General features: G+C 71.6%; 80 protein-coding genes and 4 pseudogenes. 42 read left to right on the plus strand and 42 right to left on the minus strand.

Translation table 11 applies throughout. The features are described from left to right. Both AC5P09_RS17285 and AC5P09_RS17290 read left to right on the plus strand, forming a co-directional pair. On the plus strand, positions 1-1,001 hold a 1,001-nt coding region (locus tag AC5P09_RS17285; RefSeq protein ID WP_493874766.1), incomplete at its 5' end, for a sensor histidine kinase. Next, the gene (locus tag AC5P09_RS17290; RefSeq protein ID WP_493874767.1) at positions 998-1,750 is read left to right on the plus strand and encodes a response regulator; all 753 of its coding nucleotides are present in this window, start codon (positions 998-1,000) and stop codon (positions 1,748-1,750) included. The genes AC5P09_RS17285 and AC5P09_RS17290, both read left to right, overlap by 4 nt. A gap of 35 nt (positions 1,751-1,785) precedes the next feature. Here AC5P09_RS17290 and AC5P09_RS17295 read toward each other — a convergent pair whose 3' ends face one another. Next, entirely contained in the window at positions 1,786-2,415 is a 630-nt protein-coding gene (locus AC5P09_RS17295; RefSeq protein WP_266444820.1) for a response regulator, read from the minus strand. Next, entirely contained in the window at positions 2,412-3,662 is a 1,251-nt protein-coding gene (locus AC5P09_RS17300) for a sensor histidine kinase (RefSeq protein WP_493874768.1), read from the minus strand. The genes AC5P09_RS17295 and AC5P09_RS17300 overlap by 4 nt, the downstream gene beginning before the upstream one ends. Before the next feature lie 165 nt (positions 3,663-3,827). Between AC5P09_RS17300 and AC5P09_RS17305 the strand changes: the two genes are divergently transcribed. Beyond that, positions 3,828-4,604, plus strand: a complete 777-nt coding sequence (locus AC5P09_RS17305) for a class I SAM-dependent methyltransferase (protein WP_493874769.1) — start codon at positions 3,828-3,830, stop codon at positions 4,602-4,604. Between the two features lie 118 nt (positions 4,605-4,722). On the opposite strand, the pseudogene AC5P09_RS17310 reads toward AC5P09_RS17305, so the two are convergent. After that, positions 4,723-5,127, minus strand: a pseudogene (locus AC5P09_RS17310) (PEP/pyruvate-binding domain-containing protein); the annotation flags it as partial. Positions 5,128-5,205: 78 nt separating this feature from the next. Further along, positions 5,206-5,394, minus strand: a complete 189-nt coding sequence (locus AC5P09_RS17315) for a hypothetical protein (RefSeq protein ID WP_493874770.1) — start codon at positions 5,392-5,394, stop codon at positions 5,206-5,208. Positions 5,395-5,673: 279 nt separating this feature from the next. On the opposite strand from AC5P09_RS17315, the gene AC5P09_RS17320 reads away from it, so the two are divergent. The 8 genes from AC5P09_RS17320 (at position 5,674) to AC5P09_RS17355 (ending at position 12,797) form a co-directional block, all read left to right on the plus strand. Beyond that, entirely contained in the window at positions 5,674-6,789 is a 1,116-nt protein-coding gene (locus AC5P09_RS17320) for a Gfo/Idh/MocA family protein (RefSeq protein ID WP_493874771.1), read from the plus strand. Continuing rightward, positions 6,786-7,712 (plus strand): DUF6807 domain-containing protein, encoded by a 927-nt coding sequence (locus AC5P09_RS17325; RefSeq protein ID WP_493874772.1) that lies wholly within the window; start codon positions 6,786-6,788, stop codon positions 7,710-7,712. Before AC5P09_RS17320 ends, AC5P09_RS17325 begins: the two co-directional genes overlap by 4 nt. Then, the gene (locus tag AC5P09_RS17330) at positions 7,706-8,467 is read left to right on the plus strand and encodes a cupin domain-containing protein (RefSeq protein WP_493874773.1); all 762 of its coding nucleotides are present in this window, start codon (positions 7,706-7,708) and stop codon (positions 8,465-8,467) included. The genes AC5P09_RS17325 and AC5P09_RS17330 overlap by 7 nt, the downstream gene beginning before the upstream one ends. A 69-nt stretch (positions 8,468-8,536) precedes the next feature. Next, positions 8,537-9,820, plus strand: a complete 1,284-nt coding sequence (locus tag AC5P09_RS17335) for an ABC transporter substrate-binding protein (protein WP_493874774.1) — start codon at positions 8,537-8,539, stop codon at positions 9,818-9,820. Further along, positions 9,817-10,770, plus strand: a complete 954-nt coding sequence (locus AC5P09_RS17340) for a carbohydrate ABC transporter permease (protein ID WP_493874775.1) — start codon at positions 9,817-9,819, stop codon at positions 10,768-10,770. The genes AC5P09_RS17335 and AC5P09_RS17340 overlap by 4 nt, the downstream gene beginning before the upstream one ends. Beyond that, positions 10,767-11,633, plus strand: coding sequence for a carbohydrate ABC transporter permease (locus AC5P09_RS17345; protein ID WP_493874776.1), 867 nt, complete (start codon positions 10,767-10,769; stop codon positions 11,631-11,633). Before AC5P09_RS17340 ends, AC5P09_RS17345 begins: the two co-directional genes overlap by 4 nt. 6 nt (positions 11,634-11,639) lie before the next feature. Beyond that, on the plus strand, positions 11,640-12,239 hold the full coding sequence (locus AC5P09_RS17350; protein ID WP_493874777.1) for a hypothetical protein: 600 nt from the start codon (positions 11,640-11,642) through the stop codon (positions 12,237-12,239). Positions 12,240-12,344: 105 nt separating this feature from the next. Next, complete coding sequence (locus AC5P09_RS17355) at positions 12,345-12,797, plus strand: phospholipase (RefSeq protein WP_493874778.1); 453 nt, start codon at positions 12,345-12,347, stop codon at positions 12,795-12,797. Between the two features lie 48 nt (positions 12,798-12,845). Here the strand turns inward: AC5P09_RS17355 and AC5P09_RS17360 are convergent. Continuing rightward, positions 12,846-13,130, minus strand: a pseudogene (locus AC5P09_RS17360) (heavy metal translocating P-type ATPase); the annotation flags it as partial. On the opposite strand from AC5P09_RS17360, the pseudogene AC5P09_RS17365 reads away from it, so the two are divergent. From AC5P09_RS17365 to AC5P09_RS17375, 3 genes and pseudogenes are all read left to right on the plus strand, one after another. Continuing rightward, positions 13,121-13,360 (plus strand): annotated as a pseudogene (locus AC5P09_RS17365) (DUF8832 domain-containing protein); the annotation flags it as partial. The pseudogenes AC5P09_RS17360 and AC5P09_RS17365 overlap by 10 nt on opposite strands. Before the next feature lie 293 nt (positions 13,361-13,653). Beyond that, positions 13,654-15,114: pseudogene (locus AC5P09_RS17370) on the plus strand (carboxylesterase/lipase family protein). Between the two features lie 55 nt (positions 15,115-15,169). Further along, the gene (locus AC5P09_RS17375; protein WP_493874779.1) at positions 15,170-16,840 is read left to right on the plus strand and encodes a carboxylesterase/lipase family protein; all 1,671 of its coding nucleotides are present in this window, start codon (positions 15,170-15,172) and stop codon (positions 16,838-16,840) included. A gap of 24 nt (positions 16,841-16,864) precedes the next feature. Here the strand turns inward: AC5P09_RS17375 and AC5P09_RS17380 are convergent, their stop codons facing one another. After that, a complete protein-coding gene (locus tag AC5P09_RS17380) occupies positions 16,865-18,691 on the minus strand; it encodes a glycoside hydrolase family 15 protein (protein WP_493874780.1) in 1,827 nt (608 codons plus the stop codon). Between the two features lie 143 nt (positions 18,692-18,834). On the opposite strand from AC5P09_RS17380, the gene AC5P09_RS17385 reads away from it, so the two are divergent. Continuing rightward, a complete protein-coding gene (locus tag AC5P09_RS17385; protein WP_493874781.1) occupies positions 18,835-19,419 on the plus strand; it encodes a TetR/AcrR family transcriptional regulator in 585 nt (194 codons plus the stop codon). A gap of 17 nt (positions 19,420-19,436) precedes the next feature. Beyond that, positions 19,437-20,624, plus strand: a complete 1,188-nt coding sequence (locus AC5P09_RS17390; RefSeq protein ID WP_493874782.1) for a GDSL-type esterase/lipase family protein — start codon at positions 19,437-19,439, stop codon at positions 20,622-20,624. Positions 20,625-20,645: 21 nt separating this feature from the next. On the opposite strand, the gene AC5P09_RS17395 is transcribed toward AC5P09_RS17390, so the two are convergent. After that, positions 20,646-21,425, minus strand: a complete 780-nt coding sequence (locus tag AC5P09_RS17395; protein ID WP_493874783.1) for a DeoR/GlpR family DNA-binding transcription regulator — start codon at positions 21,423-21,425, stop codon at positions 20,646-20,648. Positions 21,426-21,550: 125 nt separating this feature from the next. Here AC5P09_RS17395 and AC5P09_RS17400 point away from each other — a divergent pair, with 125 nt between their 5' ends. Together AC5P09_RS17400 and AC5P09_RS17405 are read left to right on the plus strand one after the other, a co-directional pair. Next, positions 21,551-22,432: an SIS domain-containing protein gene (locus tag AC5P09_RS17400; protein ID WP_493874784.1), complete on the plus strand. Its 882-nt coding sequence runs from the start codon at positions 21,551-21,553 to the stop codon at positions 22,430-22,432. Positions 22,433-22,455: 23 nt separating this feature from the next. Further along, positions 22,456-23,322, plus strand: a complete 867-nt coding sequence (locus tag AC5P09_RS17405; RefSeq protein WP_493874785.1) for a class II fructose-bisphosphate aldolase — start codon at positions 22,456-22,458, stop codon at positions 23,320-23,322. Here AC5P09_RS17405 and AC5P09_RS17410 read toward each other — a convergent pair. Further along, positions 23,312-24,445: a methyltransferase gene (locus tag AC5P09_RS17410; RefSeq protein WP_493874786.1), complete on the minus strand. Its 1,134-nt coding sequence runs from the start codon at positions 24,443-24,445 to the stop codon at positions 23,312-23,314. The genes AC5P09_RS17405 and AC5P09_RS17410 overlap by 11 nt on opposite strands. A gap of 65 nt (positions 24,446-24,510) precedes the next feature. Here AC5P09_RS17410 and AC5P09_RS17415 point away from each other — a divergent pair, with 65 nt between their 5' ends. Genes AC5P09_RS17415 through AC5P09_RS17425 form a run of 3 tightly spaced genes read left to right on the plus strand, consistent with a single transcriptional unit; the run spans position 24,511 to position 26,906 of the window. Beyond that, positions 24,511-25,125: an alpha-ketoglutarate-dependent dioxygenase AlkB gene (locus tag AC5P09_RS17415; RefSeq protein ID WP_493874839.1), complete on the plus strand. Its 615-nt coding sequence runs from the start codon at positions 24,511-24,513 to the stop codon at positions 25,123-25,125. A 36-nt stretch (positions 25,126-25,161) separates the two neighbouring features. Continuing rightward, positions 25,162-26,403 (plus strand): ROK family protein, encoded by a 1,242-nt coding sequence (locus tag AC5P09_RS17420; protein WP_493874787.1) that lies wholly within the window; start codon positions 25,162-25,164, stop codon positions 26,401-26,403. 53 nt (positions 26,404-26,456) lie between these two features. Beyond that, on the plus strand, positions 26,457-26,906 hold the full coding sequence (locus tag AC5P09_RS17425) for an RpiB/LacA/LacB family sugar-phosphate isomerase (RefSeq protein ID WP_493874788.1): 450 nt from the start codon (positions 26,457-26,459) through the stop codon (positions 26,904-26,906). A gap of 14 nt (positions 26,907-26,920) precedes the next feature. Here AC5P09_RS17425 and ilvY read toward each other — a convergent pair whose 3' ends face one another. Further along, a complete protein-coding gene (gene ilvY, locus AC5P09_RS17430; protein WP_493874789.1) occupies positions 26,921-27,778 on the minus strand; it encodes an HTH-type transcriptional activator IlvY in 858 nt (285 codons plus the stop codon). Positions 27,779-27,867: 89 nt separating this feature from the next. On the opposite strand from ilvY, the gene AC5P09_RS17435 reads away from it, so the two are divergent. Further along, positions 27,868-29,337 carry a ketol-acid reductoisomerase gene (locus AC5P09_RS17435; protein ID WP_493874790.1) on the plus strand — a complete coding sequence of 490 codons (1,470 nt, stop codon included), beginning with the start codon at positions 27,868-27,870 and terminating at the stop codon, positions 29,335-29,337. A 32-nt stretch (positions 29,338-29,369) separates the two neighbouring features. Here AC5P09_RS17435 and AC5P09_RS17440 read toward each other — a convergent pair whose 3' ends face one another. The 4 genes from AC5P09_RS17440 to AC5P09_RS17455 all read right to left on the minus strand — a co-directional run bounded on the left by AC5P09_RS17440 (position 29,370) and on the right by AC5P09_RS17455 (position 31,749). Then, positions 29,370-29,555 (minus strand): DUF1272 domain-containing protein, encoded by a 186-nt coding sequence (locus tag AC5P09_RS17440; protein ID WP_493874791.1) that lies wholly within the window; start codon positions 29,553-29,555, stop codon positions 29,370-29,372. Between the two features lie 127 nt (positions 29,556-29,682). Further along, positions 29,683-30,594 (minus strand): phosphotriesterase family protein, encoded by a 912-nt coding sequence (locus AC5P09_RS17445; RefSeq protein WP_493874792.1) that lies wholly within the window; start codon positions 30,592-30,594, stop codon positions 29,683-29,685. Further along, complete coding sequence (locus AC5P09_RS17450; protein ID WP_493874793.1) at positions 30,588-31,172, minus strand: DUF4865 family protein; 585 nt, start codon at positions 31,170-31,172, stop codon at positions 30,588-30,590. Before AC5P09_RS17450 ends, AC5P09_RS17445 begins: the two co-directional genes overlap by 7 nt. A gap of 10 nt (positions 31,173-31,182) precedes the next feature. After that, complete coding sequence (locus tag AC5P09_RS17455) at positions 31,183-31,749, minus strand: TetR/AcrR family transcriptional regulator (RefSeq protein ID WP_493874794.1); 567 nt, start codon at positions 31,747-31,749, stop codon at positions 31,183-31,185. Between the two features lie 175 nt (positions 31,750-31,924). Here AC5P09_RS17455 and AC5P09_RS17460 point away from each other — a divergent pair, with 175 nt between their 5' ends. Genes AC5P09_RS17460 through AC5P09_RS17470 form a run of 3 tightly spaced genes read left to right on the plus strand, consistent with a single transcriptional unit; the run spans position 31,925 to position 35,540 of the window. After that, a complete protein-coding gene (locus tag AC5P09_RS17460) occupies positions 31,925-32,227 on the plus strand; it encodes an SHOCT domain-containing protein (RefSeq protein WP_493874795.1) in 303 nt (100 codons plus the stop codon). Next, entirely contained in the window at positions 32,224-32,982 is a 759-nt protein-coding gene (locus AC5P09_RS17465) for an ABC transporter ATP-binding protein (protein ID WP_493874796.1), read from the plus strand. The genes AC5P09_RS17460 and AC5P09_RS17465 overlap by 4 nt, the downstream gene beginning before the upstream one ends. Next, positions 32,979-35,540 carry an ABC transporter permease gene (locus tag AC5P09_RS17470; protein ID WP_493874797.1) on the plus strand — a complete coding sequence of 854 codons (2,562 nt, stop codon included), beginning with the start codon at positions 32,979-32,981 and terminating at the stop codon, positions 35,538-35,540. The genes AC5P09_RS17465 and AC5P09_RS17470 overlap by 4 nt, the downstream gene beginning before the upstream one ends. Before the next feature lie 86 nt (positions 35,541-35,626). Here AC5P09_RS17470 and AC5P09_RS17475 read toward each other — a convergent pair whose 3' ends face one another. Together AC5P09_RS17475 and AC5P09_RS17480 are read right to left on the minus strand one after the other, a co-directional pair. Beyond that, positions 35,627-36,160 (minus strand): ATP-binding protein, encoded by a 534-nt coding sequence (locus tag AC5P09_RS17475; protein ID WP_266444893.1) that lies wholly within the window; start codon positions 36,158-36,160, stop codon positions 35,627-35,629. Positions 36,161-36,346: 186 nt separating this feature from the next. After that, positions 36,347-36,670 (minus strand): hypothetical protein, encoded by a 324-nt coding sequence (locus AC5P09_RS17480; RefSeq protein WP_411147886.1) that lies wholly within the window; start codon positions 36,668-36,670, stop codon positions 36,347-36,349. A 342-nt stretch (positions 36,671-37,012) separates the two neighbouring features. Between AC5P09_RS17480 and cds1 the strand changes: the two genes are divergently transcribed. After that, on the plus strand, positions 37,013-38,134 hold the full coding sequence (gene cds1 / locus AC5P09_RS17485) for an L-cysteine desulfhydrase Cds1 (RefSeq protein ID WP_493874798.1): 1,122 nt from the start codon (positions 37,013-37,015) through the stop codon (positions 38,132-38,134). Here cds1 and AC5P09_RS17490 read toward each other — a convergent pair. Further along, positions 38,131-38,364, minus strand: a complete 234-nt coding sequence (locus tag AC5P09_RS17490; protein ID WP_493874799.1) for a VOC family protein — start codon at positions 38,362-38,364, stop codon at positions 38,131-38,133. The genes cds1 and AC5P09_RS17490 overlap by 4 nt on opposite strands. A 77-nt stretch (positions 38,365-38,441) precedes the next feature. On the opposite strand from AC5P09_RS17490, the gene AC5P09_RS17495 reads away from it, so the two are divergent. Beyond that, positions 38,442-38,606 carry a hypothetical protein gene (locus AC5P09_RS17495; RefSeq protein ID WP_493874800.1) on the plus strand — a complete coding sequence of 55 codons (165 nt, stop codon included), beginning with the start codon at positions 38,442-38,444 and terminating at the stop codon, positions 38,604-38,606. Positions 38,607-38,908: 302 nt separating this feature from the next. Here the strand turns inward: AC5P09_RS17495 and AC5P09_RS17500 are convergent, their stop codons facing one another. Together AC5P09_RS17500 and AC5P09_RS17505 are read right to left on the minus strand one after the other, a co-directional pair. Continuing rightward, entirely contained in the window at positions 38,909-39,382 is a 474-nt protein-coding gene (locus AC5P09_RS17500) for an SRPBCC family protein (protein WP_493874801.1), read from the minus strand. 62 nt (positions 39,383-39,444) lie between these two features. Then, positions 39,445-40,275, minus strand: a complete 831-nt coding sequence (locus AC5P09_RS17505) for a DeoR/GlpR family DNA-binding transcription regulator (RefSeq protein WP_266444905.1) — start codon at positions 40,273-40,275, stop codon at positions 39,445-39,447. Between the two features lie 292 nt (positions 40,276-40,567). On the opposite strand from AC5P09_RS17505, the gene AC5P09_RS17510 reads away from it, so the two are divergent. Beyond that, positions 40,568-42,916, plus strand: coding sequence for a hypothetical protein (locus tag AC5P09_RS17510; protein WP_493874802.1), 2,349 nt, complete (start codon positions 40,568-40,570; stop codon positions 42,914-42,916). Here AC5P09_RS17510 and AC5P09_RS17515 read toward each other — a convergent pair. The 4 genes from AC5P09_RS17515 to AC5P09_RS17530 all read right to left on the minus strand — a co-directional run bounded on the left by AC5P09_RS17515 (position 42,886) and on the right by AC5P09_RS17530 (position 47,532). Then, positions 42,886-45,324 (minus strand): right-handed parallel beta-helix repeat-containing protein, encoded by a 2,439-nt coding sequence (locus AC5P09_RS17515; RefSeq protein WP_493874803.1) that lies wholly within the window; start codon positions 45,322-45,324, stop codon positions 42,886-42,888. The two genes, AC5P09_RS17510 and AC5P09_RS17515, sit on opposite strands and share 31 nt — an antisense overlap. A 108-nt stretch (positions 45,325-45,432) precedes the next feature. After that, positions 45,433-46,038 (minus strand): Rv1733c family protein, encoded by a 606-nt coding sequence (locus AC5P09_RS17520; protein WP_493874804.1) that lies wholly within the window; start codon positions 46,036-46,038, stop codon positions 45,433-45,435. 190 nt (positions 46,039-46,228) lie between these two features. Beyond that, entirely contained in the window at positions 46,229-47,056 is an 828-nt protein-coding gene (locus tag AC5P09_RS17525; protein ID WP_493874805.1) for an MOSC domain-containing protein, read from the minus strand. A gap of 41 nt (positions 47,057-47,097) precedes the next feature. Continuing rightward, positions 47,098-47,532, minus strand: coding sequence for a DUF6643 family protein (locus AC5P09_RS17530; RefSeq protein WP_493874806.1), 435 nt, complete (start codon positions 47,530-47,532; stop codon positions 47,098-47,100). Between the two features lie 298 nt (positions 47,533-47,830). On the opposite strand from AC5P09_RS17530, the gene AC5P09_RS17535 reads away from it, so the two are divergent. After that, a complete protein-coding gene (locus AC5P09_RS17535) occupies positions 47,831-49,051 on the plus strand; it encodes a TerD family protein (RefSeq protein WP_493874840.1) in 1,221 nt (406 codons plus the stop codon). A gap of 4 nt (positions 49,052-49,055) precedes the next feature. Here AC5P09_RS17535 and AC5P09_RS17540 read toward each other — a convergent pair whose 3' ends face one another. Beyond that, positions 49,056-50,222: a glycosyltransferase gene (locus tag AC5P09_RS17540; protein ID WP_493874841.1), complete on the minus strand. Its 1,167-nt coding sequence runs from the start codon at positions 50,220-50,222 to the stop codon at positions 49,056-49,058. 69 nt (positions 50,223-50,291) lie between these two features. Between AC5P09_RS17540 and AC5P09_RS17545 the strand changes: the two genes are divergently transcribed. Beyond that, positions 50,292-51,077, plus strand: coding sequence for a glutamate racemase (locus AC5P09_RS17545; RefSeq protein WP_266444931.1), 786 nt, complete (start codon positions 50,292-50,294; stop codon positions 51,075-51,077). Positions 51,078-51,214: 137 nt separating this feature from the next. Continuing rightward, a complete protein-coding gene (locus AC5P09_RS17550; protein WP_307672844.1) occupies positions 51,215-51,760 on the plus strand; it encodes a hypothetical protein in 546 nt (181 codons plus the stop codon). Between the two features lie 38 nt (positions 51,761-51,798). Here the strand turns inward: AC5P09_RS17550 and AC5P09_RS17555 are convergent, their stop codons facing one another. After that, positions 51,799-52,809, minus strand: a complete 1,011-nt coding sequence (locus AC5P09_RS17555) for an O-antigen ligase family protein (protein ID WP_493874807.1) — start codon at positions 52,807-52,809, stop codon at positions 51,799-51,801. A 300-nt stretch (positions 52,810-53,109) separates the two neighbouring features. On the opposite strand from AC5P09_RS17555, the gene lnt reads away from it, so the two are divergent. The 4 genes from lnt to AC5P09_RS17575 all read left to right on the plus strand — a co-directional run bounded on the left by lnt (position 53,110) and on the right by AC5P09_RS17575 (position 58,158). Further along, the gene (gene lnt / locus AC5P09_RS17560) at positions 53,110-54,723 is read left to right on the plus strand and encodes an apolipoprotein N-acyltransferase (protein WP_493874808.1); all 1,614 of its coding nucleotides are present in this window, start codon (positions 53,110-53,112) and stop codon (positions 54,721-54,723) included. Between the two features lie 67 nt (positions 54,724-54,790). After that, positions 54,791-55,270: an NUDIX hydrolase gene (locus AC5P09_RS17565; protein ID WP_493874809.1), complete on the plus strand. Its 480-nt coding sequence runs from the start codon at positions 54,791-54,793 to the stop codon at positions 55,268-55,270. Positions 55,271-55,324: 54 nt separating this feature from the next. After that, entirely contained in the window at positions 55,325-56,134 is an 810-nt protein-coding gene (locus AC5P09_RS17570) for a 3-hydroxybutyrate dehydrogenase (protein ID WP_493874810.1), read from the plus strand. A 77-nt stretch (positions 56,135-56,211) separates the two neighbouring features. Continuing rightward, on the plus strand, positions 56,212-58,158 hold the full coding sequence (locus AC5P09_RS17575; RefSeq protein ID WP_493874811.1) for a helix-turn-helix domain-containing protein: 1,947 nt from the start codon (positions 56,212-56,214) through the stop codon (positions 58,156-58,158). Between the two features lie 56 nt (positions 58,159-58,214). On the opposite strand, the gene AC5P09_RS17580 is transcribed toward AC5P09_RS17575, so the two are convergent. The 6 genes from AC5P09_RS17580 to AC5P09_RS17605 form a co-directional block, all read right to left on the minus strand. Then, positions 58,215-59,609 (minus strand): MFS transporter, encoded by a 1,395-nt coding sequence (locus tag AC5P09_RS17580; protein WP_345566444.1) that lies wholly within the window; start codon positions 59,607-59,609, stop codon positions 58,215-58,217. A 262-nt stretch (positions 59,610-59,871) separates the two neighbouring features. Beyond that, positions 59,872-60,285 carry a VOC family protein gene (locus tag AC5P09_RS17585; RefSeq protein ID WP_493874812.1) on the minus strand — a complete coding sequence of 138 codons (414 nt, stop codon included), beginning with the start codon at positions 60,283-60,285 and terminating at the stop codon, positions 59,872-59,874. A 152-nt stretch (positions 60,286-60,437) separates the two neighbouring features. Continuing rightward, the gene (locus AC5P09_RS17590) at positions 60,438-60,746 is read right to left on the minus strand and encodes a glycosyltransferase (RefSeq protein WP_493874813.1); all 309 of its coding nucleotides are present in this window, start codon (positions 60,744-60,746) and stop codon (positions 60,438-60,440) included. Between the two features lie 382 nt (positions 60,747-61,128). Beyond that, on the minus strand, positions 61,129-64,311 hold the full coding sequence (locus tag AC5P09_RS17595; RefSeq protein ID WP_493874814.1) for a glycoside hydrolase: 3,183 nt from the start codon (positions 64,309-64,311) through the stop codon (positions 61,129-61,131). A 236-nt stretch (positions 64,312-64,547) separates the two neighbouring features. Beyond that, entirely contained in the window at positions 64,548-64,877 is a 330-nt protein-coding gene (locus AC5P09_RS17600) for an antibiotic biosynthesis monooxygenase family protein (RefSeq protein WP_493874815.1), read from the minus strand. 139 nt (positions 64,878-65,016) lie between these two features. Further along, complete coding sequence (locus tag AC5P09_RS17605; RefSeq protein ID WP_493874816.1) at positions 65,017-66,138, minus strand: glycoside hydrolase family 53 protein; 1,122 nt, start codon at positions 66,136-66,138, stop codon at positions 65,017-65,019. A gap of 309 nt (positions 66,139-66,447) precedes the next feature. Between AC5P09_RS17605 and AC5P09_RS17610 the strand changes: the two genes are divergently transcribed. The 5 genes from AC5P09_RS17610 to AC5P09_RS17630 all read left to right on the plus strand — a co-directional run bounded on the left by AC5P09_RS17610 (position 66,448) and on the right by AC5P09_RS17630 (position 72,793). Next, positions 66,448-68,043 (plus strand): alpha/beta hydrolase, encoded by a 1,596-nt coding sequence (locus AC5P09_RS17610; protein WP_493874817.1) that lies wholly within the window; start codon positions 66,448-66,450, stop codon positions 68,041-68,043. 215 nt (positions 68,044-68,258) lie between these two features. Continuing rightward, on the plus strand, positions 68,259-69,932 hold the full coding sequence (locus AC5P09_RS17615) for a cellulase family glycosylhydrolase (RefSeq protein ID WP_493874818.1): 1,674 nt from the start codon (positions 68,259-68,261) through the stop codon (positions 69,930-69,932). Between the two features lie 222 nt (positions 69,933-70,154). Then, entirely contained in the window at positions 70,155-71,666 is a 1,512-nt protein-coding gene (locus AC5P09_RS17620; RefSeq protein ID WP_493874819.1) for a purine-cytosine permease family protein, read from the plus strand. Further along, positions 71,663-72,235: a cysteine hydrolase family protein gene (locus AC5P09_RS17625; protein ID WP_493874820.1), complete on the plus strand. Its 573-nt coding sequence runs from the start codon at positions 71,663-71,665 to the stop codon at positions 72,233-72,235. The genes AC5P09_RS17620 and AC5P09_RS17625 overlap by 4 nt, the downstream gene beginning before the upstream one ends. Before the next feature lie 156 nt (positions 72,236-72,391). Then, positions 72,392-72,793, plus strand: a complete 402-nt coding sequence (locus AC5P09_RS17630; RefSeq protein ID WP_493874821.1) for an SseB family protein — start codon at positions 72,392-72,394, stop codon at positions 72,791-72,793. Between the two features lie 58 nt (positions 72,794-72,851). On the opposite strand, the gene AC5P09_RS17635 is transcribed toward AC5P09_RS17630, so the two are convergent. The 9 genes from AC5P09_RS17635 to AC5P09_RS17675 form a co-directional block, all read right to left on the minus strand. Next, positions 72,852-74,228, minus strand: a complete 1,377-nt coding sequence (locus tag AC5P09_RS17635) for an FAD-binding oxidoreductase (RefSeq protein ID WP_493874822.1) — start codon at positions 74,226-74,228, stop codon at positions 72,852-72,854. Between the two features lie 66 nt (positions 74,229-74,294). After that, positions 74,295-75,461 (minus strand): acyl-CoA dehydrogenase family protein, encoded by a 1,167-nt coding sequence (locus AC5P09_RS17640; RefSeq protein WP_493874823.1) that lies wholly within the window; start codon positions 75,459-75,461, stop codon positions 74,295-74,297. Then, the gene (locus AC5P09_RS17645) at positions 75,458-76,456 is read right to left on the minus strand and encodes an ABC transporter substrate-binding protein (RefSeq protein WP_493874824.1); all 999 of its coding nucleotides are present in this window, start codon (positions 76,454-76,456) and stop codon (positions 75,458-75,460) included. The genes AC5P09_RS17640 and AC5P09_RS17645 overlap by 4 nt, the downstream gene beginning before the upstream one ends. A gap of 10 nt (positions 76,457-76,466) precedes the next feature. After that, positions 76,467-77,564, minus strand: coding sequence for an LLM class flavin-dependent oxidoreductase (locus AC5P09_RS17650; protein ID WP_493874825.1), 1,098 nt, complete (start codon positions 77,562-77,564; stop codon positions 76,467-76,469). Positions 77,565-77,587: 23 nt separating this feature from the next. Continuing rightward, positions 77,588-78,553, minus strand: a complete 966-nt coding sequence (locus AC5P09_RS17655) for an ABC transporter substrate-binding protein (protein WP_493874826.1) — start codon at positions 78,551-78,553, stop codon at positions 77,588-77,590. After that, positions 78,550-79,266 (minus strand): ABC transporter ATP-binding protein, encoded by a 717-nt coding sequence (locus tag AC5P09_RS17660; protein WP_493874827.1) that lies wholly within the window; start codon positions 79,264-79,266, stop codon positions 78,550-78,552. Before AC5P09_RS17660 ends, AC5P09_RS17655 begins: the two co-directional genes overlap by 4 nt. Positions 79,267-79,271: 5 nt before the next feature. Beyond that, the gene (locus tag AC5P09_RS17665) at positions 79,272-80,153 is read right to left on the minus strand and encodes an ABC transporter permease (RefSeq protein ID WP_493874828.1); all 882 of its coding nucleotides are present in this window, start codon (positions 80,151-80,153) and stop codon (positions 79,272-79,274) included. Then, on the minus strand, positions 80,150-80,989 hold the full coding sequence (locus AC5P09_RS17670; protein ID WP_493874829.1) for a sulfurtransferase: 840 nt from the start codon (positions 80,987-80,989) through the stop codon (positions 80,150-80,152). The genes AC5P09_RS17665 and AC5P09_RS17670 overlap by 4 nt, the downstream gene beginning before the upstream one ends. After that, positions 80,986-81,756, minus strand: a complete 771-nt coding sequence (locus AC5P09_RS17675; RefSeq protein WP_493874830.1) for an alpha/beta hydrolase — start codon at positions 81,754-81,756, stop codon at positions 80,986-80,988. Before AC5P09_RS17675 ends, AC5P09_RS17670 begins: the two co-directional genes overlap by 4 nt. A 341-nt stretch (positions 81,757-82,097) precedes the next feature. On the opposite strand from AC5P09_RS17675, the gene AC5P09_RS17680 reads away from it, so the two are divergent. Next, positions 82,098-82,946, plus strand: a complete 849-nt coding sequence (locus AC5P09_RS17680) for a LysR family transcriptional regulator (RefSeq protein ID WP_493874831.1) — start codon at positions 82,098-82,100, stop codon at positions 82,944-82,946. A 19-nt stretch (positions 82,947-82,965) separates the two neighbouring features. Here AC5P09_RS17680 and AC5P09_RS17685 read toward each other — a convergent pair whose 3' ends face one another. The 3 genes from AC5P09_RS17685 to AC5P09_RS17695 form a co-directional block, all read right to left on the minus strand. Further along, a complete protein-coding gene (locus AC5P09_RS17685; protein WP_493874832.1) occupies positions 82,966-83,352 on the minus strand; it encodes a MarR family winged helix-turn-helix transcriptional regulator in 387 nt (128 codons plus the stop codon). Between the two features lie 49 nt (positions 83,353-83,401). Then, complete coding sequence (locus AC5P09_RS17690) at positions 83,402-83,746, minus strand: VOC family protein (RefSeq protein WP_493874833.1); 345 nt, start codon at positions 83,744-83,746, stop codon at positions 83,402-83,404. 156 nt (positions 83,747-83,902) lie between these two features. Beyond that, positions 83,903-84,934 (minus strand): LacI family DNA-binding transcriptional regulator, encoded by a 1,032-nt coding sequence (locus tag AC5P09_RS17695; protein WP_493874834.1) that lies wholly within the window; start codon positions 84,932-84,934, stop codon positions 83,903-83,905. 198 nt (positions 84,935-85,132) lie between these two features. Here AC5P09_RS17695 and AC5P09_RS17700 point away from each other — a divergent pair, with 198 nt between their 5' ends. Next, positions 85,133-87,154 carry a beta-galactosidase gene (locus tag AC5P09_RS17700; protein WP_493874835.1) on the plus strand — a complete coding sequence of 674 codons (2,022 nt, stop codon included), beginning with the start codon at positions 85,133-85,135 and terminating at the stop codon, positions 87,152-87,154. Positions 87,155-87,554 lie beyond the last annotated feature (400 nt).

Here is an 87,554-nt window from a genome sequence, read left to right on the forward strand (position 1 = left end):
TGGTTGGTGGTCGGGGTGACGGGGGTGGCCGGGAGGGCGTGGTTGGTGGTCGGGGTGACGGGGGTGGCCGGGAGGGCGTGGTTGGTGGTCGGGGTGACGGGGGTGGCCGGGAGGGCATGGTTGGTGGTCGGGGTGACGGGGGTGGCCGGGAGGGCATGGCTGGTGGTCGGCGTGACGGGGGTGACCCGGTTGGCACGGCCGACGACCGGCGTGACCAGGTTGTCGTCCGGCACGGCCGGGTGCTGGTGATGAACCGGATGACCGTCGCCAAGGACGGCCGCCCGCTCGGCTCCGTCACCACCCTGCGCGACCGCACCGAACTGGCCCGGCTGGAACGGGAGATCGGATCCTTCCGCAGCTCCTCCGAACTGCTGCGCGCCCAGGCCCACGAGTTCGCCAACCAGCTGCACACCATCTCCGGACTGATCCAGATCGGCGAGCAGGACGAGGTCGTGCACTACATCCGCGCGCTCAACCGCCGCCGCCAGTCACTCGACGTCTCCCTCAGCCGCCGGGTCCGCGACACCGCCGTCGCCGCCCTGCTCATGGCGAAGTCCTCCCTGGCCGCCGAGCGCAGGGTCAGTCTGCGGATCTCGGACCGCACCGCGCTGGACCGGCTCACCCCGGAGGACGCCGCCGACGTGGCGACCGTGGTGGGCAACCTCGTCGACAACGCCGTCGACGCCGCTGCCGCCCAGGAGGGTGACGACGCCTGGGTCGAGGTGGAACTGCGCCAGGACGCCTCCAGCGTGGAGATCGTGGTCCGCGACTCCGGCCCGGGCGTCGCACCCGAACTCGCCCGCGAGGTGTTCGCGCACGGTTTCACCACCAAGGCCGCCCGGGAGGGCGAGCGCGGCATCGGTCTGGCGCTCACCCGCCTGGTCTGCGAGCGTCACGGGGGTGAGATCTCGGTGACCAACACCCCGGACGGGGCCATGTTCACCGCACGCATGACCGTCAGCCACCTCACCGACGCGGTGGCGGAAGGAGCGCCTCGATGACTGCCTCGACCGGGACGACCGACACGATCGACGTGCTCGTCGTCGACGACGACTTCATGGTCGCCAGAGTCCATCGCGCCTTCGTGGAACGGGTCGCGCCGTTCCGGGTCGTCGGCGTGGCCCACACCGGCGAGCAGGCGGCCCTCGCCGTCGACGAACTGCGTCCGGACCTCGTCCTGCTCGACCTGTATCTGCCCGACCTCTTCGGTCTGGACGTCATTCCCCGGCTGCGCACCGCGGGCCACGACTGCGACGTCATGGTCATCAGCGCCGCCCGGGAGGCGCACGCGGTGCGCGGCGCCGCCCGGCACGGCGTCGTCGACTACCTCCTGAAGCCCTTCGACTTCGAGGACCTGCGCGTCCGCCTGGAGCGCTACGCCGTGCAGCGGGGCCGGCTGCTCGCCACCGTCGTCCGCAGCCAGGCCGACGTGGACCGGGTGCTGGCGGGTGCGGCCGCCCCGGCGTCGGCGGTCGGCGCGCTGCCCAAGGGCATGAGCGTGGAGACCGCCGAGCTGATCGAACGCACGCTGCGGGAGGCGGAGGGCTCCCTGTCCGCCGCCGAGTGCGCGACCCTCTCCGGCGTCTCCCGCGTCAGCGCCCGCCGCTACCTGGAGCACTTCCACACCATCGGCAGCGCGGACGTGTCCCTCCGCTACGGGGCGACGGGGCGGCCCGAGCGCCGCTACCGCTTCCGCGGACGGTCCGAGGGACTGCGGACGGGAGAGGCGGCCCGCGCCCAGCGCCGGTGACGAGGGACCGTACGCCGGGGGAGGCCTTCCGGCCGTCACGCCAGCAGCCGTCTCTCCTTGGCGACCGCCACCGCACCGGCTCTCGTGTCCACCCCCAACTTGCCGTAGATCCGCCCGAGATGGGTCTTGACCGTCGCCTCGCTGATGAACAGGGCCCGGGCGATCTCCCGGTTGCCCAGGCCGCGCGCGAGCTGCCCGAGGATCTCCTGCTCGCGCGTGGACAGGGCGGGGCGCGGGCTGCGCAGCCGGGTCATCAACCGGTCGGCCACCGGGCCCGACAGGGCCGTGCGCCCGGCGGCCGCGTTGTGGATCGCCGTGAACAGTTCGTCGGGGTGCTCGGCCTTCAGCAGGTAGCCGGTGGCGCCCGCTTCGACGGCGCGGGTGATGTCGGCGTCGGTGTCGAACATCGTCAGCACCAGGACACGTGGCCCCTGGGCACCGTCGGACGTCAGGCGCCGCGTGGCCGTCACGCCGTCCATCCCGCCGCCGAGCTCGAGGTCCATCAGTACGACGTCGGGGCGCAGCCGCGCGGCCATGGCGAGCGCCTCCTCGCCGGTGGCCGCCTCACCGACCACGTCGATGCCGTCGGCGCTGGACAGCAGGGCGCGCAGCCCCGCACGTACCACGGCGTGGTCGTCGCACAACAGCAGCCGGACGGGCGTCACAGGGCGGGCTCCTTCGGGGTGTCCGAGGCGGACCGGACCGTGGCGGCCGAGGGCGCCAGGGGGATCGCCGCCGACACGACGGTGCCCTCGCCCGGCGTGGACTCCACGGTGAGCGTGCCGCCCGCCTGCCGCGCCCGGATGCGCATCGCGGGCAGCCCGTGCCCGCGTGCGCTGTCCGCGCCCGGGCCGGAGAGCGTGCGCGAGGGATCCGCCTCGAATCCGCGCCCGTCGTCGGCGACGTCCAGCGAGATCTGGTCGTCCAGGCAGGTCAGGGTGAGCGCGGCCCGGGTCGCCGCCGCGTGTTCGCGCACATTGGCCAGCGCTCCCTGGGCGATCCGCAGCAGCGCCGCCTCGACCCGCTCCGGCAGTCGGCCCGGCTCGCCGTCGAGCCGGAACTCCACGGTCAGCCCCGGGCCGCTCTCCCGTTCGGCGAGTACGGCGAGCGCGCCCGGCAGCGTGTGGGCGGCGAGGTCGGCCGGCGCGAGGTCGTGCACGAACCGGCGGGCCTCCACGAGGCTGCGGGAGGTGATCTCCGCCGCCCTGCGGACGTGTACGCGGGCCGCGTCCGGGTCCGTCCCCCAGACGCGCCCGGCGGCCTGGAGCAGCATCTGCTGACTGGACAGGCCCTGCGCGAGGGTGTCGTGGATCTCCGTGGCCAGCCGCTGGCGTTCCGCCAGGACACCCGCCCGGCGCTCGGTGACGGCGAGTTCGTGACGGGTGCGGACCAGGTCGTCGATCAGGACGCGCTGCCGGGCCCCCTGGCGCTGCAGATGCACCATCACGGCGGTGGCGACCGCGGCGACAGCGGGCGGGGCGACGACCATGTTGGGGTTCAACGTGCCCTCGGCGACGCGTATTTCGGAGGCCACGACCAGCGCGGTGAGCGCGGCCGCCACCGGCACCGCGATCCGCGGGGGCAGCGCGTGCAGACCGGCGAACAACAGCGGCATCGCGCACCAGGTGGCGCTCGGCGCGAGGGCGAGGAGCACGAGCCAGACTGCGGACACCGAGCCCAGCCAGACCAGATGACGTCTGGTCGGCGGCGAGCCGGGGCGCGGCGCCGGAGCCAGGAAGCGACCGAGGACGTACAGCAGCCCGAAGACCGCGAACAGCGCCACCACCCACCCGGTGTGCGCGCCGCCCTGGTCGCGGGTCAAGAAGCGGGCGAACGAGGAGCCGAGCAGCAGGAAGAACGCGGCGTGCACGACCGCGCCCAGCCAGCGCTCGTCCGGATCGGTGTCTCTCATCCTCCGTGTCTAACGCGTCCGGCGCCGGGCCGCATCAACCGATCGGCTGACCCACCGGTCGCCCGAACCGCTTCAGGACGGCAGACTGTCGACCGAGGCGACCGCAGCGATCCCGCACCGAGGCTGGTACCCAGACCTCGTACCGCTCGAAAAGGCAGAGACCACATGCCCGCCAAGAACCTCAACTCGAACCGCGCCGCCCTCGGCCACCGCGTCGGCTACGCCCTGCGCCATCCCGACCGGGTGCCCCGCCACCTGGCCCGCGCCGCCCGGGACCTGTGGCTGCGCCGCCGCTACACCGACCACGTCTCCTACTACCGCGCCGTGATGCGGTCCGACACCCGGGCAGACCCGGACGCGGCGGTCGGCAGCCGCAGCCGTGAGCGGTGGCTCGCGCTCGGGGCGATGCAGTTCGACTATCTCCTCGGCCATGGGCTGCGCCCCGAACACCGCATGCTGGACATCGGCTGCGGCAACCTGCGGGGCGGCTGGCGGTTCATCCGGTACCTGGAGCCCGGGCACTACCACGGCATCGACATCTCGCCCGACATCCTCGTCGCCGCGCAGGCCACCATCGTGGAGATGGGCCTGCAGAAGCGGCTCCCGACGCTGACCCCGGTCCGCGACCTGACGCTGCGGTTCCTGCCCGACGCCCACTTCGACGTGGTGCACGCGCACAGCGTCTTCTCCCACTCGCCGCTCCCGGTCATCGACGAGTGCCTGGCCCACGTCGGCCGGGTGCTCGCGCCGGGCGGCTGGTTCGACTTCAGCTTCGACCGCACCGAGGGCGAGGAGCACCACGTCCTCCGGGAGGACTTCTACTACCGCACCGAGACGCTCGTGGCCCTGGCCGAACAGCACGGGCTGCGGGCCCGCTTCATGGACGACTGGGAGGAACTCCCGCACGGCCAGTCCAAGATCCGAGTCACCCACGGAACCTGAACCGACCGCTCCTCCGCGTCGACATGGCTCAGTCCCGGGAGTGCGCCTGCCCCTCGCCCAGCACGGCAGCGCTGGTGCGGTCGGTGCTCGCGTCCATCGATGCAGCCGCGCAGCCGCATCACGTCGTGCTCGGGCAGGGCGGCCGGATCACGCCGGTGTAGACGCCGTCCTTCATTCGGCTCAGCGTGGCGTCGTCGTCGTTCTGCGCGGCGGTGGATCGGCGGCAGGTCTCCCAGAGGTCCTGCGCGGCGAGCCGCAGGGCCGTGTCCCCTCCCGCGGCCTTGGTCTCCAAGGTTGAACAGGAACAACCTGGAAGACCATGGTCGTGCTCGCCGAGTCGGGCGTCTCCTGGTCCCGGCGCGTCCGCGGGCGGACGCAGCGGCTGCACGCGGCGGGCGGAGTCGAGGACGGTCCGCACGGCGGTGGTGAACTCCTCCCAGCCGCGCACATCCAGCACGGAGTCGAAGCGCCCCGCCACGGAAGAGTCCTCAGTGTCCTCATGAGCGGAGGAGGACCGCACGACGAGCGCCCGCCTGGTGCCGTGCGCGGGCCCGCTCGGTGTCCAGCGGCACCACGGCCAGGTGCGCCACCTGAAATCGCGTCAGGCGTGCTGCCGCTGTCCGCGGCTGCGCAGGAGGCCCGCGCCCGCACCGATCGAGACGACACCCATGCCGACGCCGGTCATCAGTCCTTGCGCACCGTCGACGAAGAACGGCGCGGCCGCGGCGACGGTGAGGTTGAACAGGAACAGGAACCACAGGGCGGGCTCGGAGGAGAGCAGTGTCTTCATGGGAGCTTCCTTTCGGAGGGGCCTCGGGTGCCCGGTCGGGGGCGTCGGCCCTGGTGAGGTCAACGATCCCGTCGTCGGCCCGCTGTCACGAGAGAGCGCGCTCCCGAAACCGAGGTGTAGGCCGCTACACCGCCGCGGATCCGCCGCGGTCGCCGGAGCCGACGGCGGCCGAGGCCTTCCAACATCACTGCAGGGGGGTTGTCCGGACATTCCTCGGCACCTAGGCTCGCTCGGAGCAAGCGCTTTCTGCGCGTCCGCCGGCCGTACCAGGAGAACTGCATGCCCCCGCTCCCAGCCCGTCGCCGCGTCGCCGTGGTCGGTACTGGTGCCATCGTCAGCGGCAGCCACCTGCCCGCCCTCAGAGCCCACGCCGACCGGGTGGAACTGGTCGCCGCCGTCGACGTGGACCAGGACCGGCTCGAGCAGTTCCGGGCACTCGCGGGCGGTGAGGTCGCCGGACACACGTCGATGGACGCGATGCTGGACGCCGTACGCCCCGACCTGGTGCTCATCGGCACGCCGCCGTCCCTGCACCGGGAGCAGACGGTGGCCGCGCTGAAGGCGGGCGCCTGGGTGCTGTGCGAGAAGCCGCTGACCCTGTCGCTCGCCGAGTACGACGAGATCGCGGCGGCCGAGGAGGCCTCGGGCGCGTACGCCTCCGTGGTTTTCCAGCACCGCTACGGCTCCGGCGCGGTGCACGCCCGCGAACTGATCGCGAGCGGCGAGTTGGGCGCCCCGCGGGTCGCGCACTGCCAGACCACCTGGCACCGCGACGCCGCCTACTACGCCGTGCCGTGGCGCGGCAAGTGGGCCACGGAGGGCGGTGGGCCCACCATGGGCCACGGCATCCACCAGTACGACCTGCTGCTGCACCTGCTCGGCCCGTGGACGGAGATCCGAGCCATGGCGGCGCGGCTGGTCCACGACACCGAGAGCGAGGACGTGTCCACGGCCCTGGTCCGGTTCGAGAACGGCGCCCTCGCCACCGTCGTCAACAGCGTGCTCTCCCCGGACGAGGTCAGCCGCATCCGCATCGACTGCGCGGACGCGACGGTCGAGCTCACCCACCTGTACGGGCACCGCAACCAGGACTGGGCCTACACCCCCGCCCCGCACGTGGCCGCCGAGCGCGCCGAGGCCTGGCGCACCCCCGCCTCGGACGTGCCCAGCTCCCACACGGCGCAGCTCGGCGCGCTCCTCGACGCGTACGACAACGGTGTCAGGCCCCCCAACAGCGGCACCGAAGCGCGCGCGACCCTCGAATTCGCCGCCGCCCTCTACAAGGCCGCGTTCACCGGCAACCCGGTGCACGCGGGCGAGATCGCACCCGGCGACCCGTTCTACCCGGCCATGCACGGCGACCACCCCCACTGGGCCCCCAAGGAGCGCGCATGAGCATCCGCGTCAGCCACGTCCACGGCGAGCACATCGCGGTCGAGGCGGCGGACGGCACGGAGATCCTCCGGTACGTCTACCGCCCCGACCCCGACGCCTTCGAGTCCCGCAAGCCGTATGCCCACCCGGTCCGCACCCTCGCCGGACGCACGGTCACCGGCTACCGCCCGAACGACCACCGCTGGCACAAGGGCCTGCAGATGACCGCGAGCCATCTGTCCGGCCAGAACTTCTGGGGCGGCAACTGCTACGTCCACGGCCAGGGTTACCTCCCCCTGCCCGAGCGGGTCGGCTCGATGCGGCACGACGGCTTCCCCGCGTTCACGGTCGAGGACGAACGGCTCGCCTTCACCGAGGAACTCACCTGGGTGGAGAACGGCGGCGCGGAATGGGCGCGCGAGGAGCGGGCTCTCGCCGTCCACTCGGTCGACGAGGAGACCGGTGCCTGGGCCCTCGACTGGTCGATCCGGCTCACCAACCTCCGCGACGAGCCCCTCGCCTTCGGCTCCCCGACCACCGCCGGGCGCGAGATGGCCGGTTACACGGGCCTGCAGTGGCGCGGGCCGCGCGACTTCACCGGCGGCACCGTCTTCGGCCCGGACACCGACGCCGACGCGGACAAGCTGATGGGCAGCCAGAGCCCGTGGCTCGCCTTCACCACCGAGCACGACGAGGCCGACGGGCACTCCACGCTCGTCTTCGCCCACGCGCCGGAGAACCTCGACGCGAAGACGGCCGTCCACGAGTCGCACTGGTTCGTGCGCTCCGAGCCGTTCCCGACGGTCGCGTTCTCCTGGGCGTTCTTCGAGGAGTTCGAGCTGCCGCCGGGGGAGTCCTTCGCGTATCGCTACCGGGTGGTCGTCGCCGACGGCGCCTGGGACGGTGACCGCGTCGGCACGTACCTGGAGGGCCTGCCGTGGTGAGCGAGCCCAAACCGACTCTCCCGCACCCGCTTCCCGGCGCCGTCGGCCTGTCCCACCTGAGCGCCTACGACTGGGAGGCCGCCGACGGTGTGTGCGGCGGCAGCCCGCATCTGCACCTGGTGTGCACGGAGGCGTACGTCGTCACCGGCGGCCGGGGCGCGGTGCAGACGCTGAGCCCCGACGGCTACCGGGACATTCCCCTGGAGCCGGGCTCGGTCGCCTGGTTCACGCCGGGCACCGTGCACCGGATGGTGCAGGGCGGCGATCTGCGGATCACCGTGCTGATGCAGAACAGCGGTCTGCCGGAGGCCGGGGACGCCGTCTTCACGTTCCCGCCCGAGGTACTCGCCGACGCCGGGAAGTACGCGGCGGCGGCGACCCTCCCGCCCGGCACGGGTCAGGAGACGGCGGCGGCAGCCCGGCGCCGCCGGGACCTCGCCGTCGAGGGCTACCTCGCCCTGCGTGAGGCGCTCGTCGCCGGGGACAACGGCCCGTACGCCGAGTTCCAGCGCGCCGCGGCCCGGTTGGTGCGCGCCAAGGTGCCCGCCTGGCGCGAGCTGTGGCGGGCCGGTGCGCTGGCCACCGCCGAACGCACCGGCGCCCAGCTGGACGCGCTGGCGGACGGCGAGCCGGCGTACCTCGGGGAGGCGACGGCGTACGAGGCGGCACCGACCCGGCTCGGCGGCTTCGGGATGTGCGGCCGGCGGGACGAGTACAACCTGCCGGGGACGACACTGCCGCACCGGGGCGAGTAACCGGGGCACCAAGGGGGGGCCGAGGGGGGCGTCAGAGAAGGTCCGAGGAAGGGAAGAGGTGACCTCGGCATGCCCGGACACAGGACAAAGGGGTTCTGCGCATCGGCCGCCGCACTAGCGCTCTGTGCGGTACTGGCCGGCTGCGGGGGATCCGGGGAATCGGCCGGCGGCGGCAAGGCCGTGCTGCGCTACACGTGGTGGGGCAATCCCGACCGAGCGGAACGCACCGAGCAGGCCGTCGCCCTGTTCGAGAAACGCCACCCGAACGTGCAGGTGCAGACGTCGTTCTCCGGCTACGACGCCTACAAGCAGAAGCTCGCCGTCCAGGCCACGGGCGGCGACGCACCCGACGTGATGCAGCTCGACTACCGCCAGATCGACCAGTACGCGTCCGGCGGCGTCCTGCTCGACCTGGCCAAGCAGCGGGCCGTACTGCACACCTCGGAGATCGACCAGGGACTGCTCGCCACCGGCCGGGTCGACGGCACGCAGTACGCCGTCCCGCAGGGCCGCGGCACCGAGACCGTCGTCTACGACGTCAAGACCTGGAAGGAGTCGGGTGTTCCGCTCCCGCGCCAGGGCTGGACCTGGGACGACTGGGCCGACGCCGTGCGGGCGTTGGCGCAGAAGACCGGCAAGCCCGGTGCCACCGACCCCGGCCAGAGCGAGGACGCCTTCGAGGTCTGGCTGCGCGGCCAGGGCAAGGCCCTCTACACGAAGGACGGCGGACTCGGCTTCACCGCCGACGACCTGACCGAGTGGTGGACCTTCACCGACCGGCTCCGACGCGAAGGTGCCGTCTCGTCGGCCGAGCAGACCACCCAGATCGACGGCACCGTCGAGAACACTCCGCTCGGGCGCGGCACGGCCCTCTCCGACACCAACTGGGACGCCCCGGCCAGCGGTTACCTTGCCCTCATACCGAGCGGCGTCGCCCTCGCCCCGATGCCGTCCGGCGAGGACGGCACGCCCGGCCAGTACTTCAAGCCGTCCATGTTCCTCGGCGTCTCCGCCAACACCGGGCACGCGAAGGAGTCGGCGCAGCTCGTCGACTTCCTCCTCAACGACCCGGACGCGGCGAAGATCCTCGGCGCCACCCGCGGCATCCCCGTCAACGAGACCATCCGCGAGCAGACGGCCTCCCAGCTCAAGGACTTCGACAAGACCGTCGCCGACTACCAGGCCTCCCTCGAAGGCACCCTCAAGGATCCGCCACAGGCCCCGCCCTCCGGCGACAACGCCCTGCAGACCACCTTCCAGCGCGACTACGACCAGGTGTCGTACGAGCGCATGTCGCCCCGCGAGGCGGCCGAGAACTACGTCACCGAGGCGAAGGCGGAGCTGAGGTCATGACCACCACCGACATCCCCGCGTCCACCGCCCGGCCCAAGCGTTCCGCCCCGGTCCAAAAGCGCCGCCCGAAGCGCGAACGCCAGGGCGCCGCCTGGGTGTTCCTCTCCCCGTGGGTCCTCGGCGCGATCGTGCTCACCCTGCTGCCGATGGTCGTGTCGCTGTACCTGTCCTTCACCGACTACAACCTCTTCGACCCACCGCGCTGGGTCGGCCTGCGAAACTACACGCAGATGTTCACCGAGGACCCGCGCTACTGGCGCTCGGTCGTGACGACCCTGACGTACGTCGTCATCGCCGTGCCCCTCCAACTGGCCCTCGCGCTGGTCGTCGCGCTGGCCCTGAAGTCCATGAGGCGCGGCAAGGCCTTCTACCGGTCCGCGTTCTACGCGCCGTCCCTGCTCGGCGCCTCGATGTCCATCGCCCTCGTCTGGCGCGCGGTCTTCAACGACGGCGGCACGGTGGACAACCTGCTCGGCACCGGCGGCTGGGTCAACAAGCCCGGCTGGGCGCTGCTGGCGGTGGCCTTGCTGACGGTGTGGCAGTTCGGCGCCCCGATGGTCATCTTCCTCGCGGGCCTCCAGCAGATACCCGCCGAGCTGTACGAGGCGGCAGCCGTCGACGGAGCCGGAAAATGGCGGCAGTTCCTGTCCGTCACCGTGCCGATGCTGTCCCCGGTCCTCTTCTTCAACCTGGTCCTCCAGACCATCCAGGCCTTCCAGGTCTTCACACCCGCCTTCGCGGTCAGCGCCGGCAAGGGCGGCCCCGCCGACTCGACCCTCGTCTACACGATGTACCTCTACGACCGCGGCTTCGTCGCCTCCCACATGGGCTACGCGTCCGCCATGGCCTGGGTACTGCTGCTCGTCATCGGCGTCGTCACGGCGGTGCTGTTCCGCACCTCGCGCTCCTGGGTCTTCTACGCGTCCGACACTGATGGGGGAGCCCGATGACCGTCGCATCAACCACCGTGCCCCGTAAGCCCGTTCGCCTGGGACGCGTCGCCCTGCACCTCGGCTGCCTGGCCGCCCTGCTGGTGATGCTCTACCCGCTGGCCTGGCTCCTGGCGACCTCGCTCAAGCCCGCCGACGAGGTCATCGCCAGCCTCGACCTGCTGCCCAGCCACCTGGAATGGACCAACTACAAGACGGCCATGGACGGCGTCAACGACGTGTCGATCTGGCGGCTGCTCTCCAACTCGCTGCTGATCGCGGGCGGCGCGGTCCTCGGCAACGTGATCAGCTGCTCGCTCGCCGCCTATGCCTTCGCCCGGCTGCGCTTCCGCTTCCGCGGCCCGCTGTTCGCCTTCATGATCGCGACGATCATGCTGCCGCACCACGCGGTGCTGATCCCGCAGTACATCATCTTCAACCAGCTCGGCCTGGTGAACACCTACTGGCCGCTGATCCTGCCGAAGTTCCTCGCCACGGAGGCCTTCTTCGTCTTCCTCATCGTGCAGTTCATGCGCGGTCTGCCGCGCGAGCTGGAGGAGGCGGCCCGCATCGACGGCTGCGGCCCCTTCCGCAGCTTCTTCCAGGTCGTCCTGCCGCTCACCCGGCCGGCGCTGATCACCACGGCGATCTTCACCTTCATCTGGACCTGGAACGACTTCTTCACCCAGCTCATCTACCTCTTCGACCCGGAGAAGTTCACCCTCACCCTCGCCCTCAGGTCGTTCGTGGACGCCTCCAGCCAGTCGTCCTTCGGCCCGATGTTCGCGATGTCGGTGATCGCGCTGCTGCCGATCGTGCTGTTCTTCCTCGCCTTCCAGCGCTTCCTGGTGGAGGGCATGGCCAGCTCCGGACTCAAGGGGTGAGCGACGATGAGTGAGATGCCAACGCGTGAACCGGGCGAGCTCTTCGGGCCCCGGATGACCCTGTTCGCCGACGTGCTGAGCGTCGGCCTGGCCACGGCGGTGGTCTGTCTGCCGCTGGTGACCGCCCCGGCCGCGCTGTCCAGCGCGTGCACGGTGCTGCGGGGTGTGGGGGAGGGCCAACCCGCCACCGCGGGACGGTACTTCGCGGTCCTGCGGCGGCGGCTGCGGGCCGGCGACCTGGCGGCGGGGGCCGTCGCTCTGGCGGGTGCGCTGCTGTTCGTGGCGGACCTCGCGCTGGCCGGGGCGGGACTGCCGGGGGCGCCGCTGTTCGCGGTGGTGGCCGCGGCGATCGGCGCGGGCGCCCTTGTGGTGGGCCTGCGGGCCTGCGCCCGCCCCGAGTCGCTCACCGACTGGCCGGCCGCCCTGCGCGGGGCCGCGCGGGACGTCGTAGCGGATCCGGGTGGCTCCGCCCTGGTGCTGCTCGCGGTGGCGACGGCGGTGCTGTGTGCGTGGATGCTGGTGCCGCTCGCCTTCCTTGCGCCGGGGCCGCTGGCGTTGGCACTGACCGCCGTCGACGTCCGTTTCGCCGGTATATCCAAGAGTTAATGGTCAATTAGAGGACTTGGGGTGTGAAAGGGCACTTGGGGTGTCAATCATCTTGTCATGAACCTGCGGCCCGACGGACGGGCCGCAGTCTCATGGAGGTGTGGGATGCACCGCAGACTCGCCACCGCAATGGCCGCCTCAACTCTGGCCCTGATCACCGTCGTCGGCACCGCCGCGGCCGCCGACGCCGCTCCCGCCGACAAGCCCCAGGTCCTTGCGAGCTGGACCCAGACCAGCGCGTCGAGCTACAACTCCTGGGCCGCTGCCCGCGCGAACCAGTCCGCCTGGGGCGCGTACGCGTTCGACTGGAGCACCGACTACTGCTCCTCCTCGCCGGACAACCCGTTCGGCTTCCCTTTCCGGATGTCCTGCGCCCGGCACGACTTCGGCTACCGCAACTACAAGGCCGCAGGCGCCTTCAGCGCCAACAAGACCCGCCTCGACAGCGCCTTCTACGAGGACCTCAAGCGGGTGTGCGCCGGCTACGGCGGCGGCACGAAGACCGCCTGCAACAGCACGGCGTGGACGTACTACCAGGCCGTGAAGGCCTTCGGCTGAGGTGACACGTCCGGTCGGGGGCGCCGAGGCCGCCCCCGACCGGACGGCTCAGCCCGCCGCCCGGAAGCCGCGCAGCCGCAGCGAGTTGCCGACCACGAACACCGACGAGAAGGCCATGGCGGCTCCGGCGAGCATCGGGTTGAGCAGGCCGGCCGCGGCGAGCGGCAGGGCGGCCACGTTGTACGCGAAGGCCCAGAACAGGTTGGTGCGGATCGTGCCGAGGGTGCGGCGGGCGAGCCGGATGGCGTCGGCCGCGGCGCGCAGGTCACCCCGTACCAGGGTCAGGTCGCCCGCCTCGATCGCGGCGTCCGTGCCGGTGCCTCCTCCACGTCCACCCCAGCGGCGAACCCGGCGACGGCACGACCGAACCCGGCCCGGCCGTTTCGTTCACGGCCACGGCGCCGAGCAGCGGCACCTACCGGCTCTTCCTCGACTTCAAGCACGACGGCAAGGTCCGCACCGCGGCGTTCACCGTCCGGGCAGGAGCGGCGGAGGCGCCGGCGACAACCGCGGACGGCGAGCCGACGGACGTACGCGAGTCCTCAGGCAGTCACGGACACTGACACCCGGACCCGGCTGCCGCGTTCACCGGCAGCCGGGCCGAATCGTTCCGAGTATTGTAAACAATCTCGTCGCACATCTTGCTCACAATGTTCCGCGCGGTTACGTTCGCAGGCGCCGCGGACCGGCCGTTCACCTGTGCGGTCCTCTTCTGAGAGGCGACGAGTTGATGAGACGTACATTCAGACAACTTTCGGCCGCCCTCGTGACGGCGGCCGTCGTTCCCGCCCTGGCGCTGGGCGCCGCACGCGTGGCGGCGGATTCCACCGGACACCTTTCCAGGGAGCAGAGCACCTTGGTTGTTCGGACCGAGAGCGGGCCCGTCCGCGGCATCACCGGGGCGGGTGCCGACCGGTTCCTCGGTCTGCCCTACGCGGCGCCGCCGGTACGGGAGTCGAGGTTCGCGCCGCCCGCCGCGCCGACGTCCTGGAAGGACGTCCGGGAGGCCGACCGGCAGTCGCCCGCCTGTCTGTAGTTCGAGCCCACCGGTGTACGGGAGGAACAGGCCGTCAGCGAGGACTGCCTGTATCTGGACGTGTACCGTCCGGCCCGGACGGCCACCACCGCGAAGCTGCCCGTCATGGTGTGGTTCCACGGCGGCGGCCACACCCAGGGCACCGGTGTCATCTACGGCGGCAGCACCATGGCCGCGAAGACCGACACCATCGTCATCTCCGTCAACTACCGCCTGGGCGCCCTCGGTTTCCTCGCCCACCCGGCCCTCAGCGCCGTCACCCCCGGCGGTTCCGGCAACTACGGACGCATGGACCAGCGGGCGTCGCTGGAGTGGGTACAGGACAACATCGCCCGCTTCGGCGGCGACCCGGGCAACGTCACGATCTACGGCCAGTCGGCCGGCGGCTCGGCCGTCTGCGACCTGATGGCCATGCCGTCGGCCCGCGGCCTGTTCGACCAGGCGATCGTGCAGAGTTCCACGTGTCTGAGCGACCGCACCACACTGTCGGCCGGGGAGCAGAGCGGCGTCGGATTCGCCCAGGCGGTGGGCTGCGCCGACGCGGCCTCGGAGGCCGTCGTCGCCTGCCTGCGAAAGGCCTGGCCCGGCACACTGATCGCCCACCAGGCCGACTATCGCGGAAGCTCCAAGGTGGGCGGCTCCCTGCTCCCCAAGTCCTTCAAGCAGGCCTTCGTGGACGGTAGTTGGAACGCCGTCCCGGTCATGACGGGCACCACCCGCTCCGAGAACCGGCTGCTGTCCACCGCGCTCGCCGGCATCACCGCGCAGGGCTACGAGGACCTGGTCCGCAAGACGTACGGAGACCGCGCCGAACGCGTCCTGGAGCTGTATCCCCTGAGCCGCTTCAAGAGCCCCTACGACGCCATCACCCAGGTCCAGACCGACGCCCAGCGGGCCTGCTCCATGCAGCAGACCGCCCAGGTGATGGCGGCCAAGACCCCCGTCTACCGCTACGAGTTCAACGACCCCACCTCGCCGACCCTCTACGGATTCGCCGTCCCCGGCGAGGACATGTCCAACGCCCACAGCGCCGAACTCGCCTACCTCTTCGACTTCACCCTCGGCGAGAAGCCCCTCACCGCACGGCAGGAGCGGCTCTCGGACCAGATGATGCGGTACTGGGGCGCCTTCGCGCACCACGGTGATCCGAACGTCAAGGGCGCCCCGGCCTGGCCGACGTACGGCCCCGAGCAGCAGGTGCTGCAGCTGCGCACCGCAGGAGCGAGCAAGGTCGTCACCACGTTCGCGGCCGACCACTACTGCGACTTCTGGCTCGCCTGAACCACCCCCCCGGCCGCCTTCCCTCAGTACGCCCGCACGCAGAGAGCAGGGAGCAATGAGATTGATCACCGCCCTGCGCGGCAGAGTCCGCGCCACCCTCGCCACCGTGAGTCTCCTCGGCCTCGGGATCACCCCCGTCGTCGCCCAGGCCGCCCAGTCCGACGACGCGCCCACGCAGTCGGCCCGCCCCGCCTCCACCCTCGTACAGACCACGAACGGCAAGGTCAAAGGCGCCCACCGGACCGGTTACGACGAGTGGCTCGGCATCCCGTACGCGGCCGACGCCTCCGGTGCCAACCGGTGGAAGCCGCCGCAGCCGGCCGCCCGGTGGTCCGGCGTGCGCGACGCCACCTCCTTCTCCGACCGCTGTGCGCAGAACAGCGGTTGGGACCCCGGCTACGAGAAGACCATCACCTCCGAGGACCGCCTCGCCCTCAACGTCTACGTCCCCGACCGAGCCAAGGCGAAGGCACCGGTGCTGGTGTGGATCCACGGCGGCGGATTCACCGGAGGCGCGGGCCAGGACACCGATCCGCGCAAGTTCGTCGAGCAGACGGGCGCGGTCGTCGTCACCGTCAACTACCGCGTCGGCGTGCTCGGCACGCTGAACCTGCCCCAGTTGCAGGCCGAGAGCAAGGACGGACCGGGCAACTACGGGCTCCTCGACCAGCAGGCGGCCCTGCGCTGGGTGCACGGCAACATCGCCCGCTTCGGCGGTGATCCGAGGAACGTGACCATCGCCGGGCAGTCGGCCGGTGCCGGTTCGGTCTGCGACCACCTCGCCTCGCCCACCGCCAAGGGGCTGTTCGCCCGGGCGGGCATCATGAGCGGCGGCTGCAACCTGCAGTCCGCGGCCTCCGGTCAGGCGCAGAGCGAGGCGTTCGTCAAGGCCGTCGGCTGCGACGCCGCCTCCGAGGTCGTCGCCTGCCTGCGCGCCAAGCCCGCCGCCGATCTTCTGGCCGCCCAGAAGAAGGCGGGCGTCTCCCCGTCCGTCGGCGGCTCCGCCTTCCCCGTCAACCCGGGCACCGCCGTCCAGACGGGGAAGTTCAACCGCGTCCCGGTGATGCTGGGTCAGACCAACAGCGAACGTGGCCTGTTCACCTTCCAGAACTACGACTACCTCGGTACGCCGATGACGGCCGCCGGGTATGAGACAGCGGTCCGCTCCGCCTATGGGGCGAACGCCGACAAGGTGCTCGCCGAATACCCGCTCAGCGCCTATGACACCCCCGGCGAGGCGTTCACCGCCGCCCAGAACGACTCGACGTCCTCCACCCGGCAGCAGCTGATGGCCGCGCTGTCGAAGTGGGTCACCACGTACGCCTACGAGTTCGCCGAGAGCGACACCCCTCACTTCACGTCCATCTTCCTGATCCAGCAGAAGAGCGAGTCCGCGCGAAACTTCCCCTTCGGCGGCGCCATCCATGTCGACGACCTCGGCTACCTCTGGGACTACCTGGGCCAGACCATGCCGTACGACGACGACCAGCTGGAGCTGTCCCGGCAGATGATCACCTACTGGGGCCGGTTCGCCGCCGACGCGGACCCGAACGGCCCCCGCGCCCCCGCCTGGCCCAAGTACAGCGCGAAGACACAGGAGTTGATGTCACTGGTCGCCTGTGACACCGCGCCGGCGGGCTCCGAGCCCCCGGCGGCCTGTTCCAAGGCCACCCGGGACTTCGGTGCGGAGCACAACCTCGACTTCTGGCAGGGTCTGTCGTCCTGACGCCCGCCCCCGTGCCCTCGGCGGTCAGCCGAGGGCACGGTCGAGGTTGAACGCGGCGCTGATCAGGGCGAGATGGGTGAAAGCCTGGGGGAAGTTGCCCTGTTGCTCGCCGGTGTGGCTGATCTCCTCGGCGTACAGGCCCAGATGGTTGGCGTAGGTGAGCATCTTCTCGAAGGCCAGCCGGGCCTCGTCGATCCGCCCGGCGTGGACCATGGCCTCGACGTACCAGAACGAGCAGATGGAGAACGTTCCCTCGTCGCCGCGCAGTCCGTCGGGGCTCGCCTGCGGGTCGTAGCGGTAGACCAGTGAGTCGGACACCAGGTCGTGGGTGAGCGCGTCCAGGGTGGACAGCCACTTGGGGTCGGTCGGGGCGATGAACTTCGTCAACGGCATCATCAGGACCGCCGCGTCGAGTACGTCGCCGTCCTCGGTCTGGACGAAGGCCTGGCGGGCCTCGGACCAGCCCCGCTTCATGATCCGCCGGTAGATCGTGTCGCGGATCTCCCGCCAGCGGGACAGGTCGGCGGGCAGACCGCGCCGGTTGGCCATGCGGATCGCCCGCTCGATCGCCACCCAGCACATCAGCCGCGAGTACAGGAAGTTCTTGCGGCCGCCGCGGGTCTCCCAAATGCCCTCGTCGGGCTGGTCCCAGTGCTCGCACACCCAGTCCACCAGCGCGCACACGTCGTCCCACTGGCCGCTGGAGATCGGCTTGGCCCACTTGTCGTAGAGGTAGATCGAGTCGATCAGCGCGCCGTAGATGTCGAGTTGGAGCTGCTCGGCCGCGCCGTTGCCGATCCGTACCGGCGCGGAGCCCTGGTGTCCCTCCAGATGAGGGAGTTCCCGCTCGGGCAGGTCGGTGCGGCCGTCGATGCCGTACATGATCTGCAGGGGGCCCGACGGTTTGCCGTCGCCGGGACTGATGTGCCGGGTCACGAAGTTCATGAACGCCTCGGCCTCGCCGGTGAAGCCCAGCCGCAGCAACGCGTACACGCAGAAGGCGGCGTCGCGCACCCACACGTACCGGTAGTCCCAGTTGCGCTCGCCGCCGAGCTCCTCGGGCAGGCTCGTCGTGGGGGCGGCCACGATCGCGCCGGTCGGGGCGTAGGTCAACAGCTTCAGGGTGAGGGCCGAGCGGTGCACCATCTCCCGCCAGCGGCCACGGTACTTGGACGCGGACAGCCAGTTCCGCCAGTACGCCACCGTGGTGGTGAACTGCTCCTCGGCCTCCGTCCGCGCGCATCGGCGGGGAGCCACCTCGCCGCCCACCTGGTCCAGCGCGAACACCGCCGACTCGCCCTCGGCGAGCTTGAAGTCGGCCCGCGCGTCCAGGCCCTCGACCTCCAGCGGTACGGTCGCGGTCAGTCCCAGTGACAGCTCGGCGGACTCGAAGACCGCGACGTCGCCGACCATGCGGACCGTGTGCGGCTGGGCGCCGTAGTCGAAGCGAGGCGCCACGCGCGTGCGGAACGGGATGGAGCCGCGCACGCACACCACTCGCCGGATCAGCCGGTGCCGTTCGATCTCCACCGAGCTGCCGTCGACCGGCATGAAGTCCTGCACCTCGCCGACGCCGTCCTCGGTGTAGAACCGGGTGATCAGGACGTTGGTGTCGGGGAAGTAGAACTGCTTGGTGCGGGCCGGCACGCTCGCCGCCAGCTCGAAGCAGCCGCCCTTCTCCGCGTCCAGGATCGAGGCGAAGACGCTCGGGGCGTCGAAGGAGGGGCAGCAGTACCAGTCGATCGTGCCGTCGGTCCCCACCAGGGCCACGCTGCGCAGATCGCCGATCAGACCGTGCTCGGCGATCGGCAGATAGCGCGCGGCCCCGGACACGTGCTGTGTTGCATCCATCGCAGCCTCCCGGGCCCGACACGCGATCAACTCAGCCTCAGCTTAGGGGGAGCGGGCGGGACGGCGGGGGGAGAGGGATATGCGAACTTGCCTAAAGCTATTAGGCAAGTGCACAATCGATTCAGGTAAACGAGGGACAGGTTATGGCACGGGTAGGACTGACCAGGAAACGTCTGGTCCGGGCGGGAGCCGAGTTGGCCGACGAGGTCGGATTCGACCAGGTGACCGTCTCGGAGCTGGCCCGGCGGTTCGACGTCAAGGTCGCGAGCCTCTACTCGCACGTGAAGAACTCCGACGACCTCAAGAGCGGCATCGCCCTGCTCGCCCTGGAGGAGCTGGCCGACCGGGGCGCCGCCGCGCTGGCCGGCCGGGCCGGCAAGGACGCCCTGACCGCCCTGGCGAACGTGTACCGCGACTACGCACGGGACCATCCCGGCCGGTACTCCGCCGCCCAGTGGAGGCTCACTCCGGAGGAGGCGGCCGCGAGCGCGGGCGGCAGACACGCCGGGATGACACGGGCGATCCTGCGCGGCTACGACCTCGCCGAGCCCGACCAGACGCATGCGGTCCGGCTGCTGGGCAGTGTCTTCCACGGTTACGTCAGCCTGGAGCTGGCGGGCGGGTTCAGCCACAGCGCCCCCGACTCACAGGAGAGCTGGTCGCGGATCCTGGACGCCCTCGACGCCCTGCTGCGGAACTGGCCCGCGGCGCAGCCTCCCCCACGATGATCGACAGGTTGAGATCAATGCACACCCAGGACAACTGGACCACCACACCCGTGACCGCGGAGCTGCTGCGCGGCGCCCTCGACGTGGAGCGCACCGAGCACGGCGTGCTGCCGCACCGGCTGCCCGCCCGGGCCCGCGCCCAGTGTTCCGACGCCCAACTGGCCATGGCGGAGGCACAGCCCTCCGGCGTACGCCTGGTCTTCCGCACCCGGGCCACCGCCATCGAGCTGGACACGCTGCCCACCAAGCGCAGCTACGTGGGCGCCCCGCCCCGCCCGGACGGCGTGTACGACCTGGTCGTCGACGGCCGCCCGGCCGGCCGGGGGAGCGTCATGGGCGGCAACGTCGTGATCACCGACATGGCGGCCGGGACCGCCGAGCACCGGCCCGGCCCGCCCGGCACCCTCCGCTTCACCGGTCTGCCCGACGGCGCCAAGGACGTCGAGCTCTGGCTGCCGCACAACGAGACCACCGAACTGATCGCCCTGCGCACCGACGCCCCCGTCGAGCCCGCCCCGGACCCGGGCCGCAGGGTGTGGCTGCACCACGGCAGCTCGATCAGTCACGGCTCCGACGCCGCGAGTCCCACCGCCATCTGGCCCGCGCTCGCCGCCTCCCTCGGCGGTGTGGAACTGATCAACCTGGGACTGGCCGGCAGCGCCCTGCTCGACCCGTTCACGGCCCGCGCCCTGCGCGACACCCCCGCCGACCTGGTCAGCGTGAAGATCGGCATCAACCTGGTCAACGCCGACCTGATGCGCCTGCGCGCCTTCGGCCCCGCCGTCCACGGCTTCCTCGACACCGTCCGCGAAGGGCACCCCACCATCCCGCTGCTCGTCGTCTCGCCCATCCTGTGTCCCATCCACGAGGACACGCCCGGGCCCAGCGCCCCGGACTTCACGGCCCTCGCCGAGGGGCGGCTGCGGTTCGTGGCCATGGGTGATCCGGCCGAGCGTGCGGTCGGAAAGCTGACCCTGGGCGTCATACGGGACGAGCTGGCCCGGATCGTGGCGCAGCGGGCGGCCGAGGACCCGAACCTGTACTACCTCGACGGCCGCGACCTCTACGGCGAGGCGGACTCCGCCGAGCTCCCGCTGCCCGACAACCTCCACCCCGACGCCGCCACCCACCGCCACATCGGCGAACGCTTCGCCGAGCTGGCCTTCGCGACCGACGGGGCTTTCCGTGACCGCACTGTCGCCTGACTGCCGTGACCGCCCTGAGGGCTAGACCGCGACGACCCGCAGCCCCGCCTCCTCGAACTGCCGTACGGTGTCCGGCCCGGCCGCCGTGTCCGTGACCAGCGTGTCCACGGACGCCGTCGCGCAGATCCGGGCGAAGGCGCGCTGCCCCAGTTTGCTGGAGTCCGCGGCGACGATCACGCGCTCGGCGCGTTCGCAGAGCAGCCGGTTGATCGCCGCCTCCGCCTCGTCGTGCGCGGAGGTGCCGTGCGTGACGTCGAAGGCGACGACACCGAGGACCGCCACGTCGATCGTGATTTGGCTCAGCACGCCGTCGGCGAGTGGTCCGACGAGTTCGTAGGACTGCGGGCGCGCGACCCCGCCGGTCAGCACGATCTTGAACTGAGGGCGCACGGCCAGCTCGTTGGCGATGTTGAGCGCGTTCGTGACCACGGTCAGCGCGGGCGACCCGGACGACAGGTCGCCGCGCACGGCCAGCGCCCGCGCCACCTCGGTCGTGGTCGTCCCGCCGGTGAGTCCCACGGCCTCGCCGGGGGTGACGAGGCCCGCCACCGCCTTGGCGATGCGCTGTTTCTCCGAGGCGTGGCGGGCCGTCTTGTAGCGCAGCGGCAGCTCGTACGACACCCCGTGCACGACCGCGCCGCCGCGCGTGCGGACCAGCATCTGCTGCTCGGCCAGCTGGTCGAAGTCGCGCCGGATGGTCGCGGACGAGACCGCCAGCTCGGCGGCCGCCTCCTCGACGTCCAACCGGCCGCGCTCGACCAGCAGTTCCAGCAGCGCCTTCCAACGGGCGTCGCGTGACATCCGCGCCCTCCGTTCCTCGATCTCCAGGCGACCCTAGCGCACCCACCCTTCCGCCCGAATGCTTGATTGTGCTCGAAACTTCGCTATATCTTGCACAAACAAGCAAAGTGACGAAGGGGTGCGGCATGTCCCATGTAGAGGACGAGCTGGCCGGCCAGCCCGAGTGCTGGACGCGCGCGGCTGTACGGGCGCCGGAGCACGCCGGGGCGCTGCCGACGCCGGGGGAGCGGGTCGCGATCGTCGGCTGCGGCACCTCGTACTTCATGGCGCAGGCAGTGGCGGCGCTGCGCGAGGGGTCGGGCCAGGGCGAGACGGACGCCTTCGCCGCCTCCGAGTTCCCGTACGGCCGCTCGTACGACCGGATCCTCGCCCTCACCCGCTCCGGCACCACCACCGAGGTGCTGGAGCTGCTGCGTGAGGTGCGGGGACACACGCGCACGACCGCCATCACCGCGGACCCCGGCACCCCCGTCATGGAAGCCGCCGACGACCTCGTCGTCCTGGACTTCGCGGACGAACGCTCGGTCGTGCAGACCCGGTTCGCCACCACCGCGCTCACCCTGCTCCGCGCCCACCTCGGCCTGCACACCGACGCCGTCGTCGCCGACGCCCGCACCGCGCTCGTCTCGCCGCTGCCCCAAGGGCTCGTGGACTGCGCCCAGTTCACCTTCCTCGGCCGCGGCTGGACGGTCGGGCTGGCCAACGAGGCAGGGCTGAAGATGCGCGAGGCCTGTCTCGCCTGGACCGAGGCCTACCCGGCGATGGAGTACCGGCACGGCCCCATCAGCATCACCACCCACGGCACCGCCACCTGGATGCTCGGCGAGGCACCGGACGGCCTGCCCGAACAGGTCCGCGACACCGGCGGGTTGTGGGTCGCGGGCGGCCTCGACCCCCTCGCCGAGCTGGTCCGCGTCCAGCGGCTCGCCGTAGCCGTCGCGGCGGCCCGCGGCCTGGACCCCGACCGGCCCCGCCACCTCACCCGCTCAGTGATCCTCGCCCCCTGACGCGCCGAGACAGGAGACAGTCCGTGCCCCTCGTCACCACCGGCGAGCTCGTCAGCCGCGCCGCCGCCACGCACTCCGCCGTCGCCGCCTTCAACATCATCACGCTGGAACATGTCGAGGCAGTCCTCGCCGGGGCGGAGTCGGTGGGTGCACCCGTCGTCCTCCAAGTCAGCGAGAACGCCGTCAAGTTCCGTTACGGACGACTGCTTCCACTGGCCCGCGCCGCCGTCGCCGCCGCCGAACGAGCCACCGTACCCGTGGGGTTGCACCTGGACCACGTACAGAGCGACGACCTCCTCCGCCAGGCACCCGACGCCGGATTCAGCTCCGTCATGTACGACGCGGCCCGACTTCCGTACGACGAGAACCTCGCCGCGACCAGAGCCGCCGCCGACTGGGCACATGCCCAAGGGCTCTGGGTCGAGGCCGAGTTGGGACGGATCGGCGGCAAGAACGGCGAGTCGCCGCTGGACGCCCACGCACCCGGGGCCCGCACCGACCCCGGGGAGGCCCGGGCGTTCGTCGCGGACTCCGGCGTCGACGCCCTCGCGGTGGCCATCGGCAGCTCCCACGCCATGACCACCCGCACCGCCGCCCTCGACCACACCCTCCTCAAACACCTCGCCGACACCCTGGGCGTCCCGCTCGTGCTGCACGGCTCGTCCGGAGTACCGGACGACGAGCTGGCCAAGGCCGTCGCGGGCGGCATCACCAAGATCAACGTCGGCACCGCGCTCAACCTCGCGATGACCGACGCGATCCGCGAGTTCCTGGCCGCCCACCCCGAGGCGGTCGACTCACGGACGTACCTGAGCGTGGGACGGGAGGCGATGGTGCGGACGGTGGCGGGGATCATCCGGGGTCTCGGAGGACTGACCGCTACCTCTTGACCGCCTTGAGCACCACGAACTTCGGGCCACTGGCGACCAGTTCACTGTTGCCGAACAACCGCCGCAGCTTCAGGTGGTATCCGAGATGACGGTTGCCGATCACCCACAGCTCGCCGCCCGGCCGGAGCGCGCGCCGCGCTCCGGTGAACATCCGCCAGGCCGTGGTGTCCGTGGTCGCCTGGTGCGAGTGGAACGGCGGATTGTTCAGCACCAGGTCCACGCTGTCGGCGGGCACTCCGGCCAGCCCGTCCCCGACGCGGAACTCGGCATGCCCCGGCACGCCGTTCGCCTTGAACGTCGCCTCCGCCGAGGCCACCGCCTGGAACGACTCGTCCACGAACAGCACCTCCGCCTCGGGATCGGCCAGCGCCATCGCCGTACCGACGACCCCGTTCCCGCACCCCAGGTCCACCACTCGCTGCCCGCCGCGGCTGTCCGGCAGATGCTCCAGGAGGAACCGGGTGCCGATGTCGAGACGGTCCGCGCAGAAGACGCCGGCGTGGTTGACGACCGTACGGCCCGAGACAAGGCCGATGCCGTCGGGGAGCTCATAGCTGTACGGCCACGGATTGGCGGCCCGTTCCTGCGACGGCTCGGGCGTGCAGAAGATCAGCCGGGCCTTCTTCTCCGCGAGCGAGGTGCGGGTCGGACCGAGGATCCGCTCGAACAACTGCAACGTCGAGGTGTGGATCTCCTTCACCATGCCGGTGCCGACGACAACCGTGCCCTCGTGCACCGAGGGCGCCAGCCTCAGCAACTGGTCCTCCAGCAGCGCCAGGCTCTTCGGCACCCGCACCAGCAGCACGTCGACGCGACCGGGCGGCGGATCCTGCGTGGTGAGCAGCCGCACGGCACCGTTCGCGACGCCGGCCCGCGCCAGGTTCGCCCGGGTCGCCTCCTGGGTCAGATACGAGTCGGTGATCTGCGCCGGCCGGTGCGCCGCGAGCGCCGTGACCAGCGCGCCCCAGCGGTCCCCGACCACCACGACCGTGCCGGACAGCGGGACGTCCTGGTCCGCGAGATACCGGAGGAGGTACTCGTCGCAGGCGTCCCAGGCGCGCAGCCTCTCACGCGGGTCCTCGGGGAAGCGGGACAGCGCGAGCTCGCCCCAGGGAGTCGTCATACGGTCGTTCATCGTGCGTCCAGGCCCACCAGTCGGATTAGCTCTCCGTAGCGTTCAGTGGCACACTGTCACATGAACGCCCGGCGCCCAGGCGACGTCGGGCACCCTCCTCAGTCGGGGCGCACGTCCTGGCTGACCAGCGTCCGGAGGGACGTGTCACGCGGGCTGCCGGTTCCTGCCGTGCAGCACCAGGGCGCGAAGGCGATTGGCTCACACCCTGCGCAACACTCAGGGTCAGTCAGTTAATCAGAGACGCTAGCCGAGCCGCAGCTCAGGTCGGTGTTCGAGGCGTGCCGTTACTGGGCGCGCCCGCCGACCGGGCTGTGGACGGTGCGGTGCTGGAAACACTGGGTGAACCGGTGGCTCCGTACGACATCGCACTGATCAACTTCTACGACGGCGACGCCCGCATGGGCATGCACCGCGACAGCGACGAGAAGTCGGACGCCCCGGTGGTGTCCCTGAGCCTCGGCGACACCTGCGTCTTCCGCTTCGGCAATCCCGAGACCCGGACCCGGCCGTACACGGACGTCGAGCTGCGCAGCGGCGACCTGTTCGTGTTCGGCGGGCCGTCCCGGCTCGCGTACCACGGGGTGCCCCGGGTCCAGGCGGGTACGGCACCGCCGGAGTTGGGTCTGGTCGGGCGGTTGAACATCACGCTTCGGGCCAGTGGTCTGTAGGCCGCCGAGTCTGCGGATCATGGGAGACTCGCCCTCATGAGCGGCAAGGCGGACCCCCGGACGGCGGGGGAAGGGACCCCCTCGAGGGCGCGGCTGGACCGGGGGCGCGGTGCGCTCGGGCCCGCGTTGGAGCTCGTGCACACCGGACGCGCGCCGACCCGCGCCGTGCTGACCGCCGAGCTCGGCGTGACGCGAGCCACCGCCGGCGCGGTCGCCGCCGAACTGGAGGCGCTCGGGCTGATCCGGGTCGACGCCCGGCCCGGCGCGGCGGCCGGTTCGCAGGGGCGGCCCTCGCACCGGCTCGCGGTCGCCGAGGACGGGCCCGTCGTGCTGGCCGCACAGGTGCACGCCGACGGGTTCCGGGCGGCGCTGGTCGGTCTGGGCGGCCGTATCGTCGCCACCGCGCCCGGCTGCGAGACCGTCGAAGAAGATCCCGCGAAGGTCCTTGTGTCCGTCGTGGAGGCCGGCGCCGAACTGCTGCGCACGACCGGACGGCGGTGCGTGGGCGCCGGGCTGGCCGTGCCGTCGGCGGTCGCCGAGCCGGACGGACTCGCCCTGAACCCGCTGCACCTGGCGTGGCCGGTGGGCGCCCCGGTCCGCCGTATCTTCGCGGAGTGCGTACGCGCGGCCGGGATCACCGGACCGGCCTTCGCGGGCAACGACGTCAACCTCGCCGCGCTCGCCGAGCACCGGCACGGCGCGGGCCGCGGCGCCCGGGACCTGCTGTGCGTGGCCACCGGCCACCGGGGCGTGGGCGGCGCGCTGGTCCTCGACGGGCGTCTGCACACCGGGAGTTCCGGGCTGGCGCTCGAAGTCGGCCACCTCACGGTCAACCCGGAGGGCCGCCCCTGCCACTGCGGCAGCCGCGGCTGCCTCGACGTCGAGGCCGACCCGCTCGCCTTCCTCACCGCGGCGGGCCGCGACCTGGGCCCGGAGGTGTCCCTGCTCCAGCAGGCCAACGACCTGGTCCGCCACCACTACGACGACCCGTCCGTCCGCACCGCCACCGAGGCCCTGATCGACCGCCTCGGCCTCGGCCTGGCCGGCCTGGTGAACATCCTCAACCCGGACCGGATCATCCTCGGCGGTCTGCACCGCACCCTGCTCGACGCCGACCCGGGCCGACTGCGCGCGGTCGTCGCCGACCGCAGCCTGTGGGGGCAGAGTGGCGGCGTCCCCATCCTGGCGTGCACCCTCGACCACAACAGCCTGGTCGGCGCGGCCGAGCTGGCCTGGCAGCCGGTGCTGGACGATCCGCTGAGCGCGCTGGCCCAGTGAGCTCACGCACCCGCGCAAGGCGTCCTCGGACACGCCCCGGGTAGGCTCGTGACATGCGGATCTCCGTTTCCTCGGACATGGACGAACCCGTGGCGCGCGGCCTCGTCGCCGAGCTGCGCGACCGCGGCCACGAGGTCGTGCCGTACGGCGCGCTGAGCCCCGGCGACGACCCCCAGTGGGCCGTCTGCTCGGAGGCCGCCGCGCGCGAGGTCGCCGCCGGAACCGCCGACCAGGCGGTCGTGTGCTGCTGGACCGGCACGGGCGCCTCGATCGCCGCGAACAAGGTGCCGGGCGTACGGGCCGCCCTGTGCACGGACGCCTACACGGCGGACGGCGCACGCCGCTGGAACGACGCCAATGTGCTCGCCCTCAGCCTGCGGCTGACGTCCGAGCCGCTGCTCAAGGAGATCCTCGACGCCTGGTTCGCCGCGGAGGCCAGCGCGGACACCGAGGACCGGCAGAACGTGGCCCGCATCGGACGCCTCGACCTCGGCAGGGCCTAGTGCCGCGATAGCTACTAGCTTTTCGGCGCCGTGAGGCTCCACAACGCTGCCACCAGCGGTCGGCGCAGATCGGCCCGCCGTACGCACAACCCGATCGGGAACGGCTCCGGCAACGGCTCCACGGGAAGCACGGCGAGCCGCTCGCGCACCGCGCTGTGCTCCAGTACGAGACGGGGAACCACGCCCGTGCCGCAGCCCAGCGCGACGAGCGTCAACAGCCCTTCGTGACCGTCCGGTTCACAGGCCACCTCGGGTGCCGTGCCGCGCATTCGGAACCAGCGGTCGGCGGCCTCACGTACCAGCCCCCGGTGGGGCAGGACGAACGGACCGTCGAGACCGGGGTCGGGGCGATCACGTGCGGTGACCAGGACCAGCTCGGTGACCGCGACGGTACGGCTGACCAGGGGTTCCGGCAGCCTGGCCGGGATCCCCGCGACGGCCACGTCGACCTCGCCCTCGTCCAGCCGGGCCAGCGCCGCCGCCGCGTCACCGGTGCGCAGGTCCAGCCGCACCTGCGGATGGGCGGCGCGGAACGGGGCCAACAGGTCGGGCAGCAGCGCCTGACAGGCGGTGACCGTCGCGAACACGGCCAGCCGGCCGGTCAGTTCGGCCGGGTCGGGGTGCTCCTCGCGGTAGGCACGCCACAACTCCAGCGCCTCGACCGCGTATGCGCGGAAACGGTGCCCCTCCGCGGTAAGTGACACCCCGCGGGGACCTCGGTCGAACAGCCGGTGCCCGAGATCCGCCTCCAGCCGCTGCACGGTCCGGGTCAGCGTCGCCGGGCTGACATGGCAGTCCAGGCTCGTCCGGCCGAAGTTCAGCGTCTGCGCCAGATGCAGGAAGAGTCGCAGCTCCCGGTGGTCCTCCCGCACTGTCCTGACCTCGCTCTTTCACTTCACGCAACACCGCGCTGCAAAGGTTGCGCTTGCCGCAACGCTCGGGTGGAGCCTACAACTCGACCATGACCTCGACCACGTACACCTCCCGTGTCTTCGCCCTCGAAACGATGGACGTGCCCGGCAGCACCGAGACGATCCTGCGCGGCGGCCGACACCTGTTTTCCCTCCTGCCGCAGGCCTTCGAAGGCGTCCGCCGCATCGGCGTCCTTGGCTGGGGCCCGCAGGGCCGCGCCCAGGCCCTCAACCTGCGCGACTCGCTCGCGGGCACGGACATCCGGGTGACCGTGGGCCTTCGCCCCGGCTCCCGCTCGGCCGCCGACGCCCGTACCCACGGCTTCACGGAGGAGGACGGCACGCTCGGCGACTGGCTAGCCGTCGCCGCCGACAGCGACCTGGTGATCCTGCTGATCGCGGACGCCGCCCTCGCCGCGCACCACGAGGAGATCTTCGCGGTCCTCGAACCGGGCGCCGCGATCGGTCTCTCGCACGGATTCCTGCTCGGCCACCTGCGGGAGACCGGCGGCGACTTCCCGCCCGGACATCCGGTGATCGCCGTCTGCCCCAAGGGCATGGGCGACTCCGTGCGCCGCCTGTACCAGCAGGGCGCCGAGGTCAACGGCGCCGGGATCAACAGCAGTTTCGCCGTGCACGCCGACCCCGACGGCCGGGCCGTCGACCTCGCGCTCGGCTGGTCGGTGGCGCTGGGCTCGCCGTACACCTTCCGCACCACGCTCGACAGCGAGTACCTCTCCGACATCGTGGGGGAGCGGGCCATCCTGCTCGGCGCCGTCCACGGCATCGTCGAGAGCCTGTACGGCCGCCACCGCCTGGCCGGAGACGACGAGGTGACCGCGTACGAGAGGTCCTGCGAGAACGTCACCGGACCGATCGCCCGCATCATCTCGCGCGCCGGACTGCGCGCGGTGCGCGAGAGCCTCGACGCGGCCGGCCGGGACGTCTTCGACCGCGCGTACACGGCGACGTACGCACCCGCCCGCGAGATCGTCGCCGAGATCTACGACGAGGTCGCTGACGGCACCGAGCTGCGCAGCGTCATCCTGGCCGAACGGCGGCTCGGGGCCCGCCCGATGACCGAGATCGGCGGCTCGCCGATGTGGTCGGCCGGCGACCGGGTGCGGGCTCGGCGCGCCCGACGGGAGCTGCCGGTCGACCCGTTCACCGCCGGTGTCTTCGTCGCCACGATGCTGGCCCAGGTCGACGAGTTCGCCGAGCGCGGGCACCCGTGGTCGGAGATCGTCAACGAGTCCGTCATCGAGGCCGTCGACTCGCTGCTGCCGTACATGCACGCCCGGGACGTGGCCCACATGGTCGACAACTGCTCCCGCACCGCCCGTCTCGGCGCCCGCCGCTGGGGCCCGCGCTTCCAGGCCGCGTACGAGCAGATCGCCTACCCCGCGGCCGAAGGCCCGGCAGACGCGTCTCTGGTGGCGGCCTTCGACACCCACCCCGTCCACGAGGTGCTGGCGGCTGCGGCGAAGCTCCGGCCGTCGGTGGACATCGCGGTGGTCTAGAGGCCGCGCGGGGTGGTGGCGGTGGCACACCCTCAGCTCCCCAGGCTCCTGCGCGGTCTGAGAACCAGCTCCCCGCCGCAGTTGGGACACACGTCCCGCATGGCCTCGCTGCACGGCACACAGAAGGTGCACTCGTACGAGCAGATCCGGGCCGGGCCGTCCGGCGGCAGCGTCGCCGTCTCGCAGCGTTCACAGCGCTCGCGCATCTCCAGTGCCATGTCGTCGCCCTCCTTGTCGCGTCCGGGCCCGGTGACCCGTTGCTCCCATCCTCGGGGCGCCGGGCCTGCCCGAAAGCCCGCCGGTGGGCCAAAGGCCAACACGATCGGGCCACCGACCGCCCCAAGGTCAGCGCCACTCCACCGCGAAGGCCCGCCCCGGGTTCTGTACGAGGATCCGCTCCACCGTCTCCTCGCCCAGCTCGGCTTCGAGCCGAGGGCGCACCCGCCGCAGCAGATACGGCATCCCCGGGCCGCCGTCGACCGAGCGCGCCTCGGCGGTCGTGGTGTCGCCGCCGAGCAGCAGCCGGTCGCCGTGCCCGGCGTCGGCGAGTGCCCGGACGGCGCCGGGCATCCGCCAGTCCGTGGCGTGGTGGGCGCGAGAGGGCCCGTCGAAGGCGAGATAGCACCCCGTCTCCGCGGCCTGGAGGTGTACCACGCCGTCGGGGGAGCGGTTGAGGTGCCCCAGGATCACCCGGTGCGGCGGCACCTCCAACTCGCCGCACAGCAGGTCCAGTACGTCGAGGGAGCCGGTGCCGAGCTCCAGATGGACGGCGATGGGCGCTCCCGTCGCATGGTGGGCCTCGGCCGCCGCTCTCATCGTCCAGCGGGCGTGCCCGTCGAGGCCGTGGAAACCACCCGCCACCTTGATGAGCCCCGCCCGTACGCCCGACGTGCCGATGCCCTCGGTCAGTTCGGCGACGAAGACCTCGGCGAGCCGGCCGCGTAACCGGCCGAGCATCTCCTCGTCGTAGTGGACGGCCTGGTGCAGCCCGGTCGCGGCCACGACGAGCACTCCCGTCTCCCGGGACAGCGGCGGCAGATCGGCGGCCCGCCGCCCCAGCCCGTACGGCGTCCACTGCACCACGCTGCCGCCGCCCTGCGCGAGGAACGCCGCCAACTCCGCCCGGGTGGCGGACACGTGCTGGAGCTCCTGCCCCGGCAGCCGGGGACTGCGGAAGAACAGATGGTCGTGCGCGTCGCAGACGCCCAGGTCGGCGGGGCGTACGTCCCCGAGCACCGTACGCACCGCGCTCACCATCGCCGCCCCCGCGGCAGCCGGTCCCGCCCCGGCGACGACAGATGCAGCACCTGGAACACGTCACCCTCGGCCTTCGGCGCCTCGTGCCCCCAGAGCGAGAAGTGGACCAGCTCCCAGCGACTCGTGTCCACGGCGGCCGCCGCCAGCACCGCGCCGTCCCGCACCGCTGACCTTTGCGTTTCCCGCACCGCGTCTTCCATTGCCTCCCCCAACCGCACCCCGTCCGGCACCCGTTGCCGCCGCCGCACCGCCACCCGCGCGGGGTGGCCGACCGCGTCGCCCTCCTCGTACGCCAGCCCCGCCCACTGCCGGACCGAGGGCCGCCCGAAGTCGTCGGCGATCCCCTGGAAGGCGCCGCCCCAGAGGAACGTGTTCATGCCCTCCAGGGTGTCCCACAGGTAGAACGGCGCGTACTGGTTGACCGGCGATCCGTCGATGCCCCGCTCGCGCATCAGATACGCCTTGAGGCCGAGGCCGTCCCAGTCGTCGAGCAGATGCCCCCTGCGGGCGACCCGGTCGCGGATGATGTCCATGTCGTAGCCGGCGGGCAGCGTCAGTTCGTACTGCATGGCGTGCATCGGTGCCTCCTCAGGCCGGCCGGTCGGGCGCGAGCAGCGACAACAACCCACGGACGCCCGCGTCGAACGCGCCGGGCGAACCGGAGGCGCGGGCCAGGACATAGCCGCCCTGCACGGTCGCGAGGACGGCCGCCGCGATCTCCTCGCCGTCCAGCGACGGCGCGAACTGGCCCTGTTCCTTGCCCTCTTCGACGATTGCGGCGATCCGCTCACGGATCCGGTCGAGCGTCTCGTCGACCGGTGCGCGCAGTTCGTCGCTGGCGATGATGTCCGGATCCATCGTCAGCCGCCCGATCGGGCAGCCGCGCAGCACGTCACGCTCGCGCCGCAGATACGCCTCGATCCGCTCGTACGGCGTCCCGGGACCGTCGAGTACTCCCTCGGCGGTAGCCAGCAACTCCTCGGCCGTCCGCCGGATCGCGGCCAGGGCGAGGTCCGGCTTCCCCCTGAAGTGGTGGTACATGCTGCCCTGCCCGGCATCCGCGCGCTCCAGGATGGCCTTGGGGCTGGTGCCCACATAGCCGCGCTCCCACAGCAGCTCACGGGTCGCGTCGATCAGTCGCTCCGAGGTGCTCATACCGGCACTGTACATACTAGTAGTTACAGAAGTCGAGCTCCTGGGGAGCAGTGTCGACGCGCCCGTGTACTCCCCGCGAGGTACACGCACTGCCGCTGGCCGTACGACGACCCGGACCCCTCCCCGGAGCCACTGTCGAGGCATCACGGAAATCCCATCGAGGAGATGAATCGACATGCAGACCCTGGCGCACTTCGGCGACGGCGGCCCCGGTCCCTGGATCCTGCTCTTCCCCCTCATCTGGGCGGCCGTCGTGGTCGGCGGCATCACCCTGCTGCGCCGCACCGTGGGGCGCGGACGCGGCGGGCCCTGGCGGCGCCCCACCGTCAAGGACACCTCGACCGTCGACGACAACTCGCCCATCACCGTGCTCGGCCACCGCTTCGCCTCCGGCGAGATCGACGAGGACGAGTACTGGCGCCGGCTGTCCGTCCTGGACGAGCAGTTCGGCCGTACCGGCAAGGGCGGTGCGGCATGACCACCACGACCACCGCCACCGGCACACTGCCGGCCGCCCGGGTCGTCGACGCCGTAAAGGTGTACGGCAGTGGCGACACCGCCGTGAGGGCCCTGGACGGGGTGAGCGTCGACTTCCCGGTCGGCCGCTTCACCGCGATCATGGGGCCCTCGGGCTCCGGCAAGTCCACCCTGATGCACTGCGCGGCCGGCCTCGACACCCTCACCTCGGGCGCCGCCCACATCGGCGACACCGAACTGGGCTCGCTCGACGACCGCCGCCTCACCCTCCTGCGCCGCGACCGTGTGGGCTTCGTGTTCCAGGCCTTCAACCTGGTGCCGACGCTGACCGTCGCGGAGAACATCAGGCTGCCGCTCGACCTCGCGGGCACCAAGGGCGACCAGGAGTGGATCGACGCGCTGATCGACGTCGTCGGCCTGCGCGACCGCCTCCACCACCGGCCCTCCGAGCTGTCCGGCGGCCAGCAGCAACGCGTCGCCGTGGCGCGGGCCTTCGCCGGCCGGCCGGACGTCGTCTTCGCCGACGAGCCGACCGGCAACCTCGACTCCCGCTCCGGCGGGGAGGTCCTGGGGCTGCTCGGCCGCGCCGTGCGCCGGACGGCCCGCACGGTCGTCATGGTCACCCACGACCCGGTGGCCGCCGCCCACGCCGACGAGGTCGTCTTCCTCGCGGACGGACGCCTGGTCGACCGGATGGAATCGCCGACCGCCGACAAGGTCCTGGACCGGATGAAAGCCCTCGAGGTGCCCTCATGAACGCCTCCGTACGTCTGAGCGTGTCCTCCCTGCGCGCCCACAGGCGGCGCTTCGCGGGAACGTTCCTCGCGGTGTTCCTCGGCGTCGCCTTCCTCGCCGGGACCCTCGTCATGGGCGACACGCTGCGCGCCGGCTTCGACACCATGTTCGGCAACGCGACCAGCGGCACCGACGCCGTCGTGCGCGGCGCCGACGCCATCACCACGCCGGGGGAGAGCGAGGGGGTGCGGCAACCGGTCGACACGGACCTGGTGAACGCGGTCGAGCGGGTCCCGGGCGTCGCGGCCGCCGCCCCGAACATCCAGGGCGCCGGCCAGCTCGTGGGCGCGAACGGCAAGCCCGTCGGCGGCCAGGGCCCGCCCACCCTCGCCGGCAACTGGATCGCCGACGAGAAGCTCAACTCCTACCGACTCGCCGAGGGCCGCGCCCCGGAGCGGTCCGGCGAGGTCGTCGTCAACCGCGGCACCGCCGACAAGGGCGACCTGAGGATCGGCGACACGACCACCCTGCGCACCCCCGACCCCGTCAAGGTGACGATCGTCGGCCTCGCGACCTTCGGCGGCGAGGACGGCATGGCCCAGGTGACCTTCACCGGCATGACCCGGGCCGACGCCGAGAAGTACCTCACGGCCCGGCCGGGCGAGGCGTCGAGCATCCAGGTGCGGGCCGGACCCGGGGTGAGCCAGCAGGAACTCGTCGACCGGCTGACTCCCGTCCTGCCCGCGGGAGTCGAGGCCATCACCGGCCAGGAGTCGGCCGAGGAGAACACCGACATGATCTCCAGCCAGTTCCTGACCCTCTTCACCACCTTCCTACTCGTGTTCTCCGGCGTCGCCCTGCTGGTCGCGACCTTCTCCATCCACAACACCTTCGCGATCGTCGTCGCCCAACGCGCCCGCGAGAACGCCCTGTTGCGCGCCCTGGGCGCGTCACGCCGACAGGTCACCGCGTCGACCCTGGTCGAGGCGAGTGCCGTGGCCGTGTTCGCGTCGGCGGCGGGCCTGGCGGGCGGCATCGGTGTCGCCGCCGGACTGCAGGCCCTGTTCCCGGCGATCGGATTCCCGTTCCCCGAGGGCGACTTGGTGATCAGCGCCGGGTCGATGGCCCTGCCGCTCGCGGTCGGCATCGTGGTCTGCCTGGGCTCCGCGCTGCTGCCCGCCGTACGCGCCGGCCGCACCGCACCCCTGGCCGCCCTGCGCGAGACGGCCGTCGACAGCACCGGCGCCTCCCGCGTCCGCGCCGTCACCGGCATGGGCCTCGCCGCCCTCGCGGTCGCCGTGACCCTCACCGGTGTCCTGGTGTCGCCGTCCCTCTGGCTGGCGGGAACCGGCGCCGTCCTGGCCCTGGCCTCCTTCGTGGTGCTCGGCCCGGTCGCCTCGACGACGGCCGTACGCGTCCTCGGCGGCCCGCTCGACCGGCTGCGCGGCGTCACCGGCGGCCTCGCCCGGCGCAACGCCCTGCGCAGCCCCCGGCGGACGGCCGCCACCGCCAGCGCCCTGATGATCGGGGTGGCCGTGGTCTCGCTCTTCACCGTGTTCGGCGCCTCGCTGAAGGCGACCATGGACCAGACCGTGTCCCGGTCCTTCGCGGGCGACGTCGCCGTCAGCACCCCGTCGTTCGGCGCGGGCGGCAGCGGCCTCAGCCCCCAGCTCGCCGGAGCGGTCCAGGAACTGCCCGAGGTGGACACGGCCGTCGGACTCGGCCGCGGCGTCGCCGAAGTCGACGGCAAGGGACGGGCACTGACCGTCACCGACCCGCTCGCCCTGGAGCGCACCTTCGACCTCGGCACGGTCGACGGCTCCCTGCACGACCTCGGCACCGCCGGCATCGCCATCACCGAGAACGAGGCCGACAAGCAGGGCCTCACCACCGGCGACACAACACGCCTCATCTTCACCGACGGCACGACACAGACCTTCACCGTCCGCGCCGTCTACGGCCAGTCGGAACTCGCCGGCGAGTACGTCATCACCCGCGCCTCCTGGGCCCCGCACCGCACCCAGGACTCCGACACGCTCGTCGCCGTCTCCTTCAAGGACGGCGTGAGCACGGAGACCGGCAAGGCAGCGGTGGAGAAGGCCGCCGCGCGGTACGGCAACCCGGAGGTGCAGACCCGGGACGAGTACGCACAGTCTTCGGCCGGCGGCATCGACATGATGCTCACCCTCGTCTACGCCCTGCTCGCCCTCGCGGTGCTCATCGCGCTCCTCGGCATCGCCAACACCCTGACGCTGGCGATCCACGAGCGCACCCGTGAACTGGGCCTGCTGCGGGCCGTCGGCCAGACCCGGTCCCAGCTGCGGGCCATGGTCCGCTGGGAGTCGGTCCTGGTCGCCGCCTTCGGCACGGTCGGCGGGCTGGCCCTCGGCGGCTTCCTCGGCTGGGTACTGGTCAAGGCCTCGGACGGGGCGAGCGACAGCGCCTTCGCCTTCGCGATGCCGCCTCTGCAACTCGCGGTGGTGGCGCTCGTGGGCCTCGCGGCGGGCGCCCTCGCGGGCCTGCGCCCGGCCCGGCGCGCGGCACGCCTGGATGTGCTGCGGGCGATCGCCACGGAGTGATGGTCAAGGGCCCGCCGACGCCCGCAGTCGACACCGGCTGAGGCGCCCCCGAAGGCGAACGACCCATCCAGCCGGTCACCGCCCGGTCAGCCTGCGACGGCGGACCGGGCGGGAGCGTGTTCGGGCCTGCGCAGGTCGACGGTGTGCGCGACCTCCACGAACCGGTGTGCGGGCTTGTCCGCCACCTTGCGCCGCTGCGGGCGCGCGGCAGCCGGCCGTGCGGACGAGGGCGTCGGCAGCGTGAACCACACGACCTTGCCGGACTCTCCGTCCGGCCGCGCGCCCCAGCTCTCGCTGACCGCTGCGACCATCGCGAGCCCTCGCCCGGTCGTCGCGAACGCCTCGGCGTCCTCCACGACCGGCAGACGCGGGTCGTGGTCGCGCACCGAGACCATCAGACGGTCGAGCAGCAGCTCGATCTCCACGGTGCACGTCTTGTCGGGCCGGGCATGCAGGTGGACGTTGGTCAACAGCTCCGTCACACCGAGCGCGGCCCGGTCTATCAGGGGATCCAGATGCCAGTAGCGCAACTGCGCCGATACGATTCTGCGGACCTGGCCGATCCGCGACGGCAGGGCTTGGAGCTCTACCGCGCAGTGCCTGCTTGGGTGACTGATCACGGCTGCGACTCCCCGACATAGAGGTCCGGAAGAACACTGGGTTCGGATCGATCCAGCAGAGTGCCTGCGTGACACGGCCGCCTGCTGTCGTGGCCGGCGGCTGGTTCGCAGCGTTATCGCCGGTAAACCGAGAGTGATGTGAGACCAGCGTGACCCAGGGGGCGCGGTCCCGCAACTCGCGGTGCTTCAGTCGCTACGCCCTGCAGCCCGCCGTACGGCTTCGATGAACCGGCGTGCCGCGGGCGGGCCGGGCTCGCCCGGGGCGGGGTCGTGCTCGCCCAGGGTCAGCAGGTAGCGGTTGCCGTTGAGGTCGGCCAGCGCCCGGTCCTCGGGGGCGAACCACGGTTTGGACGCGCGCACGGCCTGTACCGGCGCGCTGTCGATCTCGCTGCCGTAGCTGGTGAGCAGCTCCAGCCGGCCGCCGCTGATCCGGACCTGTCCGGCCCGGGTGAGCGAGCGCAGCCGCTTCCCGATCCGCACGCCCGTGGCCGTGAACTCCGGCTCCGCCATACCGTCCCGCCCCCTTGTGCGTGTGGGTGCCGGCCCGCGCTCCCATGCGGGCCGTCGTCCTGCTCGTGTCGTGATCCAGTGTGCGCCCCCGTGCGGACCTTCGTCCCGTCCGGCAGTCTGCCCGCCACCGACGTCGAGCACCAGTACGCACGGCCTGCTCGCCGAGAGCGCCCGGAGCACTCGCGCGAATGCGCCCCCACGCCTGTGCGCCGCCCTGCCCCAGGGGGGCCTTTGAGGCGCTCAAAGGTGTGTTTATGCAGGTGAGAAGCGTGCGGAAGATGTCTATGATCGGTGTGGCGGCCGCGCGACGCGCCGTCGGCGCGCAGCCTAAGGAGCCCCGCCGTGAGTACCCCGCAGAAGACCCGGACCGGCGAAACCCTCGACGTGGACAGCACGGACGCGGCCTACCGCGGCTGGCTGAAAGAAGCGGTCCGCAAGGTCCAGGCCGACGCCAACCGTTCGGCCGACACGCATCTGCTGCGCTTCCCGCTGCCGGAGAAGTGGGGCATCGACCTGTACCTGAAGGACGAGTCGACCCACCCGACCGGCAGCCTCAAGCACCGGCTCGCCCGTTCGCTCTTCCTCTACGGCCTCTGCAATGGCTGGATCCGGCCCGGCCGCCCGGTGATCGAGGCGTCCAGCGGTTCGACGGCCGTCTCCGAGGCGTACTTCGCGAAACTGATCGGCGTGCCCTTCATCGCCGTCATGCCGCGCACGACGAGCGCCGAGAAGATCCGCCTGATCCAGTTCCACGGCGGGCAGTGCCACTTCGTGGACGACTCCCGGAAGATGTACGAGGAAGCCGCCCGCCTCGCGGTGGAGACCGGCGGCCACTACATGGACCAGTTCACCTACGCCGAGCGGGCCACGGACTGGCGCGGCAACAACAACATCGCCGAGTCCATCTTCCGCCAGCTGGAGTTGGAGCGGTTCCCGGAGCCCGCGTGGATCGTCGCCACAGCCGGCACCGGAGGCACCTCCGCGACCATCGCGCGCTACGTGCACTACATGCAGCACGACACCCGCATCTGTGTCGCCGATCCGGAGAACTCGTGTTTCTTCGAGGGCTGGACCACCGGCGATCCAGACGTCACGTGCGACTGCGGCTCCCGCATCGAGGGCATCGGCCGGCCCCGCATGGAACCCAGCTTCGTGCCCGGCGCGATCGACCGGATGATGAAGGTACCGGACGCCGCCAGCGTCGCCGCCGTACGCGCCCTGGAGCAGGCCATCGGCCGCAAGGCGGGCGGCTCGACGGGCACCGGACTGTGGAGCGCGCTGAAGATCGTCGCCGAGATGGTCGCCGAGGGTCGGCAGGGGAGCGTGGTGACCCTGCTGTGCGATCACGGGGACCGCTACCTCGACAAGTACTACTCGGACGCCTGGCTCGCCGAACAGGGCCTGGACATCGCGCCGTACACGGCGGCGATCGCCTCGCTGCTGGAGTCGGGCATCTGGCGCTAGGCTCTTTCGCCCGGCACACCGGCGCCGGGCTTGGACTCACCCTGGTACAGGTCGATGTGGTTACCGCCGGGATCCTGCACGGTGGACGACCGTGGCTTCCACAGCCTGTCGACCGGTGCTTCGATCTCCACGGCGCCGGCGGCGAGCGCCCGCGCGGCGTCGATGTCCTCGACGCCCAGACCGAACTTGGCAGGCCCGCCGGGCCACGGGTGTGATTCGGGATTGGCCACAGTCAAGAGGAAGAAGTCGTCGTCAGGGTATGTGCCGAACTGGAAAGCGAGTCGGCTCTGGCCTGCAGACGTTCACGGTGCTCGGCAAGCACAGCGCCTACGCCGTGTTCGCCAACCGCGCGCATGGCATCGACGGGAACCTGGAGACGGCGCAACGTCGCGTACAGACGCGCTTCGTCAACCTGGTCAGGCCGGTACCGTCGGTATCCGGTATCCGGTATCCGGTGTCGGGGTCGACGTAGGCGGCTTTCAGCAGCCCGACGTCGTCGTAATGCCGCAACGCGGCTGCACACCCAGGTCCCTCGTTGCGGCGCTTGCAGAGCGCCTTGTCGAAGCTGTTCGGAGCGGTGCTGCCAAGGCGTTGATCATTTTTCGGGATGCGGGGGGCTTCCCGCGGGCACCGGCGGCGCGCTGGTGAGCGCGGCAGGAGGTGGAGTCCACGCTCACCGCTTCAGGCGAGCCCACTCTGCGTTCGTCAGATCACCTCGTCCCACGACCATGCACACGGCCACGTGGACGACAGTGACGTGCCGAGACAGCACACCTAGCGCGCCGCCAGTCGCCGGTCGAGCGAGGTGACGGCGTCCCGGAAGGCCCGCCCCAGGCCCGAGCGCGGGAACGTCAGGGCCAGCCGGAACGCCGCCGGCCCGTCCGCGGCGAAGGTCCACTGCACCCGGGTGCCGGTGCCCGCCGGGGTCAGCCGCCACTCCTCGACCAGTGCGCGGGGGCCGGGAGCGTTGGTCTCGTCGACGCGGTAGGCGTACACCTCGGCCTCCTTGGCGACGAGGACCGTCTCCAGGAAACGCGTCCCGCCCTTGAGCCGGACCTCGCGCCGGGCGCCCTCCTGTACGGCCCGCGCGAGCGTGACCGCCCCGAACCAGTCGGCCCAGCCGGGCACGTCCTCGGCGAGTGCGCGGAAGACGGCATCTGGGGATGCGGAGATCTCCCGTGCGAAGACCAGGCGTACGGGGGCGGTCTCGACGAACTCGATCCCCACCGGGCGCAGTTGACGGGCCATGGGCGAACCCCCTCGCGGGAAGCGGGCGTTGACCGGGCAGCGTCACCTTAGCTGACGGCCAGTCAGTCGTCTGCACCCTCGTCGGGCTCGCCCGCCACCACCAGTCGCCGCAGATGCTCCGAGATCTCCGCGCGCGCCTCGCCCGGCAGCCCGGCGTCCGTCACCAGCGTGTCGACCTGCTCCAGCGCGGCGAACGAACTCAGGCCCACCGTCCCCCACTTGGTGTGGTCGGCGACCACCACGACCCGCCGCGCCGACTGCACCAGGCGACGGTTGGTCTCGGCCTCCGCGAGGTTCGGCGTGGACAGGCCGGCCTCGAGCGATATGCCGTGCACACCGAGGAACAGCAGATCGAAGTGGAGCGCCGCGATCGCCTGGTCCGCCACCGGCCCCACCAGAGAGTCGGACGGGGTGCGCACCCCGCCGGTCAGCACGACCGTGGCCGCACCCTGCCGGGGACCCGAGGTGCGCTGCGCCACGTGGAACACGTCGGCCACCCGCACCGAGTTGGTGACGACGGTCAGGTCCGGCACGTCGACCAGCCGGTGCGCCAGCGCGAAGGTCGTCGTGCCGCCCGACAGCGCGATCGCGCTGCCCGGCACGACCAGCTCCGCCGCGGCCCGCGCGATGTCCTCCTTGGCGGTGAGCTCCAGACCCGACTTCGCCTCGAAGCCCGGCTCGTGCGTGCTCGCCTCGACCACCGGGACCGCGCCGCCGTGCACCTTCTCCAGCACGCCCTGCCGGGCCAGCGCGTCGAGGTCACGCCGTACGGTCATGTCCGACACGCCGAGCTTGCGCGTCAGCTCGTTGACGCGGACGCCACCGCGGCGCCGGACCTCGTCCAGGATCAGGGCACGTCGCTGCTCCGCGAGGAGGTTCTGATTCTCGCTCACGTACGCTCCGGTCCTTTCGCCTCAACCCGTCCGACACGCCCTGCGCACCCCTTGTGACAAGGACATTTTGCCCTCCCCTGGTGCGCGGACGTCCCATCCTTGCATGGGCCGGGGCCGGTGGCGCCACCGGCCGTCCCGACGCGCGCATGCCACCGGGGTGACATCCGGGCCCCCGGCTGTCACACGGATCGGGGAGATTCCGTGACGAGAGGTGTACGCCACGCGCCGAACGGCGATCCTTGTGCCCGCACGGACAGATGCCGACGGCGCGTCACGGGGGAAGTGCGAAACAGTGGAACGTGCGCAGAGACATGTCTCGACCGCCGGAGCCGACGGCTCCACCACGCGGCCCGAGGAATCCGGAACCGCCCTGGAACTCCTGGTCCACGGAGTCGGCGGTACCACACCCGAGGAGATGCTCGACGATCCGCGCACGGTCCGGATCACCGGCGACGACACGGCGGCCGTCTTCCGGCGCGCCGACGACGTCGACGCCGAATCGGCACCGGACGAACACCGGGGCCGGCCGGTGCCCGAGGCGTACGTCTGGTGCAATCTCACCTCCGGCAACGGCACCCGGGCCCTGTGGCTGTTGCTGCTGCCGTTCATGGTCGTCAACCTCGCCCACTGGATGCGTCCGACCGCGCGCGGCCGCACCCGGACCGTGCGCCTGTACGGGCTGCTGGTGCGGCTCACGGGACTGACCCTGACCGTCCTGCTCGTCGCCGCCGTCTGTGAGGTCGCCCTCGACCTCGCGGCCTGGCAGTGCGCGGGCACGCCCGCGTGTGCGGAGCGGCACTCCTGGCTCGGCTTCCTGTCGCCCACCGTCTCGGACGGCGGCTGGTGGAGCAGGCCCGGCCGCCGCCTCGCCCTCGCCGCCCTGGTCCCGGCCGCGCTCACCTGGCTGCTGTGGTTCCTGTCCCACCGCACCTGGAGCGCGTACGAGTCCCAGGAGCCGTTGTCCCGCTCGCCCGAGCCCGACGAGGAGACCGGCCGCACCGCGCTGGGCCGGCCCGGCTTCTGGTACGGACGCCGCCTGGTGGCCCGGCTGCGCGCCGCCCACACCGCCGCCGGACTGCTCACCGTCGCCGCGGCGGTCGGCACCTCGGCCGCCCGGTTCGACCACCGGCCCGGCGGTCCCGCGCTCCTCGACGCCCTGGGCCGGCTCCTGGAAGCGGCGCTGGTCGCCGCCGCGGTGGGCGTGGCGTGGGTGGTCTGCCGCCGGGGCCGCAGCGAACGCCGCCTCGACCGGGAGCTCGACGCCCGTCTCGTACGACGGCTGCCGCTCGCCGCCCTCGTCCTGCTCGTCCTCGCCGCCGTCTACGCCGGGTGGGAGCGCCCCGGATGGGAAGCGGCCGGCCGCCTGCCGGGCGACGCGACCTTCGGCGGCATCGCGCTGGTCCAGGGACTGCTCGTCATCGCCCTCGGCGCGGTCGCCCATGTCCTGTACCGCACCCATCCCGACCCGCGCGCCGCGATGCGCGGCCTGGCCGGGCCCGCCGTCGCGATGCTGGCCTGCGCACTGGGCGGGGTCATGTCCGGCGGAGTCTCCCAGCGCGTCGCCGACTGGCTGGACGGCACCGGCACGAACATCCCCGGCCCGCCGGTCCTGCTGACCTGGCAGGCGTCCGTGATCCCGCCGCTGCTCGTCGTCCTGCTGGTGCTGGGCGGCTGGCTGGCCCGGCGGACCTGGCTGCTGCGCCGCGCCGAAATGGCCACGGTGGAACAGGACTATCCGGGCCGGCACAACGACACCACCCGCACCCACCGCATCGCCCGTGCCCGCGCGGCGGCCACGCTCACCGACCGCGCGCCCCTGCTCGTCGCGGTCACCTCCACCACGACCCTCCTCCTCGGTGCCGCCGCCCTCGTCGGCGCCATGACCACCGACAAGGCACCCGCCGAGGCCGCACAGCGGACGCACTCCTTCGTCGAGGGCGCCGCCGAGACCGCGCAGGCGCTGGGCTCCTGGCTGATCGGACTCGGCTTCATACTGTTCGTCACCTGGGGCCGCCGCGCCTACAAGGACCCCTCCGCACGGCGCACCATCGGCATCCTCTGGGACGTCGGAACCTTCTGGCCGCGCGCCGCCCACCCCTTCGCACCGCCCTGCTACGCCGAACGCGCGGTGCCCGACCTGACGTGGCGCATGGAGACCTGGACCCGGGCCACCGCAGGACGACTCGTCATCTCCGGACACTCACAGGGCAGCGTGCTCGCCGCCGCGGCCGCCTGGCAGCTGACGCCGTCCGTCCGCAAACGCGTCGGCCTGCTGACGTACGGCTCTCCGCTGGAGCGCCTCTACGGCCGCTGGTTCCCCGCTCACTTCGGCCCGGCCGCGCTCAGCGCCCTGCACCACGACGTCGACTGCTGGCGCAATCTGCACCGGCCCACCGACCCGATCGGCGGCCCGGTCGGCCTCACCGGCGACTGCGGCCCCGAGGTGGACCGCGAGCCGCTCAAGGACCCGCTCGCCTACGGCCGGACCGACGAACACCCATTGCCCGCGCCGATCCTCGGCCACTCCGACTACCAGGCCGACCCGGCGTTCGCGGAGGAACGGGCGCGGCTGCTGGCCCGGCTGCACCCCGGCGTACCGGCTCAGCGGCCTCAGGACGACTCGGGCAGGTCCTCCGCGTAGAGCAGCGTCAGGTCGTCCGTGCTCGGGTCGGCGACCTGGGCGACCCGGCTCGCGTGCCGCTCGACCATCGCCTCGAAGGTCTGGCGGGCGGTACGGCCGTTGCCGAAGGCCGGTCCTTTGGGGAGCGTCGTGAAGTACTTCAGCAGGGCCTCCGAGGCGCCCGGCGCCAGCCGGTACTCGTGCTCCTCGGCCTGCTGCTCCACGATGCGCAGCAGTTCCTCGGGGTTGTAGTCGCTGAAGGTGATGGTCCGTGAGAAGCGGGAGGCCACACCTGGGTTGACGGAAAGGAACCGCTCCATCTCGGCCGTGTAGCCCGCGACGATCACCACGACAGCGTCCCGGTGGTCCTCCATCAGCTTGACCAGCGTGTCGATGGCCTCCTTGCCGAAGTCCCGGCCCGAGTCCTCCGGTGACAGCGCGTACGCCTCGTCGATGAACAGCACGCCGCCGCGCGCCTTGTCGAAGGACTCCTGCGTGCGGATCGCCGTGGAACCGATGTGCTCGCCGACCAGGTCGACGCGGGACACCTCGACCAGGTGGCCCTTCTCCAGCACGCCGAGGGAGGCGAGGATCTCGCCGTAGAGACGGGCGACCGTCGTCTTGCCGGTGCCCGGGGAGCCCGTGAAGACGAGGTGGCGTTTCACCGACGCCGCCTTCAGGCCCGCCTGCTGCCGGCGCCGGCCCACCTCGATCATGTCCGTGAGCGCTCGGACCTCGCGCTTGACACTGTCCAGGCCCACCAGCGCGTCCAGTTCACCGAGCACGGCCTTCGAGGTCCGCGCCGGCTTCTCCGACTGCGCGCCGGTGACCAGGGGTTCCTGCTCGGTGGTGCGCTGCCCGGGGATCGTGCCCAGCAGGCCGGGGGACTCGGACGCCGTCTGTACGGCGGTCTGAGCCGCGGACGGTCGGCTCGGACCGCCGCTCTCGTCGCTCGTGCAGTCCTCGACCACGGGGCCCGCGCCGGACCCGGTGTCCGGGCCGACGTCCGCGAACTCGTATCCGCCGCGCGCGCACCGCTCGGTACGGCACTTCTTCAGCGTCGTACGACAGTCGTCGATCACATGGAAGCCGTAGCCTCCGCTGCCCGTGACCCGGCAGTTCAGGAAGCTGCCCCGGCCGCCCGCCGAGACGTAGAAGCCGGCTTCGGCGGGGGAGTCGACCGTGCAGCGCTCTATCGTCGGGTCGGCGCCCTTGGTGACGATCACGCCGGTCTGGGTGCCGGACACCGTGCAGTTGTTGAGGGTGCCACCGCTGCCGTGGTCGCGGAACCAGGCGCCCGTCGCCGCGTCCCGGATGCGGCAGTCGTCGAGCTGAGCGGTGGCGCCGTCGCTCACCGACACGGCGGTGTTGCGCACCTGGGACAGGTCGCTGTCGACGACGTCCGCACGTGAACCGCGGTCGAGGACGAACAGGGCGTCCGGCACGTCGTGCACCCGGCAGGAGTCGAGGACGACGGTGGCGCCGTCGCTGACCCAGACGGCCGGGTAGTCGCCCGTGCTGTCGAAGATCTCGCACTGGTTGGCGTCCACGCGGGTGCCCGGGTCCCACACCGACAGGCCGTTGCGCCCGAACTGACGCACCGTCGTGCGGGTCAGGGTCAGCACCGAACGGGAGCGCAGGTCGACCGCGTTCTCCGGGATGTCGTGGATACGGCAGTCGGCCAGGGTCAGCACCGCGTCCGTGTCGAGGGTGACGCCGTCCGCCGTGGTGCGGTGCACATCGCAGTTCGTGAGGTGCGCGGTGGCCCGGCCGGTGACCTGGACGCCGCTGCCCCGGACCTCGTAGACCTCACAACCCACCGCTTCCAGCGCGGAGTTCTCGCCCGTCACCGACAGGCCGACGCCCGAGGCGTGGTGCACACGGCAACGGTCCAGCCGCGGGTGCCCACCGCCGCGCACCGCGACGCCCGCCTGGCCGGCCGCGACGACCTCGCACTCCTCGAACACCCCGCCCCCGCCGTCGAGCACGGCGATACCGATGCCGGCCGGGTTGTCCACGGTGCAGCGCCGCACGGTCGGCCGCGCACCGCCGCGGACCTCGATAGCGGCCGCGGACCGCGTCACGATCCGGATGTCCGTGAGCTCCGGGGTGCCCTCCTCGACGAGCAGGGCGGGCGCGGCCGCGTCCTGGCCCTCCACGTGCAGGTCCTGCACCACGGCCGAGGCGCGCACGGTCAACGGCACCCCGTCCAGGGGCGCGATGCGCACCGAGCCCGGGGAACCCTCGGGGCCGCGCAGGGTCACCGCCCGCTGGACGACGAGGTTCTCCCGGTAGGTCCCGGGGGCGACGGTGAGGACGTCGCCCTCGGCCGCGGCCTCCAGGGCGGCGGCGAGCGACGCGTACTCACCTGTGCGGCGCCGCCAGCGCGATGTGCCGGTGTGCGTCACCTGGACCGTGCCCTGTGCCATGGCGTTGCTGTGCCCCCACCTCGTGGTACGCGGGTTGATGCCGAATGCGTTCGGCCGGTCCACCGTAGCGTGCGCGCAGGCGGTGGGTTGACCAGAGCCGGAAGGCTGTCAGCTGCCGGTGCCGGTCCTGCCCCAGTCCGGGCCCGCACGCTCCCAGGCCTGGTCCCAACGGGCGTACCGGCGACGGACCATGCGCCAGAGAGCGAGCCTTCTGCCCACCTCGACGAGGACCGCGGTGAGCAGGGCCGCGCCGAAACCGGCGAGGACGGCATGGGTGGTCGCGGTGGCGGAGTCGAGCGGCCGGGCGACCAGGCGGCCGTGCTCGTCCGTCCACAGGGTGAAGTGGTCGCCGCGGTGCGGAGTCTTGAGGGCGGCCACGACCGTGCCGTGGTGCGCGGTGCCTTCCGGGGCGGTCCAGTCGGCCTCCACCCGGCTGCGCAGATCCCGGCCCGAGGAGGTCTCCGGGTCGGCGTCCAGAGGAGAGCGGTCCAGCTTGCGGACCACGGTGGCTGTCACCAGGTGGCGCGACTCGCGCTGCTCGCGCACGGACCGCTGCAGCGCGTCCTCGGCGACGCCGCCGACGAGTGCGCCGATGACGGGTCCGACGACCAGGATCAGCAGCACGGCCACGAGGGCCACCCAGGCCTCGGCCAGATCGGTCGCACGGCGCAACGGGTTGCGCCGCCAGCGCCAGATTCCACTGATCGCCCGCACCGTCCCGCACCCCCTTCCCGCTCCGTGATAACCCCCGGCGGAGCCGTTCACGCGCGGGCCCGGTCAAAGAGAGAGCGAAATCACCTGTGGCCGGGTCCTCTCATGAACTTCTCACGAACCCAACGCCCGGCCCCCCGGGCCGGGTTCCCGTGATCCGGCTTCCCGCCCGATCCGCTCCGCTCGGTGCGCTCTACTCGAGAACGGTCACCGGATCGCCGACCCGGATCGTGCCGGGGGAGAGGGGCACCAGGTTCTGCCCGAAGACGAGCTTGCCGCCGAAGCGCCGGTGCCGGCCGAGGGTGCGCAGGGGTTCCCGGCCGCGGTCGGCGGTGCTCTGGTCGGTCGTGGTCACGACGCACCGCCCGGACATCTTGGCGACCCGGAAGACGACGTCGCCGATGCGGAGGCGCGACCAGTCGTCCTCGGCCCAGGCGGCGGTGCCCGACACGACGACGTTGGGCCGGAAGCGGTTCATGGGCAGCGGGCCCTCGGCCGCGTGGTCACCCTGGGCGATCAGGGAGTTGAGGGCGTCGAGAGAGGCCGCCGAGGTGAGCAGCAGCGGATAGCCGTCGGCGAACGACACGGTCTCGCCCGGCAGGGCGAACTCCGGGTCGACGGGTCGGCAGGTGGCGGGGTCGGCCATGTGGATCAGGCGCAGCTCGGCGCCGAGGTACTCGCTGCACCAGGCATGCGCTGCGTCGCTCTCGGCCGGCACCGCTTCGACCTTGTCGCGGAAGACGGTCACCGGCACGCTGACGTCCGGCCGCGGCACGGGCACCGTCAACGTGTCCATGCCGGGCGCGGACAGACGAACGCCGCCGCCGGGCAGCAGCTCGGCGGCGGCCAACGCGAGGCGCGGTTGCTCGCGTTGCGTGACGACCTTTCCCCCGTCGTCGACCAGTACCCAGCGTCGGTCACCGGCCAGACCCCAGGGCTCCACGACGGCCTCCCGGGGCGCCTGGCCCCGGAACGCCTTGACCGGATGAACATGAATCGACTGCAGTTGTGCGCTCCCCATGGGGCCATCGTGCCAGTCGGCACCGACAGCCCGAGAAGGATTTAGTAGCCGCGGTACTGCTGGTTGTGCTGGTTGTTGTACGGGTCCTGGTAGGGAGCCGGTGCGGGCCGGGGAGCCGCGGGGCGCATCGCCTCGTAGCCGGTGCCCATCCCGGGGCCCGGCTGGCGCTGCGGACCGGGATAGCCGCGTGGCGCGGCGGCCTGCTGCGGGATGTACGCCGCGGGCGCCTGCTGGAGCGGTGCGGGCTGCTGTGCCTGCGGATAGCCGTAGGAGGGCTGGGACGGACCCGCCGGAAGGGCGGGGAGTGCCGACGGCAGCGCGGGCAGATAGCTGCGCGGCGTGTCGTACTCGGCGGGGACCCGGATCGGAGCGATCTGCGGGGTCCCCCGCTCGGCCACGAGCCTGTCGTAGATCGGAGTGTCCGGGAAGGAGGCGGAGTAGTAGCCGCCGCCATAAGTGGAGCGGGGGGAGGTCATGGCACATAAGTTAAGCCCACGATGTGCTGGTTGGGGAGACCGATAAGAGGGTTGTTTTCCGTGTCGGCAGTGACGCGGCATCCCCAATGCGAGCGAACTTGGCAAAAAGGGACGGCGGACAGGGTGATTCTCAAGTAAAGGCCGAGTTCCCGGGGGGTTACCGGCGGTTGATCACCGGTCTTCCTGTGCTGTTCATGGGAGTTCGCCGGCTCGGGGAATAGGTTGGCCGGGTAGACAGCACGAGGCGAGTGCCGGGGCGTACCCGGCGCGGTGACACGCGATGGGGGCGGACATGCCAATGCCGAAAGGGTCGAATGTTCCGGTGCCGTCGACGGCACTGCGCGTCGAATTGGGGTGGCGTTCGGGTGCTGGTGTCCCCGACGTGGATGCCTCGGCGCTGCTGCTGGTCGGAGGGAAGGTCCGTTCCGACGCCGACTTCGTCTTCTACAACCAGCCGGTGCACGCCTCCGGCGCCGTCCGCCACGAGGGCAAACGTGACGAGGGCGGCCGGGTGACCGACACTCTCCTCGTCGACCTCGCGCGCGTGGAGCCCGCGATCGAGACCGTCGTCCTCGCCGCCTCCGCGGACGGCGGCACGTTCGCAGCGGTGCCGGACCTCTATATCGAGGTCCGTGAGCAAGCTCAATCCACCGTGGTCGCGCGTTTCGACAGCGAGGGCGCCACGGTAGAAACCGCTTTCGTTCTCGGTGAGTTCTACCGTCGTCAGGGCGCTTGGAAATTCCGGGCCGTGGGACAGGGCTACGGCAGCGGCCTGGAAGGCCTCGCCAGGGACTTCGGGATCACCGTCGACGAACCGCAGCAGGCCGCACCCGTCACGGCCCCCGCCGCCGCGCCGCCGCCCCCTCCCGCGGCGTCCCCGGTCCGTCTCACCAAGGTGACTCTGACCAAGGCCGCCCCCTCCGTGTCGCTCACCAAACAGGGCGGCACTTCGGGCGCCCTGCGGGTGAACCTCAACTGGGAGATGCGCAAGCAGTTCTCGGGCTGGGGCAGCAAACTGGGCCGGGCGGTCGCCATGCACGCCGACCTCGACCTCGACCTGTGCGCCCTGTACGAACTCGCCGACGGCAGCAAGGGAGTCGTGCAGTCGCTCGGCAACGCCTTCGGCGCCCTGGACCGGCCCCCGTACATCCATCTCGACGGCGACGACCGCACCGGCGCCGTCGCGAGCGGCGAGAACCTCACCGTCAACCTCGACCACCAGCAGGCCTTCCGCCGCATCCTCGTCTTCGTCACCATCTACGAGGGAGCGCGCTCCTTCGCCGAGCTGAAGGCCACCGTCACCCTCCAGCCGCAGCACGGCGCCGCGATCGACTTCTCCCTCGACGAGTGCACCGTCCCGTCGACGGTGTGCGCGCTCGCCCTGATCACCAATACCGGCAGCGACCTGGTCGTCCAGCGCGAGGCCCGCTACCTGGTGCCCGAACGCGGGGTGAGCCCTCAAAGGACCGTCGACTACGCGTATGGGTGGGGCATGAACTGGACGCCGGGCAGGAAGTGACCGCTCAGGTCTCGTCGCCCACCACGGCGTCCGGCCGCGTGTAGGTACGGCCCTTCCATGCCGCACCGCGTCCCCTGTAGTGCTGCACCGCCGAGTCGACCGTCATGAGGAGGTAGAGGAACGCGGTGAACGGCAGCAGGGGAGCGAGCCACAGCGGCTGACCGTAGTAGCGGAGCATCGGGACGTACGTCCCCGTCATCACCAGCCACGCGAGACCACCGAGGACCACGGCCGCCGTACGTCCCGTCGCCAGACCCGCGACCAGGGCCATGGGCGGCACGAGATACACCAGCACCAGCCCGGCCACCGTTCCGGTCAGCAGCAGAGGGTTGTGCCGCAACTGCGCGTACGCGCTGCGCGACACCATGCGCCACAGGTCGTGCAGCCGCGGATAGGGGCGCACACTGTCCACCCGTTCCGCCAGCCCCAGCCAGATGTGTCCGCCGCCACCCTTGACGGCCCGCGCGAGCGCCACGTCGTCGATGACGGCCTGCCGGATGGCGTCCGGGATCCGCGCCCGTTCGGCCGCCTCGGTGCGCAGCAGCACACAGCCGCCCGCCGCGGCCGCCGTCCGTGCTCCCCGGACGCCGATCCGGCGGAACGGGTACAACTGCGCGAAGAAGTAGACGAAGGCCGGCACCACAAGGCGTTCCCACAGGCTCGCCACCCGCAGCCGGGCCATCTGGGAGACGAGGTCGAAGCCCCCGGTGCGCGCCGCCGCGACCAACTGCCGAAGGCTGTCCGGGGCGTGGGCGATGTCGGCGTCCGTCAGTAGCAGGTACTCGGGGGCACGCGCGCGTGCCAGGCCGATGCCGTGACGCACCGCCCAGAGCTTGCCGGTCCAGCCCGCGGGCGGCTCACCGGGCGAGGTCACGGTCAGCGGCAGTCCTCCGTGGCGCCGTGCCAGTTCGTGCGCCAGCTCCCCGGTGCCGTCCGAACTGCCGTCGTCCACGAGGAAGACCTCCGCCCGCCCCGGATAGTCCTGGAGGAGCAGCGACGGAAGACTCGCCGGCAGCACCTCGGCCTCGTCGCGCGCCGGTACGACGACACAGACCGGCGGCCAGTCCTCGGGGTCGGTCCTGGGCGGCAGTCTGACGTCCGTGCGCCAGAAGAAGCCCTGGCAGAGCAGCAGCCACAGCCAGGCGGCGAGTGATCCGGCGGCAGTCCACACGATGGCGCTCACGGGCGCAGTCTGCCCCACGGGCCCGGCCCGTAAGGGCCCATCGTCTATCGTGGCGGGGTGAAGATCGCGCTCATGGACTCCGGGATCGGGCTGCTGGCGGCCACCGCCGCGGTACGGCGTCTGCGACCCGACGCAGATCTCGTCCTCTCTTTGGACCCCGACGGCATGCCCTGGGGCCCCAGGACTCCTCAGGACCTCACCCGGCGCGCCGTGGCCGTCGCCGAGGCCGCCGCCGCGCACCGGCCCGACGCCCTGATCATCGGCTGCAACACCGCCACCGTGCACGCGCTGCCGACCCTGCGCGCCCGCCTCGAACCCGGCATCCCGGTCATCGGCACGGTCCCCGCGATCAAGCCGGCCGCGGCCGGCGGCGGCCCCTTCGCGATCTGGGCGACGCCCGCCACGACGGGCAGTCCCTACCAGCGCGGCCTCATCGAGGACTTCGCCGACGGCGTGGCGGTCACCGAGGTGCCCTGCCACGGTCTCGCCGAGGCCGTGGAGCACGCCGACGAGGCGGCCATCGAGGCCGCCGTCGCCGCGGCCGCGGCCCTGACCCCGGACGAGGTAACGACCGTCGTCCTGGGCTGCACCCATTACGAGCTGGTCTCGGAGCGGATCCGCGCCGCGGTGCAGCGCCCCGGCTTCCCGCCGCTCGTCCTGCACGGCTCCGCGGGAGCGGTCGCCGCCCAGGCGCTGCGCCGGCTCGGCGAGCAGCCCGCCCCCCGGGCGGTGGCCGACGGAACCCTGACGGTGCTGCTGAGCGGACGCGAGGGGAGCCTGCCCGAGCCCGCGCTGGCCTACGAGGAGGGCCGGCTCCTCGCGACGGTCAGCCCCGCGCGGTAACCACGCAGACGTCCTCCGTATGCGGCGCGTACGCCGGGGCGGACAAAAGCGGACGTCTGGCGTCCGTTGCCCCACCCGGAGCAGTCACTCTCCGCGACGCGCTACCCGCGCAGCGAATTCTGAGTAGTCTCGTACGCATGAGGGACCACCCCCGCGGCGAGAACACTCCGCACCCCGACGTCTGGACCGGACGGGCCTCCAACCGGATCCAGTGGCTGCTGGCGCTTGCCGGCGCCGCCTGCCTGGCGCTCGGCATCGAGCTGGCCGTCGACTCGGCGTGGACGTCCGGCATCGCCCCGCTCGTCATGTCCGTCGTCGGCTGCATCGCGGCCGGACTGCTGGTCCTCTTCGGCACCCTCGCGTTCGTGCACGTCGCCCTCAAGGTCGACAAGGAGTCCCTGGAGGTGCGCTGCGGCCACATGGGCGTGCCGCGCCGCCGCATCCCCCTGGCGCACGTCGCGGGCGCCGAGTTCGAACCGCTCGTCACCCCGCGGCACTGGGGCGGCTGGGGTTACCGCTGGCGCCCCGAGAAGGGCACCGCGGTCGTCGTACGGCGCGGCGAGGGCGTGGTCCTGCAACTGTGGGACGGCCACACGTTCACCATCACCGTGGACGACGCGGAGGCGGCCGTACGAGTCATCCGTGACCGGCTGAGGTCGGGCACCGCCGGCGCCAGGCCCTGAGGCCGTCCGGTCGAGCAGACCGCTGACGCCGCCGAGGCTCACGAGGTCAGCCGGTCACCACGTGGACGTACGTCCTTCTCGTGCCCCGGCGGCTCGTGCGCGAAGGGGCGTGCCGTGGCCAGTCCGGCCAGCAGCCCCGCCCCCGCCGACACCGTGGTGAAGCTCAGCGCGTTGCCGACACAAGCGATCGCCGCCAACGCCGTCAGGGCCGCGCCCGCGGTCAGCGCGACCGGTGTCGGCCGCCGGGTCCGCCACAGCGCGTAGAGCACCCAGCAGAAGACCGTCGCCAGCAGGGCCACGCCGACGATTCCCTGTTCGGCCGCCTGCTGGAGCGGCGCCGAGTGGGGCTTGCCGTCGGACAGCAGTGTCTGGGTCGCCGTCGTGCTGAGCTCCCCGAACCGTCCAGGGCCGACGCCCAGCCCTGCCTCCTGGTGTGCCATGTGCAGCGCGTCGTGCCACAGCCCGAGCCGGTGCTGGGTCAGCTGTCCCTCCAGGGACACCTCGAGCCCGTCCGGCATCGTGTTCCCGGCGACCGCCCAGGTCAGCCCCGTCATAAGGGCCGCGGACAGGGCCAGTCCCGCGAGGCCGAGGCCGCGGCGGCGCATCCGGCCCGCGGCGAGCGAGCACAGCAGCACCGCGGTGCAGGCGAGGAACCCGGCGACCGAACCGAGAACGGCCGCGGTCACCGCGGTCCCGGCGGCCAGGGCTCGCAGGGCGAGCCGCAGGGCGGGCGCTGTGGCGGACCAGGCGGCGCAGCACGCGGCGCCGGCGGCCAGGGTCAGCAGGGCGGCGGTGGCGCCCTCCTGCCCCAGCGGCGCCACGATCTCCGGACCGGCGGAGAGGTGCGGCCGACCCACCGTGAGGCCGAGCCCGGCCAGGGCCCCGGCGCAGGGCGCCGCGACCGGCAGGAGCGATCCACAGATCCGCCCCGCGGCGTAACCGGCCGCCACGGCCAGGACCGCGAGCAGGACGCCCTCGGGACGGCCGTCGTGCGCGGCCGCCGTGATCAGGGACCAGGCGGCGCAGGCCCCGAGCACCACGACCCCCATCGCGTCAGAAACGTTTCGTCTGTCGCCGTCCTCATCCGGTCCGGCCACAGACGTCATCCCCGTGGAACCCACCCCGCCCCCCGAACCCGGTCGCCCCCGACCTGTGACGGTCCTGGCCGCCGCGGGCGTTACCGGCCCGTACGACAAAGACTCCGGCACACCGTAACGGCTGATGAGCGGTTTGTGGACGAGTTGGACCGAGTTGCACAGGAACGATGCGTCCGTTGTGCGGGAATGCATCCTCTGTGACCGGACGGACCGTGCTGTCGGTGCCGAGGTCACCCGCCGTACACTCCCCAGGTGACCGTCACCGCAACTTCCGTGGACGAGTCGGACCAGGTACAGCCCCCGACCGCGCCCGCAGCACGCGGGGCGCGGCTCCTGCGTCGTCTCGCCCCGGCCGCCGCAGCCGCGCTCTCCGGAGTGCTGCTCTACGTCAGTTTCCCGCCGCGCACCCTGTGGTGGCTGGCCCTGCCCGCCTTCGCCGTCTTCGGCTGGGTGCTGCGCGGCCGTGGCTGGAAGGCGGGTCTCGGTCTCGGCTACCTCTTCGGCCTGGGCTTCCTGCTGCCGCTGCTGGTGTGGACCGGCGTGGAGGTCGGCCCCGGGCCCTGGATCGCGCTGGTCGTGATCGAGGCGATCTTCGTCGCGCTGGTCGGCGCGGGCGTCGCCGCGGTGTCCAAACTCCCGGGCGCGCCGGTCTGGGCGGCCGCGATCTGGATCGCCGGCGAGGCGGCACGCGCGCGCGTGCCCTTCAACGGCTTCCCCTGGGGCAAGGTCGCGTTCGGCCAGGCGGACGGCGTGTTCCTGCCGCTCGCCGCGGTGGGCGGCACCCCGGTGCTCGGCTTCGCGGTCGTTCTGTGCGGCTTCGGTCTCTACGAGGTCGTACGCCTGGCCGTCGAAGGGCGGCGCACGCGCGTGGTCCGGCGGTCGGCGGCGGCCGTCGCCCTGCTGAGCGTGGCCGTACCCGTGCTGGGCGCGGTGGCCGCCCGGCCGCTGGTGAGTGACAAGGCCGAGGACGGCACTGTGACCGTCGCGGTCATCCAGGGCAATGTGCCCCGCGCCGGACTGGAGTTCAACGCCCAGCGGCGGGCCGTGCTCGACTACCACGCGCGCGAGACCGAGCGGCTGGCCGCCGAGGTCAAGGCGGGCAAGGTCGCCAAGCCCGACTTCGTCCTGTGGCCGGAGAACTCCTCCGACATCGATCCGTTCGCCAACGCCGACGCGCGCGCCGTCATCGACGAGGCGGTCAAGGCGATCGGTGTGCCGATCTCCGTCGGCGGTGTCGTCGAGCGGGACGGCAAGCTCTACAACGAGCAGATCCTCTGGGACCCGGTCAAGGGACCCGTCGACACCTACGACAAGCGGCAGATCCAGCCCTTCGGCGAGTACCTCCCGCTGCGCTCGCTCATCGGCGCGATCAACGACAAGTGGACCTCCATGGTCAGCCAGGACTTCAGCCGGGGCAGCAAGCCGGGCGTCTTCGACATGGACGGCGCCAAGGTCGGCCTGGTCACCTGCTACGAGGCCGCCTTCGACTGGGCCGTGCGCTCCGAGGTCACCGACGGCGCGCAGATGATCTCCGTGCCCAGCAACAACGCGACCTTCGACCGCAGCGAGATGACCTACCAGCAGCTCGCCATGTCCCGGGTTCGTGCCGTCGAACACAGCCGGACCGTCACCGTTCCGGTGACCAGCGGCGTCAGCGCGATCATCATGCCGGACGGGAGGATCACGCAGAAGACCGGCATGTTCGTCGCCGACTCGCTGGTCCAGAAGGTGCCGCTGCGGTCCTCGCAGACCCCCGCCACGCAGCTGGGGATCCTGCCCGAGATCGCCCTGGTCCTGATCGCGGCCGGCGGACTCGGCTGGGCGATCGGCGCCGGAGTGCGCGGGCGACGCGCCGGTGGCGTGTAGCCGTACGCCCGTTGGACGCCGGTCAAGAACGCCGGAGTAACGGAACCCGCCCGTTAGGGTCGGGGCCATGGCTACTCCTGACTTCATCCGTACGCTCCGGGCTTCCATCGGCCACGAGTTGCTGTGGCTGCCCGGCGTCAGCGCCGTCGTCTTCGACGACGAGGGCAGAGTGCTGCTCAACCGCCGTACCGACACCCGCAAATGGGCACTGATCGGCGGCATCCCGGAGCCGGGGGAGCAGCCCGCCGCCTGCGCGGTGCGCGAGGTCGAGGAGGAGACGGGGGTGCACTGCGAGGTGGAGCGGGTGATCGTCGTCCAGTCGCTGAAGCCCGTCACGTACGAGAACGGCGACATCTGCCAGTACATGGACATCTCGTTCCGCTGCCGGGCCCTCGGCGGTGAGGCTCGGGTGAACGACGACGAGTCGCTGGAGGTGGGGTGGTTGGCGGTGGACGCCCTGCCCGAACTGAGCGACTTCGCGCACCAGCGGATCAAGCAGGCACTGTCGGACGCACCCACATGGTTCGACCCCACGAGTTCCGAGTGAAGTGTGGGTGGTGACCACATGGGGCGGGGCTCGGTTGCTGCCTAGGGTCGGGACATGACCGCTAGCAGTGCCCACCCGGGCCCCCACGGCGCTCCCGCCCCCCTGCTCGACCTCGGCGGCCGCACCGCCCTCGTCACCGGTGCCGCCGGCGGTATCGGCCGCGCCTGTGCGCTGCGGCTCGCGGCCGCCGGCGCCAAGGTGAGGGCGGTCGACCGGGACGCGGCGGGTCTCGAGACGCTCGCCGAGCAGGCCCTGGGCCTCGCGGGCACCCTCGAACCGCATGTCCTCGACCTCACCGACCTAGACGCCGCCGAACTCGCGGCCGCGGGGACCGACGTCCTCGTCAACAACGCCGGGCTGCAACTCGTGCGGCCCATCGAGGAGTTCCCGCCCGACGTCTTCCACACCGTGCTCACCGTGATGCTCGAGGCGCCGTTCCGGCTGATCCGAGGCGCCCTGCCGCACATGTACGGGCAGGGGTGGGGCCGTATCGTCAACGTGTCCTCCGTCCACGGTCTGCGCGCCTCGGCCTACAAGTCGGCCTATGTGGCCGCCAAACACGGCCTGGAGGGGCTGTCCAAGACGGCCGCCCTCGAAGGCGCACCCCATGGCGTCACCTCCAACTGTGTGAACCCCGCCTATGTGCGCACCCCACTGGTCGAGCAGCAGCTCGCCGACCAGTCCCGGGCGCACGGCATCCCCGAAGAACGCGTGCTCGCCGAAGTGCTGCTGCAGGACAGTGCCGTCAAGCGGCTGATCGAGCCCGAGGAGGTCGCGGAGGCCGTGGCATACCTGTGTGGCCCGCGGGCGTCCTTCGTGACCGGCACCTCGCTCGTCCTCGACGGCGGCTGGACCGCGCACTGAGCGGGGGCGGCGTCGGCCGCCCGCGAAGTTTTCCACAGGGCTGACTGGCCGGTCGGGTGATGGTGAATCCTGTGAACATGTCCCGCGATCACGTGCAGTCCGCCGAGCGTTCCGACGCCGCCGCGGCAGCGTCCGCAGCCGGTGCCGAGGCGCCGTTCCTCGAGCTGCTCGCCCGCGGCGCGTCCGCCGACACCTATGAGCAGCCGGTGCTGCTCGCCCGTGCCGAGGGACGCCCGGCCGAGTCGATCCACGCGCTGGAGCAGGCCAAGCTGCTGGCGCTGCGCGTGCGCTCGGAGCTGGAGGGGCGGCGTCGGCGGGAGGCCGAGCTGTCCGCGCTCTTCGAGACCGCCCACGACCTGGCCGGGCTGCGCGACCTGGACGCGGTGCTGCAGGCGATCGTGCAACGCGCCCGGTCGCTGCTCGGCACCGACGTCGCCTACCTCAGCCTGAACGACCCGGTGCGGGGTGACACCTACATGCGGGTCACCGAGGGCTCGGTCGCGGCCCGCTTCCAGCAGCTGCGGCTCGGGATGGGGGAGGGCCTCGGCGGCCTGGTCGCGCAGACGGCCCGGCCGTACGTCACCGACGACTACTTCGAGGACGACCGTTTCCAGCACACCCACGCCATCGACGCGGGCGTGCGGGACGAGGGCCTGGTCGCCATTCTCGGCGTGCCCCTGATGCTGGGGCACCACGTCATCGGGGTCCTCTTCGCGGCGGACCGGCGAGCCCGGGTCTTCGAACGGGAGCAGATCGCGCTGCTCGGCTCCTTCGCCGCGCTGGCCGCGGCCGCCATCGACACCGCGAACCTCCTCACCGAGACCCGCTCGGCCCTCGCCGACCTGGAGCGGGCCAACGAGATCATCCAGGACCGCAGCGGCGTCATCGAGCGTGCCTCCGACGTCCACGACCGGCTCGCCGAACTCGTGCTGCGCGGCGGCGGGGTCCACGACGTGGCCGCCGCGGTCTCCGAAGTCCTCGACGGCACGGTCGAGTTCACCGAGGCCGCCACCGCACCCGCCGAGGCCCTGGAGGTGTCCCGGGCCGAGGGACACGCGGTGCGGCACACGGACGACTGGATCGCCGCAGTCGCCGCCGGTGGCGAACTCCTAGGCGCGCTCGTGCTGCGCGGACACCCGGGGCTCGACCCCGTCGACCAGCGCACCCTGGAGCGCGCCGCCATGGTCACCTCGCTCCTGCTGCTCGCCCGGCGCTCCGCCGCGGAAGCGGAACAACGCGTGCGCGGCGAGCTGTTGGACGACCTGCTCGACGCCCGCGACCGCGACCCGCGCCTGCTGCGCGAGCGCGCGTCCCGGCTGCACGCCGACCTCGACGCCGGCCATGTCGTACTCGCCGCCCGCCTGGACGGCGCCGCGGCCGACGCCGACCAGGAAGCGGCCGCCCGCAGACGCCTGTGGTCAGCGGCGTCCCACCTCGCCGCCACCCGGCACGGACTGGCTGCCGCCCGCGACGGCGGCACCGTCCTGCTGCTGCCCCTGGAACCCGGGGACACCGCGACGGAGCTGGCCCGCCGCACCGCCCGCCACCTCGGCACCGCCGTGCACGAGGCGGTCACGGTCGGCGCCTCCGCCCCGGTCGAGGACCTCGCCGCCCACCCGGACGCCGTGGCCGCCGCCTACGCGGAAGGACGGCGCTGCCTCGACGCCCTGCGGCTGCTCGGCCGCTCCGGCGACGGGGCCGCCGCCGAGGACTTCGGCTTCCTGGGGCTGCTGCTGGCCGGCGACCGGGACATCGCCGGCTTCGTCGACCGCACCATCGGCCAGGTCGTCGCCTACGACGAACGCCGCGGCACCGACCTGGTGCGCACTCTCGACGCGTACTTCGCCTGCGGGATGAGCCCGGCTCGTACGAAGGACGAGCTGCACGTCCACGTGAACACGGTCGCCCAGCGACTGGAACGCGTCGGCCGTCTCCTCGGCGACGACTGGCAGAGCCCCGCGCGTGCCCTGGAGATCCAACTCGCCCTGCGGCTGCACCTGTTGTCGGGACCCGCACACCACTGACCCCGTACGCATGGCCCCCGTACGCACGGACGTACAGGGGCCGGTTCCGAAGGGGGTCAGACCGTACGGGCGTCCGCGGTCCGGGCCGATGCGGGCTCCGCGTCGGCCGGGGGATCGACCTCGGCCAGGTCCCGGTGGCGGGTCTCCTTGGCCACTCCCACGGCGATGACCGTCAGGACGGCCGCGCCGATGACGTACAGCGCGATGGGCGTGGAACTCCCGTAGTCGGACAGCAGCGCCGTGGCGATCAGCGGTGCGGGGGCACCCGCCGCGACCGAGGCGAACTGAGCGCCGATGGAGGCACCCGAGTAGCGCATCCGGGTCGCGAACATCTCGGAGAAGAAGGCGGCCTGGGGCGCGTACATCGCGCCGTGCAGCACCAGGCCCACGGTCACCGCGAGGATCATGTTGCCGAAGCCGCCGGTGTCGATGAGCGCGAAGAACGGGAACATCCACAGCCCGACGCCGACCGCGCCCAGCAGATACACGGGACGGCGGCCGATCCGGTCCGACAGCGCGCCCCAGCCCGGGATGACGGCGAAGTGCACGGCCGAGGCGATGAGTACCGAGTTGAGCGCGGTCTGCTTGGAGACGCCGGCCGAGGTGGTGGCGTAGACGAGGATGAACGCGGTGATCACGTAGTAGCTGATGTTCTCCGCCATGCGTGCGCCCATCGCCACCAGGACGTCCCGCCAGTGGTGGCGCAGCACGGCGACGAGCGGCAGCTTCTCGACGTCACCCGGGCGTGCCGCCTTGCGGGCCTCGGCCTGTGCCAACGCCTGCTTGAAGACCGGCGATTCATCGACAGACAGACGAATCCACAAACCGACGATCACCAGCACACCGGAGAGCAGGAACGGAATCCGCCACCCCCAGCTGCCGAACGCGGCGTCCGACAGAACGGCGGTCAGCAGGGACAGCACCCCGGTCGCGAGGAGCTGCCCCGCGGGCGCCCCGGTCTGTGGCCACGACGCCCAGAAGCCGCGTCGGCGCGCGTCCCCGTGCTCGGACACCAGCAGCACCGCCCCGCCCCACTCGCCGCCCAGCGCGAAGCCCTGCACCAGACGCAGCACGGTCAGCAGCACCGGAGCGGCCGTTCCGATCGTCGCGTGCGTGGGCAGCAGACCGATCGCGAAGGTCGCCCCGCCCATCAGCAACAGGCTCAGCACCAGCAGCTTCTTGCGCCCGAGCCGGTCGCCGTAGTGCCCGAAGACGAGCGCGCCCAGCGGACGTGCGGCGAATCCGACGGCGTAGGTCAGGAAGGAGAGGAGCGTGCCGACGAGGGGATCGGAGCCGGGGAAGAACAGCTTGTTGAAGACAAGGGCGGCGGCGGAACCGTAGAGGAAGAAGTCGTACCACTCGATGGTGGTGCCGATGAGGCTGGCGGCGACGATGCGCTTGAGGCTGGCGGGGGTTTCCGGGGATGGGGGAGCGGTTGCTGCGGAGGCCATGTTCGCCACTTCCTCGTGTGCGGTGGGGACGGTACGTGTCGGGACACCGTAGGAAGACGCAGGTCAGGCGCACATGTGGTGGGACTACATAGTTTCGGGGCTGAGTGTGCGTGCCACCGCCACGACTGCGGCGAGCGCTCCACGGACGTCAACCGCTCACGGCAGGAACCCCGAACCGACGGCACCCCGGCACCCACCGCGCGGCGCCTGTCGGGAACGAGGGCGTGCGGTGGATGCCGGGGTGATCGGAGTGTGGGTGCGATCAGCTCTGCTGCTCGGTGATGTTGACCATCCAGGGGATGCCGAAGCGGTCGGTGCACATGCCGAACACGTCGCCCCACATCTGCTTCTCCAGCGGGACGGACACGGAGCCGTCGGCGGACAGCTTCTCCCAGTAGCCGCGCAGTTCCTTGTCGTCGTCGCCGCTGAGGCTCACCGAGAAGTTGGTGCCCGCTGTCTGCTCCATGCCCGGTGGGTTGTCGGCGCCCATCAGGGTGAAGCCGCTCGGGGTCTCCAGCATGCCGTGCATGATCTTGTCGGCCTCGGGGGCGTCCGGCTGGCCGATTTCCCCGTAGGTGTTGAGCCTCAGCGTGCCGCCGAAGATGTCCTTGTAGAACTCCATCGCCTGCCGGGCGTCACCGTTGAAGCTGATGTAGGGGTTGAGTCGCGAAGCCATGAAAACCTCCTCATTGAGGCTGGAAGGCCGGATGTGCGCACATTAACGCGGGGCACTGACAACGGCCTGTCGTGTGCGGGCCCGGCCGCCCGCACACGCGCTTGTCCCACGGTGAGAAGGCGGTAGAAGCCGAGGTGACGGCGGGCCGTGGCCTATCGGGCGCGGCGGGCGGCGAGGCCGTGCCCTGCAGTCCGCCGGGCCGGATCGTCGGCCGCGAGGGCGTGCTCGAGTTCCGTGGCCAGGGCCCCGGGCCCGGGCAAGGGCCCGGGGCGTGGAGGCGAAGCGGGCGGCGGGGCCGAAGGCCTCGCGCAGGACCGGCAGGCCCACTGCGGCCGACGGGAGCCTGCGGCCAGGGCTTCCGACGCGGCGAGGCCGAAGCCGTCCTGGAGGGAGGGGCAGGTGAAGGTGTCAGCGGTCACGAGGAGGGTCGGCAGTTCGTCGTCGGGCACCGGTCCGAGCACGACCGGCTCGACGCCCGGTTCCGCGGCGCGCTCCTCCCAGCCGGCCCGTACTCGCGGTGGTCGAAGAGGATCTCGCCGCCCGCGACCACCACCGGGCGCACCTCGGGGCGCTCGGCGTGCATGAGGGCGTACGCGTCGAGCAGGTTCAGGGAGCCCCGGCTTCCTCCTGACGAACATGCCGCTCGCCATCGATTACGGAGACCACTGTGCGCTTGTCGGCCGTTCGGGCGGGGAGGGAGGGGAGCGGCGGTCGTGCTCCTCTTCCCTCCGGCCCAGTACTGACGACATGTCGCTCGCCATCGACTGCCGAGACCACTGAGCGCTTGTCGACCGCTCGGCGAGGGAAGGAGAGCCGCGGTCGTGTTCCCTCCCCCGCCCAGCATCAGCGCCGTACGAGTTCGATCCGGTACTGCCTTGTCCGTGACCCGTCCTCGCTGGTCACGGAGACGACGGCCAGGGTGCGGCGGGGCTCGCGGGTCCTCTCGACCGTGACGGTCGCATAGGGGTCGCGGGCCGTCGCGGTGACCACGGCCCGGTGGGGATCCGCGGTGACGACACGGTGGTCGGCGGTGTCGGGATCGAACGGGGCGACGGGGACCCCGGCGACCTCGATCAACGCGGCGGCGGCGTCCGAGGAGACCCCGGGGGTCCTGGCGTACAGCTCGATCTCGCTCATGGTGATGTAGCCGCCGGGCCGTGCGGTCATGACCACGCGTACCCCGGTCGCAGGTCCCGCATCGAGCGGCACGTCGACCACCGGAGTGCCCTCGGTCCCGACCGCGATGTCCTCGCTCGCGTCGATCCACGCTCCGTCGGCGGCGCTGCGCACCTGCGCCTTCAGGCTCGCGGGGAAGGAGGCGTTGTTCCCGTCGCGGTGGAAGTGCGCGACGACCCGATCGAGGTCGCGGGCGGTCGGCAGGGTGAAGGTGAGGGTGTCGGACGGGTTCTTGGTGCCCGGTTTCCAGTTGGACCAGGCCTTCTCGGCGGTGTCGCCGTTGCGCAGACGGTCGGCCGAGTAGCCGCTCTCAGTGAAGGTGGCCGCGAGCGAGACGCCGGCGTCAGGAGCGATGTTGGTCTCCGTGGGTTCGGTGACCTGCACACGCACCGTCGCGTCGACCGTGCTGCCGTCGACCACCCGGGCGGAGCCTCGGAGCGTCACGACCGCGGTCCTGTCGAACGCCCCGTCGGGCGCCGGGTCCCAGGTCACCGGAAGATCGGCTCTGCCGTCGTTCCTGCCGACGCCGACCACGGTCTTCGGCAGCTCCGGACGTCCGCCCACGTATGTCTTGGCGCGGCCGGGGAGCGTCGAGGCGATGGTGTCGACGGTGACGACCGCCTTCGTTGGGATCTCCCGCCCGAGCGGGTCGGTCGCCCGGCCCGTGACGCGTACCGTTCCGGGATCGCGCCACGCCCGGTCAGGCGGAAGGTTCCACACCACGGGGAGGGAGCCGCGGGCCCCGTCCCGGTACACCGGCGTCACCGTCTCCGGGAGCACCGGCGGCAGACCGGGCACGGTGAACACCTCGGGCCGCTCGGTGCGCAGCACGGTCTCGTCGGTCACGGTCCAGCGCTGGTTCGCCGCCGAGGTCGGGGTGTACGTCGACACCTTGGCGCCCTCGGCGGAGGACTGCCCGGTGACGTCGAGCAGGCGGCCCGTGGCGACGTTGACGAACGTCCAGGTGCCGTCGCCGGTCGTCGACATGATCCATTGGGCGGCCTCGCCGGGCTCGCTGTCTGCCGGGTCTTCCAGGACGGCCTGGTTGTCGTGCACCGCGAGGCGCTTGCCGGTGGTGGGGCTGGTGAGGGCATAGCGCTCGCGGTGGTCGGTGCCGGGCGTCAACTGCCGTACCGACCACAGCTGTTCCGCGCTGCTCGCGTCGGTCGTGTGGATGACGGCGCCGGTGCCGTCGGCCGACGGGGCGAGTGACTTCCCGCTCTGTGCGCCCTGCAGCCGGTAGACATGGCCGGGCTGCACGAGCGCGGCGTCCTTCGCCACACCGCCGACGCCCTCGACCAGGAAGGTGGTGACCGACTTCGCGGGGACGACGAGGGTGGCCGACCGGTCGGTGACCCGGACCGGGGTGCCCTTCACCAGCGCACCGTCCGCGCTGGTCACCACGGGAGTGACCGAGGCACCGGGCATGACCTTGCCGAAGCGGGAGAGGTCGAGGGTCACGGAGCGCGCGGACGTACCGCCGTTCACGTGCACCACGGTCGCGGCGCGCCCGGACTGCTTCACCGCGGCCACGCTGGACGGGTCGTCGGTCTTCACGAAGTGGTCGCCGGGGCGGATGTAGTGGGTGAAGTTCCGGATGGTGTGGAACTTCGAGTTGGCGCGGACCGGACAGGTCTCCAGGGTGTCCTCGGCCGTGCAATCGAACGGGACGTGGATGCTGCCCCAGTTCTTGCCCGCCGCGGCCTGCGGGATCGAGTCCTCGACCGGCTGCCAGAACACCCAGGCGGACGGCTCCAGTTCGCGCATGTCGTCGACCATCCGGGTGGCGATGCCGAGCCCCGGTTCCATGCTGGTGAAGTCGGTGCCCGTCCCCCAGGTGCCCTCGACCTCGCTCATCCACAGCTTCTTGTCCGCGCCCTTGGCGATGTCCCGGGCGCTGGTGCGCATGCCCGTGCCGTAGGTGTGCACGTTGAGCTGGTCGACGGCGGCGCGGGCCGCGGTCTCGTAGGCGTTCCAGTTCTGGGTGAAGATGCCGGGGTTGGTCTCGTCCATCGCCGAGATCCCGGCACCGGTCCGCGCGCCGTCGAGCGCCTTGTCGAGGGCGAGGAGCACCTTCTGCTGGAGGGCCGGACCGGCGTGCGCACCCTCCTGACGCCCGCCCGTGGGCTGACCGTCGGCCCCCAACTGGGTGCCCCAATAAGGGGTGTTGGGCTCGTTGAGCGGGTCGATGGTGTCGAAGGTGATGCCGTGCGCCTTCTCCAACTGCTCGGTCACGCGCACGAGATAGGTGGCGAAGTCGTCCACGCGGTCGGTACGGATCTGGTCCGCGCTCGCGTCGAAGCCGCCGGAGACGTATCCGCTGACCGTCTGGAACCAGGGCGGCGAGTTGCTGAACGCCTCCCAGCGGGTGACCTTCTCCTTGATCTGGTCCAGCCACCAGCGCTGGCCCGCGTCGGCGTCCCAGTCCCAGTGGTCCGGGTTGTTCGGGTCCCACCAGTCCATGTCCTTCTGGGTGGTCCCCTCGGGAGCCTTCCAGAAGCCGTCCATGGTGGCGCCCGGCTTCATGTAGTCCTTGCGGACGTCGGGGGCGTTGCCACCGCCGATGTTGTAGCGCGCGATGTTGAGGGCGAGCCCGTCCGCGCCGAACAGCATGTCGACGAGCCGTCTTCGGATCGGCTCCGGGTAGCCGCCCGTGGCGTTGGCGAACCAGACGAGGCTCGTCCCCCAGCCCTCGAACTCCTGCTGCTGGTACGACGGATCCACCCGCACCGTGACCGCGCCCAGCGACGGGGTGTCCGCGACGGCGGTGGGGGCGGTGACGAGGCTCGCGCCGAGTATCAGGGGGACTGCCGGCGCCAACGCCCGGGCGATGCGATGTCGACTGGACACGGAACTTCCTTCCATGACAGCGGAGATGCACAGAGACACAGAGACACAGAGACACAGAGACACAGAGGCACAGAATCGACCAGAAGCAATCGAGCTCACCGCATGCTTGACGACAGAAATGAACACGTCAAGACATTGCGCAGGCGGCGCGGCAGGAAACGAAAAAGCACGCCCTGGGGCCGACGGAGGGCACTGCCTCTCCGCTCGCCGGCCCCAGGGCGTGCCCCGGGTCTGCCTCAGCCCTGCTTGGGCGCCGCCTGCTGCACCACCTCGAAGGACCACAGCGTCGCCCCGCTCGCCGCGGGCTTGGGCCGCTCGCCGCCCGCCTCGCCGCCACCGCTGTGCGCCGCCTGGCCCCGTCCGGACATCCAGTTCTGGAAGTCCTCCTCGGTGCGCCAGCGCGTGTAGACGAGGTAGGTGTCGGTGCCCTCCACCGGGCGCAGCAGCTCGAACCACTCGAAGCCGTCCGAGCCCTCCACGGCACCCGCGCGAGCCGCGAACCGCTTCTCCAGCGTTTCGCGCTGGTCCTCGGGAACCGTGAGTACGTTGATCTTGACGATGCTCATGTCCTCCATTCTGTAACAGAGGCCGGGGTCAGCGGACAGTGGCACCTTCCCGCGCGGCGCATACACGAACGGCACCGTCCGAAGACGGTGCCGTTCGTCACCGGGCGACAAGCACCCGGGCACCAAGAACTACCAAGTACTACGGGGTCCACTTGACGTTCGGGTTCACCTGACCGGTCCAGTTGAAGATGGCCATGTTGTCCCAGCCGTTGCCGCTGTTGTTGATGTCGGCCGGGTCCCAGCCGTTGCCGTTGACCGCGTACCAGGTCGGCTCCCAGTAGAAGACACCGATCGCACCCGCGTTGCGGGCCGTGTTCTGCACGGCGGTGAAGTTGTCGGCCTGGCCCTGCCAGGTGAGCGGGTAGCCCGAGCAGCCGGTGGTGATCGAGTTGCCGGTGCTGTCCGCGTTCGCCGAGGTGAACGGGTACGCCGTCTCGGCGATGACCACGTCCTTGCCGTAACGGGACTTCATGTCGGACACGACACTGCCCATGTTGGCCAGTGTGCCGTGCCACGGGCAGTAGTACGACAGCCCGGTGATGTCCCAGTTGACGCCCTTGGCCTTGATGCCGTCGTAGAACCAGCGCGCGTGCTCGTCGCTGTCCGCGTTGGCCGTGTGGATGATCACCTGGGTACCGCTGTTGCACGCTTTGGTCGCGTTGTAACCCGACTTGAGCAGCAGGCTGAGGTTGGTGAAGTCGTTGTTCACCACCTTGCCCTCGTTCCACAGCATGCCGACGTTGATCTCGTTGCCGATCTGCACGCTGTCCGGGGTGGTGCCCTGGGACTTGAGGCTGTTGCAGACGTCGGACGTGTAGTTGTAGACGTCCGTCTGCAGCTGGCTGATGTTGTGGCTGGACCAGGCCGCCGGCTTGTACTGCTTGCCCGGGTCGGCCCAGGTGTCGGAGTAGTGGAAGTCGACCAGCAGCTTGAGGCCCTTGGCCTTCACCTGCTTCGCGTACGACAGCACCTTGGCCTTGTTGTTGTAGCCGCTGGCCGGGTTGTTCCACACGCGCAGGCGGACGTAGTTGACGCCGGCGCCCTTGAGGATGTCGAGCGGATCCCTGGCGGTGCCGCTCGCGTCGTAGTACTTGGCACCGAGGTCGATCGCACGCTGCGCGGTCGACACATCGGCGCCGCGCATGGTGAGCGTGCCCGCGGCGGAGGCGGTCGTGGGGGCGCTGAGCAGGGACGCGGGCAGGGCGACGGCTGCCATGAGCAGGGCGGCCTTCACTGTGCGACCTGGACCGATCACGGTCATCCCGAACTCCTTTGATCGAGACGTGGCGAAGCCAAGCTATGAGCTTGACATGCGCATGTAGCGGGTTCCGTGAACGTTCACAGTAAGGGAGGTAACAGGGGCTGTAAATATGTGTGTCACGGGGATTTCGTACAGGTGGCGGGCTTGACCGCCACGTCAGGAGGTTGGGTACGTGCACAGACCTGGATCACCAGGTTGGCGAGGTGCCGTCGACCCGCTCTCTGACCGATCATCAGTTTCCTTGTCCTGCAAGGAGGTTCGGGTCATGCTGTGATCCGTCTGTGTACTCCTGACCCATAAGGAACATCCGTGCTGTCCATCCCCCCACTGCCCCCGCGTCGAAGAGGCCGCCGAAGACTGGCCGTCGGAGCCCTGGTCACCGCGTTGTTCGGCCAGTTGCTCGCCGGGACCGCCGTCGCGGCCCCCGCGGCCAAGACGCCGGCACCCGGGCGAATAGCCTGGGAACCCTGTGAATCGCCCTCCGGCGAGGGCACCTTCGAGTGCGCCACCATCAAGGTCCCCGTGGACTGGAAGCGACCGCGGGGCGCCACCATCGACCTGGCCCTCAATCGCCACCTGGCCACCGACCCCGAGCGCCGGATCGGCTCGCTGCTGATCAACCCCGGTGGCCCGGGCGGCTCCGGTGTGGGCTTCGCGTTCAGCGCGCCCGACTCCTTCTCGCCCGCGCTGCTGGAGCGTTTCGACATCGTGGGCTTCGATCCGCGCGGCGTCGGCCTCAGCAACCCGGTGAAGTGCGACGGGGACCGGGTGGCCGCGCAGGGCGCGCTGCTCTACCCGGACAGCGCCGCTTCCTTCGCCGCACTCCGCGAGGCCAACCAGGCGCTCGGCGAGAACTGCCGTGAGCTCACCGGTTCGCTCGTCGACCACATGGACACCGCGAGCGTCATCCGCGACATGGACGCGATCCGCGCCGGCCTCGGCGAGAAGCGGATCAGCTACTACGGCGTCTCCTACGGCACCGGTATCGGCCAGCAGTACGCCGAGCGCTACCCGCACCGCGTCCGCGCGATGACACTCGACTCCAACATGGACCACAGCCTCGACCCGTGGACCTACCAGAAGACCGAGACCGTCGCGATGGAGGAGTCCTACGGCCAGTTCGCCGACTGGTGCGCCCGTACGGCGTCCTGCGCGCTCCATGACCAGGACACCCGCGCCCTGTTCGACTCGCTCTACAAGCGGGCCGACGCGGGTGAGCTGGTCCTGCCGGGCGACCCGCCCTACACCTTCACCACCCAGGACCTCCAGGGCCTCGCCTTCGGCTACATGTACGACCCGGCCACCTGGTTCCAGTTCGCGGAGGACCTCGCCTATCTGGACGCCCCCGAGCCCGCGGCGGACCGGTCCCTCGGCAAGCGCGGCGAGCCGACGGAATTCGCGTACCTCCCGGTGATGTGCCAGGACTACGACTTCGACCTGCCCTCGTACGGCACGCTGGCCCGCTTCGAGCGCGCGCTGTCCCGTCTCGCCCCCCTCACCCGGCTCAACTCCCTCGCCTGGACGGACCTGACCGGCTGCCAGAACTGGCCCACCGAGGTGACCAACCCGCCGCACCGGCTCCGGGTCGACGGCACCCCGCCGATCCTGGTCACCAACAGCCGTTACGACGTGGCCACCCCGCACTCCTGGGGCTCCAACGCGGCCCGTCAGATCGGCCGCGAGGCCGTGTTCCTCACGTACGACGGTGCCGGCCACGGCGACTACTGGCTGAGCCCGTGCGCGCGGGACGCCATCGACACCTACCTCGTCACCCTGAAGACTCCGCGCAAGGGCACCCACTGCCCCGCGGTCTGGCCGACCGGGCCCTCGGCCGAGCGCCGGTCGCCGAGCGGAGGTCTCGTCAACCCGCTGCCCGATCTGCTGGGCACGGGGACGCGCCGGTGAGCCGCGTGACGCGGCCTGATTCGACGCGGTTGTGAGCGAGGGGTCGTGGTCCCGGTCGGCGGGGCCGCGACCCCCTCGTGCGTCTGCACGTCTACGACGCCACGTGACGATGCGTGCGCGATGTCTTGACGTGTACTTGGCATAGTGGCTTCATGGGAGCGCTCCCACGACACTACTGATGCCAGAGTTCCTCGGCGCTCACCCCTGGAGTCGCAGTGAGAACAGCAAGAAGTACGACACGAAAGGACCCACTGGCCCGTCTGCTGACCGGCCTCGCCGCACTGCTCGGACTCGTCGTCCTCGGCGTCCTCTGTCCGACCGTCGCCCTGGCTCAGGCCGAGCCCCGGGCGCCCGGCGCCCGGGCCACCGGCCTCCACATCAGCGACGGCCGACTGCTCGAAGGCAACGGCAACGACTTCGTCATGCGCGGCGTCAACCACGCCCACACCTGGTACCCGGGCGAGACCCAGTCCCTGGCCGACATCAAGGCGCTGGGCGCCAACAGCGTCCGGGTCGTCCTCTCCGACGGCCATCGCTGGACCGAGAACAGCCCCGCCGACGTGGCGAACGTCGTCGCCCAGTGCAAGGCCAACCGGCTGATCTGCGTCCTGGAGGTGCACGACACCACCGGCTACGGCGAGGACACCGCGGCCGGCACCCTCGACCACGCCGCCGACTACTGGATCGGCCTCAAGGACGTGCTCGCCGGCGAAGAGAACTACGTCATCGTCAACATCGGCAACGAGCCCTGGGGCAACACCAACCCCGCGGGCTGGACCGACCCCACGATCGCCGCGATCAAGAAACTGCGCACCGCCGGGTTCGAGCACACGATCATGGTGGACGCCCCCAACTGGGGCCAGGACTGGCAGGGCGTCATGCGCGCCAACGCCCAGTCCGTCTACGACGCCGACACCACCGGCAACCTGATCTTCTCGATCCACATGTACAGCGTCTACGACACCGCCCAGGAGATCACCGACTACCTCAACGCCTTCGTCGACGCCGGACTGCCCATCCTCATCGGCGAGTTCGGCGGGCCCGCCGACCAGTGGGGCGACCCCGACGAGGACACCATGATGGCCACCGCCGAGCAGCTCGACCTCGGCTATCTGGCCTGGTCCTGGAGCGGAAACACCGACCCGATCCTCGACCTGTCGATCGGCTTCGACCCCGACAACCTCAGCTCGTGGGGTCAGCGCATCTTCCATGGCGCGAACGGCATCGCCCAGACCGCCGAGGAAGCCACCGTCTTCGGCGGCGGAAACCCGGGGGACACCCAGGCCCCGACCACGCCCGGCACCCCGACCGCCTCCGCGGTGACGGCCACGTCCGCCGCCCTCTCCTGGACCGCGTCCACCGACAACGTTGGCATCGCCGGCTATGACGTCGTCCGCGTCAGCGGCAGCACCGAGACCAAGGTCGCCGCCTCCGCCACCAACTCGGTGACGGTGACCGGCCTCACCGCCGACACCGCGTACACCTTCGCCGTCTACGCCCGGGACGCGGCCGGGAACCGCTCGGCCCGCTCGGCCACGGTGAACGTCACCACCAGCAGCGCCCCGGCCGGGACCTGCTCCGTCGCCTACCGCGCCACCAACGAGTGGTCCGGCGGCTTCCAGGGCGAGATCGTCATCCGCAACACCGGCACCACCGCCATCAGCGGCTGGACCCTCGCCTTCGCCTTCACCAACGGGCAGACGATCACCAACATGTGGGGCGGGACCCCCACCCAGACCGGCGCCACGGTGAGCGTCGCCCCCGCCTCCTACACCTCCACCATCCCCGCCGCCGGATCGGTCACCCTCGGCTTCATCGCCGCCAAGGGCGCCACGAACACCGCTCCGACCGCGTTCACGCTCAACGGCTCGGCCTGCACCACCGCTTGACCCCGTGCCGGAACCGGATTCCTCGTCCGGCAGTCGTCATGGACGTGCGCACAGCGCGTCCATGACGACTGCCGGACGACTGTCTTGCCTCCTCAATGCAGCCTCGCCCTCACCGCCGGGGATGATCATCGATCTCGAACGGTATGCAAGCGACGACCGTTCGCGTCACTCTTGACCTTCCACCCCGCCTCCGCCCGACAGGTACAGACAGGCAGGTCGACGATGGCAGAGTCTCCGAAGGTCGAGGGTTCCACCGTAGGAAGAGCCCCGAGCCGACAACTCCAGGTGGAGACGCACGGGCTCGACGTGATCGGCGACGCCGAGCGCAAGGGCACTCCGCGGACGCTGTTCTGGCCCTGGTTCGGGGCCAACATCTCCATCCTCGGGCTCAGTTACGGCGCCTTCGCGCTCGGCTTCGGGATCTCCTTCTGGCAGGCGCTCGTCGCCGGAGTGATCGGCATCGTCTTCTCGTTCCTGCTGTGCGGTTTCGTCGGTGTCGCCGGCAAGCGCGGCTCCGCACCGACGATGGTGCTGAGCCGCGCCGCGTACGGAGTGCGCGGCAACCGTCTGCCGTCGGTGGTCTCCTGGATGCTCACCGTCGGCTGGGAGACCGTGCTGTGCTCCCTCGCCACCATGGCGACCGCGACCGTCTTCGGCCGGCTGGGCTGGGGCGGCGGTACGGAGACCAAGGTCGTCGCGCTGATCGTGGTCGGCGCGCTCACCGTCGTCGGCGGCGTGATGGGCTTCGACCTGATCATGCGGCTGCAGACCGTCATCACCGTGGTCACCGGCGTCCTGACCCTCGTCTACATCGGGCTCGTCGCGGACCACATCCACTGGAGTACCGTCAGCGCCGTCCCGGCGGGCTCCGCGCAGGAGTTCATCGGCGCGCTGGTGTTCATGATGACCGGCTTCGGTCTCGGCTGGGTCAACGCCGCCGCCGACTACTCCCGCTATCTGCCCCGCACCTCGTCGAGCCGGGGCGTGGTCGGCTGGACCACCTTCGGCGCGTCGGTCGCGCCCCTGCTCCTGCTGGTGTTCGGGCTGCTGCTGGCCGGCTCCTCCACCGCGCTCAACGCGGCCGTCGCCGCCGACCCGATCGGCGCCCTGACCACCATCCTGCCGACCTGGTTCCTGGTGCCGTTCGCCGTGGTCGCGGTGCTCGGCCTGGTCGGCGGCGCGGTCCTCGACATCTACTCCTCCGGCCTCGCCCTGCTCTCCGCGGGCCTGCGGGTGCCCCGCTATCTGGCCGCCCTCGTCGACGGCGTCCTGATGATCGCGGGCTCGGTCTACATCGTGTTCGTCGCCGACGACTTCCTCGGCCAGTTCATGGGCTTCCTCACCACGCTGGGCGTCCCCATCGCCGCCTGGTGCGGCATCATGCTCGCCGATCTGCTCCTGCGCCGCCGCGACTACGACGAGGGCGACCTCTACCGCCCGCGGGGCCGCTACGGCGACGTCCCGCCCACTCCGCTGCTGCTCACCCTCGCCGCCACCGCCCTCGGCTGGGGCCTGGTCACCAACTCGGCCGCGAGCTGGCTGGAATGGCAGGGTTATCTGCTCGACCCCCTGGGCCTCGGCGGCAAGTCCGGTTCATGGGCGTACGCCAACCTCGGCGTCCTCGCCGCCCTCGCGATCGGCTTCCTCGGCACCCTGGCACTGGGGCGCGGGCGGGTGCGTGAGCAGGAGGCGAAGGCGCCGAGTCCGACGGTGGACGAGGGGGCGGTCGCGTGACCACCGACCGCGAGAACAGCGGGCGTACGATCACCGGCCTGCTCGCCGTCATCGACATGCAGCGCGTCTTCGCCGACCCTGGCAGCCCGTGGGCGGCCCCGCGCTTCACGGAGGCCGCAAAGGGCGTACGCCGACTGCTGCCGGCGTTCGGAGACCGCGTCACGTTCACCCGCTTCCTGGCCCCCGACAAGCCCACCGGCGCCTGGCGGACGTACTACGAGCAGTGGCCTTTCGCCCTCCAGCCGCCCGACGCCCCGCTGTGGCAGCTGACGGACGAGTTCGCCGCCGGGGCACGGCACGTGCTGGACGCTCCCACCTTCGGCAAGTGGACCCCCGCACTCGCCGCCCGCCTCGGCCCCGAGGGCCGCCTGGTCCTGGCCGGGGTCAGTACCGACTGCTGCGTCCTGTCCACCGCCCTGGCCGCCGCCGACGCGGGAGTGGAGGTCCTGGTGGTGTCCGACGCGTGCGCGGGCGCGGACGACGCCTCGCACACCAGGGCTCTTCAGGTGATGGACCTGTACGCGCCGCTGATCCGTGTGGTCACCGTGAAGGATCTGACCGGAGACTGACGAACGGAGACACCCGGTGCGGCTGAGCCCTTCCGTGATCTGCGGAGAACCATAGGAATGCTCCGGCCGCGGTCGGGTACGCGAGCAGGACCGCACCTGGGGCGATCTTGCCCCGGGCGGGCCGCACGACCGCCGCTACCAGGGGAATCATCAGCCATGGAAACACCCGCGTACGACAACACCGCCACACCGGCCCGGCGGGCGCTGGACGCGCTGGCCGAGAACACCGAGGACACGGCGGCGCTGGCGACCCTCGCGAGCAGCGAGGTGCTGGTGCCGGTGCCCGACGATGCCGCTCAGGAGGAGGCCGGTGATTCCAGCGTGGTGGCGCTGCCGGTCCTCGAGCAGCCGGACGGCGCTCCGGTGGTGCCCGTGTTCACCTCCGAGCCGGAGATGGCCGAGCTCCTTCCACACGTCTCCCGCTACCGTCTGGTCCCGCTGGGCGCCCTCGCCGCGCAGTGGCCGGCCGACGACCTGTCCCTGACCATCGACGCGAACTCCGCGCATCCGCTGACGCTCACCTCGGAGGGCGTCCGCACCCTGCTGGCGAGGCCGTAGGGACGTACCCGAACGGGCCCGGCCACCGTGGAGCGGCAAGGGGAGCGGCCGGGCCCGCTCACAGACACTTTCCGGGGTTCAGGATCCCCCGGGGATCGAACACCTCCTTGAGCCTGCGCTGCAACGCGTGGGCCGCGGGTCCGAGCTCCTCGGCGACCCACTGCCGCTTCAGCAGTCCCACCCCGTGCTCGCCGGTCAGTGTCCCGCCCAGCCGCAGTGCCAGGGCGAAGATCTCGCCGGCCGCCTCCCACGCGGCCTCCGGCAGCCGGTCCAGGGACGGGTCCACGACCACGATCGGGTGCAGGTTGCCGTCCGCCGCGTGGGCGAGGGTGAACACGGGCACGTCGTGGCGGGCGGAGATCGCCCGTATCTCGCGGACCGCCTCGGCCAGCCGGGAGCGCGGGACCGCGATGTCCTCGATGAGCGGGCGGCCCAGCCGCTCCAGCGCGGGCAGGGCGAGGCGGCGGGCGGCCAGCAGAGCCTCGGCCTCGGCGGGGTCCTCCGTGGTCTGAACCGTCGTGGCCAGGGGAGCCATCAGCCGGGCCACCGCCGCGGCCTCGGCCGCCGCGCCCGCGCCGTCGCACTGCACCACCAGCAGCGCGGCGCCCCGCTCCCGCAGCGCCGGGTCGATGGCGTGCAGCACAGGCCCGTCGACCAGCTCCGCCAGCGCGGGCTCGACCCCGGCCCGGGTGATCGCGTACGAGGCCTCGGCGGCCTGCTCGAAGGAGGCGAAGTAGGCGGCGAGCGTGGCCGTCGCCACCGGGACCGGCCTCAGGCGCAGTGTCGCCGAGGTGATCACCGCGAGGGTGCCCTCCGAGCCGGTGAGCAGGGCGGTCAGGTCGTAGCCGGTGACCCCCTTGACGGTACGGCGGCCGGTCCTGACCACGGTCCCGTCGGCGAGAACCGCCTCCAGGCCCAGGACGCTGTCTCGGGTGACCCCGTACTTCGCGCACCGCAGGCCGCCCGCGTTGGTCGCGATGTTCCCGCCGATGGTGGACAGCGCCGCACTCGCCGGATCGGGCGCGTACCGCAGTCCGTGCGCGCCTGCCGCCCGGTCCAAGTCGGCTGTGATGACCCCGGGTTCGACGACGGCGAGCTGGTCGTCGGGGTCGAGTTCGAGGATGCGGTTCATCCCGGAGAGGTCCAGGACCAGGGAACCCTCGCTCGCCGTGGCCCCGCCCGACAGACCGGTCCCCGCGCCGCGTGGCACCACCGGCACGTGCAGCGCGTGCGCGTGCCGGAGGGTGACGGTCACGTCCTCCGTCCGCCGGGCGTGCACCACGGCCAGTGCCTCGCCGTCGGGCCGGCTGCCGGAACGGTCGGTGGCGTGCGCGGCGAGCACCGCCGGGTCCGTGCTCAGCCGGTCGGGCGGCAGATCGCGGGCGAGGAGCCCTAGGAGCCTGGCGGAGGCGGTTCGTTCCGGTGCGGTCGTCATCGGTCCAGCACCTTCGTTCCGGGTGTGATGGTCATCGTTCCAAGGCCTTCATGTCGGGGCTGATGGTCATCGGTCCAACCCCTTCGTCTCCGGTGCGGCGGCCACTGGTTCGTCCAGCACCTTCGTTCCGATCGCGAGCAGTGAGATGTCCTCCTGGGGCGCGTGCACGGGCGCGCACTGGATGTCCCGGAAGTGCCGCTCCAGCGGGTTGCCGCGGGCCAGCGCCGGGTTCCCCAGCAGCCGTACGGCCAGCTCCACCGCCCGCACCCCGTGCCGGTCGGCCAGCACCCGTGCGCCCAGGGCCTGTTCGGGGCTGTACGAGCTGTCCCCGGCGCCGACCTTCGCGGCCCCGTCGAACACCAGCTGCTCGGCGGCGGCGAGCAGCACCTCGATCTCCCCGGCGGTGCGCCGGAAGCGCTCCGTACGGGCCACCGGACGGCCCAGGTTGGCGGGCACACGGCTGCGGGCGAAGACGTGGAAGAAGTCCTGTGCGGCGCGCGCGACGCCCAAGTAGAGCGCGGCGAGCGGCAGATGAATGGCCGCGCCCGCCCGGTTGTCCTGTTCGGCGGCCGGACCGTGCGGGCCGATGCCGACGACGTGCTCGTACGGGACCGGCACGTCCCGGAACGTCACGTCGTGGCTGCCGCTGGCGCGCAGCCCCAACTGGTCCCAGCGGCCCGTGATCTCGATGCCGGGCGAGCCGCCGGGCACCAGAAAGGTGCCCACACGCGGCTCCGGCTCGTCGGTGCTCGCCCACACCAGGAACCAGTCGAGCCCCTCGGCGCCGGTCACGAACCGCTTGGTGCCGTTGAGGGACCAGCCGTCGGCCGTGCGCCGCGCGATTGTGGCGGGCAGTCCGCCCCGGGCGGGGGAACCCAGGTCGGGCTCCACGCGCGCGTGGTTGATCAGAACGGGACGCTCGAACGACTCCTTGACCACACGCGCGTACAGCTCCTCGGGCCAGTGCGGCGCGGCGGCCTGCCGGGCATGGGCGGTCAGCGTCATCGCGGTGATCAGGGCGACGGACGGGTCGGACCGCCCCAGCGTGTGCAGGATGCGGGCCGTCTCCTCGACGCCCGCACCCCGGCCGCCGTACCGCTCGGCGATCGTGGCGGTGAGCAGCCCCTCCTCGTGGGTGATCCGGAGGGACGCGGCAGGAAAGGCGGCCGAACGGTCGTACTCGGCGGCGAGTTCGGCGAGTTCGGCGAGGCGGTCGGTCACGGGGCCGGTCACAGGGCTTTCCTCAGGTCGGCGTTGAGTGCGGTGGACCAGAACGACTTCACGTCCAAGTGCTCCTTGAGAGCGCCGAGTTCGGTGAAGACGTCGGCGACCTTCTGCTGCGAGGCGATGGTGTCGGAGCCGACGGTCCGGGCCTGTGTCGGACGCTGGGCCTGGGCGTCGACGAGGTCCTTCTTCGCTTGGGCGAGGGGCTGGTGGGTGGCGTTGGCGGTGACCTGGGCGAAACCGTCCTCGCGGCCGTCGCGGACATAGGCGTACGCCTTGGTGATCCGGGCGATCAGATCGGCCGCGGCCGCCTTCTGCTGCGGACTCTTGAGAACGCTGTCCCGCGCCGACCACAGGAAGTTGCCGGAAAGGATGTCCTTGCCCGAGCCGACCGTCGTCGCGCCCTGCTGGTGGGCGGTGATGATCGAGGTGCCGTAGGAGGCGAAGGCGTCGATGCTGCCGCCGTTGAGGGCGGCGAGGCCGTCGTTGGGAAGGAGGGGTTTGGCGTCGACGTCGGACCACTTCAGGCCCGCCCGCTTCAGCAGCTCGTACAGGAAGTAGTGGGCGGTGGTGTTCTTGACGTAGCCGACCTTCTTGCCCTTGAGGCCGGCGATGCCGGTCACCTTGGAGCCCTTGGGGACGACGACCTCCTGGTTGAGGGTCGCCCCGCGCTGCACGGCGACGACCTTGAAGTTGGGGTCGCCGTCGGCGGCCGCGAAGATCGGCGGGATCTCGCTGGAGGAGGCGAGGTCGAGGGCTCCGGCGCGGATCGCCTGGAGCTGCTGGTCACCGCCCTGGAACTGGCTCCACTTCACCTCGTAAGGGGTGTCGTCGAGACCGGCGTACTTCAGTACCGCCTCTTCGAGCTTCCAGCCGGTGGCGCCGACCCGGAGGGTGACGGAGGGCGAGGATCCGGCCTGTGCCTGGGTCCCGCACGCCGCCACGAAGGGCAGGAGCAGGGCGAGAGCGGCGGCGGACGTGCGGAGGGTGCGACGGAACAACACGGGATCTCCATCAGGCGGCTTGGGTGGTGGCGCGGTGGGCGAGCTCCTGACGCACCAGCGGCAGGACGTGACGGGCGTAGTCGATGGCGTCGTTGAGCGGGTCGTAGCCCCGGATCGACAGCAGGTCGCAGCCGATGTCGACGTAGTCGAGCAGGGCCTTCGCCACCGTCTCGGGCGAGCCGACCAGCGCGGTCGAGGCGCCGGCCGCGTTGGTGGCGACCGCCGGGGCGGTCCACAGGCAGCGGTCGTGGACCTCGCCGCGCTCGGCGATGTCCAGCAGCCGCTGCGAACCGACGTTGGCCGGGCGGCCGGTGGTGCGGTAGTGGCGCAGCAGTTCGGTGTTGCGGGCCTGGTCCTTGAGCACGCCCAGGGTGCGGTGCGCCTTCTCCCAGGCCAGTTCGTCGGTGGGCGCGATGATCGGGCGGAACGACACCCAGATACGGGGGCGGGGGCGCCCGGCGGCATCCGCGATCGCGTTCACCGCGGCGATCTGGTCGGCCGTCTCCTTCAGCGGCTCACCCCACAGCCCGAAGATGTCGCCCTGCCGGCCGCCGACCCGGTACGCGTCCTGGGACGAGCCGCCCACCGAGATGGGGACCAGCCCGTTCACCGGCTTGACGTCGGAGTAGTAGCCCTCGAACTTGAAGTGCCTGCCCTCGTGCGAGACGGGCCCGTCGGCCTGCCACACCTTCCGCAGGATCTGGATGTACTCGTCCGAACGCTCGTACCGCTCCGCCTTGCCCAGGTAGTCGCCCTCCCGGCGCTGCTCCTCGTCACTGCCGCCGGAAATGATGTGCACGGTCAGCCGGCCGTCGCTGATCCGATCGAGGGTGGCCAGGGCGCGGGCCGCGTGCGTGGGGAAGACGACGCCCGGCCGGTGCGCCAGGATCGGGCGGATCCGCTCGGTGTGGGTGGCGACGAACTGGGCGACCTGGAAGGCGTCCGGGGACGCCGAGTGGTAGGCGACGAGGGTGTGGTCGAAGCCGCCGTCGTCGAGGGTGCGGGCGTACCTGCGCAGGTGGTCGGGGTCGAAGCCGGTGCGGCTCGCGGCGGCCGGACCCGAGGCCGCGGCGTCGGTGTGGACGGCGCTGATGAACTCGACAGGCATGGGCAACTCCCTGGTGGTTGCGGCTAGTTGAGAAGGGACGTGTCGGCCGACTCCGCCACGTCGACGTTCGGGTCGAGGACGCCGATGCTGTTCATGAGGTCGGCCACGCCCTGGACGGTCGTGTTCACGTCGTCCGTGATCGGCAGGACCTTGCTGTACGCGGCGGAGGCCAGTGTCTTGGCGACGGAGGCGTCGGCGCCGTTGCGGGTCTCGATGGCCTTGGCGTACGCGTCCTGGTGCGTGCTGGTCCACTGGAGGGCCGTACCGAGGCGCTTGAGGAAGTCGGTGAGCGCGGCCTTCTTCGGCGAGTCCGCGAGGGCCTTGTCGGAGGCGTTGATGAAGCCGATGCCGCTGACCCGGCCGTCCCCGCCGTCCACGAGCAGCTTGCCGCCCTGTTCCAGGGCGACGGCCTGGTAGACGCCGAAGATCGCCCAGGCCTTGATCTTGCCGGAGGCGAACGCGGCCTGCGCGTCGGTCGGCAGGAGGTACTGGACCTTGACGTCCTTGTAGCTGAGGCCGTTCTGCTTCAGGACGTTGGCGAGCAGATACTCGGAGATGCTGCCCTTCGCCGAGGACACCACGACCTTCTGGCCCTTGAGGTCCTTGACGCTGTCGATGCCGGAGTCCTTGTGGACGACGAGGCCGACGTGCCTGCCGTCGTTCTTGAGCGCGGCGACGTTCTTGACCTGCACGCCACCGCTGAGTGCCTGGAGCGCCGGCAGGTCGGCGGAGTACCCGGTGTCGGCGGCGCCCGCCTGCACGGCCTGGTAGAGGGGTGCGGCACCCTCGAACTCGGCCCACTTCACCTTGTACGTGGCGCCCTTCAGGGCGTCCGACGCCGCGACGATGGTCTGGAGGGTCTTGGCCTGGTCGCCGACGGTGAGGGTGACCTGTTTCGACGAGGCGTCCGCCGAGGAGTCCGCGCCGCAGGCGGTCAGCGCCAGCAGGGCGGAGAAGCTCAGCGTGGCTGCTGCGAATCGGCGTGTCACGAGGGGGTTCCTTCCAGGGTGCGGGTCACGCCGAGCCAGTCCAGGAGGCGGGCGCGCAGGGTGACGAACTCGGGGGTGGTGAGGTCGCGGGGGCGGGGCAGGTCGACGGTCAGCTCGTGGGCGATCCGGCCCTCGTCCATCACCAGGACCCGGTCGGCGAGCAGCAGCGCCTCCTCCACGTCATGGGTGACCAGGAGGATCGCGCAGCCGTGCCGCTGCCACAGCTCGGCGACCAGCTGCTGCACCCGGCCGCGGGTGAGCGCGTCGAGGGCGCCGAACGGCTCGTCCAGGAGCAGCAGTTCGGGCTCGCGCACCAGGGCGCGGGCCAGGGAGACCCGCTGGGCCTGGCCGCCGGAGAGGGTCTTGGGCCAGACGGCCGCGCGTTCCGCGATGCCCACCTCGTCCAGGGCCTTGCGGGCGAGTTCCCGGTCCGGGCGGCCGGGCAGCCCGAGGACCACATTGCGCCACACCTTCAGCCAGGGCAGCAGCCGCGGCGACTGGAAGGCGGCACTGCGGCGGGCGGGCACGGTGACCTCGCCGCCGATCTCGTCGTCGAGGCCGGCGAGGATCCGCAGCAGCGTCGACTTGCCGCAACCGCTGTGCCCCAGCAGGGCCACGAACTCGCCCTCGCGGATGTCGAGGTCGAGGTCGTGCAGGACGGTGTTGCCGTCGAAGGCCCGCGAAAGCCCCCGTATTTCCACACTGTTGGCCATGACGCTCACGCCTCGCCCTCGAAGTTGGCGCGCCAGGTCAGCAGGCGGCGCGAAAGGATCCGTACGGCGAAGTCGCAGGCCAGCCCGAGCAGCGCGTACACGACGAGGCACAGCACGATGACGTCCGTACGGAAGTACTGCTGGGCGTTGCTCATCAGATAGCCGAGCCCCGCGTCCGCGTTGATCTGCTCGGCGAAGACCAGGGCCAGCCACGCGGTCGACAGCGCGTACCGGAGTCCCACGAGAGCCCCGGGCAGCGCGCTCGGCAGGATCACGTACGTGATCAGCCCGAGCCGGCCGAGTCCCATCATCCGTGCCGCCTCGACGAGTTGGGAGTCGGTGGAACGGATGCCGCCGTAGATGTTGAAGTACAGCGGGTAGGTCACGCCGAGCGCGACCAGCGCGATCTTCGGGGTCTCCTCGATGCCGAACCAGACGATGAACAGGGGGATCAGACCCACCCAGGGGATCGCCCGGAACATGCCCATCGAGGAGTCGATGACGTCCTCGCCGAGCCGGAACAGCCCGGCCAGCAGGGACAGGCTCAGGGCGACGGTCGCGCCGATCAGGAAGCCGGCGGCCGCCCGGCGGCCCGACGCGGCGATGGCGTCGGGCAGTTCGCCGCTCTTGGTGAGCTCCACGGCCTGGCGGACCACGTCCACGGGGGAGGCCAGCACGGTCTCGGGGAGGACGCCGGTGGCCGAGGTGAGGAACCACAGGAGGACGAGGCCGACCGGGCCCGCGGAGCGGCGTACGGAACGGGGGACGGCGAGGCGGCGACCGGTCTTGGCGGTGCCGCGGATGGTGACGCGGCTCGGCACAGGGGCTCGGTCCGTGGGTTCTGCCTGGTGCGGCAGGACGGCCGGGTCCAGGGGTTTCGTCGTCATGGGTGGTTTCCCTTCGCGGTCGGGCGGGCCGGATCGGCGGACCAGGCGGACCAGGAGCCCGGGAACAGCACCGCCTCGAACCCGGCGAGCTCCAGCGCGGCGATCTGGTGGGCGGCGGTGACGCCGGAGCCGCAGTACACCCCGATGCGCGACGCCCCGGCGGCGCCCTTCTCCTCGAACCGTTCGCGCAGCTCCTCGGGAGGCAGGAAGGTGCCGTCCGCCGCGAGGTTCTCGCCGGTGGGGGCGGAGACCGCGCCCGGGATGTGTCCCGCCCGTGCGTCCACCGGCTCCACTTCGCCGCGATACCGCTCGGCGGCCCGCGCGTCCAACAGCAGCCCGGACACGGCGAGTTCGGCGGCGCCGTCGGCGTCGGTCACCGGCAGGGCGCCCGGCTTCAGCACGACGTCGCCGGGCGGCGGGTCGGCCGGGATCCCGGACTCCAGCGGCAGCCCGGCCGCCCGCCAGGCGCCGAGCGCACCGTCCAGGAGCGTGACCTGGGCGAGACCGGCGTAGCGCAGGAGCCACCAGGCACGAGCGGCGGCGGTGTTGCCCAGGTCGTCGTGGACGACGACCCGTCGGTCCTGCGTGATGCCCCACCGGCGGGCCGCGTCCTGCAGGTCCGCGATCCGGGGCAGCGGGTGCCGGCCGCCCTCCGGGCTCGGTGGCGCGGCCAGTTCCGCGTCGAGGTCGACGTAGACCGCGCCCGGGAGGTGGCCCTCGGCGTAGTGGTCGCGGCCGTGCGGATCGCCCAGCGCCCAGCGGACGTCGAGAACGACCGGGGGAGCGTCGGAGGCGAGCAGGTCGCGGAGTTCGGAGACGGTGGTGGTCACGGTCATGCCGGGCCTTCCGCGATCGCGGGCAGCTCGGAGGAGAGGCGCAGCCGTTCCAGGAAGAGCACGACGGTGGCGGCGGCCGTGCGGTGCAGCGCGTCGTTGAGGACGTCGTGCCGGCCGCCGTTGAAGGTCACGGTCCGCACGTGCGGGTGTCCCGCGTACGCGCCCACCGCCTCGGCGAGAGGACTCACCGTGTCTTCGCGGCCATGCAGGGCCAGTACGGGAACGTGCACGAGGTCGAGACGCAGTTCGGGCAGGTCCGGGTGTTCGTCCAGGGCCCCGCGCCGGAAGGCGGTGTCGTTCGTGAGGCGGGACCGGTGGGTGGGGCAGGCGGTGCGGGCCTCGATCTCGGACTCCCAACTTCCCGAGGACCAGGGCGTGGTGGGCAGGCCCGCCAGGATCAGCGCGTCGAGGCCCGGGGTCTGCTGGGCGGCCAGCTGGGCGGCGTAGCGGGCGCCCGTGTCCGAGCCGACCAGCACCTTCGGGCCGGGCAGCGACTCGTCGGCAAGCAGTTTCGCCGCCTGGTCCAGCACGGACGGATCGGCGGACGGGTCGCCGAGGGCACGGACCCGATAGGCGTCGAAGGCGAGCCGGCGGCCGAACCGCTCGTACACACCGCCGTGTTCACCCCGTCCGGCCAGCACGATCAACGTGCCGCGCGCGGCGAGGCCTTCGGGTTCGTCCCAGGAGAAGGAGTCCCCGGAGGAGGAATCCGAGGAGGAGTCCGAGGAGGAGTCCGAGGAGGAGTCCGAGGAGAAGGATGAGGGCATGGGGGCAGCTCCCGTTTTCGGGCAGGGGCATGGGTGTTTCCGGGCAGGGGACGCGCGCGGAAAAGGGCAGCCGACAGCGACTGTCACGTGTCAGCGAGGAGGAGACGTGATCAAGTCGGCTTGCGGTCAGACGCCGGTGAGCGGCGGGAGGTCAGCGACAGCGCGCGCTGCACGCCACGCCGAAGTCGATGACTCGGCGCTGCGTCAGAAGGGCAGCAGAAGCGGTCGCGTGCAACATGGGCCCATCATGACCGGCGGCGGCGGACCGCGTCCAACGACGATTCCGCATCGAAACCGATCAGACATCGCGATCGGTCCTCCGGGGCCGCTACTGTCACGGCATGTCCCAACCCGTCCTCGACATCGTGGCCCTGCGCAGTCTGACCGCGATCGCCGACTGCGGCGGCTTCCACCGCGCCGCCCGGACCCTGTCCCTGAGCCAGTCGGCGGTCAGCCAGCACGTCCGCAAACTGGAGAAGATCCTGGGCGGGCCCGTCGTCGAACGCGAGGGACGCGGCACACGGTTCACCCCCGAGGGCCGCCGGCTGCTGGAGCAGGCCCGCCGTGTCCTCGCCGTCCACGACGAGGCCGTACGGACACTGCTCGAGTCCGACGGCGACACCGTCACCGTCGGCTCCACCGAGCACGCCGCCGACCAGTTCCTGCCCCGGCTCACCGCCGCCGTCCAGGAGGTGCGGCCCGGCTGCCGGGTCCGGTTCCGCATCGACCGTTCCGCACGCCTCGTGGAGGCCGTGGAACGCGGCAGCGTCGACGTGGCGGTGTACGTCACGGAGGCCGCCGCCACCGAGGGCACGCCCGTCGGCGGTCTCCCGCTCACCTGGCACGCCGTCCCCGGCTGGGAGCCGCCGCCCGCACCGGCCGCCGTCCCCCTGGTCGCCATCGAGGACCCCTGCGCCATCCGCCGCCGGGCCATCGCCACCCTCGCCGCGCGGGGCGTGCCCGCCACGGTCGTCGGCGACGCCGGCTACCTCGCGGGTGTGCTCGACATCGCCCGCACCGGCCAGGGCGTGGCCCTGCTCGCCGCCGTGGGCCCCGCCCCCGACGGGCTGACCCCGTACGAGGGGCTTCCGGCGGTCACGCCGATCCCGATGAGCGCGCTGGCCCGTCCCGGGGCGGATCCGGCGACGGTGGAGGCGGCCTTCGCGGCCGTGCGGGATCTGCTGCGCTGACGCGGGGTGCGGAGCGGGATCAGCCCAGCGTCCGGGCCAGCACCTCGCGCTGCAGTGGCAGCACCTCGGCGTGCAGGTCGCGTCCCTTGCGGGTGAGGGCGACCCACACGCCCCGCCGGTCCTCCATGCAGACCGAGCGCTCCACCAGACCGTCCTTCTCCAGGCGGCCGATGAGGCGGGACAGCGCGCTCTGGCTGAGATGCACCCGTCCGACGAGGTTCTGCACCCGGCACAGGTCGCCCTCCTCGGGCGTCTCGGAGGCGAGGACGTCGAGCACCTCGAAGTCGCTCGCGCCCAGCCCGTGGGGGTGCAGCACGCGGTCGATCTCGCACATCGTGCGCGCGTGCACCGACAGGATGTCCCGCCACTGTTCTTCGAGCCGGGTGCCGGCCGCGTTCACTGCCATACACCGAATGTTAATGCGTGTGCATCGACATGCGGACGGGGGAAGCGGCTCAGGCGTCCTGGACGAGCCCGACGAGGTTTCCGTCGGCGTCCTTGACCGAGGCGATCATCCTGCCGCCGCCGACCTCCTGGACGTCCTGGAGCAGCTCGGCGCCCGCGTCGAGGAGGGCGGCGAGCCGGCCCCTGATGTCGGAGACGTGCCAGTAGGGAACGGGACCGGTCATGCCCTTGGCGTGTCCGTTCGGGTCCAGGCCGACATCCTGGCCGGCGTCCTTGAAGCCGACGTAGTAAGGCTCGTTCGCGTAGGGCTCGCTCTCCAGCAGGGCGCTGAACAGGGCCTTCGCCCGGGCGACGTCCTTGACGGGGTAGACGATCGTGTTGAGGCCGGCGGTCATGGCGTGTGCTCCTCGGTGGTGCGCGGACCGACGGATCTCGTCGGTGATCTCACGCTAGGCCGGGGGAGCGGGAGCCGCTTCTTCGATCCTGACCGGTTGCCCCGCACCGCGCGAGCACCGCTGTTGCCGCGTATCCGGCACAGCTGAACGTGCCCCTCAGGTGGACTCCCGCTTCACCAACTCCGTGGGCAGAATCACGGCCGCCGCGTCCTCGCCGCCGATCTGCGCCAGCAGCACCCGGACCATCTCGGCGCTGATGCGGTCCCAGGGCTGCCGGATCGTCGTCAGTTCGGGCCGGGAGGCCAGCGCGGCGGGGGAGTCGTCGAAGCCGCCCACCGCCACGTCGTCCGGCACCCGTCGCCCCGCCCGCGCCAGTGCCGTCAGTACGCCCTGCGCCATCAGGTCGGAGGCGACGAACACGGCGTCCAGGTCCGGGGTCCGGGCGAGCAGCCGCTCGGCGCCCGCCTCGCCGCTGGCCCGGCTGTAGTCGCCCGAGACGACGAGCCGCTCGTCGATCGCGACGCCCGCCTCGGTGAGCACCTCCTTGTACCCGGCGAGGCGCTCGACACCGCCCGGTGTGTCCAGCGGGCCGGTGACCACGCCGATGCGGCGGCGGCCCAGGGACAGCAGGTGGCGCACCATGTCCCGGGCGCCGTCGCGGTCGTCCGCGGCCACGTAGCTCACCCGGGACCGGAGCCCGATCGGCTTGCCGCACGCGACCAGCGGCACACCCGCCTCGCGCAGTTCCTCGGCGATCGGGTCCCCGGAGTGGCTGGAGACGAGCAGCACCCCGTCCACGTGCCCGGCGGTGATGTACCGCGTGATGCGCCGCCGCTCGTCCTCGGTCCCGGCCAGCATCAGCAGCAGCGGGATGTCGTGCGCGGCGAGGGCCTGGGTGCAGCCGCGCAGCAGGACATTGAAGTTGGGGTCCTCGAAGAACCGCTCCTGCGGCTCGGTCAGCAGGAAGCCGACGGAGTCGGAACGTCCGGTGATCAGCGAACGGGCGTGCCGGTTGACGACGTAGCCCGTCTTGCGGATGGCGGCGTTCACGGCCTCCTGGGCGGCGGGACTGACGTAGTGCCCGCCGTTGAGCACACGTGAGACCGTGCCGCGTGAGACCCCTGCCTCCCGCGCCACGTCGTGGATCGTCGGCGCTCTGCGTCGGCCCCCCGCGTTGTTCATGGTCATGACTTTAAGGCCCTGGCGGGCGGATGGCGGCCGCCCTGACCACGGTAGGTCCCCGAGGTCCGGCGACGGTATGTGATCGTGCACAGCACGCCCGCCATCCGAGTACTTGGCAAGGCTCACCCTCGTACGGTTATCTTGGGCCGCGCGCTGCTGACGCCGTGTGTGCACGTTCCCAACCACCAGAAACGGGAGAGACCCATGCCGGAGACCACCCCCAGGGGCCTCACCAGGCTTGCCTTCGGCGGGGACTACAACCCGGAGCAGTGGCCCGAGAGCGTCTGGGAGGAGGACGTACGGCTGATGCGGGAGGCCGGTGTCACCATGGTCAGCGTCGGGATCTTCTCCTGGGCGCTCTTGGAGCCCGCACCCGGCACGTACGACTTCGGCTGGCTCGACCGGCTCCTCGACCTGCTGCACGACAACGGCATCCGCGTCGACCTCGGCACACCCACGGTCGTGCCCCCGGCCTGGTTCTACCGCGATCACCCCGACGCGCTGCCCGTCACGGCCGACGGCATCCGCCACGAGTTCGGCTCCCGCGGCGCCATCTGTCACAGCAACGCCGACTACCGCGCGGCCGCCGCCGGCATCACCACCCGGCTCGCCGAGCGCTACGCCGGGCATCCCGCCCTGGCCATGTGGCACGTGCACAACGAGTACGGCGTCCCGGTCTCCGCCTGCTACTGCGACTCCTGCGCCGCCCACTTCCGCTGCTGGCTGGCCACGACCTACGGCACCGTCGAGGCCGTCAACGAAGCCTGGGGCACCGCCTTCTGGGGGCAGCGCTACGCCGACCTCGGCCAGATCAACCCGCCGCGCACGGCGCCCACCGTCGGCAACCCGGGCCAGGCGCTGGACTACAAGCGGTTCGCCGACGCCACCATGCGCGAGAACTTCGTGACGGAGCGGGACATCCTGCACCGCCTCTCGCCCGGCATCCCGGTCACCACCAACTTCATGACCGCGCTCAGCCAGTGCGACTCCGTCGACTACTGGGCCTGGGGCCGCGAGGTCGACCTCGTCACCAACGACCACTACCTGATCACCGACGGCCGCCGCACCCACGTCAACCTCGCGATGGCCGCCGACCTCACCCGCTCGGTCGCGGGCGGCGCCCCCTGGCTGCTGCTCGAACACTCCACCTCGGGCATCAACTGGCAGCCCCGCAACCCCGCCAAGGCCCCCGGCCAGATGGCCCGCAACTCCCTCGCACACGTGGCGCGCGGCTCCGAGGGCGCCATGTTCTTCCAGTGGCGCCAGTCGAGGCGCGGCGCCGAGAAGTTCCACTCGGCGATGGTCCCGCACGGCGGCACGGACACCCGCGTGTGGCGCGAAGTGGTCGAACTGGGCGCCTCGCTCGACTCGCTGAGCACCGTCCGAGGCACCCGCACCGCCGCCGACGTGGCCGTCCTGTGGGACTGGCAGTCCTGGTGGGCACAGAACCTCCAGTGGCGCCCGAGCGAGGCCCACGACCCGCGCGAGCGCGCCGACGCCTTCTACGAGGCCCTCTACGACCGCCACCTCACCGTCGACTTCGCCCACCCGGAAGCCGACTTGTCGAGGTATCCCCTTGTCGTCGTGCCCGCGCTGTACCTCACGACCAAGGCGGCGGGCCACAACATCACGGAGTACGTCGAGAACGGCGGCACCCTCGTCGTGTCGTACTTCTCCGGCATCGTCGACGAGCACGACGCCGTGCACGAGGGCGCCTACCCCGGTGCGCTGCGGGACGTGCTCGGCCTGACCGTGGAGGAGTTCTCGCCGCTGCTCGAGGACCAGCTCGTGCGCGTCGCCGGCCCCGACGGCTCGGAGCTCGCCGCGGACGTGTGGACCGAGTTCGTGGTGCCGCGCGGCGCCGAAACCGTGTGGACGTACGCCGACGGTCCGGCCGCCGGCCACCCGGCCGTCACCCGGCACCGCCTCGGCGAGGGAACCGCCTGGTACGTCTCCACCCGGCTGACCGCCGAGGGCCTGGACGCGCTGCTGGGCTGGGCCGTCGAGGACGCGGACCTCAGCACCCGCGCCGACCTGCCCCGCGACGTCGAGGTGGTGCGCCGCACCGGCGAGTCCGGCTCCTACCTGTTCGCGATCAACCACACCGCCACGGACGTCAAGGTGCCGCTGGACGCGAACGGCACCGAACTGCTGACCGGTGAGCGCGCCGCGGGGGGCCTGGCGGTCCCGGCGGGAGCCGTCCGCGTCGTACGACTCGACGGCTGAACCGACTCCCCTCCGCCCGTGCGAGCGCACGAGCCGCGGGCGGAGGGGGCTTCTCACCGTTCCTCTGGACTGAGCGGGAGTGAGTCCGCTCAGCCGCACGCCCCGAACGGTCTTGGGCGCACTGGTCCCCGGCGTACTCAACCCCGGGGCGGCGACACGCATCCTGTGCGTGGTCCGATCCCGGGAGGCCAGCTCCCTGCGCGATCTGGCCGGATGGGCACGGCCAGAGGCGACGGGGAGGCCCTGAACCATCACTCCGGTGGAGCAGGGGCCCCGCACGCCGGCACCGCACCCGGCGTCCCAGATCGCAGGATCACCGTAGCCCGAACGGCCCAGGGCGCCGCAAGCCAGGGCGCCGATCATCACACGATCGAGCTAACTCGACCTCGTGCACGCTTCA

This window comes from Streptomyces sp. a15, from assembly GCF_059026085.1.

Excerpts from the sequence above, each read along its gene's own strand:
- AC5P09_RS17470 (WP_493874797.1), top strand. The coding sequence starts at position 32,979 with ATGAACGCCTCCGTACGTCTGAGCGTGTCCTCCCTGCGCGCCCACAGG.
- AC5P09_RS17570 (WP_493874810.1), top strand. The coding sequence starts at position 55,325 with ATGACCGCTAGCAGTGCCCACCCGGGCCCCCACGGCGCTCCCGCCCCC.
- AC5P09_RS17390 (WP_493874782.1), top strand. The coding sequence starts at position 19,437 with ATGCACACCCAGGACAACTGGACCACCACACCCGTGACCGCGGAGCTG.
- AC5P09_RS17585 (WP_493874812.1), bottom strand. The coding sequence starts at position 60,285 with ATGGCTTCGCGACTCAACCCCTACATCAGCTTCAACGGTGACGCCCGG.
- AC5P09_RS17300 (WP_493874768.1), bottom strand. The coding sequence starts at position 3,662 with ATGAGAGACACCGATCCGGACGAGCGCTGGCTGGGCGCGGTCGTGCAC.
- AC5P09_RS17355 (WP_493874778.1), top strand. The coding sequence starts at position 12,345 with ATGCACCGCAGACTCGCCACCGCAATGGCCGCCTCAACTCTGGCCCTG.
- AC5P09_RS17445 (WP_493874792.1), bottom strand. The coding sequence starts at position 30,594 with ATGGTGAGCGCGGTGCGTACGGTGCTCGGGGACGTACGCCCCGCCGAC.
- AC5P09_RS17350 (WP_493874777.1), top strand. The coding sequence starts at position 11,640 with ATGAGTGAGATGCCAACGCGTGAACCGGGCGAGCTCTTCGGGCCCCGG.
- AC5P09_RS17375 (WP_493874779.1), top strand. The coding sequence starts at position 15,170 with ATGAGATTGATCACCGCCCTGCGCGGCAGAGTCCGCGCCACCCTCGCC.
- AC5P09_RS17670 (WP_493874829.1), bottom strand. The coding sequence starts at position 80,989 with ATGACCGTGACCACCACCGTCTCCGAACTCCGCGACCTGCTCGCCTCC.
- AC5P09_RS17555 (WP_493874807.1), bottom strand. The coding sequence starts at position 52,809 with ATGGGGGTCGTGGTGCTCGGGGCCTGCGCCGCCTGGTCCCTGATCACG.
- AC5P09_RS17395 (WP_493874783.1), bottom strand. The coding sequence starts at position 21,425 with ATGTCACGCGACGCCCGTTGGAAGGCGCTGCTGGAACTGCTGGTCGAG.
- AC5P09_RS17695 (WP_493874834.1), bottom strand. The coding sequence starts at position 84,934 with ATGACCATGAACAACGCGGGGGGCCGACGCAGAGCGCCGACGATCCAC.
- AC5P09_RS17340 (WP_493874775.1), top strand. The coding sequence starts at position 9,817 with ATGACCACCACCGACATCCCCGCGTCCACCGCCCGGCCCAAGCGTTCC.
- AC5P09_RS17440 (WP_493874791.1), bottom strand. The coding sequence starts at position 29,555 with ATGGCACTGGAGATGCGCGAGCGCTGTGAACGCTGCGAGACGGCGACG.
- AC5P09_RS17620 (WP_493874819.1), top strand. The coding sequence starts at position 70,155 with ATGGCAGAGTCTCCGAAGGTCGAGGGTTCCACCGTAGGAAGAGCCCCG.
- AC5P09_RS17605 (WP_493874816.1), bottom strand. The coding sequence starts at position 66,138 with ATGACCGTGATCGGTCCAGGTCGCACAGTGAAGGCCGCCCTGCTCATG.
- AC5P09_RS17580 (WP_345566444.1), bottom strand. The coding sequence starts at position 59,609 with ATGGCCTCCGCAGCAACCGCTCCCCCATCCCCGGAAACCCCCGCCAGC.
- AC5P09_RS17635 (WP_493874822.1), bottom strand. The coding sequence starts at position 74,228 with ATGACGACCGCACCGGAACGAACCGCCTCCGCCAGGCTCCTAGGGCTC.
- AC5P09_RS17530 (WP_493874806.1), bottom strand. The coding sequence starts at position 47,532 with ATGACCTCCCCCCGCTCCACTTATGGCGGCGGCTACTACTCCGCCTCC.
- AC5P09_RS17345 (WP_493874776.1), top strand. The coding sequence starts at position 10,767 with ATGACCGTCGCATCAACCACCGTGCCCCGTAAGCCCGTTCGCCTGGGA.
- AC5P09_RS17690 (WP_493874833.1), bottom strand. The coding sequence starts at position 83,746 with ATGACCGCCGGCCTCAACACGATCGTCTACCCCGTCAAGGACGTCGCC.
- AC5P09_RS17465 (WP_493874796.1), top strand. The coding sequence starts at position 32,224 with ATGACCACCACGACCACCGCCACCGGCACACTGCCGGCCGCCCGGGTC.
- AC5P09_RS17680 (WP_493874831.1), top strand. The coding sequence starts at position 82,098 with ATGTCCCAACCCGTCCTCGACATCGTGGCCCTGCGCAGTCTGACCGCG.
- AC5P09_RS17420 (WP_493874787.1), top strand. The coding sequence starts at position 25,162 with ATGAGCGGCAAGGCGGACCCCCGGACGGCGGGGGAAGGGACCCCCTCG.
- AC5P09_RS17685 (WP_493874832.1), bottom strand. The coding sequence starts at position 83,352 with ATGGCAGTGAACGCGGCCGGCACCCGGCTCGAAGAACAGTGGCGGGAC.
- AC5P09_RS17675 (WP_493874830.1), bottom strand. The coding sequence starts at position 81,756 with ATGCCCTCATCCTTCTCCTCGGACTCCTCCTCGGACTCCTCCTCGGAC.
- AC5P09_RS17315 (WP_493874770.1), bottom strand. The coding sequence starts at position 5,394 with ATGAAGACACTGCTCTCCTCCGAGCCCGCCCTGTGGTTCCTGTTCCTG.
- AC5P09_RS17425 (WP_493874788.1), top strand. The coding sequence starts at position 26,457 with ATGCGGATCTCCGTTTCCTCGGACATGGACGAACCCGTGGCGCGCGGC.
- AC5P09_RS17525 (WP_493874805.1), bottom strand. The coding sequence starts at position 47,056 with ATGGGGAGCGCACAACTGCAGTCGATTCATGTTCATCCGGTCAAGGCG.
- AC5P09_RS17480 (WP_411147886.1), bottom strand. The coding sequence starts at position 36,670 with ATGGCGGAGCCGGAGTTCACGGCCACGGGCGTGCGGATCGGGAAGCGG.
- AC5P09_RS17325 (WP_493874772.1), top strand. The coding sequence starts at position 6,786 with ATGAGCATCCGCGTCAGCCACGTCCACGGCGAGCACATCGCGGTCGAG.
- AC5P09_RS17500 (WP_493874801.1), bottom strand. The coding sequence starts at position 39,382 with ATGGCCCGTCAACTGCGCCCGGTGGGGATCGAGTTCGTCGAGACCGCC.
- AC5P09_RS17305 (WP_493874769.1), top strand. The coding sequence starts at position 3,828 with ATGCCCGCCAAGAACCTCAACTCGAACCGCGCCGCCCTCGGCCACCGC.
- AC5P09_RS17535 (WP_493874840.1), top strand. The coding sequence starts at position 47,831 with ATGCCGAAAGGGTCGAATGTTCCGGTGCCGTCGACGGCACTGCGCGTC.
- AC5P09_RS17400 (WP_493874784.1), top strand. The coding sequence starts at position 21,551 with ATGTCCCATGTAGAGGACGAGCTGGCCGGCCAGCCCGAGTGCTGGACG.
- AC5P09_RS17380 (WP_493874780.1), bottom strand. The coding sequence starts at position 18,691 with ATGGATGCAACACAGCACGTGTCCGGGGCCGCGCGCTATCTGCCGATC.
- AC5P09_RS17320 (WP_493874771.1), top strand. The coding sequence starts at position 5,674 with ATGCCCCCGCTCCCAGCCCGTCGCCGCGTCGCCGTGGTCGGTACTGGT.
- AC5P09_RS17515 (WP_493874803.1), bottom strand. The coding sequence starts at position 45,324 with ATGGCACAGGGCACGGTCCAGGTGACGCACACCGGCACATCGCGCTGG.
- AC5P09_RS17455 (WP_493874794.1), bottom strand. The coding sequence starts at position 31,749 with ATGAGCACCTCGGAGCGACTGATCGACGCGACCCGTGAGCTGCTGTGG.
- AC5P09_RS17410 (WP_493874786.1), bottom strand. The coding sequence starts at position 24,445 with ATGACGACTCCCTGGGGCGAGCTCGCGCTGTCCCGCTTCCCCGAGGAC.
- AC5P09_RS17700 (WP_493874835.1), top strand. The coding sequence starts at position 85,133 with ATGCCGGAGACCACCCCCAGGGGCCTCACCAGGCTTGCCTTCGGCGGG.
- AC5P09_RS17550 (WP_307672844.1), top strand. The coding sequence starts at position 51,215 with ATGAGGGACCACCCCCGCGGCGAGAACACTCCGCACCCCGACGTCTGG.
- AC5P09_RS17565 (WP_493874809.1), top strand. The coding sequence starts at position 54,791 with ATGGCTACTCCTGACTTCATCCGTACGCTCCGGGCTTCCATCGGCCAC.
- AC5P09_RS17660 (WP_493874827.1), bottom strand. The coding sequence starts at position 79,266 with ATGGCCAACAGTGTGGAAATACGGGGGCTTTCGCGGGCCTTCGACGGC.
- AC5P09_RS17575 (WP_493874811.1), top strand. The coding sequence starts at position 56,212 with ATGTCCCGCGATCACGTGCAGTCCGCCGAGCGTTCCGACGCCGCCGCG.
- AC5P09_RS17450 (WP_493874793.1), bottom strand. The coding sequence starts at position 31,172 with ATGCACGCCATGCAGTACGAACTGACGCTGCCCGCCGGCTACGACATG.
- AC5P09_RS17665 (WP_493874828.1), bottom strand. The coding sequence starts at position 80,153 with ATGACGACGAAACCCCTGGACCCGGCCGTCCTGCCGCACCAGGCAGAA.
- AC5P09_RS17290 (WP_493874767.1), top strand. The coding sequence starts at position 998 with ATGACTGCCTCGACCGGGACGACCGACACGATCGACGTGCTCGTCGTC.
- AC5P09_RS17460 (WP_493874795.1), top strand. The coding sequence starts at position 31,925 with ATGCAGACCCTGGCGCACTTCGGCGACGGCGGCCCCGGTCCCTGGATC.
- AC5P09_RS17385 (WP_493874781.1), top strand. The coding sequence starts at position 18,835 with ATGGCACGGGTAGGACTGACCAGGAAACGTCTGGTCCGGGCGGGAGCC.
- AC5P09_RS17600 (WP_493874815.1), bottom strand. The coding sequence starts at position 64,877 with ATGAGCATCGTCAAGATCAACGTACTCACGGTTCCCGAGGACCAGCGC.
- AC5P09_RS17435 (WP_493874790.1), top strand. The coding sequence starts at position 27,868 with ATGACCTCGACCACGTACACCTCCCGTGTCTTCGCCCTCGAAACGATG.
- AC5P09_RS17650 (WP_493874825.1), bottom strand. The coding sequence starts at position 77,564 with ATGCCTGTCGAGTTCATCAGCGCCGTCCACACCGACGCCGCGGCCTCG.
- AC5P09_RS17630 (WP_493874821.1), top strand. The coding sequence starts at position 72,392 with ATGGAAACACCCGCGTACGACAACACCGCCACACCGGCCCGGCGGGCG.
- AC5P09_RS17335 (WP_493874774.1), top strand. The coding sequence starts at position 8,537 with ATGCCCGGACACAGGACAAAGGGGTTCTGCGCATCGGCCGCCGCACTA.